This is a genomic window from Salmonella sp. GDC200615, assembly GCF_050574145.1.
GTDB lineage: Bacteria > Pseudomonadota > Gammaproteobacteria > Enterobacterales > Enterobacteriaceae > Salmonella > Salmonella enterica.
Window position 1 is genome coordinate 2584109 of sequence record NZ_CP192247.1, and the last position, 112486, is coordinate 2696594.

Annotated in this window: 116 protein-coding genes and 15 pseudogenes (2 of these 131 cut by a window edge); 42 read left to right on the top strand and 89 right to left on the bottom strand. The window is 51.5% G+C overall.

Features of this window, described 5'->3' with window-relative positions; genetic code table 11:
- Positions 1-481: the 3' portion of a disulfide bond formation protein B gene (locus ACQ29O_RS12435; protein WP_000848072.1), read on the top strand. It extends 134 nt beyond the left edge of the window; 481 of the gene's 615 nt are visible here — the last part of the coding sequence; the start codon falls outside the window, past its left edge; it ends in the stop codon at positions 479-481.
- Between the two features lie 326 nt (positions 482-807).
- Here ACQ29O_RS12435 and ACQ29O_RS12440 read toward each other — a convergent pair.
- Positions 808-954 (bottom strand): annotated as a pseudogene (locus tag ACQ29O_RS12440) (helix-turn-helix domain-containing protein); the annotation flags it as partial.
- A gap of 14 nt (positions 955-968) precedes the next feature.
- Between ACQ29O_RS12440 and ACQ29O_RS12445 the strand changes: the two are divergent.
- A complete protein-coding gene (locus ACQ29O_RS12445; protein WP_014341103.1) occupies positions 969-1115 on the top strand; it encodes a hypothetical protein in 147 nt (48 codons plus the stop codon).
- Between the two features lie 513 nt (positions 1116-1628).
- On the opposite strand, the gene ACQ29O_RS12450 is transcribed toward ACQ29O_RS12445, so the two are convergent.
- Positions 1629-1754 carry a hypothetical protein gene (locus ACQ29O_RS12450; protein WP_000457876.1) on the bottom strand — a complete coding sequence of 42 codons (126 nt, stop codon included), beginning with the start codon at positions 1752-1754 and terminating at the stop codon, positions 1629-1631.
- On the opposite strand from ACQ29O_RS12450, the pseudogene ACQ29O_RS12455 reads away from it, so the two are divergent.
- Together ACQ29O_RS12455 and ACQ29O_RS12460 are read left to right on the top strand one after the other, a co-directional pair.
- A pseudogene (locus ACQ29O_RS12455) lies at positions 1745-1946 on the top strand (IS3 family transposase); the annotation flags it as partial. The gene ACQ29O_RS12450 and the pseudogene ACQ29O_RS12455 overlap by 10 nt on opposite strands.
- A 377-nt stretch (positions 1947-2323) precedes the next feature.
- A complete protein-coding gene (locus tag ACQ29O_RS12460; RefSeq protein WP_001576015.1) occupies positions 2324-2524 on the top strand; it encodes a PagK family vesicle-borne virulence factor in 201 nt (66 codons plus the stop codon).
- 96 nt (positions 2525-2620) lie between these two features.
- On the opposite strand, the pseudogene ACQ29O_RS12465 reads toward ACQ29O_RS12460, so the two are convergent.
- From ACQ29O_RS12465 to ACQ29O_RS12485, 5 genes and pseudogenes are all read right to left on the bottom strand, one after another.
- Positions 2621-3109: pseudogene (locus ACQ29O_RS12465) on the bottom strand (tail fiber assembly protein); the annotation flags it as partial.
- Positions 3076-3450: pseudogene (locus tag ACQ29O_RS12470) on the bottom strand (macro domain-containing protein); the annotation flags it as partial. The pseudogenes ACQ29O_RS12470 and ACQ29O_RS12465, both read right to left, overlap by 34 nt.
- Positions 3442-4673 (bottom strand): annotated as a pseudogene (locus tag ACQ29O_RS12475) (tail fiber protein); the annotation flags it as partial. The pseudogenes ACQ29O_RS12475 and ACQ29O_RS12470, both read right to left, overlap by 9 nt.
- Positions 4672-5239, bottom strand: a pseudogene (locus tag ACQ29O_RS12480) (phage terminase large subunit family protein); the annotation flags it as partial. The pseudogenes ACQ29O_RS12480 and ACQ29O_RS12475, both read right to left, overlap by 2 nt.
- Entirely contained in the window at positions 5226-5717 is a 492-nt protein-coding gene (locus tag ACQ29O_RS12485) for a DUF1441 family protein (protein ID WP_000348540.1), read from the bottom strand. The pseudogene ACQ29O_RS12480 and the gene ACQ29O_RS12485, both read right to left, overlap by 14 nt.
- 54 nt (positions 5718-5771) lie before the next feature.
- On the opposite strand from ACQ29O_RS12485, the gene ACQ29O_RS12490 reads away from it, so the two are divergent.
- Together ACQ29O_RS12490 and ACQ29O_RS12495 are read left to right on the top strand one after the other, a co-directional pair.
- Positions 5772-5960: a hypothetical protein gene (locus ACQ29O_RS12490; protein WP_001576014.1), complete on the top strand. Its 189-nt coding sequence runs from the start codon at positions 5772-5774 to the stop codon at positions 5958-5960.
- A 64-nt stretch (positions 5961-6024) separates the two neighbouring features.
- Positions 6025-6192, top strand: a complete 168-nt coding sequence (locus ACQ29O_RS12495; protein WP_000789530.1) for a lytic enzyme — start codon at positions 6025-6027, stop codon at positions 6190-6192.
- Between the two features lie 256 nt (positions 6193-6448).
- On the opposite strand, the pseudogene ACQ29O_RS12500 reads toward ACQ29O_RS12495, so the two are convergent.
- A pseudogene (locus ACQ29O_RS12500) lies at positions 6449-6981 on the bottom strand (DUF2514 domain-containing protein).
- A gap of 53 nt (positions 6982-7034) precedes the next feature.
- Positions 7035-7226, bottom strand: a pseudogene (locus ACQ29O_RS12505) (glycoside hydrolase family 19 protein); the annotation flags it as partial.
- Between ACQ29O_RS12505 and ACQ29O_RS12510 the strand changes: the two are divergent.
- From ACQ29O_RS12510 to ACQ29O_RS12520, 3 genes and pseudogenes are all read left to right on the top strand, one after another.
- Positions 7215-7940, top strand: a pseudogene (locus ACQ29O_RS12510) (exonuclease VIII); the annotation flags it as partial. The pseudogenes ACQ29O_RS12505 and ACQ29O_RS12510 sit on opposite strands and share 12 nt — an antisense overlap.
- Positions 7940-8862: pseudogene (locus ACQ29O_RS12515) on the top strand (tyrosine-type recombinase/integrase); the annotation flags it as partial. The pseudogenes ACQ29O_RS12510 and ACQ29O_RS12515, both read left to right, overlap by 1 nt.
- A 944-nt stretch (positions 8863-9806) precedes the next feature.
- Positions 9807-10607, top strand: a complete 801-nt coding sequence (locus ACQ29O_RS12520; RefSeq protein WP_001536069.1) for a hypothetical protein — start codon at positions 9807-9809, stop codon at positions 10605-10607.
- Between the two features lie 28 nt (positions 10608-10635).
- Here ACQ29O_RS12520 and ACQ29O_RS12525 read toward each other — a convergent pair.
- Positions 10636-10877, bottom strand: a pseudogene (locus ACQ29O_RS12525) (helix-turn-helix domain-containing protein); the annotation flags it as partial.
- Positions 10878-11086: 209 nt separating this feature from the next.
- On the opposite strand from ACQ29O_RS12525, the gene sopE reads away from it, so the two are divergent.
- Positions 11087-11809: an SPI-1 type III secretion system guanine nucleotide exchange factor SopE gene (gene sopE, locus ACQ29O_RS12530; protein ID WP_000161702.1), complete on the top strand. Its 723-nt coding sequence runs from the start codon at positions 11087-11089 to the stop codon at positions 11807-11809.
- 201 nt (positions 11810-12010) lie between these two features.
- Here the strand turns inward: sopE and ACQ29O_RS12535 are convergent, their stop codons facing one another.
- From ACQ29O_RS12535 to ACQ29O_RS12570, 8 genes and pseudogenes are all read right to left on the bottom strand, one after another.
- Positions 12011-12580: a tail fiber assembly protein gene (locus tag ACQ29O_RS12535; RefSeq protein ID WP_000143173.1), complete on the bottom strand. Its 570-nt coding sequence runs from the start codon at positions 12578-12580 to the stop codon at positions 12011-12013.
- Positions 12580-14778 (bottom strand): prophage tail fiber N-terminal domain-containing protein, encoded by a 2199-nt coding sequence (locus tag ACQ29O_RS12540; RefSeq protein WP_045161356.1) that lies wholly within the window; start codon positions 14776-14778, stop codon positions 12580-12582. Before ACQ29O_RS12540 ends, ACQ29O_RS12535 begins: the two co-directional genes overlap by 1 nt.
- A 53-nt stretch (positions 14779-14831) precedes the next feature.
- Positions 14832-15074: a hypothetical protein gene (locus ACQ29O_RS12545; protein WP_253336263.1), complete on the bottom strand. Its 243-nt coding sequence runs from the start codon at positions 15072-15074 to the stop codon at positions 14832-14834.
- Between the two features lie 38 nt (positions 15075-15112).
- Entirely contained in the window at positions 15113-15976 is an 864-nt protein-coding gene (locus ACQ29O_RS12550; protein WP_072100756.1) for a phage tail tip fiber protein, read from the bottom strand.
- Positions 15977-16015: 39 nt separating this feature from the next.
- A pseudogene (locus tag ACQ29O_RS12555) lies at positions 16016-18464 on the bottom strand (host specificity protein J).
- Between the two features lie 71 nt (positions 18465-18535).
- Entirely contained in the window at positions 18536-19240 is a 705-nt protein-coding gene (locus ACQ29O_RS12560; protein WP_001576012.1) for a tail assembly protein, read from the bottom strand.
- Entirely contained in the window at positions 19144-19875 is a 732-nt protein-coding gene (locus ACQ29O_RS12565) for a C40 family peptidase (protein WP_000606352.1), read from the bottom strand. Before ACQ29O_RS12565 ends, ACQ29O_RS12560 begins: the two co-directional genes overlap by 97 nt.
- Positions 19876-19884: 9 nt before the next feature.
- Positions 19885-20580, bottom strand: a complete 696-nt coding sequence (locus tag ACQ29O_RS12570; protein ID WP_001152416.1) for a phage minor tail protein L — start codon at positions 20578-20580, stop codon at positions 19885-19887.
- A gap of 89 nt (positions 20581-20669) precedes the next feature.
- Here ACQ29O_RS12570 and sodC1 point away from each other — a divergent pair, with 89 nt between their 5' ends.
- On the top strand, positions 20670-21203 hold the full coding sequence (sodC1, locus tag ACQ29O_RS12575) for a superoxide dismutase [Cu-Zn] SodC1 (protein ID WP_000877926.1): 534 nt from the start codon (positions 20670-20672) through the stop codon (positions 21201-21203).
- A 116-nt stretch (positions 21204-21319) separates the two neighbouring features.
- On the opposite strand, the gene ACQ29O_RS12580 is transcribed toward sodC1, so the two are convergent.
- The 18 genes from ACQ29O_RS12580 to ACQ29O_RS12665 form a co-directional block, all read right to left on the bottom strand.
- On the bottom strand, positions 21320-21817 hold the full coding sequence (locus ACQ29O_RS12580) for an Ail/Lom family outer membrane beta-barrel protein (RefSeq protein WP_000725267.1): 498 nt from the start codon (positions 21815-21817) through the stop codon (positions 21320-21322).
- 98 nt (positions 21818-21915) lie between these two features.
- Positions 21916-22248, bottom strand: coding sequence for a phage tail protein (locus tag ACQ29O_RS12585; protein ID WP_000978295.1), 333 nt, complete (start codon positions 22246-22248; stop codon positions 21916-21918).
- On the bottom strand, positions 22245-25232 hold the full coding sequence (locus ACQ29O_RS12590; protein ID WP_077904894.1) for a phage tail tape measure protein: 2988 nt from the start codon (positions 25230-25232) through the stop codon (positions 22245-22247). The genes ACQ29O_RS12585 and ACQ29O_RS12590 overlap by 4 nt, the downstream gene beginning before the upstream one ends.
- A 79-nt stretch (positions 25233-25311) precedes the next feature.
- Positions 25312-25641, bottom strand: a complete 330-nt coding sequence (locus ACQ29O_RS12595; protein ID WP_010989009.1) for a phage tail assembly protein T — start codon at positions 25639-25641, stop codon at positions 25312-25314.
- The gene (gpG, locus tag ACQ29O_RS12600) at positions 25638-26036 is read right to left on the bottom strand and encodes a phage tail assembly chaperone G (RefSeq protein WP_000478857.1); all 399 of its coding nucleotides are present in this window, start codon (positions 26034-26036) and stop codon (positions 25638-25640) included. Before gpG ends, ACQ29O_RS12595 begins: the two co-directional genes overlap by 4 nt.
- 45 nt (positions 26037-26081) lie before the next feature.
- Positions 26082-26831 (bottom strand): phage tail protein, encoded by a 750-nt coding sequence (locus ACQ29O_RS12605; protein ID WP_253336262.1) that lies wholly within the window; start codon positions 26829-26831, stop codon positions 26082-26084.
- Between the two features lie 11 nt (positions 26832-26842).
- A complete protein-coding gene (locus ACQ29O_RS12610) occupies positions 26843-27244 on the bottom strand; it encodes a phage minor tail U family protein (protein ID WP_020937015.1) in 402 nt (133 codons plus the stop codon).
- Positions 27241-27807, bottom strand: a complete 567-nt coding sequence (locus tag ACQ29O_RS12615) for a phage tail protein (RefSeq protein WP_000453192.1) — start codon at positions 27805-27807, stop codon at positions 27241-27243. The genes ACQ29O_RS12610 and ACQ29O_RS12615 overlap by 4 nt, the downstream gene beginning before the upstream one ends.
- Positions 27788-28087 (bottom strand): ATP-binding protein, encoded by a 300-nt coding sequence (locus tag ACQ29O_RS12620; protein WP_000774239.1) that lies wholly within the window; start codon positions 28085-28087, stop codon positions 27788-27790. Before ACQ29O_RS12620 ends, ACQ29O_RS12615 begins: the two co-directional genes overlap by 20 nt.
- A complete protein-coding gene (locus ACQ29O_RS12625) occupies positions 28080-28403 on the bottom strand; it encodes a DUF2190 family protein (protein WP_001107908.1) in 324 nt (107 codons plus the stop codon). The genes ACQ29O_RS12620 and ACQ29O_RS12625 overlap by 8 nt, the downstream gene beginning before the upstream one ends.
- Before the next feature lie 90 nt (positions 28404-28493).
- Positions 28494-30575 (bottom strand): ClpP-like prohead protease/major capsid protein fusion protein, encoded by a 2082-nt coding sequence (locus tag ACQ29O_RS12630; RefSeq protein ID WP_010989008.1) that lies wholly within the window; start codon positions 30573-30575, stop codon positions 28494-28496.
- Positions 30499-32046: a phage portal protein gene (locus ACQ29O_RS12635; protein WP_001009212.1), complete on the bottom strand. Its 1548-nt coding sequence runs from the start codon at positions 32044-32046 to the stop codon at positions 30499-30501. Before ACQ29O_RS12635 ends, ACQ29O_RS12630 begins: the two co-directional genes overlap by 77 nt.
- Positions 32043-32249 (bottom strand): hypothetical protein, encoded by a 207-nt coding sequence (locus ACQ29O_RS12640; protein WP_000196190.1) that lies wholly within the window; start codon positions 32247-32249, stop codon positions 32043-32045. The genes ACQ29O_RS12635 and ACQ29O_RS12640 overlap by 4 nt, the downstream gene beginning before the upstream one ends.
- On the bottom strand, positions 32246-34384 hold the full coding sequence (locus ACQ29O_RS12645) for a phage terminase large subunit family protein (protein ID WP_000989241.1): 2139 nt from the start codon (positions 34382-34384) through the stop codon (positions 32246-32248). The genes ACQ29O_RS12640 and ACQ29O_RS12645 overlap by 4 nt, the downstream gene beginning before the upstream one ends.
- Positions 34341-34874 carry a DUF1441 family protein gene (locus tag ACQ29O_RS12650; protein ID WP_000371784.1) on the bottom strand — a complete coding sequence of 178 codons (534 nt, stop codon included), beginning with the start codon at positions 34872-34874 and terminating at the stop codon, positions 34341-34343. Before ACQ29O_RS12650 ends, ACQ29O_RS12645 begins: the two co-directional genes overlap by 44 nt.
- Positions 34875-35081: 207 nt before the next feature.
- Positions 35082-35561, bottom strand: a complete 480-nt coding sequence (locus tag ACQ29O_RS12655) for a lysis protein (protein WP_001541990.1) — start codon at positions 35559-35561, stop codon at positions 35082-35084.
- 17 nt (positions 35562-35578) lie between these two features.
- A complete protein-coding gene (locus ACQ29O_RS12660) occupies positions 35579-36031 on the bottom strand; it encodes a lysozyme (protein WP_000984586.1) in 453 nt (150 codons plus the stop codon).
- Complete coding sequence (locus ACQ29O_RS12665) at positions 36015-36344, bottom strand: phage holin, lambda family (protein ID WP_001574216.1); 330 nt, start codon at positions 36342-36344, stop codon at positions 36015-36017. The genes ACQ29O_RS12660 and ACQ29O_RS12665 overlap by 17 nt, the downstream gene beginning before the upstream one ends.
- 275 nt (positions 36345-36619) lie before the next feature.
- On the opposite strand from ACQ29O_RS12665, the gene gtgA reads away from it, so the two are divergent.
- Complete coding sequence (gene gtgA, locus ACQ29O_RS12670) at positions 36620-37306, top strand: type III secretion system effector protease GtgA (protein WP_001574215.1); 687 nt, start codon at positions 36620-36622, stop codon at positions 37304-37306.
- A gap of 360 nt (positions 37307-37666) precedes the next feature.
- The gene (locus tag ACQ29O_RS12675; protein ID WP_000798708.1) at positions 37667-38116 is read left to right on the top strand and encodes a hypothetical protein; all 450 of its coding nucleotides are present in this window, start codon (positions 37667-37669) and stop codon (positions 38114-38116) included.
- Positions 38117-38489: 373 nt separating this feature from the next.
- Here the strand turns inward: ACQ29O_RS12675 and ACQ29O_RS12680 are convergent, their stop codons facing one another.
- The 8 genes and pseudogenes from ACQ29O_RS12680 to ACQ29O_RS12715 all read right to left on the bottom strand — a co-directional run bounded on the left by ACQ29O_RS12680 (position 38490) and on the right by ACQ29O_RS12715 (position 43733).
- On the bottom strand, positions 38490-39014 hold the full coding sequence (locus tag ACQ29O_RS12680) for a hypothetical protein (RefSeq protein ID WP_001574213.1): 525 nt from the start codon (positions 39012-39014) through the stop codon (positions 38490-38492).
- 96 nt (positions 39015-39110) lie between these two features.
- Positions 39111-39800, bottom strand: a complete 690-nt coding sequence (locus ACQ29O_RS12685) for a bacteriophage antitermination protein Q (RefSeq protein ID WP_001097218.1) — start codon at positions 39798-39800, stop codon at positions 39111-39113.
- Entirely contained in the window at positions 39797-39880 is an 84-nt protein-coding gene (locus ACQ29O_RS12690; RefSeq protein ID WP_012539865.1) for a YlcG family protein, read from the bottom strand. The genes ACQ29O_RS12685 and ACQ29O_RS12690 overlap by 4 nt, the downstream gene beginning before the upstream one ends.
- 49 nt (positions 39881-39929) lie before the next feature.
- Positions 39930-40076, bottom strand: a pseudogene (locus ACQ29O_RS12695) (recombination protein NinG); the annotation flags it as partial.
- 77 nt (positions 40077-40153) lie between these two features.
- Positions 40154-40753: a DUF1367 family protein gene (locus ACQ29O_RS12700; protein WP_000940753.1), complete on the bottom strand. Its 600-nt coding sequence runs from the start codon at positions 40751-40753 to the stop codon at positions 40154-40156.
- A 63-nt stretch (positions 40754-40816) separates the two neighbouring features.
- Positions 40817-41065 carry a hypothetical protein gene (locus ACQ29O_RS12705; RefSeq protein ID WP_000911593.1) on the bottom strand — a complete coding sequence of 83 codons (249 nt, stop codon included), beginning with the start codon at positions 41063-41065 and terminating at the stop codon, positions 40817-40819.
- 271 nt (positions 41066-41336) lie between these two features.
- Positions 41337-41435, bottom strand: coding sequence for a hypothetical protein (locus ACQ29O_RS12710; RefSeq protein ID WP_223151200.1), 99 nt, complete (start codon positions 41433-41435; stop codon positions 41337-41339).
- A 318-nt stretch (positions 41436-41753) separates the two neighbouring features.
- Entirely contained in the window at positions 41754-43733 is a 1980-nt protein-coding gene (locus ACQ29O_RS12715; RefSeq protein WP_001237395.1) for an alkyl/aryl-sulfatase, read from the bottom strand.
- Positions 43734-44129: 396 nt separating this feature from the next.
- Here ACQ29O_RS12715 and ACQ29O_RS12720 point away from each other — a divergent pair, with 396 nt between their 5' ends.
- Complete coding sequence (locus ACQ29O_RS12720; protein WP_000529511.1) at positions 44130-45260, top strand: GGDEF domain-containing protein; 1131 nt, start codon at positions 44130-44132, stop codon at positions 45258-45260.
- Between the two features lie 286 nt (positions 45261-45546).
- Here ACQ29O_RS12720 and ACQ29O_RS12725 read toward each other — a convergent pair whose 3' ends face one another.
- From ACQ29O_RS12725 to ACQ29O_RS12745, 5 genes are read right to left on the bottom strand one after another with little or no spacing between them, the layout of a single operon-like run.
- On the bottom strand, positions 45547-45942 hold the full coding sequence (locus ACQ29O_RS12725) for a DUF977 family protein (RefSeq protein ID WP_000089416.1): 396 nt from the start codon (positions 45940-45942) through the stop codon (positions 45547-45549).
- A gap of 12 nt (positions 45943-45954) precedes the next feature.
- The gene (locus ACQ29O_RS12730) at positions 45955-46497 is read right to left on the bottom strand and encodes a replication protein P (protein ID WP_158000546.1); all 543 of its coding nucleotides are present in this window, start codon (positions 46495-46497) and stop codon (positions 45955-45957) included.
- On the bottom strand, positions 46409-47407 hold the full coding sequence (locus ACQ29O_RS12735) for a DUF1376 domain-containing protein (RefSeq protein ID WP_000729536.1): 999 nt from the start codon (positions 47405-47407) through the stop codon (positions 46409-46411). Before ACQ29O_RS12735 ends, ACQ29O_RS12730 begins: the two co-directional genes overlap by 89 nt.
- 46 nt (positions 47408-47453) lie before the next feature.
- Complete coding sequence (locus ACQ29O_RS12740; RefSeq protein WP_001574210.1) at positions 47454-47948, bottom strand: toxin YdaT family protein; 495 nt, start codon at positions 47946-47948, stop codon at positions 47454-47456.
- Positions 47935-48189 (bottom strand): helix-turn-helix domain-containing protein, encoded by a 255-nt coding sequence (locus ACQ29O_RS12745; RefSeq protein ID WP_001033912.1) that lies wholly within the window; start codon positions 48187-48189, stop codon positions 47935-47937. The genes ACQ29O_RS12740 and ACQ29O_RS12745 overlap by 14 nt, the downstream gene beginning before the upstream one ends.
- 98 nt (positions 48190-48287) lie before the next feature.
- Here ACQ29O_RS12745 and ACQ29O_RS12750 point away from each other — a divergent pair, with 98 nt between their 5' ends.
- Positions 48288-48686 carry a helix-turn-helix domain-containing protein gene (locus ACQ29O_RS12750; RefSeq protein ID WP_001574209.1) on the top strand — a complete coding sequence of 133 codons (399 nt, stop codon included), beginning with the start codon at positions 48288-48290 and terminating at the stop codon, positions 48684-48686.
- A gap of 440 nt (positions 48687-49126) precedes the next feature.
- Here the strand turns inward: ACQ29O_RS12750 and ACQ29O_RS12755 are convergent, their stop codons facing one another.
- Positions 49127-49357, bottom strand: coding sequence for a hypothetical protein (locus tag ACQ29O_RS12755; protein ID WP_158001424.1), 231 nt, complete (start codon positions 49355-49357; stop codon positions 49127-49129).
- Positions 49358-49691: 334 nt separating this feature from the next.
- Between ACQ29O_RS12755 and ACQ29O_RS12760 the strand changes: the two genes are divergently transcribed.
- From ACQ29O_RS12760 to ACQ29O_RS12800, 9 genes are all read left to right on the top strand, one after another.
- A complete protein-coding gene (locus ACQ29O_RS12760) occupies positions 49692-49967 on the top strand; it encodes a hypothetical protein (RefSeq protein ID WP_000103933.1) in 276 nt (91 codons plus the stop codon).
- A 3-nt stretch (positions 49968-49970) separates the two neighbouring features.
- Complete coding sequence (locus ACQ29O_RS12765; RefSeq protein WP_000682660.1) at positions 49971-50177, top strand: cell division inhibitor protein; 207 nt, start codon at positions 49971-49973, stop codon at positions 50175-50177.
- A 75-nt stretch (positions 50178-50252) separates the two neighbouring features.
- On the top strand, positions 50253-50588 hold the full coding sequence (locus ACQ29O_RS12770) for a hypothetical protein (protein ID WP_000799627.1): 336 nt from the start codon (positions 50253-50255) through the stop codon (positions 50586-50588).
- Positions 50589-50728: 140 nt separating this feature from the next.
- The gene (gene recE, locus ACQ29O_RS12775) at positions 50729-53419 is read left to right on the top strand and encodes an exodeoxyribonuclease VIII (RefSeq protein ID WP_020937018.1); all 2691 of its coding nucleotides are present in this window, start codon (positions 50729-50731) and stop codon (positions 53417-53419) included.
- Positions 53412-54242, top strand: coding sequence for a recombination protein RecT (gene recT, locus ACQ29O_RS12780; RefSeq protein ID WP_001126031.1), 831 nt, complete (start codon positions 53412-53414; stop codon positions 54240-54242). Before recE ends, recT begins: the two co-directional genes overlap by 8 nt.
- Before the next feature lie 46 nt (positions 54243-54288).
- A complete protein-coding gene (locus ACQ29O_RS12785; protein WP_000280163.1) occupies positions 54289-54474 on the top strand; it encodes a DUF1187 family protein in 186 nt (61 codons plus the stop codon).
- Positions 54475-54572: 98 nt separating this feature from the next.
- Positions 54573-55001 carry a hypothetical protein gene (locus ACQ29O_RS12790; RefSeq protein WP_000743301.1) on the top strand — a complete coding sequence of 143 codons (429 nt, stop codon included), beginning with the start codon at positions 54573-54575 and terminating at the stop codon, positions 54999-55001.
- Positions 55002-55061: 60 nt separating this feature from the next.
- Positions 55062-55340, top strand: coding sequence for an excisionase (locus tag ACQ29O_RS12795; RefSeq protein WP_001575998.1), 279 nt, complete (start codon positions 55062-55064; stop codon positions 55338-55340).
- A complete protein-coding gene (locus tag ACQ29O_RS12800) occupies positions 55315-56394 on the top strand; it encodes a tyrosine-type recombinase/integrase (protein ID WP_000087636.1) in 1080 nt (359 codons plus the stop codon). The genes ACQ29O_RS12795 and ACQ29O_RS12800 overlap by 26 nt, the downstream gene beginning before the upstream one ends.
- Positions 56395-56776: 382 nt before the next feature.
- On the opposite strand, the gene ACQ29O_RS12805 is transcribed toward ACQ29O_RS12800, so the two are convergent.
- Genes ACQ29O_RS12805 through yobA form a run of 3 tightly spaced genes read right to left on the bottom strand, consistent with a single transcriptional unit; the run spans position 56777 to position 58397 of the window.
- A complete protein-coding gene (locus tag ACQ29O_RS12805) occupies positions 56777-57130 on the bottom strand; it encodes a YebY family protein (RefSeq protein ID WP_000722370.1) in 354 nt (117 codons plus the stop codon).
- Positions 57131-57146: 16 nt separating this feature from the next.
- Positions 57147-58022 (bottom strand): copper homeostasis membrane protein CopD, encoded by an 876-nt coding sequence (copD, locus tag ACQ29O_RS12810; RefSeq protein ID WP_000979694.1) that lies wholly within the window; start codon positions 58020-58022, stop codon positions 57147-57149.
- Positions 58023-58397, bottom strand: a complete 375-nt coding sequence (gene yobA, locus ACQ29O_RS12815) for a CopC domain-containing protein YobA (protein WP_000168393.1) — start codon at positions 58395-58397, stop codon at positions 58023-58025.
- Between the two features lie 137 nt (positions 58398-58534).
- Here yobA and ACQ29O_RS12820 point away from each other — a divergent pair, with 137 nt between their 5' ends.
- The 3 genes from ACQ29O_RS12820 to exoX all read left to right on the top strand — a co-directional run bounded on the left by ACQ29O_RS12820 (position 58535) and on the right by exoX (position 60251).
- Positions 58535-58765: a DNA polymerase III subunit theta gene (locus ACQ29O_RS12820; protein ID WP_000856224.1), complete on the top strand. Its 231-nt coding sequence runs from the start codon at positions 58535-58537 to the stop codon at positions 58763-58765.
- A gap of 107 nt (positions 58766-58872) precedes the next feature.
- Positions 58873-59529, top strand: a complete 657-nt coding sequence (locus ACQ29O_RS12825) for a carbon-nitrogen hydrolase family protein (protein WP_000100257.1) — start codon at positions 58873-58875, stop codon at positions 59527-59529.
- A 23-nt stretch (positions 59530-59552) separates the two neighbouring features.
- Positions 59553-60251: an exodeoxyribonuclease X gene (gene exoX / locus ACQ29O_RS12830; protein ID WP_000944288.1), complete on the top strand. Its 699-nt coding sequence runs from the start codon at positions 59553-59555 to the stop codon at positions 60249-60251.
- 36 nt (positions 60252-60287) lie between these two features.
- On the opposite strand, the gene ptrB is transcribed toward exoX, so the two are convergent.
- The 4 genes from ptrB to yebG all read right to left on the bottom strand — a co-directional run bounded on the left by ptrB (position 60288) and on the right by yebG (position 64013).
- Positions 60288-62336 carry an oligopeptidase B gene (gene ptrB / locus ACQ29O_RS12835; protein WP_001746673.1) on the bottom strand — a complete coding sequence of 683 codons (2049 nt, stop codon included), beginning with the start codon at positions 62334-62336 and terminating at the stop codon, positions 60288-60290.
- Positions 62337-62548: 212 nt separating this feature from the next.
- Positions 62549-63208: a tellurite resistance TerB family protein gene (locus tag ACQ29O_RS12840; protein WP_000024715.1), complete on the bottom strand. Its 660-nt coding sequence runs from the start codon at positions 63206-63208 to the stop codon at positions 62549-62551.
- Between the two features lie 93 nt (positions 63209-63301).
- Complete coding sequence (gene yebF / locus ACQ29O_RS12845; RefSeq protein WP_001042123.1) at positions 63302-63655, bottom strand: protein YebF; 354 nt, start codon at positions 63653-63655, stop codon at positions 63302-63304.
- Between the two features lie 67 nt (positions 63656-63722).
- Positions 63723-64013: a DNA damage-inducible protein YebG gene (gene yebG, locus ACQ29O_RS12850; protein WP_000257723.1), complete on the bottom strand. Its 291-nt coding sequence runs from the start codon at positions 64011-64013 to the stop codon at positions 63723-63725.
- Positions 64014-64143: 130 nt separating this feature from the next.
- On the opposite strand from yebG, the gene purT reads away from it, so the two are divergent.
- Entirely contained in the window at positions 64144-65322 is a 1179-nt protein-coding gene (gene purT, locus ACQ29O_RS12855; RefSeq protein WP_000173422.1) for a formate-dependent phosphoribosylglycinamide formyltransferase, read from the top strand.
- A 99-nt stretch (positions 65323-65421) separates the two neighbouring features.
- On the opposite strand, the gene kdgA is transcribed toward purT, so the two are convergent.
- The 3 genes from kdgA to zwf form a co-directional block, all read right to left on the bottom strand.
- Positions 65422-66063, bottom strand: a complete 642-nt coding sequence (gene kdgA / locus ACQ29O_RS12860; RefSeq protein WP_000800494.1) for a bifunctional 4-hydroxy-2-oxoglutarate aldolase/2-dehydro-3-deoxy-phosphogluconate aldolase — start codon at positions 66061-66063, stop codon at positions 65422-65424.
- A gap of 37 nt (positions 66064-66100) precedes the next feature.
- Complete coding sequence (edd, locus tag ACQ29O_RS12865; protein ID WP_001069114.1) at positions 66101-67912, bottom strand: phosphogluconate dehydratase; 1812 nt, start codon at positions 67910-67912, stop codon at positions 66101-66103.
- A gap of 234 nt (positions 67913-68146) precedes the next feature.
- Positions 68147-69622: a glucose-6-phosphate dehydrogenase gene (zwf, locus tag ACQ29O_RS12870; RefSeq protein WP_000301711.1), complete on the bottom strand. Its 1476-nt coding sequence runs from the start codon at positions 69620-69622 to the stop codon at positions 68147-68149.
- Positions 69623-69963: 341 nt separating this feature from the next.
- Here zwf and ACQ29O_RS12875 point away from each other — a divergent pair, with 341 nt between their 5' ends.
- Together ACQ29O_RS12875 and pyk are read left to right on the top strand one after the other, a co-directional pair.
- A complete protein-coding gene (locus ACQ29O_RS12875; protein ID WP_001056720.1) occupies positions 69964-70833 on the top strand; it encodes a MurR/RpiR family transcriptional regulator in 870 nt (289 codons plus the stop codon).
- Between the two features lie 123 nt (positions 70834-70956).
- Positions 70957-72399: a pyruvate kinase gene (gene pyk, locus ACQ29O_RS12880; RefSeq protein ID WP_000091156.1), complete on the top strand. Its 1443-nt coding sequence runs from the start codon at positions 70957-70959 to the stop codon at positions 72397-72399.
- A gap of 72 nt (positions 72400-72471) precedes the next feature.
- On the opposite strand, the gene lpxM is transcribed toward pyk, so the two are convergent.
- From lpxM to znuA, 3 genes are all read right to left on the bottom strand, one after another.
- Complete coding sequence (gene lpxM, locus ACQ29O_RS12885) at positions 72472-73443, bottom strand: lauroyl-Kdo(2)-lipid IV(A) myristoyltransferase (RefSeq protein WP_000448401.1); 972 nt, start codon at positions 73441-73443, stop codon at positions 72472-72474.
- Positions 73444-73559: 116 nt separating this feature from the next.
- Positions 73560-74879: a murein DD-endopeptidase MepM gene (gene mepM, locus ACQ29O_RS12890; RefSeq protein ID WP_001184028.1), complete on the bottom strand. Its 1320-nt coding sequence runs from the start codon at positions 74877-74879 to the stop codon at positions 73560-73562.
- Positions 74880-74894: 15 nt separating this feature from the next.
- On the bottom strand, positions 74895-75839 hold the full coding sequence (znuA, locus tag ACQ29O_RS12895) for a zinc ABC transporter substrate-binding protein ZnuA (protein WP_000939597.1): 945 nt from the start codon (positions 75837-75839) through the stop codon (positions 74895-74897).
- A 78-nt stretch (positions 75840-75917) separates the two neighbouring features.
- Here znuA and znuC point away from each other — a divergent pair, with 78 nt between their 5' ends.
- Positions 75918-76673 (top strand): zinc ABC transporter ATP-binding protein ZnuC, encoded by a 756-nt coding sequence (gene znuC, locus ACQ29O_RS12900; RefSeq protein ID WP_000203023.1) that lies wholly within the window; start codon positions 75918-75920, stop codon positions 76671-76673.
- Positions 76670-77455 carry a zinc ABC transporter permease subunit ZnuB gene (gene znuB / locus ACQ29O_RS12905; RefSeq protein WP_000571508.1) on the top strand — a complete coding sequence of 262 codons (786 nt, stop codon included), beginning with the start codon at positions 76670-76672 and terminating at the stop codon, positions 77453-77455. The genes znuC and znuB overlap by 4 nt, the downstream gene beginning before the upstream one ends.
- Positions 77456-77533: 78 nt before the next feature.
- Here znuB and ruvB read toward each other — a convergent pair whose 3' ends face one another.
- The 3 genes from ruvB to ACQ29O_RS12920 form a co-directional block, all read right to left on the bottom strand.
- Entirely contained in the window at positions 77534-78544 is a 1011-nt protein-coding gene (ruvB, locus tag ACQ29O_RS12910; protein WP_000568508.1) for a Holliday junction branch migration DNA helicase RuvB, read from the bottom strand.
- An 8-nt stretch (positions 78545-78552) separates the two neighbouring features.
- Complete coding sequence (gene ruvA / locus ACQ29O_RS12915) at positions 78553-79164, bottom strand: Holliday junction branch migration protein RuvA (RefSeq protein WP_000580335.1); 612 nt, start codon at positions 79162-79164, stop codon at positions 78553-78555.
- A gap of 359 nt (positions 79165-79523) precedes the next feature.
- On the bottom strand, positions 79524-80216 hold the full coding sequence (locus tag ACQ29O_RS12920; protein ID WP_001680382.1) for a hypothetical protein: 693 nt from the start codon (positions 80214-80216) through the stop codon (positions 79524-79526).
- A gap of 208 nt (positions 80217-80424) precedes the next feature.
- On the opposite strand from ACQ29O_RS12920, the gene ACQ29O_RS12925 reads away from it, so the two are divergent.
- A complete protein-coding gene (locus ACQ29O_RS12925; RefSeq protein WP_000716754.1) occupies positions 80425-81024 on the top strand; it encodes a YebB family permuted papain-like enzyme in 600 nt (199 codons plus the stop codon).
- 1 nt (position 81025) lies between these two features.
- Here the strand turns inward: ACQ29O_RS12925 and ruvC are convergent, their stop codons facing one another.
- From ruvC to aspS, 4 genes are all read right to left on the bottom strand, one after another.
- Complete coding sequence (gene ruvC, locus ACQ29O_RS12930; protein WP_000022512.1) at positions 81026-81547, bottom strand: crossover junction endodeoxyribonuclease RuvC; 522 nt, start codon at positions 81545-81547, stop codon at positions 81026-81028.
- Between the two features lie 36 nt (positions 81548-81583).
- Complete coding sequence (locus ACQ29O_RS12935) at positions 81584-82324, bottom strand: YebC/PmpR family DNA-binding transcriptional regulator (protein ID WP_000907242.1); 741 nt, start codon at positions 82322-82324, stop codon at positions 81584-81586.
- Between the two features lie 29 nt (positions 82325-82353).
- Positions 82354-82806 carry a dihydroneopterin triphosphate diphosphatase gene (gene nudB, locus ACQ29O_RS12940; protein WP_000653693.1) on the bottom strand — a complete coding sequence of 151 codons (453 nt, stop codon included), beginning with the start codon at positions 82804-82806 and terminating at the stop codon, positions 82354-82356.
- Positions 82807-82908: 102 nt separating this feature from the next.
- Positions 82909-84681: an aspartate--tRNA ligase gene (aspS, locus tag ACQ29O_RS12945; RefSeq protein WP_001258629.1), complete on the bottom strand. Its 1773-nt coding sequence runs from the start codon at positions 84679-84681 to the stop codon at positions 82909-82911.
- Positions 84682-85005: 324 nt separating this feature from the next.
- Here aspS and ACQ29O_RS12950 point away from each other — a divergent pair.
- The 5 genes and pseudogenes from ACQ29O_RS12950 (at position 85006) to cmoB (ending at position 88588) form a co-directional block, all read left to right on the top strand.
- Positions 85006-85573 (top strand): annotated as a pseudogene (locus tag ACQ29O_RS12950) (hydrolase).
- Positions 85570-86388, top strand: a complete 819-nt coding sequence (locus ACQ29O_RS12955) for a DUF72 domain-containing protein (RefSeq protein ID WP_000639226.1) — start codon at positions 85570-85572, stop codon at positions 86386-86388. Before ACQ29O_RS12950 ends, ACQ29O_RS12955 begins: the two are co-directional and overlap by 4 nt.
- Positions 86389-86440: 52 nt before the next feature.
- A complete protein-coding gene (locus ACQ29O_RS12960) occupies positions 86441-86836 on the top strand; it encodes an MAPEG family protein (RefSeq protein WP_000252975.1) in 396 nt (131 codons plus the stop codon).
- A 40-nt stretch (positions 86837-86876) separates the two neighbouring features.
- Positions 86877-87620, top strand: a complete 744-nt coding sequence (cmoA, locus tag ACQ29O_RS12965) for a carboxy-S-adenosyl-L-methionine synthase CmoA (protein ID WP_000019607.1) — start codon at positions 86877-86879, stop codon at positions 87618-87620.
- A complete protein-coding gene (gene cmoB, locus ACQ29O_RS12970; protein ID WP_000569035.1) occupies positions 87617-88588 on the top strand; it encodes a tRNA 5-methoxyuridine(34)/uridine 5-oxyacetic acid(34) synthase CmoB in 972 nt (323 codons plus the stop codon). Before cmoA ends, cmoB begins: the two co-directional genes overlap by 4 nt.
- Positions 88589-88823: 235 nt before the next feature.
- Here cmoB and cutC read toward each other — a convergent pair whose 3' ends face one another.
- On the bottom strand, positions 88824-89570 hold the full coding sequence (gene cutC / locus ACQ29O_RS12975; protein ID WP_001185780.1) for a copper homeostasis protein CutC: 747 nt from the start codon (positions 89568-89570) through the stop codon (positions 88824-88826).
- A 19-nt stretch (positions 89571-89589) separates the two neighbouring features.
- Positions 89590-90159, bottom strand: coding sequence for a VOC family protein (locus tag ACQ29O_RS12980; protein ID WP_000024800.1), 570 nt, complete (start codon positions 90157-90159; stop codon positions 89590-89592).
- Positions 90160-90395: 236 nt separating this feature from the next.
- Between ACQ29O_RS12980 and argS the strand changes: the two genes are divergently transcribed.
- Together argS and mrdA are read left to right on the top strand one after the other, a co-directional pair.
- Complete coding sequence (argS, locus tag ACQ29O_RS12985; RefSeq protein ID WP_001025372.1) at positions 90396-92129, top strand: arginine--tRNA ligase; 1734 nt, start codon at positions 90396-90398, stop codon at positions 92127-92129.
- A 188-nt stretch (positions 92130-92317) separates the two neighbouring features.
- Positions 92318-94189, top strand: coding sequence for a penicillin-binding protein 2 (gene mrdA, locus ACQ29O_RS12990; RefSeq protein ID WP_000142868.1), 1872 nt, complete (start codon positions 92318-92320; stop codon positions 94187-94189).
- 53 nt (positions 94190-94242) lie between these two features.
- On the opposite strand, the gene ACQ29O_RS12995 is transcribed toward mrdA, so the two are convergent.
- The 15 genes and pseudogenes from ACQ29O_RS12995 to flhD all read right to left on the bottom strand — a co-directional run bounded on the left by ACQ29O_RS12995 (position 94243) and on the right by flhD (position 109660).
- Positions 94243-95382 carry a glycoside hydrolase family 88/105 protein gene (locus ACQ29O_RS12995; protein ID WP_000989909.1) on the bottom strand — a complete coding sequence of 380 codons (1140 nt, stop codon included), beginning with the start codon at positions 95380-95382 and terminating at the stop codon, positions 94243-94245.
- A gap of 236 nt (positions 95383-95618) precedes the next feature.
- Entirely contained in the window at positions 95619-96011 is a 393-nt protein-coding gene (gene flhE / locus ACQ29O_RS13000; protein ID WP_001233619.1) for a flagellar protein FlhE, read from the bottom strand.
- Positions 96011-98089 carry a flagellar biosynthesis protein FlhA gene (gene flhA, locus ACQ29O_RS13005; protein WP_000002398.1) on the bottom strand — a complete coding sequence of 693 codons (2079 nt, stop codon included), beginning with the start codon at positions 98087-98089 and terminating at the stop codon, positions 96011-96013. The genes flhE and flhA overlap by 1 nt, the downstream gene beginning before the upstream one ends.
- A pseudogene (locus tag ACQ29O_RS13010) lies at positions 98082-99036 on the bottom strand (EscU/YscU/HrcU family type III secretion system export apparatus switch protein). The gene flhA and the pseudogene ACQ29O_RS13010 overlap by 8 nt, the downstream one beginning before the upstream one ends.
- 193 nt (positions 99037-99229) lie before the next feature.
- A complete protein-coding gene (cheZ, locus tag ACQ29O_RS13015; RefSeq protein ID WP_000983583.1) occupies positions 99230-99874 on the bottom strand; it encodes a protein phosphatase CheZ in 645 nt (214 codons plus the stop codon).
- 10 nt (positions 99875-99884) lie between these two features.
- Positions 99885-100274 (bottom strand): chemotaxis response regulator CheY, encoded by a 390-nt coding sequence (gene cheY / locus ACQ29O_RS13020; protein ID WP_020937019.1) that lies wholly within the window; start codon positions 100272-100274, stop codon positions 99885-99887.
- 17 nt (positions 100275-100291) lie between these two features.
- Positions 100292-101341 (bottom strand): protein-glutamate methylesterase/protein glutamine deamidase, encoded by a 1050-nt coding sequence (gene cheB, locus ACQ29O_RS13025; RefSeq protein WP_000036389.1) that lies wholly within the window; start codon positions 101339-101341, stop codon positions 100292-100294.
- Positions 101338-102204, bottom strand: a complete 867-nt coding sequence (gene cheR, locus ACQ29O_RS13030) for a protein-glutamate O-methyltransferase CheR (protein WP_000204366.1) — start codon at positions 102202-102204, stop codon at positions 101338-101340. Before cheR ends, cheB begins: the two co-directional genes overlap by 4 nt.
- A 153-nt stretch (positions 102205-102357) precedes the next feature.
- A complete protein-coding gene (gene tar, locus ACQ29O_RS13035; RefSeq protein WP_020937020.1) occupies positions 102358-104019 on the bottom strand; it encodes a methyl-accepting chemotaxis protein II in 1662 nt (553 codons plus the stop codon).
- A 236-nt stretch (positions 104020-104255) separates the two neighbouring features.
- Positions 104256-104759 carry a chemotaxis protein CheW gene (gene cheW / locus ACQ29O_RS13040; protein ID WP_000147295.1) on the bottom strand — a complete coding sequence of 168 codons (504 nt, stop codon included), beginning with the start codon at positions 104757-104759 and terminating at the stop codon, positions 104256-104258.
- Between the two features lie 20 nt (positions 104760-104779).
- Positions 104780-106795, bottom strand: a complete 2016-nt coding sequence (gene cheA / locus ACQ29O_RS13045; RefSeq protein ID WP_073938548.1) for a chemotaxis protein CheA — start codon at positions 106793-106795, stop codon at positions 104780-104782.
- 4 nt (positions 106796-106799) lie between these two features.
- Positions 106800-107729, bottom strand: a complete 930-nt coding sequence (gene motB / locus ACQ29O_RS13050) for a flagellar motor protein MotB (RefSeq protein WP_000795653.1) — start codon at positions 107727-107729, stop codon at positions 106800-106802.
- Entirely contained in the window at positions 107726-108613 is an 888-nt protein-coding gene (motA, locus tag ACQ29O_RS13055; protein WP_000906312.1) for a flagellar motor stator protein MotA, read from the bottom strand. The genes motB and motA overlap by 4 nt, the downstream gene beginning before the upstream one ends.
- A 124-nt stretch (positions 108614-108737) precedes the next feature.
- On the bottom strand, positions 108738-109322 hold the full coding sequence (flhC, locus tag ACQ29O_RS13060) for a flagellar transcriptional regulator FlhC (RefSeq protein WP_000605983.1): 585 nt from the start codon (positions 109320-109322) through the stop codon (positions 108738-108740).
- Positions 109319-109660 carry a flagellar transcriptional regulator FlhD gene (flhD, locus tag ACQ29O_RS13065; protein WP_001518146.1) on the bottom strand — a complete coding sequence of 114 codons (342 nt, stop codon included), beginning with the start codon at positions 109658-109660 and terminating at the stop codon, positions 109319-109321. The genes flhC and flhD overlap by 4 nt, the downstream gene beginning before the upstream one ends.
- A 682-nt stretch (positions 109661-110342) precedes the next feature.
- On the opposite strand from flhD, the gene ACQ29O_RS13070 reads away from it, so the two are divergent.
- Positions 110343-110459, top strand: a complete 117-nt coding sequence (locus ACQ29O_RS13070; protein ID WP_001597434.1) for a hypothetical protein — start codon at positions 110343-110345, stop codon at positions 110457-110459.
- A complete protein-coding gene (uspC, locus tag ACQ29O_RS13075) occupies positions 110456-110884 on the top strand; it encodes a universal stress protein UspC (protein WP_000122606.1) in 429 nt (142 codons plus the stop codon). The genes ACQ29O_RS13070 and uspC overlap by 4 nt, the downstream gene beginning before the upstream one ends.
- A gap of 17 nt (positions 110885-110901) precedes the next feature.
- Here the strand turns inward: uspC and otsA are convergent, their stop codons facing one another.
- Both otsA and otsB read right to left on the bottom strand, forming a co-directional pair.
- The gene (gene otsA / locus ACQ29O_RS13080) at positions 110902-112323 is read right to left on the bottom strand and encodes an alpha,alpha-trehalose-phosphate synthase (RefSeq protein ID WP_000089044.1); all 1422 of its coding nucleotides are present in this window, start codon (positions 112321-112323) and stop codon (positions 110902-110904) included.
- Positions 112298-112486, bottom strand: the 3' portion of a protein-coding gene (otsB, locus tag ACQ29O_RS13085; RefSeq protein WP_000840114.1) for a trehalose-phosphatase. 615 nt of this gene lie beyond the right edge of the window; only the last 189 of its 804 coding nucleotides appear in the window; its start codon lies beyond the right edge, outside the window — the gene reads right to left on this strand; it ends in the stop codon at positions 112298-112300. Before otsB ends, otsA begins: the two co-directional genes overlap by 26 nt.

Consider the following 112486-nt stretch of genomic DNA (forward strand, 5'->3'; position numbering starts at 1 on the left):
ATTACAGCGGGCTGGCCTCATCATCGCCGGTTTTGGCTTTTTATTTAACCTCTGCTTTGGTCTACGAGGTATACATTACGGGATGGTAATTATTGGCAGTATCCTGACCGGAGTTATGGCATCCCGGCAAATATGTTTGCATATCATGCCCGGTGACACAGGATATGGTTCTGCATTTTTTGGATTACACTTTTATACCTGGACTCTGATTACGTCAATTCTGATTATTATTGCTGTTGCGGTGGTTCTGGCAATCAGTAGCATGAATGTTGCATTTCGTTCATTGAATATTAATCCGGACCTGTTCAGTATTGTCGGTTGGGTATTTCTGTTACTGATTACTGCCAACCTTATTTCAACTGTACTGGAATGTGGCGGAGGGGAATGTGCTGCTAACCCGGTCACATATAAGCTACTGTCGAAACAGGATATTGCCTTTCTGAAAACAGGCCTCCTGACGAGGGCAGTTCTCCGGTTATGACGCACTTTTAAAATGACTGATTGGTAAATATATAGCAAGCACCTGTCTTGTAGAAATTGGAATGGTTATGGGCTAACACGGAAGTTACAGTAACATTGAAATGTTGCAATAACAGGAATCAAACTTACAACCTTCGCATTACGAATTAGTAGAATCACATTTAACTAACTGTTTCAAATACACATTTCCGCATTCACATTGCTCAACTCAATGGCACATGATGTTAGAAATAGAATGATGCTTCACCATGTTTGACACAAAAATGGCACACCCTATAAAGCATCCACAGCACATATTTGGGTGGCACGCACCGTGGAAATACTGCATTACCCTAACACAGGGAATTTTCTGTACAGCGTCGACAGCCCCGCATCATAAATAATCGCTACCTGCTGTCGCGGTACTCCTGCCCTAATAAGGCACCCTGCCTGCGCCCATTGCTCCGGCGTCAGTTTTGGCCTACGGCCACCAATGTAGTGGCACTGTAGTGGCACACTGGGTACTGAAGCAATGGCCACAACTGGCGCTTGATGCTATCAGCCAGATAACCTTCCAGATGGATAACAAACATAGCAGCTATCCTGTCTGTATCGGATTTGTAAAACCAGACGTTGAGCATCTTCATCAAGGTTAAAGGAACAAAGAGCTCTTTAAAGTAACTCTTTGTTCCATTACGATAGTTTAAATATGATGTTCTGGATGGGCCTTCACTACATGAACAGGAAAGGCTCAGGATAACCACTTCTCAGACATTAAAAGCAAATGAGAAAACCAAGGGGGCCTAAACCTGCCGCCAGGGAACAAACCTCTGCACATTCTTTAGTGCTACCACCGTCCCCTAAGCACCCCAGAGCGAACGCTGGCTGGGCAGCAGACGACAACAGCAGAAGAGTTGTTATGAATAAAACTTTACGTGATTTAATAAGAGAAAACATATTATTACCCTCATAGTAAGCAGTATTAAATAAGCCGGGATATATCTGGTGTTCAATCAGTCCCTCATATAGGGTTAGCACCATAGCGAGTCGTTTTCACAAAAAACACAGACTGTTGAAACTTTATTTATCACTTTGACATTTGCAATACATGACACATGATTAGCTTCAGCCGCCATTATAGGGAAAGCTCCATTTCCATACTCATTTACTCACTTCTCCCTGCGGAAAAAGAAATGCAGTATAGCCAGCGTGGTGCTTTTGCTGAAACCAGGCGCGAGCAACACGGCAATGATGATCGGCGTCAGAATGAGTTCGGAATCGGCATTGGCAAACAAGGCGCACAGTCGTTAATACCCACCAGCAGTTCCGGCAGGACTGCGACAATGTCGTAAGAGAGGCCTTCAGCCAGGCAAAACAGCGCTACGGTGCTCCCCGGCTTGCTGAGGAAGTGAACCTAGGGCCTGAGGTACAATGTAAAAACGATAGCGTCCAGCCTGCGCCGTCAGGGTCTGCGGCGATCTCAGTCCGGAACAATTTGAAAACCAGAACCTCGCTTAAGGCTGTATCCACAATACGCGGACAGGATCAAAACTGTTAGTGTGGCTGGCTTACAAGAATGAAGTGAAGTTGATTGATATAACAAACACTCCTGATAATGTTAACTGGCCTGTTCCTCCGGGGGGGCGAGCCAGCCATGATTTGAAAAGCACATGAAATCACTTTCACATGAATTAATTTACATTGAAAATAAAATATAATAGTGCTTATCATTTTTATTTAAGTTAAATATTTTATAAATGGTTTTTATTTACTCACCTGATGGTAATGAATAACGTTTAATATCTATAGTAAAGGATGCTGTAACCGTAAGGATAGTGTGCCACAATTTAACAGGTAACATATTATGAAACACGTTAAGAGCGTATTTTTAGCAATGGTTTTAATATTACCATCTTCACTATATTCTGCTCTTACAATAGCGGCAGACTCTCAAGATCATAAAAAAGAAGAAACAATTAAGACAATTCCTCAAAAGTGGTGTACTCTTTGGCCTGCTGGCATACCCTTCCCTGAAGATTGGTTTAAAATGTGTAGAGGTTATTGAGTATAAATTTAATATACTAACCAGTAACCATATCAGTTATGACAGACAGGCCTTCTTCATATTTGCTATAAATAAGGCCTGAGCTTTCCTGACAAATTATAAACTACTGGCTGGTTTCTCCGGCCAGACAGGCTTTAAAGTATCAACACGGTTTACCTGTACCCGGTACTTTCTCCATGCCAGAAGAGAAGCTTTTTCTTTATTGGTTGCTTCGTCCAGATCCACTGCATCCTGTAACGGCGCGATTTTTTCAGACGTTATTTGCAGGAGTCTGTTTTTCGTTCCTTCAGCTTCACGAAGTCTGGCTGCGGCCTCCGCAGCTTCATCATTCATCCAGACCTGAGCCTTACTATCCCATTTTTTGTATCCACCACCTGGTGAAACTGATGTGACGTTTTCAGGTAGCGGACCAAGATCGGAGATATAAACCTGATTGCCGGTTGTTGTGTCGTAAACCGTCTCGCCGCGGTGATCCTCCTGCAGACTCCACGTTTGGGTTTCAGCGTCAAAAACAGCAATATGACTGGAGGGAATATCAGGAGGGGCTATATCAGTACAATTTGCCGGGCGACGCTGTCCGGGGGGACCTGACCACATCCGGCCTCCATTGCAGGTAATGCAACAGATGTAATTTTCCGGTCTTCTCCGGCGCTTTTATTGTGCTGAAAAATTGCCAGTAACGCAGCCCGTGTTGCATTATAAACCGCGTCGGTGCCGTCAATAATCAGCGGAACGCGCATCGTCGGGGCGTGAACCAGCCACGGATGTTTACTGTTACCCGTTTCAATAACAAAGGCGGTGCCGACGGGCTGTTCCCCCAGGTATTCACGGATGATATTTTGCTGTACCCGTTCCTGTAATTGCGACCCGAAATATGCCGTAATAGCAGCATCCACACCGCCGTCCATAAGACCAAAGGTTTCCGCATTACCGTCTGCGACCACAATAACGACGTGTCCGTGTGGACCGATATACATGGTGTGCTCGTGTCCTCCGATATAAACTGTATGCGCATGGTCGCCAGCGGCCTGTGTCCACGCACCACCTCCTAGCTGAAATGAAGTGTGATTGGAATCTCCCCAGTATGAGTTGATATAACCGCCGAACTGGTTAGTATGATTGCCCGTGGTATTGGTCGATTTCGTGCCGTAATCAAAGGATGAGGTAGTTTTTGTCCCTAAGTCGATATCCTGCGCCCGCGCGGTGTACGAGTGCGATTTGTTGCCGTCCATCTCCTGAGAAAGTACAGCTCGCCCACTGGCGGGTTTACCTTTGATTGTCCAGCCTCACATGTCAGGGATAATGCCGGACGGATACGCTATAGCCAGTAACGGGTAAGCAGATTTATCAAACGATTGCCCCTGCATCAGAGCGTAACCTGCCGGAGTAGCATCAGACGGCCATGCTATCGCCGCACCTACTGGATACGAATCCGGTGGCGGATTTAGTGAGGTGTAGAACATCGCCCATTCTGACCACTCAGCGTCGGCGGTATCTCGATGGCTGCGAATATATGCAGGTGCAGGAGCACCATTAACCCCACTCCATCCGATTAATACTCTCCATCACCGGTTCCGGTCAGACGCAAAATACTCCCGTATTGCGTTGGGTAACCGTTATTGTAAACCTCGCCCATTATCAGGCCGCTATCACTGCCTCTTGTCGTACCAGTCAGTGCCGGAAGCCCGCCGCGTGATGCCAGTCTGTTCGCTGCAACAGCCGTACCTGATGCAGGGAGCGCTCCGATATTTTGTACAAACAGCGGCTTTTCCGGAATATCGCCACCGTTCTGTGATTTATGTAACGCATCGGCGGCGTGATTTATCGTTTCCCGTAAACCAACGTATTCGATAAAACCATCAGCGCTTTTTCCTGACAGCGCCGTCAGGGTTTCGTCCAGCGGCTGCTTGCCCGCCAGTTTATTCAGTACCGTGATGGCAAAGTTCGGATCGTTTCCCAACGCGTCAGCCAGTTCCTGCAGGGTGTCCAGCGCTTCCGGCGCAGAACCAACCAACTGCGCCACTTTCGCAGCCATAAACGCTGCCGTGGCAATTTCAATACCTGCAGCTGTGGTTTCCGGCATTGGTGCCGTTGGCGTACCGGTCAGTGCCAGACTGTCCAGCGGGGCTTTGGTCTGTACCTCACCCATACCCCACCATGTTTTCCATCGCGGACTGGAACCAGTCGCCGCAGTGTGGACAGGGCCAGTACCACCGACGGCGATCGCCCCGGTTATAAAGAGAAAGAATGCCTGTCGTGGGTGGGGCCTCGTGCGGCGAAGAACGCCGCCATTTCACATCGGTGATTTCCCGACCAGGCGAACTCTCTGCCGGTGTCATCCCCGCAGACATAAAGGTGGTGGTACGTTTGGATGCCAGGGAAAAACCATCTCCCTCGCCATCGATATCTTCAGGGAAACGGTCATAGTCGGTCAGCGCCACCCGCTTGTAATCCGACGAAGAAAAAACGGTTATGGACGGCCAGCCAATTTGCAGGAATGAACCATCACGAAACATTTTATCGTGGACGTTGTTGTCATTTCGGGAAGGACTGAGACGCTAACGTGTCATCCCAAGGAACCGCCGTATTGGCACCGCGGGGAACAAACATAAATTGTTTTATTCCTTCCGCTACCGGCATTCTGCGTGGAGGCCTGAGATATTCAGCAACCTCCCGGCGTACTGCCGCTGCGGAGCCATATTTATTCCCCGTCATCGTCTGCGGTCTCCTGTATTGCCTTAACTAACAGTATTCTGGCCTCATCCACCACATCCTGGGCCTCGTTTAGCAGATCCGCAGACCATCCCTTATCCCTTTCCAGTTTATCCGACCAGACTTCAAGTACCTGCGTAATGGCCTTGACTATCGCCGCCATTTGTTGACGGACTTCCGGCAACGGGACGACCTGCTTCATCTCTTTTTCCAGCCAGAAACGCCCCTTTTCGGAGTCAAACCAGTTCTTACGCTCTTTTGGAGTCATTTTATTCGGGTCCTGATGTTCAGCAGCCTGGGAAACGGGCGTTTCCATCAGTACGCGGATCACATCCGTCAGGAGATACAGCTTGTTTTTTTCATTGCTTCCCGGTGCCAGGGGAACGCCCGAGAGGCGACTGACAACCGTCTGTCGATGTAACCCTGTAATAGCGGCAAGCTGACAGATATTGCATTTGAGGTTCTTCAGTTCGCCGTCCATTTTTACCTCTGGGGCTGTTTCTTAGCGCGCCTTCCCCCGGAAAAACAAAATATAATGAACAAAAAACATACAAACCATCATCTTTTAAAAATAAATGACATTAAAACAGAGAGTTACAACATGATGATGATGCATGAAAAATCAAAAATGCGCCAAATCCCGCGCCGCTGCCGCCCCGTGGCAGACCGCCCCGCCGGGAGTACCTTTTTAAAATACGAACAATTATCAACAACTACCACTTAATGATTATTTATTTCATTTTTCGATATTGATTATCATTTTCAATAACAACACACAGAGAACATAAATGAAAAACATCATCACTATTATCGTAGCCATTATTATCGTTTTTTATGCAGGTATGTGGTCGCAGAAATTCCTGATGGAAGATGAGTGCCTTGATTCAGGTGGTTCATACAATGAAAATGGAATTTGCAATATTGCAGGCAGTCATCAGGATGTTCCCCCTAAGTAAGCAGAATGCTTTTTAAATTCGTTACCCACCTCTACAGATAAGGAGGCGAATGGTCACTAAAAGTAAAATCCATTGCAGAAGAATTTCCGGAAAGTTGTTATTCCAGCACCCCGACAGGTTATTCAGACAGATTTCAGCTATATCAAAACTGAGTGAGTACTTATCAGTTTCATCTGGTGAAAAACCTGTTCTTATTCATCTGGTTCCATCTGATGATATGTAGTCACTTTTTTACAGCAATATTACAGGGGGAGTTTCAATGCCTCCTGTAATTATTTGACTCTCTCACCGAATCATATACTCGTTCACACGTCATTCCTGCCCGGTAGCGCTCGTCAGCGATTCCAGCATAATGTTTAGCTTCTTCTGCAATATCTCCGAGCATGTTGGCAAGCATTCTGGCGTCGGCGTTGGTTGTTTTGCTTCTGACGGCAGCGGCAAGATTTGCGGTGTGCTTTGCGGCGTCCAGGCGGGTGGCAAGTTTTTTTGCTTCGGTACGCAGCTGGCTAACAGTGGCAGACAGGCCAGCAGCAGTGGCAGCAGATTTAGCGGCTTGCGCTTGTGCATCTTTCACAGCCTCATCACGGGCAATAACGCGGCCCTGTTCAATAATACGGGCGGCGGTCTGGGCGTTGACTTCCTGAGAGGATTCAGCGCTGTCGCGATCTGCCCATTTTTTTGCCAGCCCCTGTCACTCCAGACATTACCGGCGATAAACGCACCAGCCATCAGCAAAATAAACACCAGCTGCAACCAGTATCTTTTCAGAAGAGCAGATAACAGATTCATACCAGCACCGATTTTGCTTTCTCAAAGCGCTCCCGCCGATCACCGATGCCGTTCTACCCTCCGTTGATGATCTGCGTAACACGTACCAGGTCGCCGGAATATTTCAGACACCCTTTAGTCACAAAAAGCCACGCTGCGGATCGGGCGGCATGACGTTCTAGCTCAAGCTGTCCTGGATTCGCCACTAGATCCAGTTTCAGTGCAACGCCACATCTGGTGTAATTCTCCAGCCCGGTAATCCTGATCTTCGCCGAACGTGGTGCGAAAGCTTTCTTGCCGTTCATGGCGTTCGCGATCCGGACTGGTACGAATATGTGCCTGATAACACCCCAACAACCCATGAAGAAAATGCAGCAAGGCTTCGTCAGGCGGGCAAATGTCTGCGGGATATTGAGGCAGGGAGATTTCAGTGTGATGAAGAAAAACCGCAACCGACAGGCGAACTGGCAGATGAACCAGCAACGCCTGAAGCAGTGGAACAGGACACAACTGAACATCATCCGGACCCACAGCCGCTGGAGAATGAACCACCTGTAAGCCAGACAGAAGCAGGCTACCAGAAAATACGGGCAGAACTGCACGAAGCACGTAAAAACATTCTACCCAAAAACCCGGTTGATGTTGGTAAACAACTGGCAGCCGCGCGCGGTGAATATGTCGAAGGCATCAGCGACCCGAACGATCCGAAGTGGGTTCATAACAATTACAGCGCCTCAAATCAGGGTGAAAAAGAAGAAGTGGTGCAGGAGGAAAAACAACCAGCAGCAGAGCCGGAGGCTGTCACCAGAAACGCGGACGGGACTTTCGATGTATCAGCGCTATTCCCGCCCCCCTCAAACCAGACCGAAAAAACGGAAGCCAGAACAGAAAGAGATGGAGAAACGCCGAAAGAGAGCAACCAGCAGGAAACGGCTGGCGATACAGGACAGGAAATTACAACGGACGGTGGATCAGGTACAACTTCATAGCGCAAAACCACACGCCAGTGGCGCTTATTGAAAAACTAAAAGGAACGGACTCATTCACTGTGTCCGCATGGATTGATCGCTATGAGGTTTTATTACAGCGCCGGAGTCTGTCGGTTAATACCTACAAGATTCGCAGTAATCAATTAGCGACCGTACGCGAAAAAATGGGGGAAATGATACTGGCAGAGGTGACCACGCGGCATATTGCTGAGTTTCTGGAGTCATGGATCGCGGAAGGTAAAAACACGATGGCGGGGGCGATGAGGTCTGTACTATCTGACATGTTTCGTGAGGCAATTGTGGAAGGAAGAATAACAACGAATCCGGTTGAGCCAACCCGAGCACCTGAAATTAAGGTTGCCAGGGAACGCCTGCAACTGGAAACATATAACGCCACGCGGACGGCGGCAGAATATCTGCCTGTGTGGTTTCCTCTTGCGATGGATCTCGCGCTGGTTACTGGCCAACGCCGTGAGGATATAGTTAACATGAAGTTTAGTGATATCGTTGATGGTCGCCTACACGTAACCCAGATAAAGACAGGAATGAAGATAGCATTCCCCCTATCCCTGACCCTTCAGGCGCCAGGGTTACGTCCGGGACGGTTATCGATCGCTGCCGACTGGTAAGCAGAACCGATTTCATGATCAGTGCCGGAATCAGGAAAAATAGCCCGACCGGGAATATTCACCCGGATGGGCTGACAAAGAAATTTGTAAAAGCCAGAAAAATTTCAGACGTTAAATGTAGTGATAACCCACCGACATTTCACGAGATCCGTAGCCTGCTCGGGCGGTTGTACAAAGACGAACGCGGCGAGGAATTCGCTCAAAAACTCCTGGGCCACACCTCAGAGAACACCACGAAACTCTATCTCGATGAACGCGATAATAAAGCTTACGTGATGCTCTGATTTTGTTGTAAAAGAAATGTTAAACTGGATTTGGATGTGATATAACCAAAAAGACCGGAATACAGAAATTCGAGGAAATTTCGAGGAATTTCGAGGGGAAACACATAACCCATTGATTTATAATCCAAATAAAAAGAGACCGAATACGATTCCTGTTTACGGCAACAATTGATCTTTCTCTTTAAATTCACAATGTTACATATTAATTAAGTGATTTTAACGATTAGAATACGTTATTTTTGATTCTAATAGATTCAATTAGTTATCACTTTTTACGTTTTAATTCTGACATATTTCGAACCATTTTGCGTATAAATCCCCCGACCAATCAAACTCACTGCCCAATATATCACTCGACCTCTTCCACTGGTGGCCTCCCGATGCCAAATGCCCATGTAGACGAAGGCTTAATAGTGATGCCAACAAAAGCGATCACGAAAAGTTGAACAGATGCCTGGTTTCAGATTAAACACATTGATTAGCCATTCTTAACCAGTAGAATCCGCCGCGACTGGCAACCATTCAATATTCGCACTATCGAACGATCGCCAGTTTGCCGCAGGCCGTTCCTGCATACGACGTGGCTGCGGCACCGATCATACCGGGCAGTCGTCAAACCTCCAGGATCGCGCATCGTCAACGATGCAGGTGATCGTGAACAAGATATAGTTTTCCACAGTTCGTACAGGATAGGCCTCCTTATTGCTGCCTTCGCAGTGACAGTAACTGTCCCTGTGTTTTCACATCCTAACCTACCATGTCCCCGATAAGTTAAGTATATGAGCGTAGAGGAGCTTTTCGACCATGGGCACAACCTCTAAATCTGAAGGGAGTTCATCAATAGATACAATAATGAACGTTTCTTTAAAGATCTTTGTAGTCAGTCCCTGTTAGGTTGTCGTGACATAAGAATATCGCTTAATTTTGAATACAGGGAAATGTAATTGATTATAAATGTTGGACATGTAGCTACAGAAAAATTCGACACAACTGGAGTGAGCGCCTGTAACAACCAACAGAGTACTTCAGTTGATTTATCCTCCTGTATTATTAATGCTGCTTCAGAATGTACCGTTTTTGTCAGAACAATAATAAAGAAATCGGACAGTTATGATGCTATGCAAATTGACAGGCTTAAAATTGATACGCAGGAAAAATACGACGCTCTTAATTTACAAAGAGAACATCACAAGAAATTTCTGCAAACTATAAAAGCAAACTCTTTTGACAGAGCTATGGCTGAAAGACCAGAAAACCCAATATCTCTGAGTCTAATATATTCTTCCATTGATTCAATAAAATATAACACAGGGAACTGTGCTGATATGTCGCTAATTTTAGGTGCGATTATTGCAAAATATATACCACAAAGACTAACCGGAATAGGATTTTCGAAAAATAATGTATTTGATGCCAGAATAAGCACATCCCTTATGTATAATAGCGCGTCAGGAGGGAATCATGTGGTCGTTTTTTTGACTTTTACTGATTCAAAAGGAATATCGGAATATATACTTGACCCTTGGCTGGATGCGCGCATTTTCAAAAAGGAAGAGTCATATGAAATTTATAAAAACAATAGCAGTGAATATATCAATGAAAATCATTGCTTCGAAGCATACGATAAATACACTGCTATAATGAATAGCGCAGAATATATAGACGCCATAACAAAGACAATAAATCTTTTATATAGAGTTAATCTTGATGAAATTCAATTAACAAATCCATTTAAGTTTATATAATTAACTCTTATGGCTGATTAAAGGAGTGTTATTTTCCCATGAATGGCATCAAAGGCATGTTACTCGCCGGAAATTTTCTGTACAACGTCGAAACGCCAACATCATAAATAATCGCTACCTGCTGTCACGGTACTCCGGCCCTAATGAGGCGCCCGGCTGCGCCCATTGTTCCGTTGTTAGTTTCGGCCGTCGGCCACCAATTTGCCCCTGCTCCCTTGCCGCTGCCAGCCCGGCGCTGGTACGCTCAACGATCATCTCACGCTCCATTTCAATGCCAGAACAGCAAGGCTCCTCCTGAGCGAAAAGGACATTTTTTGAAAGTTTCTGGAAAATAAAAATAGTACTATTTGAGCATTAATCTAATCAGCCGATTTTTTCTAATTCATCAATCAGATGGACATAGCATTTGCTATAAAAAATAAAAGTATTCCTGCTATCTATATATAAATGAGTTATGTACATATAAAAGGAGCATTACCGTGACAAAAATAACTTTATTTCCCCATAACTTTAGAATCCAAAAACAGGAAACCACACCACTAAAAGAAAAATCAACCGAGAAAAATTCTTTAGCAAAAAGTATTCTCGCAGTAAAAAATCACTTCATCAAATTAAATTCAAAATTATCGGAACGTTTTATTTCGCATAAGAACACTGAATCTTCTGCAACACACTTTCACCGAGGAAGCGCATCTGAGGGCCGGGCAGTGTTGACAAATAAAGTCGTTAAAAACTTTATGCTTCAAACGCTCCATGATATAGATATTAGAGGTAGCGCGAGTAAAGACCCCGCATACGCCAGCCAGACCCGTGAAGCTATACTATCGGCAGTTTACAGCAAGTATAAAGATCAGTATTGTAACTTGCTCATCAGCAAAGGAATCGACATAGCGCCTTTTCTTAAGGAAATTGGCGAGGCTGCGCAAAATGCAGGTCTGCCCGGAGCAACCAAGAATGACGTTTTTACGCCAAGCGGCGCAGGAGCCAATCCTTTTATAACTCCGTTGATTACATCAGCATACAGTAAGTATCCACATATGTTTACCAGTCAACATCAGAAGGCATCCTTTAACATCTATGCGGAGAAGATCATTATGACAGAAGTTGTACCGCTGTTTAATGAGTGTGCTATGCCGACTCCACAGCAATTCCAACAAATACTAGAAAACATTGCTAATAAATATATCCCAAACACTCCCTGAACACAGAAACACCAAAAAATATGCGAGCCTCTTCCTGATTAATATGAACCAATAGTATCCATAATTTTTCCCAGGAACTAACTCTGGAGCTAAACCGTCATTTACCAGTGCTAAAATTATACTCTCAACCATCAAAATAATAGCCATTGCTGCTATATAACATATAGCAGCAATCTCTACTACATAGCTATATTTTTATAACTAAGATGGTTTCTCCGGCCAGTCAGGATTTAAGGTATCCACCCGGTTTACCAGCACCCTGTATTTTTTCCATTCGTCGAGCTGCGCTTTCTCATCATCTGTTGCGAGTCCAAGATCAACCGCATCCTGAAGCGGCGCGATTTTTTCAGATGCCATTTGCAGGAGCCTGCTTTTGGTTTCTTCCGCCTGACGAAGCTGCGCTGCTTTTTCAGCCGCTTCATCCTTCACCCACGCCTTACCATCCCATTTCTGGTATTCACCGTCTGGTGAAACTGATGTGACGTTTTCGGGCAACGGGCCGAGTTCGGAGATATAAACCTGATTGCCGGTTGTTGTGTCGTAAACCGTCTCGCCGCGGTGATCCTCCTGCAGACTCCATGTTTGGGTTTCAGCGTCAAATACAGCAATATGACTGGAGGGAATATCAGGAGGGGCGATATCAGTACAGTTTGCCGGTAATCCAGTGTGCGGCGGGATATATGCATCACCTGCGCCAATAAATTCGTTTGTATCTGAACGAAGATTAAAAATTTTAATTGTCTGCGCCTGTTCGCTCATTTTAAAAGTCATTATGCCAGCCTCACTATGTAGTTAAATGCAATATTTTTAACCGTGGTTTCCGCATTACCGTCTGCGTCCACAATAACGACGTGTCCGTGTGGACCGATATACATGGTGTGCTCATGTCCTCCGATATAAACTGTATGTGCATGGTCGCCAGCGGCCTGTGTCCATGCACCACCTCCAGGCTGAAATGAGGTGTGATTGGAATCTCCCCAGTATGAATTGATATAACCGCCGAACTGGTGAGTATGATTGCCCGTGGTATTGGTCGATTTCGTGCCGTAATCAAAGGATGAGGTAGATTTTGTCCCTAAGTCAGTATCCTGCGCCCGCGCGGTGTGCGAGTGCGATTTATTGCCGTCCATTTCTTGCGACAATACGGCACGTCCACTGATGGGCTTACCCTTTATTGTCCAGCCTCTCATGTCAGGGATAACGCCGGACGGATACGCTATAGCCAGTAACGGGTAAGCAGATTTATCGAAGGACTGCCCCTGCATCAGAGCGTAACCTGCCGGAGTAGCATCAGATGGCCATGCAATCGCCGCCCCTACTGGATGCGAATCCGGAGGTGGGTTTAGTGTGGTGTAAAGCATTGCCCATTCGGACCACTCAGCATCGGCGGTATCTCGATGGCTGCGAATATATGCGGGCGCTGGCGCACCATTTGTCCCGCTCCAGCCAATGAGGATTTCCCCATCACCGGTTCCGGTCAGACGTAAAATATTTCCGTATTGCGTCGGATAGCCATTGTTGTAAACCTCGCCCATTATCAGGCCGCTATCGCTGCCTCTTGTCGTACCAGTCAGTGCCGGAAGCGCGCCGCGTGATGCCAGTCTGTTCGCTGCAACAGCCGTACCTGATGCAGGGAGCGCTCCGATATTTTGTACAAACAGCGGCTTTTCCGGAATATCGCCACCGTTCTGTGATTTTAGTAATGCATCGGCGGCGTGATTTATGGTTTCCCGTAAACCAACGTATTCGATAAGACCGTCAACGCTTTTTCCTGACAGCGCCGTCAGTGTATCGTCCAGCGGCTGCTTGCCCGCCAGTTTATTCAGTACAGTGGTGGCAAAGTTCGGATCGTTACCCAGCGCGTCAGCCAGTTCTTTCAGCGTTTCCGGCGCAGAACCAACCAACTGTGCTACTTTCGCAGCCACAAACGCTGCCGTGGCAATTTCAATACCTGCAGCTGTGGTTTCCGGAGTTGGTGCTGTTGGCGTACCAGTCAGTGCCGGACTGTCCAGCGGGGCTTTAGCCTGCACCTCACCCATAACGGTTTTTACCGCCTTTGGCGTGGCTGCCAGCGCTTCGCTGTCACTGTCCGTGGCGCTGCTTAACTTAACGATACCTTTTTTCGTCAGGCTGGCATCTTCCAGGGAAATCACGTCCGCGATATCTTCTGCCCGTTTTGCGGCATCTTCTGCTCTGGTGGCTGCTGCTCCGGCAGCAGTACTGCTTTGCGCCGCCAGTGATGCGCTGGTATCAGATGCGGCGGCGTGAGTGGATGCCTCCGATTCTGATGACGAGGAGGCTGTTGCGCTGGCCGCTGCTGTACTTGCTGACGTTGCTGCATTTGTCTCAGATGTTTTCGCTGCGGCTGCCGATGCGGCTGCCGCCGCTCTGGCTGTGTCAGCCGACGCCGCGCTGGCTGATGCCTTCCCGGCTTTTGTAGTCGCCGTACCTGCGCTGCTCTCCGCAGATGCTGCGGATGAGGCTGCCTGTGTGGCTGATGCTTCTGCCGCTCCGGCTGCATTCACTGCTGCCGTGGCGCTTTCCGATGCCTGACCTGCTGATGTCTGCGCCTGTTCAGATGCCTGCCCTGCGGCGGTGGCATTCCGCGATGCCTCCGATGCCTGGCGGGCAACTTCTTCCACCATCGCCTCAAAACGCCGCAGCGCCTCCGGGCGGACGTCGTCTTCCGTCATGGCCCCCAGAAAATCATTCAGGGTGCCCGGCTTTGAATCATCGTAAACCGTAATAACTCCGGCATGTGACGGGGGATACCCGTCCACCAGGAGCGTGACAGTGTACTGCCCCTGCTCCACATCCATGCTGTAGCGCCCGGCGTCATCCGGATTTTCTGATGCCACCGTATTCACGACCACCGTCGTACTGGTCCGGCAGGCCTTCAGCTGAATGGTGCAGTTCTGTACCGGCGTTCCCGTACCATCTTTCAGTACGCCGGAAATAAGTACTGGCATATTGCCTCCATAAAAAAGCCCGCCCGCAGCCAGGCTTCAGATTCATTCACATCTCAGCACTGATTATCCGGGTCACGTAAATATGCCGGCAGAGAACACTGGACGCTCCGCGTGATTTTTTTTCCCTTTGCCTCGCGGTGCTGTTTCTGCCCACGGTCGGTGCCGGTATAAATCCGGGTCTGGTTTTCAATATTGCTGTTGCCGCTTCCTCTTCCGTTATCGGCAACGGCAGAAGTGGAAAATAAAACGGACAGGGAAAGCCCTGCCGCCAGAGAAATTACGCGCGACATAGTCATATTTGTTCCTCATTAAACGAAAGGGACCGGAAATCCGGTCAGTTTGTGAAGTTGCTCCCCGACCGGGAAACCATCACCAGCGGCCAGACGGAAGCAGACGTGGTGTACTGCCCACGGACCCTCAGAGAGACGCTGATATCCACGACAGGTGAAGTGGTGTAGACCGAAAAGACGACGGTCTGATACATGGCCGGAATCCCTGCGGTATACGGCATAACCTCCGCCGTTTTCACCTGGCCGTTAATATTTATCGTGACGGTGATGGCACCGGTGCCACCGTTACGCTCACAGTTAGCCATCACCGTGATGGTTTTCCCTATCTGATAGGTGGCGCTGTCGGTATACCGTGTTGAGGTGCTGCGTTCGTCGTTCGTCGCCCTGATGCTCACGCCCTGCATGACTTTTGAGCCGCAGATATCACCGACAAACTCTCTTGCTTCTATCACGCCAGAAAACTTACCGGAGGTGGCATTGATTTCTCCCGTAAACGAGCCAGATACAGCGTTGATATGGCCGCTGATATCCGCATTTTTCGCAGTCAGCTTTCCATCCGGCGTCAGGGAAAATGCCGGAGGATTCCCGCCACTGGTAATGGTCGGCGCGCTCAGGTATTTCAGGAACGCCTCATTCATGATTATCTGGTCGCCCTGCATGACGAATCCGGGCGTCTCGTTTCCGTTTGCCGGGTTAATATAAGCAATGCGATCCGCCGCCACCAGGAACTGGCTTATCTTCCCGTCAGGCGTGTCTTCCATGCTCAGTCCAAGTCCGGCCACATAATATTTGCCGTCTTTGGTCTGCTCTATTTTGACGCCCCACGTGGCGCTCCATTTATCGTTAGCGTCCTGCCACTCCTTCGAAAATTGTTGCAGTTTGCTGGCGTTATCCTCCGTCAGGTCAATTTTTTTTCAGCAACTCCGTACCAAGATACGTCTCCGTAATCAGTCCCTTAAAAAAATCCAGATACCCTTTCGCGTCATCCCCCGGACGTCCGGATGCTTCCGCAAATACTGATTTTCCAGCCAGATTTACACTGCGCACGTAAAACCAAGCATCATGCAGTGGTTTCAGTCCATCCTTTATCCAGAATGACCCGACGCCCAGATACTGTGCTTTTGACTGAATATCGGCGGCAGTCGCCAGTTGCGTGGCGGAGTACCAGAACTCATACTGCACACTGGCATCGTAGACAGTCTGGTGCGGCGTCACCGTTATCTGAAAATAACCCGGCGTCATCTCAATCGTGGATGGCGCTTCCGGTGCCTGAATACTGAATGCCACGGACGCCGGTTCACCCTGCTGCCCGTAACCGTTTATTGCCCTGACTGTCAGCGTGTAGTCACCCAGTGGCAATTCGTGGAAGGCGTACTCCGTTTCGCTGGTCGTCGCCGTTGTCACCAGACGAACCGGATCGCCCTCGTTCCCACTGCCTGTGGTCAGCCTCACCACAAAACGCACATCTTTTACCACCCGCGGCGTGCCCCACTTCGCTTTGGCCTGATACAGGGTACTGTCGTTATCCGTGCTGACTGTCAGATGCTGCACAGCGGGCGGAATAATGCTGTTGGTGGTCCCCGGTAACGGGTCAAAGTGCGCCCCGTTGTCCACGATGGACTCTTTTTCCGGAACGTGCTGCAAGGCAGTGATGGCGTATGTGCCGTCGTCATTCTCCTTAATACGCACGCAACGGAAAAGGCGGCGCTTCAGGGAGGGCAGTTTCAGCCCCCAGATACTGTATGGCTGCACGGTTTCCGGCAGGACTTTCGTTACCACCCGATCCGGTGCGGGCTGCGACTGAATCTCCGTACTGAACGGCTTACCGTCAGGCCCGACAATATTCAGCGTGGTGGCGCCGCTTTCCGGTAGTGTTATTTCCCGGTCAAGCGTCAGCGTGCGGGTGGAAATATCCAGGTCAGTGATACGCCCACCGACCGACGCCCCGGCGTAATCGTTGTCGCAGACCTCAATAATATCGCCCGGTGTATGACGCAGACCTTCCGCACCGACAGAAAAATCCACGGTCTGCGTTTCCAGCAGCTCCGTCATCATCACCCACAACCCCGTCCGGTGCGCCTGTCCACGTGAGGTACAGCCGAACGCGTCCATTTTCAGCAGATTGCGTCCATAACGGGCCTGTGAGGCATGGTCTTCCACCAGCTCCGTGGAGGTTTGCCAGCCATTCAGCGGATCGGTGTATCTCACTTCTATCGCGTTATGGCGGTCTTTCAGGGCACTGAAGCTGTATTTAAAGCGCCCGCCCACCACGTTACCGTTGGTGTAGGTCCATGCTTTATCGGAGGGGCGGTCCTGGATGAAGGTCATTTTGCGGCCATTCCATACCGGCATACAACGCATCACCGAGCAGAAATCCGCCAGAACGTCATACGCCTTACGCTGGGTGGTAATATACGCATTAAGCGTCATGCGGGGTTCCGTGCCGCCAAATCCGTCCGGCACCGGTTGATCGCAGTACTGCGCGATGGCGTACAGCGCCCATTTATCCACATCCGCCCCCCCGATACGCCTGCCCAGCCCGTAACGGGGGTGGGTCAGTTTATCCATCGTGCACCACGCCGGGTTATTCGTGTACGCCGGTTTAAACGCCCCGTCCCACAGGCCGGTATATGTGCGGGTATCCGGGTCATAGTTTGAGAGGACCTGAAAAATACGTCCGCGCAGGTGGTAGTTACGCGTGACCTGCTGGCTGCCGAACTGTTCCGCATCCACCAGCAGACCGGCAACCGCTGTGCCAGGATAACCCTGCCGGATATCGATGATTTCCGTATACGACGACCACAGCGTTTTGTTCTGAAGCCTGTCGGTGGTGCTGTCCGGTGTCACCCTGACCATGCGGACACTGAACGGGCGCGGCGGTAAATTATCAGCCACTACCGATGCCAGATATTGTGTTGTGATCTTGCCGTTAATAGTGATATCAAATTCTGTGTTCCAGATCCCGCTACGCTGAAACTGTATCAGCAGATTCACAGAGGACGGGTTACGGTCCCCCTTGTCCATGGTCTCCTGCAGCATCTGTACACCAAAGGTGAAGCGTAGCCGGTCGACACTCTCTGAGACAACAGTACGGGTAACGGGATTATCGTGTTTCACTTCCACACCCAGCACCGTTTCCGCGCCGGAAGCCTCAAAACCTTCCAGCGGTGCCTGTGGTGTCTCCCCCACCTGATATACCACGGTCACGCCGTGAATATTACTGTTACCGTCCGCGTCCACCACCGGCGTGTTATTAATCAGCACGCTCTGCAGACCGTTCACCGGGCCGACTATCGGTCCCTCACTGAGGGCATCAATCACGCTCAGTTGTTGTGTGGACTTCAGATCGTCCTTCGCCTCACGTGGTGTATGCCCCTTCCCTCCACCTTTGCTCATTCTCCTGGCTCCATAAATAACAAAACCGCCGTAATGGCGGTCATGTGTATCAGCTCATGTTGTCATGATTATCACTGCCGGATGACGACAGACGGTCTGGTAATCCCGCCGTCCTGCCGCGACGTGGTGTTTGCCTGTAACGGGGAGCCGATCACCACAACTTTTCCCGACGTGCTCTCATCCCGGGTACTCATCATCTGCGATATCACCCGTGACCCGATTTTCATTTCACCGTACAACACCGGCACCGGGTTCCCCTGGGCCACCATATTTTCCAGGGAAGAAAAGTACGTGTTCTGTTTCCCGTTATCTGTCTGACCCACCGTCGGTGTTTTGGGTACAGGTGTCAGCATCTGCGCCACACCACCCAGCGCCATACTGGTTCCTGCGGAAAACAATACTGCCGCCGCTACAGCATTCAGACCGGGAATAAATGACGCGCCAATCAGCGCTGCCCCGGCTACCACCTGCCAGATACCGTTTTTCGCTCCCGCCATACGCGGTACAATATGAACCACTGCCCCCGGCGGTAACGATTCGTTCAGTCTGGCAGTAAGGGTATCCGGCGCCATATCGCTCCCGGCAATCCGGACCTGATACCAGCCCTCATTCATTCGCTGCCGGAATCCGGGGAGTTGTATCGCCAGCGCATGTATGCCTTCCGCCGCTGTCTTTATGCTTAGGCTGATGCGCTTTCCAAATCGTTGTAAATCCCCGTAAAGGCAGATTCGCACCATTGCCGGTGCCGCCATATTGAGTGTGTCCGTCGTTGCCATTTGTCGTTATACCCCTCTCGTTTACTCAACTGCTCCGGAATATGGTGCAACAGTTCACCGTTGCCGCAGTAAATCGCCGCATGATTGGGCGTCGGTGAACCAAAACAGCAAATCAGCACGTCGCCGGGCTGCGCATCCTCCGGATTCACCCGGTAAAATCCCGCCGCCTCCAGGTGATCCAGATAGAGGCTTTTACCCTGACTCCACCAGTCATCTTCCCTATCGAAATCCGGCATATCAATCCGGGCCAGATGGTAGGCATCACGAAACAGCGTGTAGCAGTCCGTCACGCCATGCTCAAACTGCCGCCCGGTCAGGTGTGGCACGCAGCGGAATTTATGTATCCTGTTATCACAGACCAGCCACCAGTCCAGCCCGCTTTGTATCTGGAGGGTACGATCCGCACTGCTGAGACAGGGCTTACCGTCAGGATGGCTGTGTACCAGCGCCACGATGTCGCCGCGGTTCCGGGCATTCAGGTAATCCTCCGGGGATATACGAAAATACATCGTGGGTTCAGCAGACAGATTTTCACACGGAAAATACCGCTCTCCCTGTGCTGTTCTGACTACATAACCGCACGATTCCGCAGGCGCACACTGTCGGGCATGTGCCAGAATGTCATCGTTAATCATGGGAACCTGTTAAGACAGTTTGTTGATGGAAGCGAAAAATCCGGCATTCACCAGATTGTTACGCATTTCACAGCCTTTCATGCAGTGGCTGCATTTATCCTTTTTCGGGTCTGAGGTGGGCTTATCGAACTCATCGGCCACGGGCGGGCCGTCGTATCCGCAGTTTTCATCCCGGTAATCCCACGGACAGGAGTCCGCCAGCATGGTACGCCCCGGCACCACAGAACCGTCGGTTTCTGCCGGTGATGCCAGAATAATGGTAGCAGTTGATGAATCCAGTTCTGACAACTGCTCCACGTTATAGCGCGCTACCGCCTCCTGCTCCGGGTCAGCGCCCGGATTGCCGTTACTGAAATTCACCGCATCAAGAAACTTGCTGTAAACCTGATGCCTTACCACTGACGCGCCGACGAGACTTTGCAAATCCTCCGCCATCCCCGTGACCAGACCAAAGAGATTGGCAACAACGAGGTTCGGGCGGGGAGATGCGCCTTTCCCGTTCATCTCAAAATCCTGTACCTGTATCGGGTACGGTTCGTACTGCCTCCCCTGCCAGGTTAACGGCTCGCCTTTTTCGTTCGGTTCGTTACAGAAGAAAAAGCGCTCACCGCCAATCGCGGTTAAATCAAATTCCCACAAATCCACCTTCGCGGACTGCTCCGCTTTGGTGGTCTCGCTCAAGGTTTCCTGTGGTATATCCTGCATATATGAGAGATCCTTTATTATTTATCTTGCAAAAATATACCTGCTTTTATTAATGGTATTTACGATACAACCAAAAAACGAGGTAACTAATGAAATACACAATATTGTCGCTGGTAGCTGGTGCGCTCATCAGTTGTTCAGCAATGGCAGAGAATACCCTGACTGTAAAGATGAACGATGCCCTGTCCAGCGGAACAGGAGAAAACATAGGTGAAATCACAGTTTCAGAGACACCTTACGGTCTGCTTTTCACTCCTCACCTAAATGGTCTTACGCCAGGAATTCACGGCTTCCATGTCCACACAAACCCAAGTTGTATGCCGGGAATGAAAGACGGTAAAGAGGTTCCGGCGCTCATGGCCGGAGGACATCTTGACCCCGAAAAAACCGGGAAACATCTTGGCCCATATAATGACAAAGGGCATTTGGGGGATCTGCCTGGACTGGTTGTCAATGCAGATGGTACAGCCACGTATCCGTTACTGGCACCACGCCTTAAATCACTGTCAGAACTGAAAGGTCACTCATTGATGATCCATAAAGGCGGTGACAATTACTCCGATAAACCTGCTCCACTGGGTGGTGGCGGTGCACGTTTTGCCTGTGGTGTCATTGAGAAATAACAGCAACATAGCCATATCGTCATAATTTCGTTTTACCCATAAAAAAGCCCTCTCACTGGAGGGCATTAAATCTGTATCGATGTTAAAGGTCAGAAGCTGTAACCTACGCCAAGCACCTAGGTTCCAGCTTTGACGTCACTGTCAGCATCAGTGGAAAAACTTGTATGCTCATAAGACGCATTAACGGCAATATTTTCAACCGGGTTAAGCTGAATACCTGCCCCATAAGCAAAGGCGGTTTTATTGTCAGAATTTCCCCAGTTATCCTTAATATGTCCGTTTGCTGCACCAATCATCACGTAAGCATTCAGATAGTCGTTAAAACGGTATGAAGGACCAACAAGAAGGGAGGTATAATCAGCATCACCTACCTTATACCCATAGTTATTAACATCAGCCGAGGTGTATGTAACTGAACCCATCGCCCCGAATCCACTGTCCAGATCTTCCCAGTTATATTTGATGTTGGCACCGTTCGCATTACCGGAAAGCCAGCCGCTTAAATCTGTGTAGGCATATCCAATTGAAACGGTATTTTTATACCCTGCTGCGTTAGCCACGCCGATGCTACCTAACGCCAGACCAACTAAAACCGCCACGACAATCTTTTTCATAACATTTCCTTTTTTTGATTATTGACTGTGCGGGCTCAGTGAAACAGCAGCAGGTTAGAAAGTTCAATCATATTTATCGATCGTTTCGATCAAAAATACTAAGAAATAACCTGCTCAAATGTCGCGGTGAATGTTGTTTTCAGCAATCCCGCTTTCACACTCCATTTCCGGCAGACAACCTTAATCTGCCGGTATCCGTAAGGCGGAGTCCACAAAAACGCCTTCACACCGTTATGCTGTGACAAAAAGCCCTCCAGTGCCGGACCATCCTCCCGGTCAACGCGGATAGTCACACTGTATTTTTTCAGGTCATTATTGATCCCGGATGCACGCCGCTGCTCGTAGCCATCACCGAACCTCACCACCGACACCTGTGGTTCCGAATCCACCCCCATGTCCGGGTCAACTTTCCAGTGAAAGGTTTTCATCATCGATATGCCCCGCTCAGCCTGCCGCCGTCACGCCCCTGCTGCTGCACGAAATCAGCCGCCGCCTTTTTACCCAGATCATAAACCGCCTTCAGCGCCTGCGGCGTCAGTTCCGGCCCCGTGTTGCTGATTGCAATATGATACTGCGGTGCAAACATCGCCATCCCTCCGGAACCTGCTGCCACAACCCCCAGCTTACCGTCAGTACCGCGACGAAGCGGCAGTATAGCCTCCGGACCGGCCTCTCCCATTACTGCCGCCCCTCTGGCAAATGCAAAGAACGTCGGTCTGTTAACAATACTGCCGCTGTACTGACTGAGTCCTGCTGAGCGGTACACGCCGCCGTCCGCATTTGGAATGACCGACAGCGCCGCTGAACTGTATGCCCCGGATGGTGTACTTCCGCCTGCTGATGCGCCAAAGCCGAACATACCCAGTACTGAACCCAACAGTTTAGAAGCCGCAATACGTGCCTCCATTTTTGCCAGGTCAGCCAGGATGGAGACCGTCAGGCTCCGGAAACTGCCCTTTCCGGTCACGGAAAAATTCGCGATACTGTCCGCCATGCCGTTAAATGCGTTTGTGAAAACGTTCTCCGTCATGCCTGCCACGTTGCCCCCCTGCGCCAGAAAGTTATCCAGCGCCCGCGACGCGCCCTGCGTCCAGTCTCCCTGCGCAGCATCCACTTTCGCGTTATAATCCGCCCACTCAGCCAGTCGGCGATCGAGACTGGCCTGAAGTTCCTGCTCCGCCTGACGGTATTCGTCAGAACCGTATGTCCCTTTTGCCTTGCTGTCGCGCTTAAGCTGCTCCAGTTGTTCCTGGTAGTGCTGTTGAATTTTCAGATGCTCTTCGTACCGGCCACGTTGCTGATCGCCCATACCCATTGTGGCCAGCGCCAGTGCGTGCTGCTGCCTGACGCGGGATTCTTCGTCAGCGAGCTGGCTGGTTAATGTGAGCGTCTTTTTCTTCAGTTCATTAAAGGCATTCTGGTGTTGCAAATCCTGTTGTGAGATATCCAGCTTCTGTAGCGCAAGCGCTATTTCATCCTTATGTGCCAGTACGCTTTGTTCATCCGCCGTCAGTTTTTTACCGGACAAATCAGCGATGCGCTGCTGAAATGACAAAAGCTGCTTATGCGCTTCCGTCATTTTTTCGGTCGTGGAAAGCTTCGCGGCGGCAATCAGCCCTTCAGTCTGCGCCTGTTGCTGGCTGTACTGCAAAAGCAGTCGCCCGGCCTCGTCGTTGTGGTAAGCCTTTGGCTTTTCCTTCTGCCGTGCCATTGCTTTTTTATGGCGTTCGTTTTCACGCTCCAGCGCGGCATTGCGTACCGCTGCATCGGCATACTGCATGGCGGTAATGCGCGCCACCTCCCGTTGATGCCGCAGGGATTCAGTTTCATTATCCCGGTTCAGCGCGGCGTTCTGCTCGTTCCGGCGCTTCTGAGTCTTCTGATAATTACGCTCTGCCTGCGCCTTCGCATCCAGCAGGTCCTTCTGGCGTTTCTGTTCCTGAAGTTCGTTCAGTTGCTGCTGATCATATTCAGTCTGGGAGGAAGACACTGTCCATGGCGTTTTTCTGGCGCGCGCGATTTTTTCCTGCAGTGTCGCGATTTTTTCATCGAGCGTATCTTCCCGCCCGATATCCAGCATCCGATCCCACGCCCACTTCGCCGCATCACCCACGGCATTCCATGCCTTCTCGATCCAGCCCAGATTATCATGTACGTCACCCGCCCGTTTATTCATCTCTTCCGAATACGCGGACATGGCAATTTTCGCAGCATCAGCCGTTCTTCCCTGTTCACCGAGCACCCTGATTTGTTCAAGCTGGGTGGCAGTCAGAAAATGCAGTGCCCTGTCCAGTTCTTTCGCCGCGTTCACCGGATCATCCTGCAGCCATTTAAACTGGCGGATGGTTTCATCTACTGACTGCCCCACGTTTTCCTGCATTCTGGCCGCGGTACGGGATACCATTGCCACTGCCTGCCCGGTAAACGCTCCGCTACCGACCACCTGGGTCAGTACTCCTGCCGCGTCGTGCTGCGTGACGCCATTTCCGGCGAGCGACTTCGCCATTTCATTAAGCTTGCCTGTGGTTTTTCCGGCGTAACTTCCGGTCAGAATAAGCTGTTTATTGAACTCCTCACTTTCTTTCGCCCCCTCATAGTACGCCTTACCCAGTCCGTAAACCGCCGCAGCCACACCGCCAACCAGCCCGCCGAGCATCATGCCCTTCGGCGACATCAGTTGCTCAATCCACCCGGCCCGGTTGGCCAGCGTGATACCGGAACCGCGAAGGGCGCCCAAATTTCCCCGTGCCAGTTCACCAATCAGTACGCCTATCTCGCGGCGCGCCATTGCTGATTTCAGTCCCAGTGCATGAGTGGATTTTGTTGCGGTATCCAGTTTGCGGATATAGACATCGGCGGCACTGCTAACCCCCAGTTCAGCCGCCTTCACCCGCAGCAACTCAGTACGGGAGAGGCCCTGTACCGCCGTCTGCTCTTTCAGTCGACGTATAAACTGTGCTTTTTTCTGCGTGGCCAGCGCCTCCGCATCGGTAAGTTCGCGTGTCTTTGCAGCAGCTTCAGACACCAGCGCCAGATAATCGCCCTGTGAAATATCTCCGCGTCCTTTCGCCTGTCGTACCTGCGCCTGGATACGCTGTAACTCCTGCAGACCACCGCTTAACTGTTTTACACTGTCAATCTGACGGTAAAATGCCGCTGCGGCTGCATCCTGAGCCTGTGCAACCACCGCTGCCTGCGCAGCTTCCGCCCTTAACTTCTGATTCAGGTCGACAGCCCTTTCTCTGGCCTCGTTCGCCTCACGCGCCAGTTGTGCCATAGCGTCACTCTGTGTGCGTGTGGCAACCTGTGATTGCGCCATAGCGGCACTGATACTTTTTGCCGATGCCGCCACACTTCTGGCGCTGGACTCCATACATCGCTTGATGCGTTTTTCAACGAGATCACTGCTGTCCACCAGCTTCCCCAGCCCGTTACTGGCAGTCTGAAGACCGGCGGCAACTTTAGCTGTATCAACATCCATGTTGATGACGATATCACCGACTTTCTGGCTCAAATCTCACTCCTCCCGGAATACCGACTGCCACTTCAAGCAGATCCTGCTCCGTCATGCTCTGTACCGCTCCGGGTAATGTCAGCAAACTGAAGTCCGCTGCATCGATTTCTTTCCCCGTCACCAGCATGAACACCTGCGCTTTCAGCGTGGAAAACTCCGCATCCAGCAGGGCATCACTGAAACTGTTTTCCCGAAAGAAATCAGCCCACTCACTAAGTTCAGTTGAACTCATTTCGTCCAGCATCCGGCGCCAGTCAGGCCGCCGGAACTCCCGGGCCAGTTGCCGGACAAAATGAAGCTCATTATTCAGGACTTTTCCGGCGTCATGTCCTCTGATTCATTACCTGAATCACTGGCGTTATCTTTCTTATCCGCAGACAGCCCGCTGAGCATCAGAACACTTTCTGCGCCTGCGTCCAGCGCCTCATACGACCACTTCGCCTGTACTGACTGATAAAGCGTGTCTGCATCCTGAGAAGAATCACCATTCAGAAGCGAGCGGGATACCAGCCAGGCATTAATTTCCAGTGCCATTTGCATATAAGCCACGCGCTTATCCGCTTCCGTCGCACCATCTATATCCGTGTCATATTTCGCAGTACGTTTCTGGATGAACTCCAGGTACTCAATACGTTGCAGGCCGGATAACTCGAACAATGCCACCGACGCATCCCCCCGGGTAAACGTCTCTTTCTTTAAAAACATGATTTATTCCTGAAAAAAATGCCCCAAAACAGGACGAGAGGTGGGTTATGCCTGAACAGTAATATCCGCAATAGCGGTAAAATTACCGTCTGTTGTCATGCCAATAATTTTCACTGTACCTACCTTAACACCTTTTACAGTGGCAATATTTTCCGCCTGCGTGACGGTGGCTGTAGTCGGATCTGACGTTGCGATACGCAGTGATTTATCTGTCACGTTATCCGGTTTCACCGTGAACGTAACCGCTGTTGTGGCGCCGACCTTCACGGTGGCATTTGTCGGTTCCACTGTCAGTCCGGTAACACTAACCACTTCCGGTGCATCCTCTTCAGCCATGTACGGACGGCCCACACTGGTAATTTTTACTGTACGGGCGATCTCATCCTTACTCTGCACCGTTTTCCCCAGCGAGCTCACCCAGCCTCTGAACACATCAACAGTGCCGTTCGGATACTTGATCCGGAGTCCGCGCTTCTGCTCGGTCGTGAGCAGTTGAATAAGCTTTTTCTGTACGTCCTCACCTGGCTTCCACGCCAGCGTCACAGAAGTATCCCCGGCAGACTTCTGTCCCTGTGTGGTACTTTTCCAGTCAGCGTTCTCGTCATCAAGATAGTTATTATCTTCTGCATCTGCCGTCAGTTCTCCCGGCTGCAGGTCTTTTACGCTTGCCAGCCTCAGCCAGTTATTATCACTTAGCGGGCTGGCGAACGGATCACCCTCGCTGTTGTACATCCAGAATGTGGTATTTGCGCCTTTTACCGGCGCAAGTGGATTAGGAATTGTCGTGTCTGTCATTCTCTTTTCCTCTACATGGAATAGGTGATGTCGTAACTCAGATCGGCTGACCCCCACATCGCCATTTCATCGTCTCGCTGATAGTTATACCCCTGCGCCGACATTGTCCGGATGATGTCACCCAGTCCCGCCACGCTCCCCAGTGCCGGATACACCCTGTTCTCCATCTGTTCATCCAGGGCGCTGTCCGGTGCAGTGGCTTTCAGAAATACTTCCACATGTAGCACCGCGCTCCAGATATCACCGTCCACCTCAGTACCGGTATACTGAGCATCACTCAGGTACACCGCCACCGCAGGTAACTCATCCTCCTCCACCACGACCGGACGACCGTCAAAAAACGTGGTGGAGCCATCATCGGTCTTTTTTAATGCGGCAATCATGGCCTGCCGTACTGCACTGTGTCGGGTCATTTTTTAGTGAATCTCCTCAGTTCATAACTGATTTCATGCTTCAGCTCTTTGGGCATCTCCGTTTTCATCTGTAAAACAACCTGCGTGTTGAACGCATGGCGCAATGCATCAGCAACCGGGATTTTCACCACATTAAGTGGGTATCTTCCGGCACCGGAACGCTCAAATACCTGCCACCATCCGTTCGGAGCCTGCGCAATAAACCCCCGGTCAAAACGGTATTTTCCTATACGTAGTGGCTTACCTTTTCTCCCCCTCATCGGGGTTGATGGTGGCGAACTCAGTAACCTGATGGCAGTCAGCGGATCACAGTTCACATAAATGTTGGCAAAAGGCTTGTCCGCTCTGGCCAGCCTGACTCTGGCGCGACGTCTTACCGTTCTGACGGGAATACCCTGCCGTCGGTTGTCTCCGGCCACCACCAAAGCAGCAGCACTGCGAACTGACACGCTGACCACCCGTTTTGCCACCCGGTTAATGGCCCGAATTTTTGCCCGGGTCACATATCCACGATCAATTTCTTTAAGTACTGAAATGGCCTCTTTAAGCCCCTTTACCTCCATTGTTCTCCTCCAGAGTCAGTTGTGGCTTACCGTTAAAACGCCGGATACGGGTCACGGTAAACTCACTGCCCCGCAGTACCACCCTGTCTCCCCGGCGCGGGATAACGTTGCCTGAAAACACCACTACGTTTTTTCCGTTTCCTTCAACAGGCCCCAGTTCAGCCAGAAAATCAGACTCCACCACTATGCAGTCAGTCCCGTTGATGTTGACCTTCATGCCGAAGCGTTCTGCGATAAGTGCATCCATGCGCCTTTTCATCCCGTCAAAAAGGTCAGCCATTAATTTTTACCGGAACGGTTTCATCACCGTTTGCCGCTGGCGCCCATACCACCCCGACATATGGCAGGCTGCCGGTTGCATCCGTCTGAACCACGTTATCCTTCAGATACACTTTTTTCCCGACGGCAATATCCTCTGTTGTCAGTTTTGGTATGCTGAATACCCCTTCTGCGATGCCGGTTCCGGCGCTCCCGGCGGCAATATCGGTAACAGCCACAGCGAACATATCGCCGACCTGTACCAGATCTCCGCTCTTTAGTGACGTGGTCGCCACAATTTCAATCGTTTTGCCGTCTTCCACGTAATTCTTAGCCACGGTTATTCTCCTTTCCGGCACGCCGTGCCGGATTTCAGGTATAAAAAAAGCCCGTCAGGGCCGTATCGCTTAATGTCTGCTTTTAGTGGGTTATACGGTGCATTTCACCATGCCGCGATAATCCACCGGCGCAACGCCCGCATCAATACGAACTTTCGTGGTTACGCCATCCACCGTGAATCCTTCCTGCTGGTCGATATACGGCTCATCCACGCCGTTAAGGTAAGCCACCTCAACGGTATCGCTGCCTTTTGCTGCAGTAAGATAGAAAGTGGACTGACTGGCGTCATCAAGACGAGGCTCCGCGATCACCGTGGCGAAATCTTTCACCGGGTTAATGATCCCGGCGTTAATATCCGCCCCCTTGACACTGACAGATTTAATCACCTGATTTGAAACAGACTCCATCGCCGTCGGCACCAGTACAAATGCCGGACGGATATTGAGGTGGCGATCGCCCTCTTTCTGCATCCGCATTAGCTGGCGCGCTTTATCCAGGGACGCCACATCCATAACGGCTTTTTCAAGGACGTTTGCGTGTTTCGTCTTGTCAAACAGCGCCACATTATCACTGGACAGTTTCTGGTTACTGATGAGAACGTCATAAACCAGATCGGCAATGGTGGCTTTTGCCGCACGTCCCAGCTTCATCGGGACATCCGTCAGCATATTCATATCATCATTGATGATGGCCTGGCGGGTAATGCTGAACAGCTCCCCATAGGTAGCGAGCGCAATGGTCGCCTGTTTATCCCCTGTGGTGACGTATTTGTATTCCGCTCCTTCACGAACCTGACGCAGTGAACTGAATCCCCCCATACCCACACGGTGCGCAATCCTGAAATCAGACAACTGTCCTTTTTTGGTCCAGGCATCGAAGGTTTCCGGCGCTTCCTGCCAGCCCTGCAGAATGGACTTGTTTGCAACATCCAGCAGAATGTTACCGAAATCGGAGGTGCTGTGCGTAAATGCCATGCCGATCATCTGCATGGGATTCATGCTGGACACGCCTGTACCCCTCGCCACCAGCGAAATTCGCGCCAGTTCACGCAGGGTCATACAGTTGTACGGGTTATCCTTCTGCGCTTCTTCATAGCCTGCGCGGGCCATCACGGCAGCGCGAACGGCGTCGCCGGTAATATTACCGTTTCCGGTATACATCCCGGCATGAAACTCTGCGCGATTCTGCGGACCGTTCAGCTGGTTAGTCGGCGTAATACCTTTCGCCATCTCGGCCAACAGTCTGTCCTTCGCCATTTCCAGAGAGCAATCCACATCAGCAATGCACTTTGCCATCAGCGAGGCATAACGATCGCCGGAAAGTGAAAACACATTCTGAATGCCGGTGATACGGTTACGCTGTTCTTCCTGCAGGCGTGCGCGAATGGCATTTTCATCTACAGTCACCAGCGACTGAGCCTGCGACTGAATCTGTGACTCAGGGGCTTTTGCCTGTGGCTGCGGTTGCGCGCCTGCATTGCCCTGCGGGGCGATAATCATACCTTTAATGCTCTGTGGCATATGCTCAAACTCCTCAACACGTTTTGAATGAATACAGGCCATTGCTTTTACAGGCTGTATCAGTTTGTCGGCAAACCCTTCACTGACGCACTCCGCGCCGCTCATCCAGGTCTCCTTTGCCAGCATGGCAGCAATATCTTCAGGCGTTTTTCCAGTTTTTTCGGTATAGATGGGGATAATGACGCTTTCGATCTTGTCAAGCAGGTCAGCATATTCCCGGATATCCTCCGCCTCACCCCCCGCCACTCCGCGCGGCTTATGAATCATCATCATGGCGTTTTCCGGCATAATGATGGGATTACCTACCATCGCAATAGCGGATGCCATTGAGCAGGCCATTCCATCGATATACACCGTTTTTTGCGCCGGATGATTTTTCAGGAGGTTATAAATGGCTATTCCGTCCAGTACTGCTCCGCCAGGTGAATGAATATGCAGATTTATCCGGTTAATCTGTCCCAGTGCAGCCAGTTCTTCTGCAAACCAGCGAGCCGAAATTCCCCATCCACCAATCTCGTCATAAATGCGGACTTCCGCCGTGTTATTGGCTGCAGCCCTGATGGAATACCAGCTATTACTGCTTCCCTCCCCGCGTCCGTTCCCTGCTGTCATCACCGGCGGCATTTTTATCGCCGCCACTGTTGTCTTCACTTCCGGCATTATCCTGTTCCCCCGGGTCATGTGCCGGATCAGTATCAAATACCAGTCCCAGCTTACGGTTTTCGTCAATTTCCGCCTTACGGCGGCGTTTCACTTCAGCAGGTGCGCCGCCACGGGCACGCACCCAGTCACTCTCTGTTGCCGCCCCGCCGCGTATCAGTATCCTCCAGGCATTCGCCTCTTTCAGCGGATCTATCCACGGCATAACCGGACCGGAATACACGGCATTAAACAGGGTCGCCATGTCCGTGTCCGTCGCCACATCTATCACACCCGCCGTAATCGCCGTCGCCAGCCATCGCCGGTAAACCGGGCGACTGACGGCAGCAATAAAATTATCCTGTAGAATGGCGTATCCCTCCTGAGCCTCCACCAGCTCCTGACGCTGGGCGCTGTAGGTGCCGTCGTAGTTTCTAGCAATAGAAGAAAAACTTCCGCGTACACCTGCGGCAACCGCCCGCAGTTGCCCCATACGGAAAGACTCCAGGTTGGCATTTGGCCTGTCAGATTTGATGGTGCCGATATCCTCTCCCGGCAACAGGTCTTTCAGAATGGTGCCGGGTTCAATATCCAGATCGCGGTCTTTATCCGCATAATCTGGCGCGTCACCATCCTGTACCATTGCGTCACTGCGCCGGATAAACATGGCAAAAGCCGCCGAAATACGCGCGGCCAGCCTTTCACTGTCCTCATACTCCTTCAGATCCAGCAGCCGGATAATAACCGGCGCCAGCAGCGTGACGCCCCGCGCCTGATTCAGGCGACGGGTGAATTTAAGATGCAGCATATTTTCTGCATCGATAAGCTTGGTGGCCACCATAGCGGTGGCAAATCCCGGCCAGGATTTACAGACGATGTAACTTTTTGGCCTTTGCCAGTCGTTAAAATAGATCCCCTGAATCAGATTATTTGTACTGTCCGTCTGTTCCATCGGGACATAATCCGGTTCCATCGCCTCAAGCCATAACGGTACGCCCGCCACCGGCTCAAGCCCCGGCATTTTTCCCGCCACCATCTGGGAGAGCACCTCCCCGTCCCGCAACCATGTGCGTAACAAAAGGCGCTCCAGTACCGGGCGCGTATATTGTCCGGTCACGTCCGGCGACACGGACCACTCTGCCCATCTGGCGCGGATTTGTTCCGCCAGCGCGTTATTCAGCGTTCCGGCCACCGTCAGTGGTTGTGGCTCAACGATGATCCCCTTAGCCCCGATAACGCGCTCTTCCATCTTATCGAGCGCCCCCACCACCAGATCGTGATTGTTATCGAACCAGCGGGCCTGCTCCCGCAGGGACTTTCCGGCAATCTGGTTTAGTTGATTGGCGTTGCGGTTTTCACGCTTAATTTTATGTGTCCGGGTGGGTATTGCAGCCTCGTAAGCTTTTATTACTGCCCGCGATCGGAGTCTTGATACAGCCCATCCCGGCGACATCATGCTGATAGCTTTATCGATAAAATTCATGACAACCTCGCCCGGGTGAAAAGCCGTCGCGGATTATTTAACCGCTGTAACCTGTCTTCAATCTCGCGGCGCCCCTTCCTGATTTCCTCCAGGCTTTCCATTGTCATTGACTGACCGTTAAGCATGATGGACTTGCCTTTCAGTACAGCAAGCTCTGCCTCCAGATAGGCGTTGTACAACTCCTGTAGCCCTGCCCTGGTCATAACCACCCTCCTCCGGAACCACCGCCCCAGGCGGGTAAAATTTTTTTCTTCCTGGCTTTCACGGCTTTCTCTCCTCCTTCGTGTTGTTCCTGCTGGCGAACCTCAACAGGCTGCGTGGTTTTTGCGGCGTCTTTTTCCGGTAAACGAGCCCATCCTGGTGGTTTTTCCCAGTTGATTCGCTCATAGCCACGGAGAATAGCCAGCGCGTGGGCGTAACACATCAGATCGAGCGCCTCGTTATTACCGCGTCCCGGTTTTTTCCACTTTCCGTCTGCGCTGCGCTCTTCATAGGTCAGTTCCTCGTAGAACCACGGCCCCAGCCAGTCAGGAAAATGAATGTAATTCGCCCCCGGCTCCTCACGCTCCAGTGCGGCAGCTACCCTGTCTTTCAGGGCATTGGTCTGTAACAGATACAACGGCACATCCCCCCTGGCTTTTGCCCGACGTTCTGAGCGTTCGGTGTTATCGGGATAGGTTTTGGTGATCAGCTTCTCGCGTCGGGTACTGTCTCCCTTGAACAGATAAACGCGCCCGGCAACGCCTTTTCGCTTACACCTTCGCCAGAACGCGTAGGCATTATCGGTAACACCGTCTTCACCACCTGAGTCCACCGCCATTGCCAGTACCGGCATAAACTGTTCAGGATCTGCCGCCAGCGGATACGTCTTTTCCAGCACATCCGTTTTCAGCAAATCCCAGTCTTCCGGTCTTGCAGCCGGATTGACAGGCTGGCTTTCGCCATCCTCATTCACTCTCAGGGAATAACGGATGTTGTAGCGGTCAATGATCCAGCGTTCACCATATGCGCCATAGCCCACTACCTGGACCACAAAGCGCCGCTTTTTACCGCCCTGTACGTCAACGGTTGCCACAATAAAACGCACCCCGTCAGAAACGGTACGTTTTGATACGTCCTCAGCGCGTGCCATCAGCGCGTCACCGCTGCGTGCCTCCAGCGAGCGACGGGACTGATAGGGTAATCCCCAGTCCGTATTGATGACGGCTTTCAGGGTTTCCTCGCTGCCGGTTCGTTCGTATTCCTCTTCGGCGGTCAGCAGCTTGTAAACCAGTTGCGCCCAGGTCTGATAAGCCGCCGCCGGTCCCTCCATCCAGAAACTGGCGATACGTGAGCGGCGGGCTTCGCCGGTAATATTGCCGTCGCGGTCAATGTGCTGACCTTCCCGCAACCAGACGCCACGATTATTCAGCTCACGCTTCTGCTGTGGTTCAGTCAACTTATGGCAGTGTGGGCACTGAATCCGCGCTGCTTCACTGGCCTCCATAGGGTCGGCAATATGGCGATAGCCGGTCATATTCGCCATTGATGGCTGAAAATATTCGCCACAATGCGGACACGGCCAGTACCAGCGACGACGATCGCCACGGTTGTACAGGGAAAGTATTCCTGTGGTCGGCGGTGCTTCGTGCGGTGATGACGGTTTCCATCTGGTATCGGTAATTTCCCGCCCCGGCGAGCTCTCCACCAGTGTCATACCCAGCGACATAAACGTTGTGGTACGCTTCGACGCCAGCGAGAATGCATCCCCCTCACCATCAACATCTTCGGGGAACCGATCGTAGTCAGTCAGCGCCACACATTTAAAATCCGAAGACGAAAAAACATTGATTGATGGCCAGCCAATTTTCAGAAACGAGCCATCACGAAACGTTTTATCATGCACATTATTATCGTTACGGTGAGGGCTGAGTCTTCTTGCTATCGCCGGACTGTGGCGAAACATCTTTGCCAGACGCCGCTTTGAGTGCTCCTGCGCCTTGTCCTGAGTCATCTGAACCACCAGCATGTCAGACGGATCGCAGACAATATTGTAGGAAATCCAGCCGTCAATCAGCCCCAGCGTCTTACCGGTTCTTGCCGGGGCGACAAATACCACGGCATCGTAGCTGCGTGATGACAGGCAGTTCATGGCTTCCACCACATAGGGGGTCAGGGTGGATTCCCATGCCACAGAATTTCCCGCATCGCGTGGTACGCGCATATATTTTCTGACCGCATCCGATATTTTCATCCTGCGCGGCGGCCTGAACATCGATGAGATATCACATCCGGCAACAACGGCAGAGGCTAAACTATTCCTGCTCTTCCTCTTGCCCTTCGTCACCGTTGTCATCATCATCTCCGTTTATAGCATCCGCGCAGGCCTGGTATGTCATGCTGGCCAGATCTTCCCTGAGTTGATCAATAATTTTTTGCGTCATTTCCAGCGCATCAGGCGGCAATGCCGCATCCCTTTCCAGTAAGTCCGGCAGTATCTCCAGTGTCTTGACGACCGTTTTTGCCATGACAGCATAAACGCTCAGCACCTCGCTGGCCGGGATCAGAGTTCTCATCTCCTTTTCCAGCTCAATACGCGTCATTTCCGACTGAAACCATGCCCGTCGATCTGAGGGTTTCATCTTATTGGGGTCATTCTCCCCGGTAACAGCCGGCATCGTCATCATGGCGGTCAGAATATCCACCAGCCGGTAGATTTTCAGGTTACTACCGTTCCCACCTGAGGTTTTTACGCCCTTCAGCCTGCTGGCGATGGTCTGTCGGTGTGCACCAGTGATGGCCGAAAGCTGTGTGATGTTTAATTCGAGGCTTTTAATTTCCTGATCCACAGTCGTGCTCTTTTCCTGTATACGGTGAAAATGGCGTTCAGTGTCGAACAAAAAACGTACCACCTCGACACTGAAAACAGTAAATGTATTGATTTTTAAGGTTATTTTTCAGTGCTGACAGAGACTAAAAAATCAAAAATCAGCCGATTCCCGCGAGCCCGAAGCCACCCGTGGCGCCCCCTGCCCGGGAGTACCTTTTTAATACAGTCACCATTGGTTACTAGTTTTTCCTGCATTACCGTGGCATTGGGTGCGAATGTACGCCTGCGCCCCTTCCAGTTGCTTTTGCATCGTCTTCACTCGCTCTTTGAGGGCGAAATAATCCCGTTGAGCGGAGTCTGCCAGTCTGGGGCTGGCTGCATTATCCATGCGGGCGGTGGAGGTGGATTTACCTGTCGGCACTGCGGGGCATGTTGCGTTGACGTACAGGCGACGGCGGCCAGCGGCAACATCATCGCGCAAAGCATCATTCTCAGCTTTCGCATCGGCTAATTCCTTCGTGTATTTTTCATCGAGGGCGGCAACGTCACGCTGGCGCTTAGTCATATCGGTAATTGTCGCGTTCGCCAGCGTCAGCCTATGAGTAACGGTATCGCGCTGCTCTTTGTAGGTGATGGCGTTATTTCGGTAGTGATTTGCCAGCCGACCGGCAACAATTAGCGAGACAAGCAACAGGCCAACAAACATCGTTTTCCAGTTGAACATCATGACAGGAACAGAGCACGCTCCGCCTCACGCCGACGGGTAAGCCCGTTCAGTACTTTGCCACCAGCCTTATTCCAGCGCAGGAACTCATCAGCGGCGCCAGCGTAATCACCAGCGTTTAGCTTCCGCAGCAGAGTTGATGAGGATAATGTCCGGGCGCCGAGGTTGTACGCGAACGACACCAGCGCATCAAACTGGCCTTGCGTCAACTTGACCTTAACCAGTCTGGACACATCATTTTCATAACCGACTAAACCAGTGTTAAGCAAGCGCTCGGCAGTAGCCTCGTCAATCATCATTCCGGGCTTAACTGGCTTACCGTCAACAGAGTGGGTCCAGCCATAACCAATCGTCCAGGGATCTCCCCCCGTTCCCGGGTCCGGATAAGCTGTCAGGCTACAACCTTCAAACTCTTTGATTAGGGTAATGCCTTTTTCACTGATTCTCATCATTAACCCCTGCACGTTTTTTGAGTGCGCTAATTGCGATTTCGCGCAGCTTGTCCACACCGACAAAGCCAATAATTCCGCCAACGAAAGGCGAAATGGAAACCGGCAGGCCTACCACATCAAGCGCACTGGTGACACATAAGGAAAGAGCGCCACACAGGACGCCCTCAAGCCATTTATTTTTACGGGTGGCGCCGTCGTATATCAGTCGGCCGTAGGCAATGAGTCCGGCCATTAACGCCCCAAGTATCTGGGGCCACGCATTTTTGAGTCCGGTCAAAACCGCAGCCCAGAATTCAGGAGTCTTGTCATTCATTTTCATAAGCCTCACCTCCGATGATTTCGGATGGTAACTAGAGTGAGTGAAATGGTTGGGTTGCAGGGTTTAATATCTTGTAAAACAGGATTGCCTGTGGTTGCAGAATCTGAAAGTAAAATCACGCAGAGTACAATTTTAATGGAGGTGAGGCACAAATACTGCAAATTTAGCTTTTAGTTTAATTGATTGCGTGCTGAGTGAATTCTGTTTGACAAAAACATGCTATTTATAGAATGTTAATTCCATGTAATAAAAAGGATGTGTAACTCATCATGCCAACGGGAATTAAACCAATATTTATCAATAATATGATGTCAACATATGGATTATCCCATCCTCATGACAGCAAGGTATTTCCAGACCTTCCAGAACACCAAGATAATCCTTCGCAATTACGCCTCCAACATGATGGTCTTGCTACCGATGATAAAGCCAGGCTGGAACCAATGTGTCTTGCTGAATACCTTATCTCTGGACCAGGAGGAATGGATCCTGATATCGAAATTGATGATGATACCTATGATGAATGCCGTGAGGTGCTATCACGCATACTTGAAGATGCATACACTCAAAGCGGGACATTCCGCAGACTGATGAATTATGCCTACGATCAGGAATTGCGTGATGTAGAACAACGCTGGTTGCTGGGAGCCGGAGAAAACTTTGGTACTACCGTAACTGATGAGGACCTGGAGAGTTCAGAAGGCAGAAAAGTGATTGCCCTCAACCTGGATGATACAGACGATGATTCAATACCAGAGTACTATGAAAGTAATGATGGCCCACAACAATTTGATACAACACGCTCATTTATTCACGAAGTTGTACACGCGTTGACTCACCTTCAGGACAAAGAAGACAGTAATCCAAGAGGCCCGGTAGTCGAGTATACCAATATCATTTTAAAAGAGATGGGTCACACATCACCACCAAGAATCGCCTACGAATTTAGTAATTGACACTCATCAAAAAATGCAAAATCCCACGATGCTACAACACAGTAACCAGTTCAGGTCTGAGCTAATACAGGTCAGCAGTCCATAGACACTGGCTCCTGTCAGGATGCCACCTGCTAACCCAGTACCAGAAATCGATTCGGACATTCATCCCCCTCTAGTTGTGTGGGGCCTCTCAGTTATGAGGGGAAATAATAAATATCCTCCGGCATAGCCGGAGGATATTTATTCATAAAGAACACAATTAAGAATAATACCGATTTAATTAAAATAACTTGATCTCACAGTTGAAGAATGAATAATAGCGAGCCCTGCCAAGGCAGGGCATAGAAATAACCAACGAGAAGAAATAGGTAGGAACTAATGAAAAACACCGCTCTGGGTAAGTTCATTTTTATCGTCGGCACCGCGTTACTGCTCGGTGGCTGTAGTGGCATGGTCATGCCTCCCTATGCCACCCACGGTACATCGGTCGGAATCATTGCGCCAGCGGGAGGCTATAGCGAGTGGCACACGGATAGCCGCAACCACACCACAGGAGACAGTCACAGCCAGTCACAGGGAAACTGCACCCAAAGTGAAGATAGCCAGCTCAGCGAAAATAGTCTCACACGGACACACCAAAGCAACTGTAACACCCGTAGTCAAACCCACAGCAGTAGCACCAGCAAAACCCGCTCCAGCAGCGTCGGTTTCAGCGTCGGGGGGCCTGTTGGTGCTAGCATAGGGTTGATCAAGCAGATGGAGTCGATGAACCGTGCGCCAGCCAACGATATGAGTAGTAATGAGATGTTCAAGAATTTCGGTTTCTAGCACATAACGCCACCTGGTACCGTTGTGGTGTCTGGCCCGGCGGCTATCTGTAACGACTCACAATCGAAAAAAGTCAGACTCGCAATCAGCGCAAAAATAGATTGTGAGTCCATTGAATGGGGATCGTTGTGCATTTTCATAAGCCTCGCCCCCGATAGCTTGGATGGCGCTGTATTTGTAAGGGTGAGAGGCCCTCGGGCGGGGTTTTAACAACGAAGCGTGTAGATGATGATTTCCGAGGGCTGAATAAAAAAACCGGCGAAAAGCCAGGAAGATGTAAATAAGGCCATTTCGACTCTGTGGACGAAGATACCCTAACATTAGTTTGATGTGTGGCAATTCTTACCGAGGGTGTTGAGCAATCCTCTCTAAACTATTTCTGCGAGGCTATATAAAGTTCATGAGTATCAGCTAACTGCACAAATTTGTACTTAATAGCCCCCAATAAAGTACCTAATCTTGTATGACCCTCCATAAGGTGTAAGCCGCTCTCTCCAGGAATAATAAGCGAACGCTCAATAAACATCGGTGGTTCAGCCCATGTACCGAATTTAAGCCAATGGTTTGCAACCTCTTCACGGGCATCAATGCAAAACTTGCTGCCGCAGGCATTAAAGTCTTCTGAAATCTCGAGCATGTAATCAGGATATGTGGCATTTCTGCCAAACTTTGTAAACTCTGCTGTTTTCAATCTGACCAAATCCCACTTCAGTGATTTAAGATTTAGATGCCCATACAAGGTTTGAAATTCAGAATTATTAGATAACCCACAATAAATTTGCTTAAAAATTTGTTCTGGAGCTTCGATCCCATATTGCTCACGAAGGATGGCAATTCCTTCTTCTTCCTTATACAACGGGTCGGGACCAAAAACTTGAAATAAATCACGATAAAACATCATCAACTCCTATTGCTGATTAATACAAAAATCCCGTTCCTCAGCAGGCTTGCATATTTTAGGCATGATATCAAATTTACATGAAATATATGTATTTCAGTTCGGTTTTGCAAGACTTATATCCAAATTTGTCGCCTTTTGTTGTGAACGCGATCGTGTTACGGAGATAAGCGCATCACTATCAAGCCGTTTAAAGCTGTTACGCATTACTAACCAATGAGACATGTACGTCTCTGTCCAGGTAGATTTTGCCACGCCCATCAGTTCCGCCAACGTTTGGTACTCATACGTCTCACGTCTGGCCAGTTCCGCCTTCACATCCTGCGCAGCAAGCCAGATGAGCTGGCGCAACCGTGCTAAAGTCTTCTTCGCAACTCGCTTCCCTTCCAACTGCTGGCTGAATTTTTCCCAAGCCCATCGAGTTACAGTGACCTGATATTCCCAGCAGGTGTTTTCACTGTAATTCCACAATAGCCAGGCCTTATTATGTTCTTCGAGTGACAAAAGCGCACGGCGCCATGAGGAAGTGGAGTATTCTACGGGCTGCACAAGCGGAATTGCGCTTCCTTTCGCCAGTGATTGCTTACCAGCAATCGGTGGATTATTCAGCGTTATCATTTTTCCGGTCACTTCATCCCTGATACGCTGTTTTTTTCGGGGATAGTTTTTCGTATAGAGCTGGGCGTTCTCCAGCCATGCCTGCAACTGACCTTTCGTGGCGCCACTCAGATCTGCAGTCGCCACGATGAGCTGCTGTCGCACATATTCCAGATATTGTGTATTCATACGGTACCGCCCGTTATCTTCACGTAGTTTTTCAAAATCCGGTAATCGATCAGGATGGAACCCGGAAATGGTATAAGCACAACTGCTACCAGCGAGCACGGAGATGATCGGCAAAGTAGGATTCGAATGTCATGCCGCCTCCAGCTTTTTTAGCGCACGCAGATCCGCTAGTGCAGCGATCCTGATTTCTTTCAGCTCCTCAACCGTCCAACGTTGCGGAGTATTATTGCTCTCAAGTTCCAGCACCTCCGCCTCACCGTAACGCTCAACCTTCACGCCACGGCGCCGGTATCCCGCCACCAGCTCATCCGCCTCTTCGGTGGTACACACCGGATGCTGAAACCATGTCATTTTCATGCGAACTCCAGCAGATGCGCGGCCACATTTTCAACTTCTTCCAGAGAGGAAAATTTACGAAACAGAATCCAGTTCCACAGGACGTTCAGCACAGCTTTATAGACCTGTTGAAACTCGGTTTCGTCCATACTGGCGAATGCTATGGATTTCGCCCGGCGCCCGCGACTGCCATCCGGATAAAAATGCTCGGTATAAAACCCGGCCTGAACGGTTACCCATTCCCGGAAGGCATCGAAAGACTTAAGAAGGGCGACGTCCCCGGTTCGCAGGGTAGCTACGTTATGGAGGTACTGTTCCGCCGCCTCGTTAAGGGCCGGGGTATACTCCTGGCCTGCGGAGTCGCAAAGAAAATTAACGAACCCGGAGATAAGTTTCTGTTCCCGCGATGTGACCGTGCCGCCCGTTGGCATCCAGTAGTCGAAACCAAGCTGAAGGAGTTTAAAAAATCGTTTATGAAAGGCGTAGTTGCGGACACGTTTAAAATCGGCGTGTATCCACTCACCGATTTTTACTGAGCGCAGGAAATCCCCACTCTCCGGCGTCGCCGGGAGCAGAAGCCCTGATGAGGTTTGCTTGACCAGTTGTAAATGCGCCATCGTTCTCTCCGTTGGCGCAGTAGATTGGGAGTTCAGCCCGCAGACGAGTATAACAAAGGATGATTATTCATGATAACCGGCCCTGATAGTCAGCTCATTAATCAGGGTATCGCTCCCCATGATGTCATTTTGCAACAACGGCAGAAACCGGACATAGCGGCCATCCCGATACATCAATGACCTGTTGCAGTCAGGAAAAAAATCCATTTCAGCAATTACTGTCATGTCATCACGGCGAATAACAGCATATTTACAAGTGAATGTTTTATTTAAATTTTTCACGGTGTCTCCATAGATAACGAACTTGAGCATTTTTAAAGCATCTTCATTCTCAACATTAATACATAGGAGACTATTAATTATCATCATCAATAAATATGTCTATTTTTTGACCATATGCAATGACATTTTCTCTGTGTTCTATTTATAATCTTATAACTGGTTATTTTTTGACATGCTCATTTCCCGGACATTAAAAAAACCGCCGGCGCAGGTATTAAGTGCGGGTACATTGAGGTTGTCTGACACATCACAGGTGATGGAGATTCATCCCCCAAGGTCTCTTACTTAGCAATGAAGACAACTACCTTCTCTCTGTCTGGCCGGTTCGATCGCAGTCTCTCCTCGTTACTGGTGCAGTCACTGTGACAGTGATGCAGATGATAATCAGGACGATTAACATCGCTGCGGTTGACTTATCCGGCAAAATTATGCTGCCATGATGCCAGTTAACCATACTGGCATCATGGCCAACCGGCATCGAAAAGCATGTTGGCCAGACTCGCAGGCCATTGAATCACGCAACAACCAGTTACTGTCATCTGATGAAAAAGGCTGTGCATAACAGAATCAGAACTGACTGGTATCAGGGCCATGTTCTTCAGCAGCAAATACATAAGATGAAGCAAGATATAAAGAATGAAGGGAAAATAGAGTATAAAAAACGTACAGAATTGTCTGAAGTAACTTCCCTGCAGCATTGACGCCGCAGGGAATCTATTTATGGTGTAACTATATTGAACCAGAACTCAAACTTGTCCATATAGCCCAGCATCTCATCCAGTTTCGCAGCATTACCGGTAACGTTGACTTCTCCTTTATCTTGAGCCTGCTTCAGAGTTTCTTCCTTCAGGATAATTTTATTCAGCGTGTCACGGTTCAGAGTAATCGTGGCATCAGCATCTTTCGCTTCAGCATTAGCCGTGTGGTTCAGCACGCCATTTTCCAGCTCAAGCTTGTACTTTCCGCCGTCGCTGCCAAGGTCAATATTAAATACCGCCCGGGCATTACCCGCTTTTTCACCGTTGATATGTACAGCCAGAAAGTCGAAGAACATTTCAGGGGTCATCGCCCGAACGGTATCCGGACTTGCTGTATTTGGCGTCGGACCTTTAACCACACCGTTACGCAGCTCCTGCGCACCGGTCAGGTAGAAGTTACGCCATGGACCAGATTCAGCCTGATACCCCAATTGCTCCAGCGCATCGGCTTCAAGGTTACGTGCATTCTGGTTATTTGGATCGGCAAACACGACCTTACTCACCACCTGAGCAACCCAACGGTAGTTCCCCTGGTCAAAGTCTGCTTTAGCTTTCTGAAGAATCGCATCGGCACCGCCCATGTATTCAACAAATTTCTTGGCCGCTTCTTCGGGTGGCAGCTCATCAAGGGTTGCCGGATTGCCATCGAACCAACCGAGATACAGCACATACGTTGCTTTTACGTCATGGCTGATAGAGCCGTAATAGCCGCGGTTGGCCCAGGTTTTTGCCAGGCTATCCGGTAGTTTAAAGTTGGCCGCTATTTCGTCGCGAGTCAGACCTTCATTGGCCATGCGCAGAGTCTGGTCATTGATATAACGATACAGGTCTCGCTGGCTTTTCAGCAGACCAACAACATTCTCGTTACCCCAGGTCGGCCAGTGGTGCTGGGCCATAATAATTTCAGCTTTGTCACCCCAACGCACTATAGCTTCGTTGATATATTTCGACCACGGCAACGGCTCACGAATTTTTGCGCCACGTAGCGAGTAAGTGTTATGCAGGGTGTGAGTGACGTCCTCTGCGGCTTCGATGAGTTTCTTCTCTTCGATGAACCACAGCATTTCCGAAGGGGCTTCCGAACCAGGGGCCAGCATAAAGTCGTAAGTCAGGCCATCAATCACTTCTTTCTGGCCGTCTTTATCGATGATATTAGTGGGCGCAATCAGTGTCACCGTCCCCGCAGAGGTGGTCGTCCCCAGTCCGGCGCCAACCTGGCCGGAGGCATCTGGTTTCAGGAGGTTGCCATACATATAGCTGGCACGGCGGCTCATCACGTTGCCGGCCATAATATTCTCGGCTACTGCTGCCTCCATAAAGCCAGCAGGCGCATACACTTTCACCTTGCCGGATTTCACGTCCGCTTCATCGACAACGCCACGCACACCGCCATAGTGGTCAACATGGCTATGAGTATAAATGATGGCGACAACAGGCTTATTGCCACGGTTTTTGAAATACAAATCCATACCGGCTTTGGCTGTTTCCGCAGAAACCAGCGGATCGACAACCGTAATCCCCTCTTTACCTTCGATAATCGTCATGTTGGATAAATCAAGGTTACGAATCTGGTAGACGCCGTCTGTGACTTCAAACAAGCCACTGATATTGATTAGCTGGGACTGACGCCACAGACTAGGGTTAACAGTGTCAGGAGATTTTTCCCCTTCTTTTATGAAAGCGTACTGCTGTGGATTCCAGATGACATTCCCTTGCTCTCCCTTAATCACCTCTTCAGGTAAACCAGCGATAAAGCCTTTATGGGCATTCGTGAAATCGGTGTTATCAGAGAAAGGAAGTTGGTTATAAAGCGCATCGTTAGCTTGCTTGGTTGAAGCAGTGGCACCTTTTGGGGCTTCCTGTGCAAATAAAGGTGTCAGCGCAGTGGAAGAGAGTAGCCCCGCCAGCGCAAAACTTTTAACGATCAACTTAAGTCTCATTTGTACCCCTCATGTAAAAATATTCTGTATCACTCAGTCTGGTAGATTAATTATCTGTTAATTCAAACAATTAAAGTTATTGCTGACCATTTTCTCTCTTTTAAATATAACCAAAACGTTACATTTCGCTATTTATGGATACAAATAAATCGTGTTTTACGTCAGCCAGTTCCATCCTCTTTTAGTAAGTGGGGTAAGCTCGCTTCCCGTTTCCGGGAGACAACTATAATTATTCCCCCTACTACAGAAGCTTTGACTATAAGTTCGTCACTGTGGAACAAAAATCATCTCATCAGCCAAAAATGCTGCCTGGCCTGATAGCTTTTCCATTTTTCACTGTGAGGTATCTGCGCACTACACTGGATAGTAATTATTCATTATATGAGGCGGTTAAGGATGGGGCAGGATTCGGACGACAGGCGCCGTACTTCCAGTGCTGGAAGGATATGGCAGGATCATAAAGATATGGTCACGCAAGCGCTACGTGTAAGTATTCCGTGGTTCACATTTGTGAATATCAGTTTTGCGCTTATCATTTTATTTCGCCACATACTCATCAGTGACTTTGACAAGTCGATCAGTGCACAGACTGGAATACTGCCTTTAATAGACGATATTATGGGCAGTATTATTGTTTTTTCGTTCCTGATACTCCTTTTCATTTACCGCCTTCCGGCCAGATTTACTCCTCTTTGTCTGGTGATGCTGCTGATTCTCAGTCTGATGTGGAGCTATTGTAGCTACTTTTTTATTGTCTGGTGGCAACTGCCTTTTGCCTGGCCTCTCAGTGTCATCCTTATGCTTACCGCGCTGGCTGCGCTTTATTATCATCTGCCAGCGTTGCTATTTTTCATCGTCCCGTTATGGCTGACCGCCCTGCTGGCCAGTGTGCAGCTTAACCAGTATGTGAATATCCGGTTTTTATTAGTCTGGCTTACTCTTACCACCATACTCATTTATGGTCGCTTTATCCTGCAGCGCTGGTTTGATGAAGCCTGGTTGCGTTACCAGGAAAACCGGATGCTTATCGCGCGTCTCGACGTTATGGCTCACCAGGATGCACTGACCGGGACCGCTAATCGACGTTCAATGGAAAGTTTTCTTGGGGATGCTCTCCGCCAGACGGAGCCGTTTGCACTGATCATGCTCGATGTGGACTATTTCAAAAACTATAACGACCATTATGGTCACCAGGCTGGCGATGCCTGTCTGGCAAAGGTGGCCGGGGTAATGAAGAGGTCGGTTCGTACTCCGGCAGACCTGGTGGCACGTTACGGGGGCGAGGAGTTTGTCGTTGTGCTGCCTTCGTCGTCGCTGAATGAAGCTGCACTGGTTGCTGAACGTATTCAGACAAACCTGCGTGACACCGCAATGCCGCATGCAGCATCTGCGGTTAGCGAAACGGTCACCGTCAGTATGGGCATCACCCTTTCCACAGCCGGTGACACTGTTACCGGCATTATTGCCAGAGCGGACGAGGCCCTTTATCGGGCTAAACAACAGGGACGTAATCGTTGGGTAAAGTAAAACCAGTTGCCCGGTGTTTGATACAGATGATCACCTTGCCATACTCAGATAATTAAAACTGAATATTTGGAAGCAAAAAAGACAGTCGGACTCACGGAACCTTTGCGCTGGTACAGCCTGAATATCAGATAAAATTATGTCCAGCCGCAGACAACCAGTTGACAGTGGAATATTCCTGGTGTTGTGAACAAGGCGACATTCACAACACGACTGTGCTCACGGAATTCAAATGCCGAACGGGTGATTACGATATTCGCTACCTCTGCAAAGTTATATTATTCGATTTTCATGCAGATTTCGCCTCCCGGTAATGTCCCCGATAAAATGCCAGTACCCTTTGCATCGTCACGCTGTTCCGGCACTCCGTACAGATAACGTTTCTGGTCCGGTCGTAGGAACTCACGACACCTTCCGGCGTTTTCAGAAAGCGGGTAATCCTGGCATCTTCACGTTTCTGCTTCCAAAGCAGGAAAGCCTGTTCCGAAGGAAAAATACCGCTTCTCCCGGCCTGATACAGATCCCCACAACTTTCCGCCTTTTCCAGGTAGTGGCGGGCTGTAAAAATGGTTAACCCTGTTATCTTCCGCAGCTCTCCAAACGTCATCCGACCATGTGTTCGTACCAGTTCCGTCAGGCGCTTCTGTATTTCAGCTTTCTGCGCCGGTGTGTAATTTCTGCTCATAAGTCCCCCCTGTTAAAGCCTTCCCGCCGCCTTACGCCGTCTGAATTCTTCCATCATCAGTTGTGCCGGGGTTGGCCCTGCCGGATGGCGCGGCGCTGCAAGTTGACGGCGTACCGGCGGTATGCTGAAACCATTACCGACGTGTTTTGTCCACTTCGCCAGTAACCGTTCTGCAAGTCGTTTCAGTTCGCCTTCCGTCATCTGGTGCTCAACGCCCGTTCTGCGCATCTCGGTGCAGATGTGATACAGAACCGGCTGAGGCCACGGATATTTATCACTGCCGGAGTAGCGCCAGGACTCGTTACGCCAGTGACGATATTCCGCCAGCACCGCATCGGCTGTGAGACCAAACGCATTAGCTCCGCTTTCAGAAACCAGCGCAATAAACTCAGCCAGGTCCGGCGGCCATGTCTCAGCCGCCCGGCATCGCTCCATACACTGCTGACAAATCAGCCGGATTTGGCGCTCAGTCATCGCCCCAATCTGGGCCACCCACAGCTTCGAAGGTGCCGCGCCGTTCTTCTGCGTCCATCGGTTCGAATAAATTTCCCCCATGACTTCCCAGAGTCGCCAGGCCGTCTCCGTCGCTGGCGATCCCGTTTTCGCGTTCCCACTGCACGCGGGCTGCCCTGATTTGCTGTACTGCCCGCGATGCGGTGCTGTCTGGCTGGATTTCTGCATGGCTTTCTCCCCTGCTGGCTGGTTTCGCCTTTGCCCTGACGTGGTTTACGTGACGGGCGAATTTTTGTTCCCACTGGATTTGTGTGAACACCTTTCCCTCCGACGTCCAGTAATCCCTGAACGCGACAAGCTCCGTAGGTAAATACTCCGGCTCTGGTAACGCAACGCCCCAATGGGCGGCCCGTTGTCGGAAATCCAGCGAGGGATGCCAGTCATCCATCATTGAGAATTTCCCGATCGGCTCGTTCAGGTATTCCGGTTCAGTCACGACAGGCTGTTGCATAATTCCAGGCTGACTAACCGGAGCACTCGCGCGCGCGCACGCGTTATGTGTGGGGTTTAATTCTTTTAGATCTATATCTTTATTAGTTCCCTTTTTGTTGGCTTCCTGTTTAAACACCGAACCAACACCTGTTGAACATGTGTTACTTCCACTGGCGGCCTGCGTTTTCTTCCTGTTCCTTCTGGACTGAACAGATGCTTTCCCTGCTGCCGACTTTTTCGCCAGAACATCCCTGACCGCAGCGAGATCATTTTCGATACGCTCATGAGTCCATTCAGTGCCGTTATCAATGAAAAATTCTCTCAGGGACTCTTCCACAGCCCCCCATCGTTCACTGCTAATCCGAGCAATTTTTGCCAGCCTGTTTTTCGGGATAGCTCTTCCGGTCTGCCAGTAATTGAACATCAACAACAAATAGGCTCCATGCTCCTCGGCAGAAAGGTGCATGGTGTCCGCCAGATAATCAGCGATGTAAAGCTGCATGTATGGAAGTGCGGCCATAAAGCCTCTCTACGCTCTTTTCCGGGCGATCTGAAAACATAAAAAATTACTCACTGGTCATGTCTCTGGTACTGCTGGCGATAACCGCTACGTAACGCCTGTAACGCATATATGGCCTCGTCACACTCCCGCTCAAAATCCGCCAGCGGCGCGCCAAGAAGTACCGCGCTTGCCACTGCGGTTTTTTTAAAAGCTGTGAAAGCAGGTATTCAATGCTCTGCCCTGCCGTTATTCGTTTATGCAGTTCCGGCGCACTTTTGCGGATCGCCTCCAGAATAGCGGGGGTCAGTGCAGAGAATTTCTCGCAGTGCTCCGCCGTTTCCCGTTTCCGCCAGCGCTGAAAAATGTTTATCCGGTTACGGCGCCATGCGTCGTAATCCACCGTTCCGTCGTCACGCTCGATACGGTGAACCGCTATTTCCGGTCGCGCCGGCTGCTCCAGGAATGCGCGGGTAATCAGCTGCGTGGCGGTTTCCTGGGTTATCTGTAGATATGCCAGCCATGACGATAACGCCTGACTGGCTGTTTCAGGGGTGATCATGGTTGTTCACCTTCGTTAATATGGTTCTGCTATCGTTCACATGAGGCGGGAAAACATCATCAAGAACACAGCGAGATCCCAGATGGTTAAGTGTGGCAACAATTTTTCGGCACTCCTCCAGTCCGGGTGTGCGAAAATTTGCTTCGTAGTTCGCCAGACGGCTCTGTATCCATCCCAGGTGAGTAGCAAGCTGCCGTTGAGATAGCCCCAGTTGCTTTCTGTATGTTGAAATTTTGTTCATTTAAAACCTCCGAATTTTATTATTCACAATTCGTGAGCACAGTCAACTACACATACGTGAGTATCATCAGTTTCACGTAGCGTGATAAAATTCCAAACATGAAAACGATTGCAGAACAAATTGGCGAGCGTCTTAAAACTATCCGCCAAAACAGAGGATTAAGCATGGGACGACTGGCTAAGCTATGTGGCTGGTCGGGGTCGTCACGCATTGCAAATTACGAGGCTGGAACGCGGAGTATTGGAGCTGAGGATGCCATTACGCTTGGTCAAGTGCTTGGCATTTCCCCCGCAGAACTAATGTTCGGTAAGCAGGAAAATGCCAACTCATGGCTGAGTGATAACCAACAAAAGCTACTCGAATTGTTTAATCAACTGCCAGCATCAGAGCAAACACGTATGCTTGATCTGTTTGAAATCAGATTAAAAGAAATTGATGAGTATGTAGAACAATACCTTAGAAGCAGACAGCATAAAAAAGATACTCCATCCTCTTGAGCTAACCTCCCCTCTTAGTAATCCCGCAAATGCGGGATTTTTTTGCTTATCCATATCCCACCAAGAAAATAATGCTCACAATTCATATTGACAAATTACTCACGATATGTGAGCATTTGATATATCAAGACAACGCCAGACCAGATAACAGCCGGACAATACCAAGAGTTATCCCGCTGCTGAGTCGGGCTAAGTAGCCAGCCTGAGGCATACGAACATGACGGCAGTTGTTGTTAAGTAACAAGCGCAGTAGATAAAACGTTCCGCCGCCGGGCGTTAAGCGGGAATGAGGTCAGCATGGATTTCAATACCCCCATGGAAAAGGCTTACCAGGAATACTTTCAAAGCCTTATCGAAGGTAAGGGGGCGCTAAGCTTCGCAGAATTTGTAGAGGTACTGTCATGAAAATAGAAATATTCAGAATTGAAGGACGAGTTTGTTTACTCATATCCCCAATCAGTATCTCTATCGCGGAGCGCCTTGCTACTGCCATGGAAAACAGCGAAGTCGTTGCAGCTCTTGGTGCTTATCTCACATCCGTTGGCGAGGCACCAGATGGAGAACTCGTTGGGCTCTATCTCTACTTTGATCACCTCGATACCACTGCGTTCATAACGATCAATCATCTGATTGAAGCGGATAAGCCAGTCCCGATAATCGTCAGGTAGCACCCACGAATCCTTTGCATGATTCGTACTGATCGAGATTTTTGAACCAAAAAACACTAATTGGACGGGGTGTCATTTTTATGTCCTTACTGGTTGTGTGAGAACTCCAGTATACCACCGCCCCGATGTGGATAAAGACGGGCGTCAGCTCCACGATACGGAGCACACAACACGAAAGCGCGTTCGCTACTTAACTAAGGTTGTCGTTAAATCCACCGATCCTGGTTGAGCGCGCTTCCGGTTGCGAGTGGAACCCGTGACATTGCTGTGTGTAGTCTTTGGCGGTACCAGTTCATTCCTTTCTGGTATCCGCCCTTTTTAAACCGGAGATATGACCATGAGCACTATCGGTATTTATCTGGAGGGAGCCGACGCCACAATTAAACCCGTAAACATTCATCGTGTCGGTGTTGAAATTGAAGGTATTTCATTATCTGAACTGGTTGAATCGGTTGATGACACCCCGGAACTTCTTGATGTCATCGGCGAAAAAAATATAGCCCGCTGGATTTCCACCAGAAATAAACTCGACAGCTTTCTTGATTACTTCGACCACCGCGATGTGGCTGACTGGCTTGAAATAAGGGTCAGTGAATTACAACAGGAGGACTGAAAAATGAAACACCAGCACTACGGTACAATGGAGGTCATACGGCAATGTGCGGTTCCCGGAACAATGGTTAAATATAATGACCGGATTTATAAAGCCACGGCTAATACCAGAGGAAAACTGACGTTAACAAATATTCGTGAAAATATTACCATCCGGGATTTAGTTATAGAAATTTATCTTGATGGTAAAGGCGAACCACTGACAAACTGATTAATTTAACAATACCATTTTTTAAATCATGCCAGCAATGGCAGGGATTCACTCAACCTGAAAAAGGAAATAAAAATGAAAAATACAACGCCTGATGCAGCAGTATTACAGGAACTAAAAGAGCTCACCAGCCGTATATTTAAGATATGCGAGCAAAACAATATGCCGGTAGTTATTGGCTATTCATACGAGTTAAACAGAAACGAAGATGGCTATTCAATAAATAAATCAATAACTGCATATGCAGATGAAAAAACAGGAGCATGGGACTCCACTATAGCCGCAGCAGCCATGTTGCTCAAAGTGAAAGACGTCCCCAGGGAGGTTATTGGTGCATTGAAGAGCTTGTCTGTTGCAAGTGATTTTGCGCGGGCGATGTCTGAGGCCTCAAAGGAAAAAAGCCTGCATTAAATGCAGGCGCTTCCCCGGCTTTACATCCCGGGGATGCTGAGGTGAGCGACCAGACCCACCACCAGAGACATGACCAGTGAGCACCCGGAGAGGATTTTCACTGGCAAAACGATTTTAATCTTAACTGAGGTTAAAAAACAATGAGCATTAAGCAGGAAGAATATTCATTTTATTACAAGGTTAAAAATGAAAGTGCCAGGAAACGCCTCGGCTTTAAAGCCGGTTTTTTCTGGTGTACAGCTAAAAAGCAGTCACTCGCCCTCTCCCGTGGCGAACTGGCTATGGATGCTGCCGGATTTGATGAAGCTGATTTTGCCAGACCTGTACGCGTACATTTTCCGGTAGAAAATGACATTCCGCCCGAGGGGGCCTTTGATACTAAATTTTGTGAAAACCGCGAACCCGGTGGCGAAGACGGCAAAACCCTGACACTTATCCCCGGCGCAGCTTCTGCTGTTAAATCAGATGAAACAGAACGCGCCGACGGTGCTGGCACTCCTGCCGGAGAAAACGGGATACAGGAATCTCATAACCCGCCAGCAAACCCTCAATTGACCGTGGTTGCGACACTGCCGTTCCGCCATCGCGTTCTGGCACAGTATATTGGCGATGGAGAATATCTTTATCACGTCGATACAGACCAGAAAAAAGAAATCGCGTGTCTGGAGATGGATACTCAGAATACCACTGTCCAGAACCTGATACTCGCAGCAGAAAATGTAGAGCCGTTCAAAAAAGCTATCGAGCACGATATTCACAAAGCAGTGAATGCGTATAAACAGGTATTTCCTGTCGATGGAAAAGTGCCTGAGTTATGCACCACTATTAAGTTTTTTAAGGAATGGTTCAGTGCTGAACACATTAACCGCGGCCTGCTGATTAAGGAATGGGCTGAACGCCTGAAGAATAAACCTGCACCCGTTAAAAAAACCGGGCCACATAAAATAATTGTCGACGACGTAAATAAGCCAGAACGTCCACGCCGTAGCGAAAAACCGACACACAGAACGATTAACTATGAGCTCGCCTGTGGTTTCTGTGAGGAGCTGGATCTGAATAACCTGCGTCCTGCAATGGATTTTGCAAAACTTATCATCGCCGAAGACCGGGAAGACTGGAAACAAATGTCGATGACAGTGGGCATTATTCCCGACATCAAAGGCTACGACCGACAGACCATTATTAACCTGGTACGCAAAGCGCCAAAGGCCGTACATAACGGTAATCCTGATCTTCGCCGGACGTGGTGCGAAAGCTTTCTTGCCGTTCATGGTGTTCGCGATCCGGACTGGTACGAATATGTGCCTGATAACACCCCAACAACCCATGAAGAAAATGCAGCAAGGCTTCGTCAGGCGGGCAAATGTCTGCGGGATATTGAGACAGGGAGATTTCAGTGTGATGAAGAAAAACCGCAACCGACAGGCGAACTGGCAGATGAACCAGCAACGCCTGAAGCAGTGGAACAGGACACAACTGAACATCATCCGGACCCGCAGCCGCTGGAGAATGAGCCACCTGTAAGCCAGACAGAAGCAGGCTACCAGAAAATACGGGCAGAACTGCACGAAGCACGTAAAAACATTCCACCCAAAAACCCGGTTGATGTTGGTAAACAACTGGCAGCCGCGCGCGGTGAATATGTCGAAGGCATCAGCGCCCCGAACGATCCGAAGTGGGTTTATAACAATTACAGCGCCTCAAATCAGGGTGAAAAAGAAGAAGTGGTGCCGGAGGAAAAACAACCAGCAGCAGAGCCGGAGGCTGTCACCAGAAACGCAGACGGGACTTTCGACGTTTCAGCGCTGTTCAGTGCTCCCTCAAATCAGACCGAAAAAATGGAAGCCAGAACAGAAAGAGATGGAGAAACGCCGAAAGAGAGCAACCAGCAGGAAACGGCTGGCGATACAGGGCAGGAAATTACAACGGACGGTGGATCAGGTACTGGCGGTGATGAAGCTGGCGAAGCGGCAGATCCCGTAGAAAACGGAAATTTCACTGTCCCTGATGATATACAGCCAGGTATTTACTATGACATCCCTAACGAGGCGTATCACGCTGGCCCCGGCGTCAGTAAATCACAGCTTGACGATATCGCAGACACACCAGCAATTTATCTGTGGCGTAAAAATGCCCCCGTGGACACGGAGAAAACAAAGACTCTCGATACAGGAACGGCTTTTCACTGCCGGATACTGGAACCAGAGGAGTTCAGTAAACGCTTCATCATCGCTCCGGAATTTAACCGCCGTACCAGCGCAGGAAAAGAAGAAGAGAAAACCTTTCTGGAAGAGTGCGCCCGGACAGGAAGAACCGTGCTTACGGCAGAAGAAGGCCGGAAAATCGAACTTATGTACCAGAGTGTGATGGCGTTACCGCTGGGGCAGTGGCTGGTTGAAAGCGCCGGATATGCTGAATCATCAGTCTACTGGGAAGATCCGGAAACAGGAATTTTGTGTCGGTGCCGTCCGGACAAAATCATCCCTGAATTTCACTGGATCATGGATGTGAAAACCACTGCTGATATCCAGCGGTTCAGGACAGCTTATTACGATTATCGCTACCACGTACAGGACGCTTTCTACAGCGACGGTTATCGGGCGCAGTTCGGTGAGATACCCACCTTCGTCTTCCTTGTTGCCAGTACAACCGCCGAATGTGGGCGTTACCCGGTTGAGATTTTCATGATGGGTGAAGACGCAAAACTGGCAGGTCAGCGGGAATATCGTCGCAATCTGCAAACCCTGGCCGAATGCCTTAGTAACGATGAATGGCCTGCCATTAAAACTTTATCACTGCCCCGCTGGGCGAAGGAGAATGCAAATGCCTAAACAGCCACCTATTGCAAAAGCCGACCTGCAAAAAACACAGGGAGCACGCACCCCGACGGCAGTGAAAAATAACAACGATGTGATCAGCTTTATCAACCAGCCTTCCATGAAAGAACAACTGGCGGCGGCCCTGCCCCGCCACATGACAGCGGAACGCATGATCCGGATAGCCACAACGGAAATCCGAAAAGTTCCGGCGCTGGGTGACTGTGACACCATGAGTTTTGTCAGCGCCATCGTTCAGTGTTCCCAGCTTGGGCTGGAGCCCGGCGGCGCGCTCGGTCATGCCTATCTGCTGCCGTTCGGAAACAAAAACGAAAAGTCAGGCAAAAAAAACGTTCAGTTAATTATTGGATACCGGGGAATGATCGACCTTGCCCGCCGTTCCGGACAGATTGCAAGTCTTTCCGCGCGCGTCGTCCGCGAAGGTGACGATTTCAGCTTCGAGTTTGGTCTGGAAGAAAAGCTGGTACACCGTCCGGGTGAGAACGAAGATGCACCAGTTACTCATGTCTATGCCGTTGCCCGCCTTAAAGATGGTGGCACACAGTTTGAGGTAATGACCCGTAAACAGATAGAGCTGGTACGGGCACAGAGCAAAGCCGGTAACAACGGCCCGTGGGTTACTCACTGGGAGGAAATGGCAAAAAAAACCGCCATACGCCGCCTGTTCAAATACCTGCCTGTATCCATTGAGATCCAGCGCGCGGTATCAATGGACGAAAAGGAAACGCTGACTATCGATCCGGCTGATGCATCTGTCATCACAGGTGAGTACAGCGTCGTCGAAAGCGCTGGCGTGGAAGAGAACGTGACCGCATAACGGAGACTGGCGGTCGCTGACCGCCTGAAGTGAAGGTGCTTTATTAATGTACAAATATAGAATAACCGCCATCGTCAAAAAGCCAGGTAATTCCCCGACAAACTGGGTTCGTTTTTCTGACAAAAAAATGAATAAAGCCGAGTGTGAAAAAATGCTGGCCGGCAGAACTGAAGCCGGGAAATCACGCGAAGAGAAAGTCACGCTGGAAGAGTTTAAATGTATTAAGGAATAAAGATCGCCTGCTGAATAATTAATTAACCGTAAAAATGCTTTTAAACACCTCTCACGCGGCGGGATTCGTACAGACTGAATGAGGGAGGTAATTGCAGCATGAAGAAGCCTGTCTGTATGTTCTGCGGCGCCCCGGCCACCCTGCTTTGTGACGGGATCATCGGCTGGGATGCCGATGAGGATGAACACGGGCACATGACAAAATGTCGAGCCATGTTCACCTGCGATGCGCCCGTGTGCCGGAACTGCGCTACATGGCATGGCAACATATTTTTCGATGGGAAGATCCGGATGATGGATACACGCGACCTTTGCCCCCAGTGCCAGAAGTTACACGAAGCCGGCGAATTCATACGCGTTGCAGACTACCGGAAAAACTCCGCCCTGCCGCAACCCTGCCTGACTGAAGAGCAGGCTGACAGGATACGCGCCGCGCATTGGGCAGGATTTACAGGACGGCGCGCCGGAGATGTAAAAGTTTTACCAGGCGGCGGTCAGCAGTCCTTTAAATTTTACCCTGATCATTGATGTTCAACCCTGACCGACCGCCACACCGTATAGTTGGCGGCGGTCATGAAGTAAAGAGACATGACTATGAGCTTTGTGAGACTTGAAACCTGGGGTGAATTAAATTATCCCGATGATCCACCACCTCTCACAACACTAAGACGATGGGCGCGAAACGGAAATATTTACCCGACTCCAGTATTACATGGCAGGACGTATCGGGTTGATCCGGACGCGTTTTATATCAAGCCGAATAAAGTGGGACTTGTGCTTGAACAGCACCACCCAAACGGGCGCACCGGAAAACCGAGTGCATTGCTGGAGAAGTTGATCAGTGAGTCGAAAAAAGTACGATGCTAACCTTCCGAGGAACCTCACCTACCGTAAGGCCAGTAAATCTTTTTTCTGGCGTAACCCGCTAACTGACAAGGAATTTCCGCTCGGTCAGATCGCCCGCAGGGACGCTATCACACAGGCCATAGAGGCAAACAACTTCATAGCGCAAAACCACACACCAGTGGCGCTTATTGAAAAGCTAAAAGGAACTGACTCATTCACTGTGTCCGCATGGATTGATCGCTATGAGGTTTTATTACAGCGCCGGAGTCTGTCGGTTAATACCTACAAGATTCGCGGTAATCAATTAGCGACCGTACGCGAAAAAATGGGGGAAATAATACTGGCAGAAGTAACAACCAGGCACATTGCCAAGTTTCTTGAGTCGTGGATAACCGAGGGAAAAAACACTATGGCGGGAGCAATGAGATCAGTTCTATCTGACATGTTCAGAGAGGCTATTGTCGAAGGGCATATTGTGAAAAACCCGGTGGAAGCAACCCGGATACCAGAGATTAAGGTGGCCAGGGAACGCCTGCAACTGGAAACGTATAACGCCACACGAGCGGCAGCAGAGCATATGCCTGCATGGTTCCCTCTCGCGATGGATTTAGCGCTCGTTACTGGTCAACGTAGGGAGGATATCGTAAATATGAAATTTAGTGATGTTTTTGACAACCGCTTATACGTAACTCAGATTAAAACCGGAATGAAAATAGCCATTCCCCTCTCCCTGACACTTCGGGCGACGGGGTTACGTCTGGGAACGGTAATCGATCGCTGCCGACTGGTAAGCCGCACTGATTTCATGATCAGTGCCGGAATCAGGAAAAATAGCCCAACCGGGAATATTCATCCGGATGGATTGACAAAGACATTTGTAAAAGCAAGAAAAGCCTCCGGTGTTAACTTCAGCAATAATCCACCGACATTTCACGAGATCCGAAGTCTGGCCGGGCGGCTGTACAAAAACGAGCACGGCGAGGTGTTCGCCCAAAAACTCCTGGGCCACACATCAGCGAACACCACGAAACTCTATCTCGATGAGCGTGATGATAAAGCTTATATGATGCTCTAATACTCCAATTTTCGTTGTGAAATAAATGTTAAATTTAATTTGATTGTGATATAACCAAAAAGACCGGAATACAGAAATTCGGAAAAATTTCGGAAAATTTCGGATCATTTATCATAAGTAACTGTTTTATAAGAAAAATAAAAAGAGACCGAATACGATTCCTGTATTCGGTCCAGGGAAATGGCTCTTGGGAGAGAGCCGTGCGCTAAAAGTTGGCATTAATGCAGGCTAAATCGCCTTGCCCTTTAAGAATAGATGACGACGCCAGGTTTTCCAGTTTGCGACGAAGGTGATTGAAAAAACCTGGCGTTTTGTCTGTTATCAGAGATAAAAAAACCGTAAGCCTTTTCGTGAAGGTTTACGGTTTTTTATTAAAAATCAGTCAGCTATTGGATGGATCACAAAGCTTTTGCGCACGTTCGATAAACGGCGCCAGACTCATTTTCTCACCGGGCTTCGCCGGGTTATCGATTCGAATGACGGCAATAGGCTGAGCACGCGTTTTACCCTCCGCTACTTGCTGTTCGGCAATGGCATTCAAGGGATACTGCACCAGCGTACTGGGGTTGATCACATAGAGCGCCTGGCCAGGCCGACAGGTCAACATGACCTCTTCCCGATTAAACGCCCACTTGTCTTTTCCTACTTCAAAACGACTTACGGTAATCACCTGCGGCGCCGCCAACGCTACGCCCGAAGTGGCCAGCAGAAGCGCCGGAAGGAGTATTTTTTTCATTCGTTATGCCAGTCCATCAAAAAGGTTCGAGGGTTGCAAACAGGCTGACGATCGCCAGAACTATGCCTCCAACTCCCCATTCAATTTGCGTCATCCTGACAAACCATAGGTCAGTCCGGGGATTTTCCTGTCGCATACGTGGTACGAGAACATACCGATTCGTCAGCGCAATTGCTACCATAAGCACGACCAGCGCACATTTTAACAAAAGCAACTGTCCATAGGTGGTCTGCCAGATAGCGGTAAATCCCGTGATAAATAGCGTGTTGCCAATGCCTGTGAGCAATACGCCCGCCACAAAAAAGTGACCATAACGAGAAAAACGCATCATGGCGCTAATAGCATGTTGACGCCAGCGTCCCTGAGCCATGCGCATACAATAAACCACTGGCAACAGCCCACCAAACCAGGCTGCGGCACAGAGTAAATGCAGAGCATGGTTAATCTGCTGTAATGTTCCCACTACACCGTCGCGCATCGTCGCATGTCCAACGCCTGCCAGCAGGATAAACTGAGCAACGGTGAGAATAAGAAGCCGTCGTTGCATTTTTACCGGCGCAATGACTACCACCGCCAGCGTGACCAGCGCGAGGATAATTTGCCATATCCAGACCGCGCCAAAGCGGGTTTGCAGTACCGCGCCCCACACCGAGACGGAAAAAACATCGGGCCAGCCGCCGCCCATCAGTCCGCCCTGAATCGCCAGCATAAAAGCCGCGCTGATAACGCTCCAGGCGGCGGCATGTCGTTGCAGATGTAAAAATCGACGCGTCATTAAACGACGAATTGATGCGGGTGCCAGCCAGGCGCCGTAAAGCGCGCAGCCGTAGACCAGCATCAAACTAGCAAAATGAATAAATCGGAGAGTTATCCAGACGAATGTCAGCATCATTTATTTCACGCTGAAGGTGTATTTCCCTTTTGTTTTATGTCCATCCACCGACACAACGTGCCAGTCTACCGTGTAAGCGCCAGATTTTAACGGCTGCTCAAGCGGGATAATCAACTGCGTTTTATCCTGTTCATTTCGCTTTGCCGGGCGCGTTTTGATGAGCTCTTGCTGAGGGCCAGTAATGGTTGCGCCGCTGAACCCTGGCTCAATCCCTTCAGAAAAGTTCAGGGTCAGCGCCTGTGGCGAGGCCGTAACGGCAGCATTCGCCGCTGGATACTGATGCGTCAGGTGCGCATGTGCCCAGGCCGCTGGCGTCGCAAATGTCGATGCCAGCAGCAGTAAAGCTAAACGTCGCGATGGTGCAGAAGAAGCCATATTCACTATTCCTTTTTGTTATACCTACGTTACAAAGAATAACCTTCAACAATCAATGAGTCGAGGATCATCATTTCCATCTTGCCATTACCGCGGACTCTTAGTACCTTCTGGCGGCAACAAAAAAGGAGACGCGTATGAAAACGAATCTGGCTCAGCTTGAACAAGCGGAAATGGATAAAGTCAATGTGGACCTGGCGGCAGCCGGGGTGGCATTTAAAGAGCGCTACAATATGCCAGTTGTCGCGGAGGCGGTCGAACGTGAGCAGCCAGAGCACCTACGCGCCTGGTTTCGCGAGCGGCTGATTGCCCATCGTCTGGCTTCCGTATCACTATCCCGACTCCCTTACGAACCCAAAGTTAAATAAAAATTATATAACGTTACACTTCCTTACATGCAGACGACTACATTATAAGGTGATTCTTAACCTATGCTTTTTAGAATGGCTGTAGAGACTATGAAAAGGAAGTCATTATGTCCTCCTGGAAAATTGCTGCTGCGCAGTATGCGCCCCTGAACGCCTCGCCGGCGGAGCATGTCGCCCATCATCTGGAATATATTGAGCTTGCGGCTCGTCAACAGTGCGAACTGCTGGTCTTTCCGTCACTGTCGCTATTAGGCTGCGACGAAAGGAATAAATCGTTGCCCGCCCCGCCTGACGAGGCGCTTTTACAGCCGCTCACTCATGCGGCCGATACCCACCATATGACTATCATTGTGGGTATGCCTGTTGAGCATAACTGCCGCTTCGTAAAAGGCATCGCTATTTTTGCCCCATGGCTAACGTCGCCGCTCATGTTTCACAAAAGTCATGGCGCCTGTATTGCCAGGCAGCGAAGCGCTATCAACGTGGTGGATGAGCAGCCAGAAGGTGGTGATATAGATCCCTCATTTACGTTATTCACAACCAGTCAATGTCTTAACGAACCTGAACTCCATGCTTCTACCTCACGCTTACAACGTTTTTCGCATAAATATGCGCTGGCCGTACTGATGGCCAATGCCTGTGGAAGTAGCGCGCTGTGGGATGAAAGCGGGCAACTTATTGTTCGTGCCGATTGCGGTTCGCTATTACTGACGGGCCTGCGCACAACGGAGGGTTGGCAAGGCGATATCATTCCATTACGCTAAGGTCTTTCGGTGAGGAATGAATCATGTTGCGGATTATAGACACGGAAACCTGCGGGCTGCAGGGCGGGATCGTAGAGATAGCCTCTGTTGATGTCATTGATGGCAACATTGTCAATCCCATGAGTCACCTGATACGCCCCGATCGCCCTATTACGCCGCAGGCGATGGCGATACACCGTATTACCGAAGCCATGGTCGCCGATAAGCCGTGGATTGAAGATGTCATACCGCTTTATTACGGTAGTGAGTGGTATGTCGCTCACAATGCCAGTTTCGACAGACGCGTATTACCTGAATTGCCGGGTGAGTGGATCTGTACCATGAAGTTGTCGCGACGCCTGTGGCCGGGAATAAAATACAGCAATATGTCGCTCTATAAATCGCGCAAACTAAGCGTACAAACGCCACCGGGGCTGCATCATCACCGGGCGCTTTATGATTGCTATATCACCGCCGCCTTGCTGATTGATATTATGCGAACCACCGGCTGGACCGCGGAAGAAATGGTCAATATCACGGGCCGTCCTGCGCTGTTAACCACTTTCCCGTTCGGTAAATACCGCGGTAAGGCGGTATCTGAAGTCGCAAAACGCGATCCGGGCTATTTACGCTGGCTTTTTAATAACCTTGATAATATGAGCCCGGAACTTCGCCTGACGCTTAAACACTACCTGGAAGATGTTCAGGCTGGCGAGCAACGCAGCAATGGAACACCACAATAACCCGCGACGCTCACAAGCCGTTGCGGGCGCGCGCGTCTATGCGCTATGTAAGGTTCCCTGCGCCAGGCCGATTAAAAAGGCGAACTCCAGCGCGACGCCTTCGTAGGATTTAAACCGCCCCGACTTACCACCGTGCCCGGAGTCCATATCCGTACATAGCAGCAGACGTTGGTCCGTTTTTAGCTCGCGTAATTTTGCCACCCACTTCGCCGGTTCCCAGTATTGCACCTGGGAATCGTGCAATCCTGTCGTCACCAGCAGGTGCGGATAGTCCTGCGCTTTGACATTGTCATAAGGACTATAGCTTTTCATATAGTCATAATACTCAATATCCTGCGGGTTCCCCCACTCTTCAAACTCTCCTGTCGTTAGTGGGATCGACTCATCCAGCATCGTGGTTAATACATCAACAAAGGGTACCTGGGCAATAACGCCGTGGAAAAGCTCGGGGCGTTCGTTGATAGCGACGCCCATTAGCATTCCGCCCGCGCTCCCGCCCATCCCGTAACACAGCGACGGCGAACCGTAACCCAGTTTTAATAAGGCATCGCAGGCATCAAGATAGTCATTAAAAGTATTCCGCTTTTTGAGGAATTTGCCATCTTCATACCACTGCTGCCCCAGCTCACCGCCGCCGCGAACGTGTACGATTGCGTAAACAAAGCCACGATCCAGCAAGCTCAGTCGGCTGCTGCTGAAGTCGGCGTCAATACTGGAACCGTAAGATCCGTAGCCGTAAACCAGAAGCGGATTTTGCCCTTTACGAAAATACTTCTGATGATAAACCAGCGATACCGGCACTTCGACGCCGTCGCGCGCGGTGATCCACAGGTGTTCGCTCTGATAACAGCCAGAATCAAACCCAGGCACTTCCGTCTGTTTAAGTACCCGTCGTTCTCCGGTATCCATATCCAGTTCAAACAAGGTATCTGGCGTCGTCATTGAAGAATAGCCGTAACGCAGCCGGGAGGTCTCAGGTTCGGGATTATAGGCAAGCCACGTCACGTAAGCCGGATCGTCAAAGGCGATGCCTATCACTTCACGGGTTTTACGGTTAATTTGCCGCAGGCTGGTAAGCCCCCGTTGACGCTCTTCGACCACTAACCAGTCGGTAAACAGGGTAAACCCTTCCAGCATAATATGCTCGCGCGGAGGGATCAGCTCTTCCCAGGCGTTTTCATTGCGCACGCGGGTACGGTACAACCCAAAGTTTTTACCGTTCCGGTTAGAACGCAGGTAAAACTTATGTTGATAGTGATCGAGACTATATTCATGGTCTTTGCGACGCGGTAAGAATGAAAACGGCTCGGCATCGGCCAGTTCCGCGTCAAGTAATAGCACTTCGCTAGTGGTGGCGCTGGCAAGATGAATCACCACATAATGCTGCGAAGTGGTTTTATGCAGGCTGACATAAAAGGTATCGTCTTTTTCTTCATATACCAGTTCATCTTGCGATGACGGAGTGCCAATCGTGTGCCGCCAAACCTGATAGGGCAGCAGCGTCTTCTTATGCTTACGCACATAGTAAAGGGTCAGGGAATCATTGGCCCAGACAAACTCAGGCGCAACGTTATCCAGCAGTTCCGGATACCAGTTACCGCTTTCGAGGTTACGAAAACGCAACCCATACTGACGACGGGATAAATAATCTTCTGCCAGCGCCATGATGGTATTATCCGGCGTAATGGCAAGCCCGCCGAGCGTATAAAATTCGCTGTGCGCGGCCCGCTGGTTCGCATCGAGCAAGGTTTCCCACACATCCCACTCTTCGCTTAACGCCGATTGTCGTTGATAGATGGCATATTCGCAGCCGGGTTCATAGATATAACGGTAGCGATAGCCATTTTTCACATACGGAGCGGAAACTTCTCTGGGCGGGATGCGATCGATAATTTCTTTTAGAATGCGGTCCTGTAACGCCTGCTGAGAGGACATGACCTTCCGGCCATACTCATTTTCCTGATGCAGGTAATCAAGGACTTCCGGCTGCGAGCGAGTGTCATCTCGCAGCCAGTAATAATTATCAATGCGCGTATCGCCATGTACGGTCATGGCATAGGGAATTCGATTGGCTTTTGGCAACATGTCGTTTTTTCTTTTGCGTTAATATTTGTTATATATCACGCGGCAAACACAGCGGCGTAGCATGGTAGTCCCGGTCGCTCACCTCGGTAAGCGCCTGAGATGTCACTGCTTCGCCGCTATCTTGCAACATGAATGACGTAAACTATCCATCCTATAAGGGTGGCAAAAGACACGCATGATGCAAGCGAAACATGTTACTTAATGGCAGGTTATCAGCCTGGAAGCGCCTGTTTTTGCTGCTGCAAGTCCTGCTCGATACCGTCCCGAACCTCCTGAGGAATTTTTAGTGCGTCTCCTAACGCATTCAGATAGCTACGTTCCATAAAGTGGTCAATATCAATGGCGGCGCAGCTCAGGAAGTAGATTTCCAGGGCTTCTTCTTCATTACGAACGCCCTGTGCCAGACGTTGTGGATCAAGCGGCTGCTCAATAGCTTTCTCGATAAACACACGCCCTTGCTCTTCCACACCTGATTCTCGCAGTTGGTGCTCAATCGCCGCGCGTTCTTTGGCATCAATATGCCCATCGCTTTTTGCAGCAAAAACCAGCGCCAGGATCAGTCGCTCAGTGCGAACATCCAGCGGCGTACTTTGGCTGCCGAATTGCGGCTCCCCCTGATGCGCAGCGCGTACTTTATCTTTGTACTTATTCCACAATACGGAACCCGCCACCGCGCCGCCGCCCACCAGCAAAGCGCCAGTACCGTATTTAGTTAATAATTTGCGCGAAGACTTATTGGCGACCAACAGTCCAGCCAGACCGCCCAGCGCGCCGGGAACCAGCAGTTTATTTAACCCCTGTTCACCGGAAGACGATGCGGAAGCGCCTTTTTGCCCAAGAAGTGATTGTAATTGGTTCAACCAGTTAGCCATAGTACCCCTCAAATACAGACCAATAATGGTCAAGCGTACCTGAGGGGATGTCAGGAATTGTCTGTTCCGGCAAAAGAAGCGCAAATTACGCTGCTAGCGGGGCTTATATTCCGCCTTGCCGGCTTTGCAATCAACGATGACCTGATAATGAATATCGGCACTTTTACCGCGAACAGTTAGCGGAACTGTCCATTTATCATTTTGACCTACAACGTCCTGCACATTAACCCACGCGACCGGGTCAGCCTGCCCGACCTTTTTTTGGTCGTCGGCCCACCGCACGATACGATTTTGCTGGTAGTCGCGCTTCACGCTTGCCGCAATCCCGGCGGCATCCAGCCCTTCACACTGCGGAAACTTAACCGATTTACTCTCGGTGGATGCCGCAAATGCCGATACGCTGGCGGATAACAGCAGCAGGCTCAACAACGCTCCTCTTTTATTCATACTTTTCTCCTTAGCACAATGATTCAGGAAAAGCATGGTACAAAACGCCGGGAGCGCAAGTACGGGTTCAGGCGGCTTGCTTTTTCGTTTTACTCGCGGCGTCCTTTTCAACCGCCTGCGGAGAAGGCAACTTACCGGTTTTGAGGATAGTGCTTAACACCTCTTTATGTTCCGCCAGCCACAGCGACAACGCTTCGCGCTGCCCATCTTCCAGCACGACTGGCGACTGCTCAAGCCAGGTATCAAGAAGATCGGCAGTATCGAGCATTTTGTCCCAGGCGTCGGCTTCCTTTTTACTGGTAAATGACATCTTCTCCTCACCCTCGCGAATGACTACGTATTTAACTTCAACCGCCATTTTGCAGCCCCTTATTTACCTGTGTTTATATACAGTATATTGCAAGACAGCAAGAAAAGCAATCTATTCGAAAAGACATACGCAAACGTTTTCGTATATACTGCGCGCAGGTAAATAAGGGGACAGAAATATGACGCTATTAGGCACTGCGCTGCGTCCGGCAGCAACGCGGGTGATGTTATTAGGGGCAGGTGAATTGGGAAAAGAAGTGGCGATTGAATGCCAACGCCTGGGGATCGAGGTTATCGCCGTCGATCGCTATCCTGATGCTCCCGCCATGCATGTGGCTCACCGTTCACACGTCATTAATATGCTGGACGGCGAGGCGCTACGTCATGTGATTACAGAGGAAAAACCGCATTATATCGTGCCGGAAATAGAAGCGATCGCCACCGATACGCTGCGTGAGCTGGAGGACGAAGGGCTGAATGTCGTGCCTTGCGCCCGTACAACGCAGCTCACGATGAACCGCGAAGGGATCCGTCGCCTGGCCGCAGAAGAATTAGGTCTGCCGACATCGACGTATCGCTTTGCCGACAGTGAGGCCAGTTTTCATGATGCGGTAGCCGCAGTGGGTTTTCCTTGCATCGTCAAACCGGTCATGAGCTCTTCCGGCAAAGGCCAGAGCTTTATCCGCTCGGCCGAACAGCTCACGCAGGCATGGGAGTATGCTCAACAGGGCGGACGCGCTGGCGCGGGTCGCGTGATTGTGGAAGGCGTGGTTAAATTTGATTTTGAAATTACGCTGCTCACCGTTAGCGCCGTCGATGGCGTGCATTTCTGCGCGCCAGTCGGTCATCGTCAGCAAGATGGCGACTATCGCGAATCCTGGCAGCCACAGCAGATGAGCGAACTGGCGCTGAAGCGGGCGCAAGAGATTGCGCGTCATGTGGTACTGGCGTTAGGCGGGCATGGCCTGTTCGGCGTTGAACTCTTCGTCTGTGGCGATGAAGTCATTTTCAGCGAAGTCTCCCCTCGCCCGCACGATACCGGAATGGTGACGTTGATTTCTCAGGATCTTTCTGAGTTTGCGCTGCATGTGCGCGCCTTTCTGGGAATGCCCATAGGCGATATTCGCCAGTATGGTCCCGCTGCCTCGGCCGTGATTCTGCCGCAGCTTACCAGTCAAAATGTGACGTTTGATAATGTACACACGGCGGTAGGGGCCGGAGTGCAGGTACGGCTGTTTGGTAAGCCTGAGATCGACGGCAGCCGTCGTCTTGGTGTAGCGTTAGCGACAGGTGAAAACGTTGAAGAAGCGGTGATAAGAGCGAAAAAGGCCGCCAGCCGCGTGACGGTAAAAGGCTAATGCGCCATCGCCTGATGGCGACGTTAGCGCATTTTTATCAGACCTGCCTGATCGCCACTCGTAAGCCCGATAAGCAAGCGCCATCGGGCATTTAACGGCTTACTGTTTCGCGCCTTCTACCGCTTCGCGCGCCAGTTTGGTGATGCGATCGTAATCACCCGCTTCCAGCGCGTCGGCCGGCACCAGCCAGGAACCGCCGATGCACAACACGCTTTTCAGCGCCAGATAGTCACGATAGTTTGCCGGAGAGATGCCGCCGGTTGGGCAGAAACGTACCTGAGAGAACGGACCGGCAATCGCCTGCAACGCTTTAGTGCCGCCATTCGCTTCCGCCGGGAAGAATTTGAACTCTTTCAGACCATAGTCCATGCCCAACATCAGTTCAGAAACGGTGCTAATACCGGGAATCAATGGGATAGTGCCTGCCGTCGCGGCTTTCAGCAGTGGCTCAGTCAGTCCCGGGCTAATCGCAAACTGCGCGCCCGCTTCCGTCACCTCCGCCAACTGCTGCGGATTGAGAACGGTTCCGGCGCCGACAATCGCTTCCGGCACGTCTTTAGCGATAGCGCGAATAGCATCCATCGCGCAGGCCGTACGTAAAGTCACTTCCAGAACGCGAACGCCCCCGGCCACCAGCGCTTTAGCCATCGGCACCGCGTGCTCCAGTTTATTGACTACAATGACCGGGACAACCGGGCCGGTGGTCAGGATTGCTTCTGCACTTGTTTTCCAGTTTTTCATCGGAATTCTTCTCTCGCCTGATTACTAGTGTGTCATCTTAAAAAGTGATACAGGTTGCGCCCTGCTCCGCACCCGACAGCTTTTCGCGCAGCGCGCCAAACAACTCACGCCCCGTTCCGACGCGCGACGCGCTCAGGTCCGGAATATGAGGCTGACGAGCGGCAAGTTCCGCCTCGTCGACCAGCAGAGTTAACTCACCTGTCTGCCCATTCACGCGAATGATGTCGCCATCGCGCACTTTTGCCAGTAAGCCGCCATCGTAGGCTTCCGGCGTTACGTGGATAGCTGAAGGCACTTTACCCGAAGCGCCTGAAAGTCGTCCATCAGTAACTAACGCGATTTTGAAACGGCGGTCCAATAATACACCAAGTGGCGGCATGAGTTTATGTAATTCTGGCATTCCATTCGCTTTTGGTCCCTGATGACGCACGACAACGACACAATCCCGATCAAGCAGACCCGCGTCAAACGCAGGCAGCACATCATGCTGACTTTCAAATACCATGGCAGGCGCTTCAATGATCTGGTTTTCAACCGGTACCGCAGACGTCTTCATTACTGCGCGCCCCAGATTACCGCTTAGCACCTTAGTGCCGCCGTGAGGAGAGAACGGCTTATCAAAAGAGGCAATGACATCGTTATCCAGTGACCTTTCCGCGCCTTCACGCCAGTCCAGCTCGCTGTTGTTGAGCCAGGGCTCCAGCGTATAGCGTTTCAGGCCGAAGCCTGCGACAGTGTTAACGTCTTCGTGCAGCAATCCGGCATTGAGCAGCTCACGCATCAATACCGGTACGCCGCCCGCCGCCTGGAAGTGGTTAATGTCCGCCGGACCGTTCGGGTACAGACGCGCCATCAACGGAACCACTTCCGACAAATCCGAGAAGTCATCCCAGTTGATCAGAATGCCCGCCGCGCGCGCCATTGCAACCAGATGCATGGTGTGGTTGGTGGAGCCGCCGGTAGCCAGCAGCGCGACAATGCCGTTCACCACGACTTTTTCGTCGATCATTTTACCGAGCGGCATCCACGTATTGCCGTTGCCGGTAAGACGTGTTACCTGACGTGCGGCAGCGGCAGTCAATGCCTCGCGCAGCGGCGCATCCGGATGCACAAACGAAGAACCCGGCAACTGCATTCCCATAAACTCCACCACCATCTGGTTGGTGTTGGCGGTGCCGTAAAATGTACAGGTGCCCGGCGCATGGTAAGAGGCGGCTTCCGACTCCAGCAGCGCCATTCTGTCTACTTTTCCTTCCGCATATAGCTGACGAATACGGACTTTTTCTTTATTCGGCAGGCCGCTCGCCATCGGGCCTGACGGAACAAAAATCGCGGGTAAATGACCAAAAGAGAGCGCGGCCATCGCCAGCCCCGGAACGATTTTGTCGCATACGCCGAGGAATAACGCGCCGTCAAACATATTGTGAGAGAGGCCTACTGCTGCCGACATCGCTATCACTTCGCGGCTGAGTAATGACAACTCCATGCCATCCTGCCCTTGCGTAACGCCATCGCACATTGCCGGTACGCCGCCTGCGACCTGACCTACCGCATTCACGGAATGCAGGGCCTGACGAATAATCTGCGGATAATGTTCATACGGTTGATGCGCAGAGAGCATGTCATTGTAGGAGGTAATAATGGCGATATTATTGCGCAACATACTTTTCAGCGAGGCTTTGTCCTCTGGCTGACAGGCGGCGAAGCCATGCGCCAGGTTGCCGCAGGCCAGTTGAGATCGGTGGACCGTGGCGGTTTTCGCCTGCTCAATGCGGGCAAGATAGGCTTCTCGGGTCTGCTGCGAGCGTTCGACAATACGCTGTGTTACGCGTAACAAATTAGGATTCATAGAGGCTCCTGAAATTTATCTGTCCGGCTACCGGGTTTACCATGCGTTTCATCAATGTGGAAAGACAGTGAAATACATGATGTCCGGGGATAATGGGGCAAAATCGTTTCGGGCAGTGTAATAAAAAAAGCCTCGCAGGTGAATCCACACGAGGCTTAAAAGTGCAAAAATGATTCTACAATCTGTGTTAGATCATGTTACCGGTAAAATACCACCTAAGAGTGAGTGGCAAATTTACTCAAACTCATTCCACGAACGACCGTCACGGGTAATCATCGCCACGGACGCTACCGGTCCCCAGGTGCCCGCCTGATACGGCTTCGGCGCGTCGTTGTCCATCGCCCATGCTTCGGTAATGGAGTCCACCCACTTCCAGGCTTCTTCCACTTCGTCACGGCGGACAAACAGCGCCTGAATGCCACGCATCGTTTCCAGCAGCAGGCGCTCATATGCATCCGCCAGGTGCGTCTGATTAAAGGTCTCGGAGTAGCTCAGATCAAGCTTCGTGATCTGCAGATTATGCTTATGATCCAGCCCCGGTACTTTGTTAAGCACCTGAATATCTACGCCTTCATCCGGCTGCAGGCGAATCGTCAATTTGTTCTGCGGCAGGTCTTGCCAGGACTCTTTAAAGAGATTCAGTTCAGGCGTCTTGAAATAAACCACGACTTCAGAGCACTTGGTTGGCAGACGCTTGCCGGTGCGCAGATAGAATGGCACGCCCGCCCAACGCCAGTTATCGATGTCGACGCGGATCGCGACGAAAGTTTCGGTGTTGCTGCTTTTATTCGCGCCCTCTTCTTCCAGATAGCCCGGCACCTTTTGACCCTGCGCAAAGCCCGCGGTGTATTGACCACGAACCGTTTTTTCACGCACGTTGGAGCGATCAATACGGCGCAACGATTTCAACACTTTGACTTTTTCATCGCGAATACTGTCGGCGCTCAGGTCAGACGGCGGTGACATGGCAATCATGCAGAGAATTTGCAGCAAGTGGTTCTGGATCATATCGCGCATCTGACCGGCCTGGTCAAAATATCCCCAGCGCCCTTCAATCCCCACCTCTTCCGCTACGGTAATCTCAACGTGATCGATAGTGCGGTTATCCCAGTTATTAACGAATAACGAGTTGGCAAAACGCAGCGCCAGCAGGTTGAGAACCGTTTCTTTGCCCAGATAGTGGTCGATACGATACACCTGGCACTCTTCAAAGTATTCGCCGACCCGATCGTTAATCTCACGCGAGGTCGCCAGCGAAGTACCCAACGGTTTTTCCATCACGACGCGCGCCGGTTTGGCGTTGAGTTTAGCCTCTCCTAACCCTTTGCAAATAGCGCCAAAGGTGCTGGGCGGCATCGCAAAATAGTTAATGGTGGTGCGGTTTTTTTGATCCAGCATATCGCCCAGGCGACTAAACGCAGGCGTATCGTTAACGTCAAGATTACAAAAATCCAGACGGCCGCTCAGCGTATCCCACAAGCCTTCATCAATTTTTTCCTTCATGAAGGTTTCCAGCGCCTCACGCACGACGTGGGTATAAGCTTCTTTATCCCAGTCCGCGCGCCCCACCCCAATGATACGGGTATCCGGATGGATCTGGCCGGCTTTCTCAAGCTGATACAGGGAAGGCAGCAGTTTCCGGCGCGCCAGGTCGCCTTTCGCGCCGAAAATGACCAGGTCACATGCCTGGGCTGTTTGCGTTACCGCCATGTCATTCTCCTCAGTTAATCTCCTGGTACTTTAGCCAGGATATCGTTGTAATTTTATTACACAGCACTGTACTGCTTTTACGAGATTACGGAAACCGTAAACGCCTTTTCATGGGTGAACCGGCGTTTGATTGGCAATATAATCGGCAAAACGCCTAATAAAATTGTCGCTTTTCCACACAAGCTGGAACTTAAAATCCGACGTCGGTCATGTAATGAAAAAAAACGACACCTTTTTTAGCCATTTTGCCCCCTTTGACAGCCGCCAGGAGTAATATCTAACAAAACGCGCTCGGTTTCGCGCATCATTGAAATCGCTAATACCCATGAGCCTTGCTAATCATGAATATGCTGGAAAAAGTCCAGTCTCAACTGGAACATTTAAGCAAATCTGAACGAAAAGTCGCCGATGTTATTCTGGCCGCCCCAGGCAGATCGATTCACTTAAGCATTGCCATGCTGGCCCAGGAAGCTAACGTTAGCGAGCCAACGGTGAACCGTTTCTGTCGCAGCATGAATACCCGCGGCTTTCCTGATTTTAAACTGCATCTGGCGCAAAGTCTGGCAAATGGCACCCCCTATGTTAATCGCAATGTGGATGAAGATGACAGCGTCGAGGCCTATACAGGAAAAATCTTCGAGTCCGCTATGGCCAGTCTCGACCATGTTCGCCAGTCGCTGGATAAATCGGCCGTCAACCGCGCGGTCGATTTACTGACCCAGGCAAAAAAAATCGCCTTTTTTGGTCTTGGTTCCTCCGCCGCGGTCGCGCATGACGCCATGAATAAGTTTTTTCGCTTCAATGTGCCGGTGATTTACTCCGACGATATCGTGCTACAACGGATGAGCTGTATGAATTGTAGCGATGATGACGTCGTCGTGCTCATTTCGCATACTGGCAGAACCAAGAGCCTGGTGGAACTGGCGCAGTTGGCGCGGGAAAACGATGCGATGGTGATCGCCCTGACCTCCGCTGGAACGCCGCTGGCGCGCGAAGCCACGCTGGCCATTACCCTCGACGTACCGGAAGATACAGACATTTATATGCCCATGGTCTCTCGACTTGCTCAGCTGACCGTGATAGATGTGCTGGCAACGGGATTTACTTTGCGTCGCGGGGCAAAATTCAGAGATAACTTGAAGCGTGTCAAGGAAGCGCTCAAGGAATCGCGTTTTGATAAAGAATTACTCATCAAGAGTGATGACCGCTAAAAGCAATAACAATGCTCTACCCTTTTCGTCATCCGGGGACGTTCATTTTATACCGTTAAGGTTTCAGAACGACCGGATCAATGTTCACGCAACACCAAGTTGTTTTAGTCAACGGAGTATTACATGTCCAGAAGGCTTCGCAGAACCAAAATCGTTACCACGTTAGGCCCGGCAACTGACCGCGATAACAACCTTGAGAAGGTTATCGCCGCGGGCGCAAACGTAGTACGTATGAACTTCTCTCACGGCTCGCCGGAAGATCATAAAATGCGTGCTGATAAAGTCCGTGAGATTGCCGCCAAACTGGGGCGTCATGTGGCTATTTTAGGCGACCTGCAAGGGCCAAAAATTCGCGTTTCCACTTTTAAAGAAGGCAAAGTGTTCCTCAACATCGGGGACAAATTTCTGTTAGACGCTAACCTGGGTAAAGGCGAAGGCGACAAAGAAAAAGTCGGCATTGATTACAAAGGGTTGCCGGCAGACGTCGTTCCTGGCGATATCCTGCTGCTTGACGATGGTCGAGTGCAGTTGAAAGTGCTTGAAGTCCAGGGCATGAAAGTCTTTACCGAGGTCACCGTCGGCGGCCCGCTGTCTAACAATAAAGGCATTAACAAGCTCGGCGGCGGGCTTTCTGCTGAAGCGCTGACCGAAAAAGACAAAGCCGATATTCAAACCGCTGCGCTGATAGGCGTTGACTATCTGGCCGTCTCCTTCCCGCGCTGCGGCGAAGATCTGAACTACGCACGCCGCCTGGCACGCGACGCCGGCTGCGACGCGAAAATTGTGGCTAAAGTCGAACGCGCCGAAGCGGTATGCGACCAAAACGCCATGGACGATATCATTCTGGCCTCTGACGTTGTGATGGTCGCACGTGGCGACCTGGGCGTTGAAATCGGCGATCCGGAGCTGGTTGGTATCCAGAAGGCGCTGATTCGCCGTGCGCGTCAGCTAAACCGTGCAGTCATCACCGCAACGCAGATGATGGAGTCGATGATCACCAACCCGATGCCGACCCGCGCGGAAGTGATGGACGTGGCGAACGCCGTCCTGGATGGCACGGATGCAGTTATGCTGTCTGCCGAAACCGCAGCCGGTCAGTATCCTTCTGAAACCGTTGCCGCAATGGCGCGCGTCTGCCTGGGCGCAGAAAAAATCCCCAGCATCAATGTGTCTAAACACCGTCTCGACGTGCAGTTCGACAACGTTGAAGAAGCTATTGCCATGTCTGCGATGTATGCGGCAAACCATCTGAAAGGCGTTACCGCGATCATCACCATGACGGAATCCGGTCGTACCGCGCTAATGACTTCCCGTATCAGCTCCGGCCTGCCGATTTTCGCCATGTCGCGCCATGAACGCACGCTGAACCTGACCGCGCTCTACCGCGGAGTAACGCCGGTGCATTTTGACAGCGCGGCTGATGGCGTTGTCGCGGCACATGAAGCTGTTAATCTGCTGCGCGATAAAGGGTATCTGGTTTCCGGCGACCTGGTTATCGTGACCCAGGGCGATGTCATGAGCACCGTCGGTTCAACCAATACCACGCGTATCTTGACCGTGGAGTAAAACTCCCCCACGCCTGTTCATCAGGTAGTACAGGGTTTGTCAGCATAAAGCCTCTCTTACGAGAGGCTTTATTTATTTGATGGGATAAAGATCTTTACGCTTATACGGCTGAATCTCGCCTGGCTTGCGGGTTTTGAGCAGCTTCAGGATCCAGGTGTACTGTTCCGGATGCGGGCCGACAAAAATTTCGACCTCTTCGTTCATCCGTCTGGCGATAGTGTGGTCGTCAGCCGTGAGCAGATCGTCCATTGGCGGGCGAATCTGGATAGTCAGGCGATGCGTTTTACCATTATACACCGGGAAAAGCGGTATCACGCGTGCGCGGCACACTTTCATCAGCCGACCAATCGCGGGCAGCGTCGCTTTGTATGTCGCAAAGAAATCAACGAATTCACTATGCTCCGGGCCATGATCCTGGTCCGGCAGGTAGTAACCCCAGTAGCCCTGACGAACAGACTGAATAAAGGGTTTAATCCCGTCATTGCGCGCATGCAAACGTCCGCCAAAACGCCGACGCACGGTGTTCCAGATATAGTCAAAAACCGGATTACCCTGATTATGAAACATCGCCGCCATTTTTTGCCCCTGAGAGGCCATCAGCATAGCTGGAATGTCGACGCCCCAGCCATGCGGTACGAGAAAAATGACTTTTTCGTCGTTACGACGCATCTCCTCAATGATTTCCAGACCTTCCCAGTCAACACGCTGTTGAATTTTTTTCGGACCGCGCATCGCCAACTCAGCCATCATCGCCATTGCCTGTGGCGCGGTGGCGAACATCTCATCGACAATCGCTTCGCGCTCAGCTTCGCTACGCTGCGGAAAGCACAAAGACAGATTAATTAGCGCCCGGCGACGAGAACTCTTCCCCAGCCGTCCGGCAAAGCGCCCCAGCGTCGCCAGCAAAGGGTCACGGAATGATGCCGGTGTTAATGCAATCCCCGCCATTGCCGCCGCGCCCAACCAGGCGCCCCAATACTGCGGATAGCGAAAGGATTTTTCGAATTCAGGGATATACTCACTATTATTTTTTTTGGTTTCCATGCTTTTCCAGGGTCTGCTGACGCGAAAAGGAATTGTGAATAGTGTAGCGACGTCTGCGCCGCACACAAAACAAAAAAGCCGGCACACATCGCGTACCGGCTCTGTCAGCGCATTTGTTAATCGAAGCGCAGTTGTGGCAGAACCTCTTTCACCTGTGCCAGGTATTCACGACGATCTGACCCCGTCAGACCTTCCGTGCGCGGCAATTTTGCTGTTAGAGGGTTAACGGCTTGCTGGTTGATCCATACCTCATAATGCAGATGCGGCCCTGTGGAGCGCCCGGTGTTACCAGAAAGCGCAATACGATCGCCACGTTTCACTTTTTGCCCCGGTTTCACCAGCAGCTTACGCAAGTGCATATAACGTGTGGTGTAGGTGCGTCCATGACGAATCGCAATGTAGTAACCGGCAGCGCCGCTACGTTTAGCGACCACGACCTCGCCATCCCCCACCGACAGCACCGGCGTACCCTGCGGCATCGCAAAGTCAACGCCACGATGCGGCGCAACGCGTCCAGTAACCGGGTTCAGACGGCGCGGATTGAAATTGGAGGAGATGCGGAACTGTTTGGCGGTCGGGAAGCGTAAAAAGCCTTTCGCCAGGCCAACACCGTTACGGTCATAGAATTTACCGTCAGCGGCGCGAATGGCGTAGTAATCTTTACCATCGGAACGCATCCGCACGCCCAACAACTGACTCTGTTCACGCTTGCCATCCAGCATCTCGCGCGACATCAGAACCGAAAATTCATCGCCCTTTTTCAGCTTGCGAAAATCCATCTGCCACTGCATGGCTTTTATCACTGCGCTGATTTCGCTGCTGGTTAAACCTGCCTCTTTCGCGCTGGCGACAAAGCTCCCCCCTACCGTGCCTTTCAGCAGACTGTTAACCCAGTCCCCCTGCTGCATTTCACTGCTCATTTTAAAACCGTTGGCAGTGCGATCGTAGGTACGCGTTTCACGGCGGGAGACTTCCCATGTCAGACGCTGTAAATCGCCATCGGCAGTCAGTGTCCAGGAAAGCTGTTGGCCAATTTTCAGATTGCGCAGCTCCTTATCAGAAGCGGCAAGTCGGCTAATATCGCTCATATCGATGCCGTACTGATTCAGAATGCTGCTTAACGTATCGCCTGTGGAGACGACGTATTCATGGACGCCGACTTCGCCTGCGGTTTTATCGTCCAGCTCATCCTGAGGAATAGCTTCATCTTCCTGCGCGGCCTGATCGATGGGTTCGCTGGCCTCCGGTAAGAGGGAACGAATCTCGCTTTTCTCCAGTTCAATAGTTTTAACGATTGGTGCGGATTCTGGGTGGTAAACATAGGGCCGCCATACGGCGACGGCCAGTGTCAGAACGGTAAGTGACCCCAGCATAACGCGGTGGGGTCGGGGCAGATTATTAAATGCCAGGGCGACAGAGCGGGCTATCTGTTGCACGTATTCACTTCCTCGTTAATCTCCTTTCAGGCAGCTCGCATACTGGTTGGCTAATTGGCTTAAAAACGCTGAATAGCTTGTTTTACCCAGTTTAATGTTCGTCCCGAGGGGGTCCAGTGTTCCCATTCGAACGGATGTCCCTCTCGCCACGGCTTCCACGACCGCTGGCCTGAATTGTGGCTCAGCAAAAACGCAGGTTGCTTTTTGCTCAACCAACTGTGTTCTTATTTCATGTAAACGCTGCGCGCCAGGTTGTATCTCAGGGTTCACGGTAAAGTGACCGAGCGGGGTGAGTCCGTAGTGTTTTTCGTAGTAACCGTAGGCGTCATGAAAAACGAAATACCCTTTCCCCTTGAGCGGCGCGAGCTCGTTACCGACCTGTTTATCGGTTGCGGCTAATTGTGCCTCAAAATCCTTCAGGTTGGCGTCGAGTTTGGCTCGACTTTGCGGCATAAGTTCCACTAATTTTTCATGGATTGCAACCGCTGTAGCCCGCGCTATCTCTGGGGAGAGCCAAAGATGCATGTTATATTCGCCGTGATGGTGATGTACGTCACCTTTTTCCTCATCGGCGCCCGTATGCGCATGTTCATCCTCATCATCATCCGCGCCCTTCATGAGTAACGGTTTTACATCGGCAAGTTGCGCAATGGTAACCTGCTTATTATCAGGAATATTCCTGACCGACTTCTCCATAAAGGCTTCCATTTCCGGGCCAACCCAGACGACTAAGTCCGCGCCCTGTAAGCGTTTTACGTCTGATGGACGCAATGAATAATCATGCTCGGAAGCCCCATCCGGAAGTAATACTTGTGTATCCGTAACGCCATCAGCAATGGCGGAAGCGATAAACCCAAGCGGTTTAAGCGAAGCGACAACGGCGGCGTCGGCAGCCTGGGTTGCACTCCCCCAAAGCGCGGCGGATAATGCTGCGAAAAGAAGCGTATTTTTCTGTAACATAATGCGACTAATCATCGTAATGAATGTTTGAAATGTGATATTATAACATTCTATCACTTCTGCAAGCCTAAAATTAACATGACAAGTTTAGTTTCACTGGAAAACGTCTCGGTCTCATTTGGTCAACGCCGCGTCCTCTCTGACGTGTCGCTTGAATTGAGCCCCGGAAAAATTTTAACGCTTCTCGGCCCTAACGGCGCGGGGAAGTCAACGCTTGTACGCGTGGTTTTAGGACTGGTAGCCCCTGATGAAGGGGTGATCAAGCGCAACGGGCAACTCCGTATCGGCTATGTCCCGCAAAAGCTCTATCTCGATACCACGCTTCCGCTGACGGTAAACCGATTTTTACGTTTACGTCCCGGCACACAAAAAACGGATATTCTCCCGGCGCTTAAACGCGTTCAGGCCGGACATTTGATTGACGCGCCCATGCAAAAACTCTCTGGCGGTGAGACACAGCGTGTACTGCTGGCGCGTGCTCTGCTTAACAGGCCTCAGTTGCTGGTACTTGATGAGCCGACGCAAGGCGTGGATGTCAACGGCCAGGTCGCGTTATACGACCTTATCGATCAGCTGCGCCGTGAACTCGATTGCGCCGTGCTGATGGTGTCGCATGATCTACATCTGGTCATGGCAAAGACGGATGAAGTGTTATGCCTGAACCATCATATTTGCTGTTCCGGCGCGCCGGAAGTGGTGTCTATGCATCCGGAATTTATCTCTATGTTTGGCCCGCGAGGCGCGGAGCAATTAGGGATTTATCGCCATCATCATAATCATCGCCACGATTTACAGGGCCGTATTGTACTGCGCCGGGGAAATGGTCACTCATGATTGAATTATTACTGCCCGGCTGGCTGGCCGGGATGATGCTGGCCTGCGCCGCTGGTCCATTGGGCTCATTTGTGGTCTGGCGTCGGATGTCCTATTTTGGCGATACGCTGGCTCACGCGTCGCTTCTGGGCGTGGCGTTTGGCCTGTTGCTGGACGTTAACCCCTTTTATGCGGTAATCGCCGTTACGCTGCTGCTGGCCGCCGGTCTGGTATGGCTGGAGAAACGCCCTCACCTCGCGATTGATACCTTACTGGGCATTATGGCGCACAGCGCCTTATCTTTAGGACTGGTCGTGGTCAGCCTGATGTCCAACGTCCGCGTTGATTTAATGGCTTATCTGTTTGGCGATTTGCTGGCCGTCACGCCGGAAGATCTTATCTCGATCGCTATTGGGGTCGTTATTGTGCTGGCCATTCTCTTCTGGCAGTGGCGCAACTTGCTGTCAATGACTATCAGTCCGGATCTTGCCTTTGTCGATGGCGTGAAGTTACAGCGCGTGAAGCTGCTATTGATGCTGGTAACGGCGTTAACTATTGGCGTGGCGATGAAGTTTGTCGGAGCGCTGATCATTACGTCGCTGCTGATTATCCCCGCCGCAACCGCGCGTCGCTTTGCCCGTACGCCGGAGCAGATGGCGGGCGTCGCCGTTGGTGTAGGTATGATAGCGGTTACAGGTGGACTGACCTTCTCAGCCTTTTATGATACCCCGGCAGGGCCATCCGTAGTGCTGTGTGCCGCGCTGCTGTTTATCTTCAGTATGATGAAAAAGCAGGCAAGCTAAGCGTGTGTTGCCCGGTGGCGCTGCGCTTACCGGGCCTACAAAATCGCCCAGGTCTGATGAGCGCAGCGACTTCAGGCGCTAAGGCATCTCTGGCGGCGTGATCCCGAAATGGTTCCAGGCGCGCACCGTTGCCATACGCCCACGCGGCGTGCGCTGCAAAAAGCCTTGCTGAATCAGATACGGCTCCAGCACATCCTCAATGGTTTCACGCTCTTCGCCAATCGCCGCCGCCAGGTTATCCAGTCCCACCGGACCACCGAAGAATTTATCAATAACCGCCAGCAGTAGCTTGCGATCCATATAATCAAACCCTTCCGCATCGACGTTCAGCATATCCAGCGCCTGCGCGGCAATTTCCGCTGAAATAGCCCCGTCATGCTTCACCTCGGCGAAATCACGCACACGTCTGAGCAGACGGTTGGCTATACGCGGCGTACCGCGCGCCCGACGCGCCACTTCCAGCGCGCCGTCATCGCTCATCTCAAGCCCCATGTGCCTTGCGCTGCGCCCGACGATGTGCTGCAGATCGGGCACCTGGTAAAACTCCAGGCGCTGCACAATACCAAAACGGTCACGTAGCGGGGACGTTAACGACCCGGCGCGCGTCGTCGCGCCAATGAGCGTAAACGGCGGCAGATCGATCTTAATTGAACGTGCGGCAGGCCCTTCGCCAATCATAATATCCAACTGGTAATCTTCCATCGCCGGATAGAGTACCTCTTCCACCACCGGTGAAAGCCGGTGAATCTCATCAATAAACAGCACATCATGCGGTTCAAGATTGGTGAGCATAGCCGCCAGATCGCCTGCTTTTTCCAGCACCGGGCCGGACGTGGTTCGGAGATTGACGCCCATTTCATTGGCAACGATATTCGCCAGAGTCGTCTTACCTAACCCTGGCGGGCCGAAAATCAGCAAGTGATCTAATGCGTCGCCACGCCGTTTTGCCGCCTGAATAAAGATCTCCATCTGGGAGCGCACCTGCGGTTGGCCGACATATTCCGCCAATAACTTCGGGCGAATGGCGCGATCGGCGACGTCTTCTGCGATCGTGGCGCCTGCTGAAATCAGGCGATCTGCTTCTATCATCCTTTACCTCATAACGCGGCGCGTAACGCGTCGCGAATCAGTGTTTCACTGCTTGCATCCGGACGGGCGATCTTGCTTACCATCCGACTGGCTTCTTGCGGTTTATAACCCAGCGCCACCAGCGCAGCAACTGCTTCTTGTTCTGCATCTTCCGAGGTTGGGCTGGCCGGCGACGTCAATACCAGATCGACCGCTGGCGTAAAGAGATCGCCATGTAGCCCTTTAAAGCGGTCTTTCATTTCGACAATCAGCCTTTCGGCGGTTTTCTTGCCGATACCCGGCAGCTTCACCAGCGCACCCAGCTCTTCGCGCTCAACCGCATTGACGAACTGTTGCGCCGACATGCCGGAGAGGATCGCCAGCGCCAGCTTAGGCCCGACGCCATTCGTTTTAATTAGCTCTTTAAATAGCGTGCGCTCTTGCTTATTGTTAAATCCGTACAGCAACTGCGCATCTTCACGCACCACGAAGTGGGTGAAGACGATTGCCTCCTGCCCGGCCTCCGGCAGCTCGTAAAAGCAGGTCATAGGCATATGTACTTCATAGCCTACTCCCCCTGTCTCCAGCAGCACGATCGGGGGTTGTTTTTCGAGAATAATGCCTCTGAGTCTGCCTATCACATGACGCTCCTGCGTAAAGGGCTGAAAAGATAATGCACTATCATAAAAAAAGACTGGATGTTTATCCAGATGAAAAACACGTATCCCGATATTTCTCTACTCCGACAACCCGCGATGGTTAACGACGGGTACGCTCCCCGCTGCGTACAAAATAAGTCGTACACTCATTGACAACTTTTTGCGTCCTACGCGAACAACTTTTTGCCAACATGCCGTGGCGCACGTTCGGTAGTCTTCAATAATGAGTATCCTGATAACACTAATAATGTATCCAGTACGAATGCCAACAGCGGAACATCGGGCCTCCAAAAAAACAGACCCGAGAATAGATTTAATAATATTAACCACTAGCGCTGAATTTAATCGCATGTTGTTTTATCGTCGCGCGCAACAGATTTTAATTCGCCATGACACAATAAATATTGTACAAACTCATTTTTCATGCCATCGAAATTCACGGCTGGCATCCCTTCTGAATAACTATAATAAATATTCACATACTCTTCGCTACTAAAAAGTGCCTGTCGTTTTGCTGCTAACCCACGGCCTTTTGCTGCAATATACTGGAAGCAGTGGCCGCTGGCGCCACTGCTCCGCCCATCATCAACAATATATATATCGGCAGCGTTAAACAGCTGTTCCAGCCAGCACTGGCGAATCGTTCCGGCCGCACAAACCAAAAATAATGATGCGCTAATCATCCACCCGGATTTTTTTACCGATGTCATAGCCAGGAAAGCCATAAAGCACGCTGCCTGCAGGCACAAAACCAGTTCTTTATTCCCGGCAACCAAATGCCACTGGTTAAATACTAAGGTAATGAAAACTGAACTCAATGTTGCCAACAGTCTGGTCCTGAACCGCCTGGCAGGGAGAAGCAAAAATAATAATGAAATCGTCCCTGGCTTTAATAAAAAAACAACAGTATTAGCCTCTGCCATATCAATACTCAAACAATAACAAAAACTAATAAACAGATGAAAGATAATAGCAACAAAAATATAAGAAAAATAAAATACCCAACCTATTCTCATTGGTTTATCATCAACCACGTCATACTCCCTGTCAATGTGAGAGATCAGATGATGAGAAATTTACCACCTTAATCCCCCCCAAATATATTTGCGACATTAATTCCAATAAATGAAATATTCACCATACATATTTCGATGACACTAAGGCTTGTCATTTATCTGGTATAATGCTAACTACCCTGTAGAATAAATAAAAGGAATTTATTTCAAATAATGGAATGCAGAGATGAAAAAACATTATTCTGTCCAATATGAAACCGGGGATATCGTCTTTACCTGTATAGGTGCCGCGCTTTTCGGCCAGATATCCACCGCTTCACAGTGCTGGAGCAACCATGTTGGGATTATTATTGGTCATAATGGTGATGACTATCTGGTGGCGGAAAGTCGCGTCCCCCTCTCAACCGTCACCACGCTGTCACTGTTTATACAACGTTCAGCCGGACAACGTTACGCCGTTCGCCGTCTGCGCGGCGGCCTGACGGTCGAGCAGAAACTCGCCATCATGGAGCAGGTTCCCGCCCGGCTGAATAAGTTTTATCACACGGGGTTTAAATACGAGTCATCGCGCCAGTTCTGCTCGAAATTTGTGTTTGATATCTATAAAGAAGCATTGTGTATTCCGGTAGGCGATATTGAGACATTCGAAGAATTACTTCACAGCAATCCTGATGCGAAACTCACCTTCTGGAAATTCTGGTTTTTAGGTTCAATCCCGTGGGATCGTAAGACGGTGACGCCCGCCAGCCTGTGGCATCATCCCAATTTAGAATTAATTAGCGCCTGTGGAATTGAAACCCCTCAACGCGAGGCTGAGGGAGAATGATTTAGCGCAACCTTCCCCGCGCCAGATTGAGTCGGCTCTCGCTCATTTGCATCGCGTTCTGGCTAACATGGCAATGCGTAATGGCGATAGCCAGCGCATCTGCGGCGTCTGCCTGCGGGTTAGCGGGCAGTTTGAGCAACGTGCGCACCATATGCTGTACCTGGCTTTTTTCCGCGCTACCAATACCGACGACGGTTTGCTTCACCTGACGCGCCGCGTATTCAAACACGGGCAGTTCCTGATTGACCGCGGCGACAATCGCGACGCCGCGCGCCTGTCCCAGCTTGAGGGCTGAATCGGCGTTCTTCTCCATAAACACCTGTTCGATAGCAAAATAGTCCGGCTGGAACTGCGTGATGATTTCCGTCACGCCTGCGTATATGAGCTTCAAACGAGACGGCAAATCATCGACTTTGGTGCGAATACATCCGCTGCCCAGATAGGTCAGTTGTCTGCCTACCTGGCGGATAACGCCATAACCGGTAATGCGCGAGCCGGGGTCAATACCGAGAATAATCGACACGCTATCCCCCCTGCCCGCCGGCGTTTAACAGCACCATTACAGGGTCGCCGCCACCTCATCAGAGATCTCACCGTTATGGTAGACTTCCTGGACATCGTCACAGTCTTCCAGCATATCGATCAGACGTAGCAGTTTCGGCGCGGTTTCCGCATCCATATCCGCTTTGGTTGACGGGATCATGGACACTTCGGCGCTGTCCGCTTTCAGACCCGCCGCTTCCAGCGCGTCACGCACTTTGCCCATCTCTTCCCAGGCAGTGTAAACATCAATCGCGCCATCATCATAGGTCACAACATCTTCCGCGCCAGCTTCCAGAGCGGCTTCCATGATGGTGTCTTCATCGCCTTTCTCAAAGGAGATGACCCCTTTCTTACTGAACAGGTACGCCACTGAGCCATCGGTACCCAGATTACCGCCGCACTTGCTGAAAGCATGACGCACTTCCGCTACGGTACGGTTACGGTTGTCACTCAGACACTCAATCATAATGGCCGTGCCGCCAGGACCATAACCTTCATAGATGATGGTTTCCATGTTCGAGTCTTCATCACCACCCACACCGCGAGCGATGGCACGGTTCAGAGTGTCGCGGGTCATGTTGTTGGCCAGCGCTTTATCTACGGCCGCGCGCAGACGCGGGTTGGCATCCGGATCGCCGCCGCCCAATTTAGCTGCCGTTACCAGTTCACGAATAATTTTAGTGAAGATTTTACCGCGCTTGGCATCCTGCGCAGCTTTACGATGTCTGGTGTTGGCCCATTTACTATGACCTGCCATAAATATTTCCTCAAAAAAAGCGCGCCTTTTCAGGCGACGTTAATGACAAACTCTTCAATCGCTTGCCGGTTACTCCAGGACTTGGTAAGCGCCGCCGCGTCAGGCGCATCAAGCCACTGGTACGTCAGATGTTCAGTGAATATCACCTGCCGCTCATGCGGTAACGCAAGGCAGAACCAGAATTCTGTATTGTGCATAACGCCCGGCGCATAGCGATGACGTAAATGTGAAAAAATTTCAAACTCCACCGTACGTTGGCAGTCGATTAAGGTCAGTTGCTCTGCCGCAACATCAATCGTGACCTCCTCTTTGACTTCACGCACGGCGGCCTGCAACGCGGTCTCCCCTTCTTCTATGCTGCCAGTCACTGACTGCCAAAAATCCGGGTCGTCGCGTCGCTGCAACATTAGCACCCGTTTCGTATCCTGCGCGAAAATAACCACCAGGACCGAAACGGGGCGCTTGTACACTTTATCCTTCACGCGACCTCGTTGTTGGCTGTTGAGTGACGCCGTGCATTGATGAGACTCGCCCTTGCGGGCCGCCGCGATATCACGCGAATGATGTCGTGTACATTGTTCATATCAGTTATTCTCGGCTTTCTTCACAACCTGAATCCCCAACTCCGTCAACGCTGCCTGGTTGGCGAAACTCGGCGCTTCGGTCATCAGACACGCGGCGGCGGTCGTTTTCGGGAAGGCGATAACATCACGAATATTGTCGGTGCCGGTCAACAGCATGGTCAGACGGTCCAGACCAAACGCCAGGCCCGCATGCGGCGGCGTACCGTATTTCAACGCATCCAACAGGAAGCCGAACTTCTCGCGCTGCTCCTGCTCATTGATACCGAGAATACCAAATACGGTTTGCTGCATTTCACCGTTGTGAATACGCACCGAACCGCCGCCCACTTCATAGCCGTTAATCACCATATCGTAAGCGTTAGCGACGGCTTCTTCCGGCGCAGTTTTCAGTTCAGACGCCGTCATGTCACGCGGGGCGGTGAACGGATGGTGCATCGCGGTCAGACCGCCTTCGCCGTCGTCTTCAAACATCGGGAAGTCAATCACCCACAGCGGCGCCCATTTGTCTTCGTCGGTCAGGCTCAGGTCTTTGCCCAGTTTCAGACGCAGCGCGCCCAGCGCATCGGCAACCACTTTTTTGTTATCTGCGCCGAAGAAGATCATGTCGCCGTCCTGCGCGCCGGTACGTTCAAGGATAGCGTCGACGATGTCGGCGGTCAGGAACTTGGCCACCGGACTGTTAATCCCGTCCAGACCTTTCGCGCGCTCGTTAACTTTGATATACGCCAGGCCTTTCGCGCCGTAGATCTTAACAAAGTTACCGTAATCGTCGATCTGCTTACGGCTAAGCTGCGCCCCGCCAGGCACACGCAGCGCTGCCACGCGGCCTTTCGGATCGTTAGCCGGGCCCGCGAAGACCGCGAACTCTACCGATTTCAGCAGGTCAGCGACATCTACCAGTTCCATCGGGTTACGCAGGTCTGGTTTGTCGGAACCGTAACGACGTTCCGCTTCGGCAAACGTCATGACCGGGAAATCCCCCAGATCCACGCCTTTCACTTCCAGCCATAAATGGCGCACCAGCGCTTCCATCACTTCGCGCACCTGTGGCGCGGTCATGAAGGAGGTCTCGACGTCGATCTGAGTAAACTCCGGCTGACGGTCAGCACGTAAGTCTTCATCACGGAAGCATTTGACTATCTGATAGTAACGGTCGAAACCGGACATCATCAGGAGCTGTTTGAACAGCTGCGGCGACTGCGGCAGCGCGTAGAATTTACCTTTGTGCACGCGCGAAGGCACCAGATAGTCGCGCGCGCCTTCCGGCGTGGCTTTGGTCAGCATCGGCGTTTCAATATCAAGGAAACCGTGATCGTCCATAAAACGACGCACCAGGCTGGTAATTTTGGCGCGAGTTTTCAGGCGCTGCGCCATTTCCGGACGACGCAAATCCAGATAGCGGTACTTGAGACGCGCCTCTTCGGTATTAACGTGGTTAGCGTCAAGCGGCAGTGAGTCTGCGCGGTTGATGATAGTGAGAGAGGACGCCAGCACTTCAATTTCGCCGGTCGCCATATCCGCATTGACGTTTTTCGCGTCACGCGCACGCACGGTGCCCGTAACTTGAATGCAGAACTCATTACGCAGTTCAGAGGCCAGCTTTAACGCGTCCGCACGATCCGGATCGAAGAACACCTGCACAATACCTTCGCGGTCGCGCATATCGATAAAGATCAGGCTGCCAAGATCACGACGACGGTTGACCCAACCACACAGAGTCACCTGCTGCCCCACGTGGGACAGACGTAGCTGTCCGCAATATTCTGTACGCATGAGATATCCCTTAACTTAGCCGCAGGCGGATTGTTGCCTGCCATGCAGGCGACGAAGTCGCAGCTTTAGCTGTATGTCACAACTGGATGAAAAAAGGCGGCTATTATACTGGAAATTCTGCCGCACGATAAGAGTCAATCCAGCATGGGAGCGATAACTTGCCCGTTTCATGCGGTATCGACACTTGGTTCATACTGACTGTACCCGGGTTTTTCACGCGGGTATTGCGTATGCTCACAAAAATTAACAATATTTGTCACCGCTTTCCTCTTTAATCGCGCTTAAGGTGTAGTGAAATACGCTATTTTTAGGAGAGTGATTATCATGCTGAAACTCAACGCGACCACAACCTCCCTGGTGGTTATTGATTTACAGGAAGGAATTCTTCCGTTTGCCGGCGGCCCGTATACGGCAAATGAGGTGGTCGCCCGCGCCGCGCGGCTGGCGGAAAAGTGTCGTGCCAACGGCTCGCCCGTGGTTATGGTACGCGTCGGATGGTCTGATGATTATGCCGAAGCGTTAAAACAACCCGTGGATGCCGCAACGCCTGCGCACGCGTTGCCGGAAAACTGGTGGACCTGGCCTACGGCATTGGGTAATAAAGGACAGCGATCTGGAAGTGACTAAACGCCAGTGGGGCGCGTTTTACGGCACCGATCTGGAATTACAGCTTCGCCGCCGGGGTATCGACACCATCATATTGTGCGGGATCTCAACCAATATCGGCGTCGAATCCACAGCGCGTAACGCCTGGGAGTTGGGATTTAACCTTATTATTGCCGAAGATGCCTGTAGCGCCGCCAGCAGTGAGCAGCATCAGAGCAGTATGACGCATATTTTCCCGCGCATTGGCCGGGTACGCAGCGTAGAGGATATTTTAAACGCCTTATGATCTACATTGGCTTGCCGCAATGGTCGCACCCGAAATGGGCGCGGCTCGGCATCACCAGTCTGGAAGAGTATGCCCGCCACTTTAACTGCGTGGAGGGCAACACCACGCTTTACGCGCTGCCGAAAGCGGAAATTGTCGATCGCTGGTATGCGCAAACTACGGACGATTTCCGTTTTTGCTTTAAATTTCCCGCGACCATTTCTCACCAGGCCGCGCTGCGCCATTGCGACGATCTGGTACAGGCGTTTTTTACCCGCCTGGCGCCGCTGGAAACGCGTATTGGCCAATACTGGCTGCAGTTGCCCGCCGCCTTTGGACCGCGCGATCTCCCCGCCTTATGGCAGTTTCTTGATGCGCTCCCCGCCACGTTTACCTATGGCGTAGAAGTTCGTCATCCGTGTTTTTTTGACAAAGGTGAGGATGAACAGCGGCTCAATCGCGGGTTACACGCGCGCGGCGTAAACCGCGTGATCCTGGATAGTCGTCCGGTACATGCCGCCCATCCCCACAGCGAGGCCGTCCGCGACGCGCAGCGAAAAAAACCCAAAGTTCCGGTACATGCTGTCGTGACGGCTAGCCATCCGATGGTGCGTTTTATCGGTAGCGATAATATGGCGCAAAACCGTGAGTTTTTCGCCGCCTGGTTGCAGAAACTCCCGCAGTGGCGGCAGACCACCACGCCTTTTCTGTTTTTACATACTCCGGATATCGCGCAGGCGCCGGAACTGGTGAATACACTTTGGCATGATTTACGCAGCGTCTTACCGGAAATCGGCACTGCTCCGTCCATTCCACAGCAATCTTCTCTTTTCTGAAAATGCCCCCTATCATAGACAGTGCCATCAGCCATTTTAAAAGGGAGTTTGTATGGTAAGCGCGCTGTATGCCGTTTTGGGTGCGTTATTATTAATGAAGTTCTCTTTTAATGTCGTTCGCTTGCGAATGCAGTACCGTGTCGCCTATGGCGACGGCGGTTTTAGCGAATTACAAAGCGCCATCCGTATTCATGGCAACGCGGTGGAATATATTCCTGTCGCGCTGGTGCTGCTGCTGTTTATGGAAATGAACGGCGCCGAAACGTGGATGGTGCATATCTGCGGCATCATTTTAATCGCCGGTCGGCTGATGCATTATTACGGTTTTCACCACCGCCTGTTCCGCTGGCGGCGGGCGGGGATGAGCGCTACCTGGTGCGCATTGTTGCTGATGGTGCTGGCAAACCTGTGGTATATGCCCTGGGAGTTGGTTTTCTCCCTGTATTAGCGCACAATATGCGCCTTTATTTTTCCCGGATGTATACGTTATGTCTCACCGCGACACGCTTTTTTCTGCGCCTATCGCCCGTCTCGGCGACTGGACTTTTGATGAACGAGTAGCCGAAGTTTTCCCCGACATGATTCAGCGTTCGGTACCAGGCTACTCCAACATCATCTCCATGATCGGCATGTTAGCTGAACGCTTTGTGCAGCCGAACACGCAGGTCTACGATCTGGGCTGCTCGCTGGGCGCCGCGACGCTGTCTGTTCGGCGTAATATCCGCCATGAGCATTGTCGCATTATCGCCGTCGATAACTCCCCGGCCATGATTGAACGCTGCCGCCGCCATATTGATGCGTATAAAGCGCCTACGCCGGTTGAAGTCGTTGAAGGCGATATCCGCGATATCACTATTGAAAACGCCTCGATGGTGGTGCTGAATTTTACCCTGCAATTCCTTGAACCTGCCGAACGCCAGGCATTGCTGGATAAGATTTACCTGGGGTTGAATCCCGGCGGCGCGCTGGTACTGTCGGAAAAATTTAGCTTTGAAGACGCGAAAGTGGGCGAGCTGTTATTCAACATGCACCACGATTTTAAACGCGCGAATGGGTACAGCGAACTGGAGATCAGCCAGAAGCGCAGTATGCTGGAAAACGTGATGCTCACCGACTCGGTGGAAACACATAAAGCGCGCCTGCGTAAGGCGGGTTTCGAACATAGTGAACTGTGGTTCCAGTGCTTTAACTTCGGGTCGCTTGTCGCGTTAAAAGCCGGAGTTGCCGCATGATCGAGTTTGGTAACTTTTATCAGCTCATTGCTAAAAATCATCTCTCCCACTGGCTGGAAACATTGCCCGCGCAGATTGCCGCCTGGCAACGCGAGCAGCAGCATGGCTTGTTTAAACAGTGGTCGAACGCGGTAGAATTTTTACCGGAAATGACGCCCTGGCGGCTGGATTTACTGCACAGCGTCACGGCTGAAAGCGAAACGCCGCTCAGCGAAGGTCAGCTAAAGCGTATTGATACATTGCTGCGTAATCTGATGCCGTGGCGTAAAGGCCCGTTCTCGCTTTATGGCGTAGATATTGATACCGAATGGCGCTCCGACTGGAAGTGGGATCGCGTACTGCCGCATCTGTCAGATTTAACCGGCCGGACGATCCTTGATGTCGGCTGCGGCAGCGGCTATCACCTGTGGCGGATGATTGGCGCGGGCGCACATCTGGCGGTCGGCATCGATCCTACACAGCTTTTCCTCTGCCAGTTTGAGGCGGTGCGTAAACTGTTGGGTAACGATCAGCGCGCGCATCTGCTGCCGTTGGGCATTGAACAACTCCCGGCGCTGAAAGCATTTGATACAGTCTTCTCGATGGGGGTGCTTTATCACCGTCGCTCGCCGCTGGAGCATCTGTGGCAGTTAAAAGATCAGTTGGTCAACGAGGGTGAACTGGTACTGGAAACGCTGGTCGTCGACGGCGACGAAAATACCGTACTGGTGCCGGGTGACCGCTACGCGCAGATGCGTAACGTCTATTTTATTCCTTCCGCGCCGGCATTAAAAAAATGGCTGGAAAAATGCGGCTTTATTGATGTGCGTATCGCTGACGTTTGCGTCACCACCACCGAAGAGCAGCGCCGTACCGAATGGATGGTTACCGAGTCGCTGGCCGATTTTCTTGACCCGAACGATCGCAGCAAGACGGTGGAAGGCTACCCCGCCCCGCAGCGCGCGGTGCTGATTGCGCGTAAACCGTGATGGATTGCCGAATGACCGTTACGTATAGCACCGTTTCTCCAAAATAGTTCAAGTTGCAGCAAGGCGGCAACGCAGCAAATCCCCGGGAACGTAGGTAGCTACGTGACCGGGGTGCGCGAGGCGGCCAACGCTGCTGCGGCTTGAAATATGAAGGAGAAAAAAAGGCCCCTGTTGAATTGGCAGGGGCCTGGTACGAGCAAGCATCATATTGGGCGACATGATGCAACGGTAAAAATCATTTGGCCTGATGGCGAACAATGATTCCTTTCATTTCAGCGACCGCCGCACCCTCTACCCTATAGCGAGAATACTCGTCCGCCTGTATATCGGCAGACATCGATAACCCCTGATTGCGATAGCGCATCGGCGAAGGCAGTAAGACTCCGGCGGAACTGTGTACTTCCCGTACTCCGGCATCGAGGAAATTCTGCAGGTTATTTGCACGAACCCCCGCACCAGCCATAATGGTTGGAGCATCCCCTTGGGCAATAAGTTCCATAATTATTGATAAACCTTGCGCCGCATCGGCTTTTTGTCCGGAAGTCAGTACTCTTGCTACGCCTGCGTCAGCCAGATTCTTTAGCGCATTGAAGGGATTAGCACACATATCGAAGGCGCGGTGGAATGTCACCGCCAGCGGTCCGGCCGCCGCCATTATTTTTTCCATTCGCGACATATCGACATCCCCATCAACGGTCAACACGCCAGTCACCAGCCCGGGAAAACCCAACTCTCTGACGAGGCGAATATCTTCCAGCATGGCGGCAAATTCGCCGTCAGTGTAGTAAAAATCCCCGCCGCGAGGACGAATAATCGGATGTACGGGAATCGTAATATGCTCGCGCACGCTGCGTAAGACGCCCAGCGAAGGCGTAAGCCCGCCTTCTTTCGGCGCGGCGCACAGTTCGATACGATCCGCGCCGTTTCGCTGCGCGGTGAGCGCGCATTCCATGCTGTAACAACAGATCTCAAGTAACGCCATATTCACTCCGCTCAGCAGGTTAATGGGCCGCCTGTTCGCTGGCGACAATCGCTTCAATCGACCATGGATGAAATTTTACCGTGATGCGGCCATCGGTCACGGCCAGCGTAGGGTTTGGCAAACGTTCATGCTCGCCCTGTGGCGAACTGGTTTTAACCACTATCCCCGGCTGACTAAGCCCCTCATCCGACAACAACGCCAGCGCCCTCGCGTTCAAGGTCTCCGGCTCGCCGGGCAGCATGATTTCAATATGCTCCCACCCCTCGTGTGGATAGCGTTTTTCTCCCGGCCACGGTAATTCGATAACAGAAAACCGCCAGTGTTCCACACATACCGGTTCATGCAGTTTAAACAGACAAATCGGCCTGCCGTTGATGATATTTTCCGACAGTAGCTCACCGCATTGTTCAAAACCGCGACGCCAACGCTCCGCCGTCGTATTCTGGTGACAGCGCAATGAAATGTGATCGGCCTCAAGGGCGCTAATCTGCAGACCAAGGCGAGTGGAAAGTTCTCTGAACGCCAGAGTGAATCGCGGTAAATCTACGGAAATATCATGCAGTTCATCAATGTGTTGCCAGTTCGCCATATCAGGACGCTCTTCTTGCTGTGAAAACCGCTAATTTACGCTGTTGCGCCCCGGCAACCAACCTTTGATTTGATTGGGCGTTTATTGAATGCTTATGCAGATTATTGTTGCGTATATTTCAGGCGACGCGCCGCGCGCGCAATGCTGACGCCAACGGGCATTTGCAGTATACTCCCGCCCTAATTCTTAAACTGGCGCGGGCAATACAGTCCGCTTCATAAACGTAAGGTATTCCGGTGAATATTCAGGCTCTTCTCTCAGAAAAAGTTAGTCAGGCCATGATTGCTGCAGGCGCGCCTGCAGATTGCGAGCCCCAGGTTCGTCAGTCAGCCAAAGTTCAGTTCGGCGACTATCAGGCCAACGGCATGATGGCAGTTGCGAAAAAACTGGGTATGGCCCCCCGACAACTTGCAGAGCAGGTGCTGACTCATCTGGATCTCAGCGGCATCGCCAGCAAGGTTGAAATCGCCGGCCCTGGCTTTATCAATATTTTCCTCGAACCGGCTTTTCTCTCTGAACAGGTGCAACAGGCGCTGACCTCCGATCGTCTGGGCGTTTCTCAGCCGACTCGTCAGACGATTGTCGTCGACTACTCCGCGCCCAACGTCGCGAAAGAGATGCACGTCGGTCATCTACGCTCCACGATTATCGGCGATGCGGCAGTGCGCACGCTGGAGTTTCTGGGCCATCATGTTATTCGCGCTAACCACGTCGGCGACTGGGGCACCCAGTTCGGTATGCTTATCGCCTGGCTGGAAAAACAGCAGCAGGAAAACGCGGGCGACATGGCGCTGGCGGATCTCGAAGGATTCTACCGCGATGCGAAAAAGCATTATGACGAAGATGAAGCGTTTGCCGAGCGCGCGCGTAACTACGTCGTCAAATTGCAGAGCGGTGATACCTATTTCCGTGAGATGTGGCGTAAGCTGGTTGATATCACGATGACGCAAAACCAGATCACCTATGATCGTCTGAACGTCACTCTGACGCGTGACGATGTGATGGGCGAAAGTCTGTATAATCCGATGCTGCCGGGCATCGTCGCCGATCTGAAAGCCAAAGGCCTGGCGGTTGAAAGCGAAGGCGCAACGGTGGTTTTCCTTGATGAGTTTAAAAACAAGGAAGGCGACCCGATGGGCGTCATTATTCAGAAGAAAGATGGCGGTTATCTGTATACCACTACCGATATCGCCTGCGCCAAATACCGTTACGAAACGCTGCACGCCGACCGCGTGCTCTACTACATTGACTCCCGTCAGCACCAGCACCTGATGCAGGCCTGGACCATTGTGCGTAAAGCCGGTTATGTGCCGGATTCCGTTCCGCTGGAACACCACATGTTCGGCATGATGTTGGGTAAAGACGGTAAACCGTTTAAAACTCGCGCGGGCGGTACGGTGAAACTGGCGGACCTGCTGGATGAGGCGCTGGAGCGCGCGCGTCGTCTGGTGGCGGAGAAGAACCCGGATATGTCGGCTGACGAGCTGGAAAAACTGGCTAACGCCGTCGGTATTGGCGCGGTGAAATACGCCGATCTGTCAAAAAACCGCACCACTGACTATATCTTCGACTGGGATAATATGTTGGCTTTCGAAGGCAATACCGCTCCTTATATGCAGTATGCCTATACGCGTGTGCTGTCTGTTTTCCGTAAAGCGGACATCGACGAGCAGGCGCTGGCGAGCGCGCCGGTTATCATTAGCGAAGATCGCGAAGCGCAACTCGCTGCCCGTCTGCTGCAGTTTGAAGAAACCCTGACGGTGGTCGCGCGTGAAGGTACGCCGCACGTCATGTGCGCGTATCTGTATGACGTCGCCGGGCTGTTCTCCGGCTTCTACGAGCACTGCCCTATTCTCAGCGCCGAGAATGACGCGGTTCGCAATAGCCGCCTAAAACTGGCGCAACTGACGGCGAAGACGCTGAAACTGGGTCTGGATACGTTGGGTATCGAAACCGTAGAACGCATGTAAACGCGCCGTCGTTAACATCATCAGGCCTGACTCCGGATAACGGACTCAGGCCTTTTTATTGCCACAGCGGTATATCTGTAACAAATCACAAGGAATGACACATTTCTATAGAGAGATGGAACATCTTTTACCTGTGCTGGCGCTGACCGCCCCGTATCATTAGGCGGCGGATTGTTCAGGTACAGGTAATGACTTTTAAAGACTTTGATGCGGAAGAGAAACTCTTCCTGAGACGTGTGATTGTGGCGTTTGGTGTAGTGGTTGTCTGCTTTGGTATCCTGATCTTCAACCTCTATAACTTGCAAATCCGTCAGCACCACTACTACACCACCCGTTCGAATGAGAACGATATCAAGATGCTACCCGTCGCGCCCACGCGCGGCATCATTTACGATCGCAACGGCATTCCGCTGGTGCGTAACGTAACCTGGTATGATATCGCGGTTACGCCCTATAAAATTGCCGATATGGATGCGCTGCTAAAACAGCTCACCCCTATTGTTGATCTCTCCCCCGATGATATCGCCGACTTTCGCCGCGCGCTAAAATCCAGTAGCCGCTATCGTCCGGTGGTGCTCAAAAACGCGCTAACGGATGTTGAAATCGCACGCTTTGCGGTCAATCAGTTTCATTTCAACGGCGTCACGATCAATAGCTATCAGGATCGGCAGTATCCTTACGGCGCGGAGCTGGCGCATGTTCTCGGTTACGTGTCAAAGATAAACGATAACGACCTTAAAGCGCTGGATAAAAAAGGGCTGGCAGAGAATTACGCGGCGGACCATAACATCGGTAAACAGGGGATTGAGCGTTACTACGAAAACGATCTTCATGGCAAAACCGGTTATCAGGAGGTCGAGGTGGATAATCACGGGCGTATTGTCCGCCTGCTGAAAGACGTTCCTCCCATCGCGGGTAAGAACATTCACCTGACGCTGGATCTCCATTTACAAGAGTACATTGAAAGTTTGCTGGCCGGGCAGCGTGCTGCCGTACTGGTTGAAGATCCGCACGATGGTTCAGTGCTGGCGATGGTATCTATGCCCAGCTACGACCCGAACCCCTTTGTAAAAGGCATTAGCTATCAGGATTACGGCAAACTGCTGCACGATAAAAATCTGCCGCTGATCAACCGCGTGACGCAAGGGCTTTATCCTCCGGCGTCAACGGTTAAACCCTATATGGCAATGTCCGCGCTGTTATGCGGGATTATTACGCCGCAAACCACCTTCTTTGGCGCGCCAACCTGGACGCTTCCCGGCACGCAGCGGCATTACCGGGACTGGAAAAAAACCGGACACGGTATGCTGGATGTCACTAAAGCGATTGAGGAATCTGCGGATACCTTTTTCTATCAGGTCGCTTATATGATGGGTATTGACCGTATCGACACGATGTTGTCTCAGTTCGGCTATGGCAAACCGACGGGCATCGACCTTAATGAAGAGTATGACGGGCTGCTTCCCAGCCGCGCATGGAAACAGCGGGTCCATAAAAAAGCCTGGTATCAGGGCGATACCATTTCTGTCGGCATCGGCCAGGGTTACTGGATTGCCACCCCCATCCAGATGGTAAAAGCGATGGTGGCGCTCATCAACAACGGTAAGGTGATTGCCCCTCACCTGTTACTCAATGAAGAGAGCGGCAAAACGGTGGTTCCGTATCGCCCTTCAGGAACACCGGCACAGATAGCCGATCCGGCGTCGCCATACTGGGGACTGGTGCGTCAGGCGATGTATGGCATGGCGAATGCACCCAACGGAACGGGCTATAAGTTCTTTCACACAGCGCCCTACGGCATTGCGGCCAAAAGCGGCACGTCGCAGGTGTTTAGCCTGAAAGAAAATCAGACCTACAACGCGAAAATGATCCCCATTCGCCTGCGCGATCATGTGTTTTATACCGCTTTTGCACCGTATAAAAACCCTAAGGTCGCTATTGCCTTGATTCTGGAAAACGGCGGAAGCGACGGCGTTACCGCCGCGCCCATCATGCGAAAAATCCTTGACCACCTGTTTGATCCACAGGCTGATACCACACAGTCGGGTCAGGCGCCATAGTCAAATAAGCAAAGCGCCATCAGACAAGGATACGGCCGGAATATCTGCATACATCAGAAATAGTTACGCAGATATTCCGTCAAACACAGCATTGCCATCGCCTGCCCGTAAGGCATAGAGGTCAACGGAATATGACGGTAAAAATCGAGATCGTGGCCCATGCCAGTGCCAAATGACGTTTGCAGCAGTTCGCCTTCCGGCGAGATATGTTTCACTATCCCCCGAATGGCTTTTTCCGCCACCTGTGCATAGTGCCGCCCGACATAGCGTTTGCGCACCGCTTTAAGAATACCGTAGGCAAAACCCGCCGTCGCCGACGCCTCAAGATAAGAGTGCGGATCGTCAAGCAGCGTATGCCACAAACCACTTTCATCCTGACATTTCGCCAGCGCGGCGATCTGCGCATTCAGTACCTGGACCAGGTAACGGCGCACGGCATTATTTTCCGGCAAGTCCAGCAGTTCAAGAAAATCCGGGATCACAATGGTCAGCCAACTGTTGCCGCGCGCCCAGCGAGCGTTAGCGAAGTTATGATGACCGTCATAGCTCCAGCCGTGGAACCACAGCCCCGTCTCTTTATCCATCAAATTCTGCACGTGCAGCAGGAACTGATAGGTTGCCTCTTCCACATATTCCGGCCGGTTCAACAGTTTACCGATTTTCGCCAGCGGCAGCACCGTCATCATTAGCGTGTCGTCCCACATCTGCTGATGATTTTCCTCCGCCAGCGTGATGTGCTGCATTCCGCCGTGATCGGTACGGGGCATTTCATTCATCGCCCATTCGGCCCACGTTTCCAGCCACGGTAAATACGCTGGATTACGCGTCTCTTCATAGCGATACGCCAGCGTTAAAAATGGCGCCATCGTATTAACGTTTTTCGTCGTCGCGCCTTCCGCAAAACGATCGGCAAACCAGTCATCAATGATCTTACGCATCGTCTGGTCGCCGGTCTGTTGGTAATAGTGATACATTCCGTACAGGCCCACGCCGTGCGTCCACTCCCATCCGGCCCAGCCTTTAGTATCGATCACGCGTCCATCGTCCAGTCGCAATAAAAATTCGCCTGTCTCATCTTTAATATTGACCAGGTTATGCGTCACCTTTTGCACCAGGGCTTTTAGTTCATCTCTGGCGATAAAATGCTCAGGCTGACGCAATAGCGGACTGTGTTTGACTGGATAAACCATCATTTGCTTAACCTCTGTGTAATGTCGAATTCAGTGCTGCGTGCAGTTTTACCGCCGACGCAGTCGATTCGCTACAGTAAAAGCTAAGCTGGGCGGAAACCTTTTTGTTTCTGCCATTGCCAGAGCGTAAATGGCAAAAACGCAAAGAGTCCGGCAACCTACCTCACCATTTTATAAAACAGCGTTTCTATTTATTCAAAAAGAGAGTCAGGTCTGCCACCTGGCAAAGAAAGGGGCGGTTAGCGGTAGTTTACAATCACCTGATTGCTCCGCACTTTTAACGCCGGGATAAGTCGGCCGCCGCCGGGGACTTCCCAGACAAAGCGGAGCGGCTCGACTGCGGGAACATGAGCAAAACCGTGGGTCGTGCCACTCTGACCATCAAGTTCTACGCAACGGGACTGGGAACATAAACGTACCCGTAAGCCCGCGGGAGTCGGGCCATTCAGTTCATAACGCCAGGCGACCAGCGTCATCACACCGGAAACCGGCTGGCGCGCCGACAATGGCGAAGACGATGCGGAAACACCCCGGTAATTTAAGGTTACACCCATACCGCTATCCTGCCACGCGCCTTCGCCTGCGGCCTGAACCGTCAGGGGAAAGAGCAACAACGCCAGCCATTTACGCATTATTTTCCTCCAATGGTCGCCGTCATGCGGATATGACGGTTATCGGAAAGCTCAAGGTTCGACAACACCACCAGCTGCGGTAAACTGCGCCGCAAAAAGCGGGACAATAATGGACGTAGCGCATGGTTAACCAGTAATACCGGCGGCGCACCAAGCATTTCCTGGCGAGAAAGCGCCTCTTGCGTCTGCGCCAGCAGGCGATCCGCCAACCCAGGCTCAAGACCGCCGCCGCCCTGCAATGCCTGAAGCAGCAAACGCTCCAGCGCGGTATCCAGGCCAATCACCTGCACTTCTTCATTACCGGGGAACCACTGTTGCGTAATCGCTCGTCCTAATGCCACGCGTACCACGGCGGTTAATTCATGCGGATCGCTTTGTAACGGCGCATGTTCCGCCAGCGTTTCCAGAATGGTGCGCATATCGCGAATCGGGACTTTTTCCGCCAGTAAGTTTTGCAGGACTTTGTGTAAAGTTGTGAGGGTCACGACGCCGGGGACCAGATCTTCCGTGAGTTTAGGCATCTCCTGAGAGACACGACCCAACAGTTGCTGCGCTTCCTGGCGGCCAAACAGTTCGGCGGAGAATTGGCCAATCAAGTGGTTAAGGTGCGTCGCCACAACGGTACTGGCTTCCACGACGGTAAAGCCCTGAATTTGCGCCTGCTCTTTCAGGGCGCTTTCAATCCAGATGGCATCAAGGCCAAAAGCTGGATCGACGGTTTTCTCGCCCGGTAGCGTTCCCGCCGCCGTGCCGGGGTTAATAGCCAGCCAGCGTCCCGGATAGGCGTCCCCGCTGCCGATCTCTACCCCTTTCATCAAAATACGGTAGCGCGCAGGCTGTAAATCCATATTGTCGCGAATGTGGACAACCGGCGGCAGGAACCCCATATCCTGCGCGAATTTTTTACGAATGCTGCGAATACGTCCGAGCAATTCGCCATCCTGTTGAAAATCCACCATCGGGATCAGGCGGTAGCCCACTTCCATTCCCAGTGAATCCTCAAGCTGTACGTCATTCCAGGTAGCTTCGACCACCGAGTTATTTTCCGGCATTTTTACCGGCTGCGGCTCCTCCGGCGCTTTTTCTTCGCGCCCGCGCAGCCACCATGCCAGGCCGAGCAAAGCGGCGGTAAAGAGTAAAAATACCATGTTAGGCATTCCAGGCACCATGCCAAGCAGCCCCAGCACCGCCGCCGCCAGCAGCATCACCCTTGGATTACTGGACAGTTGGCCAACCATCTGCTCGCCAACATCCTGATCGGTACTAACGCGGGTCACAATGACGCCCGCCGCCGTGGAGATAACCAGCGCCGGGATCTGGGCGACCAGGCCGTCGCCAATGGTCAGCAGGGTGTAGCTTTCCGCCGCGCTGCCTATGCTCATTCCGTGCTGCAATACGCCGACCAGCAGCCCGCCGACCACGTTAATGACCATGATGAGAATACCGGCGATGGCGTCGCCGCGTACAAATTTACTTGCCCCGTCCATCGAGCCGTAGAAGTCGGCTTCCTGAGTGACTTCCGAACGCCGTTTTTTGGCCTCGTCTTCACCAATCAGACCGGCATTAAGATCGGCGTCAATCGCCATTTGCTTACCGGGCATACCATCCAGCACAAAGCGCGCGCCGACTTCGGCAATACGTCCGGCGCCTTTGGTGATGACCATGAAGTTGATAATGACGAGGATGATAAAAACCACAATCCCGATCGCGAAGTTACCGCCGACCAGGAAATGACCGAACGCCTCCACTACCTTTCCCGCCGCCGCCGCGCCGGTATGCCCTTCCATCAAAATAATGCGCGTTGAGGCTACGTTAAGCGCCAGACGCAGTAGCGTGGTAAACAGCAGGATGGTCGGAAACGCGGCAAAATCCAGAGTACTCTGGGTAAACATCGCCACCAGCAGCACCATGATCGATAGCGCAATATTAAAGGTAAACAATAAGTCGAGGATAAAAGCAGGCAGCGGCAGCACCATCATCGACAAAATCAGCAGAATGAGGATCGGCCCGGCAAGAATTTGCCATTGCGTCGATTTCAGGTTGCTGGGTAGGCGCAGCATCGCGACCAGATTAGCCATCAGTATTCTTCTCGTTCATAAAATCCAGCGCTTCTGGCACCGGAAGGTTCTCAGGTTGTGGAGGACGTTGCCCGCCCGCAAGCCGCCAGCGTTTAAGCTGCCAGACCCAGGCCAACACTTCCGCAACGGCAGCATATAACTGCCCGGGAATTTGCTGACCGATTTCGGCGTGGCGATATAATGCCCGCGCCAGCGGCGGCGCGTTGCATCTGGCGAATTTTGCCCTTAACATGCGGATCGCCTTCGCTCTCTTTAAATTCGTCGCGAATGTCCTGCCGCGACATGCGTAATTTTTTCAGGTGGCTAAAGATCTGGAAAAACACGTCAAATCCCACCATCGGAATCACGCCCAGTACCACCAGTAACGCGCAGAGTCCAACCAGATCCAGCGCATTCCCCATTGCGACGATCGGCGACTCCGCCATCAGGCGCATCATTTGTGGCCAGTGATACCAGAGATAAAAGCCGGTAACGCAGCCGACCAGCGTGGATTTCAACACCGCTTTTAGCAGTTCCGCGCCGGTCTGCGCCGAAAACATGCGCTTAATTCCCGGCAGCGGGTTTAATTTAGAAAATTTTGGCTGTAGCGACTTACCGCTAAAAATCAGGCCGCCAAGCATAACCGGCGAGATAAGCGCCACCAGTACCACGCCCGCGATGAGCGGTAGCAGTGCCATCATCGCCGCTTTAATCAGCAAAATTATCTGCCCCAGGATCAGGTTAGGATCGTTCACCATACGGTGATCGAAGTGCAGGCCTGCTGAGAGCATTCCCGCCAGTTGCCGCGCTAACGACTCGCCGCCGAACCAAATAATACAAACGCCCACCAGCAATATCAGCAGTGAGGTCAGTTCTCTGGAACGGGGGATCTGCCCTTCTTCCCGCGCTTTTTCAAGTCGGTGGGGTGTGGGGGCTTCTGTTTTGTCGTCGTCGCTCTCTTCTGCCACGCAGCAAACCCTGGATAGATTGATAAGCGAGAATGATGCCAGAACCGCTTTACGCCAATGGGCAGAGTAAGCGGTAAAAAAGGCGGGGTTTATGGCGTTAATAGAGATAGCCGGATACGATAAGAAAGTCTCGTATCCGGCCGGGTTGACGGATTCGAACCCGATAAGCGCAGCGCCATCAGGTCAAAAAAGCTTAAAACCCAAGACTGTCCAGCAGGTCGTCCACCTGATCCTGACTGGCGACGACGCCAGCTTTCGAGGTATCCACCTGCGGGCCGTTGAGTAAGCTTTCGTTCTCGCGTTTTGGTCGTGCGCTCTGTTCCGGGATGTTTTCCAGCAGTACCATTAATAACTGGCGCTCAATCTCCTGAATCACGTCCATCATGCGTTTGATCACCTGACCCGTCAGATCCTGGAAATCCTGCGCCATCATGATGTCCAGCAGTTGCGCGTTAGTAAAGCTGGTATGGCCCGGGACATCCCTGAGAAACTGGCGCGTATCCGTCACCAGTTCATGGGCGTCGGCAAGCTCGATCGGATTGTCAAACCACTCGTCCCAACGTTGGGTTAGCGCTTTCGCCTCTTTCTCCATCGCATCCTGATGCGGCTGCGAGGCTTCGACACTGTTTAGCGCGCGTTCCGCCGCCTGCGCCGTCATCTGGACGACGTAATCCAGACGGTCGCGCGCATCAGGGATCGCCTCCGCCGCTTCGGCAATCGCCTGGTCCAGCCCCAGCTCACGCAGGCTGTCGCGCAGCATTCGGGTCAGACTACCGATGCGCGCAATGATGTCTCCTGCTGAACCTTCATCAGCAGGCTTGATAGATGGTTGCATCATCATCGCATCCTCACATGCCCAGTTTCTCAAAGATTTTGTTGAGCTTCTCTTCCAGAGTCGCTGCGGTGAACGGTTTTACGACATAACCGCTGGCGCCAGCCTGTGCGGCGGCGATAATATTCTCTTTTTTGGCTTTCGCCGTGACCATCAACACGGGTAACGCCGACATGGCGCTATCGGCGCGAATGGTTTTCAGCAGCTCCAGGCCATCCATGTTCGGCATGTTCCAGTCGGAGATAATAAAACCAAAGCCGCCCGCCTGGAGCTTGTTCAGCGCATCGACGCCGTCTTCGGCCTCTTCCACATTGTTAAATCCAAGCTCTTTTAAGAGGTTGCGCACGATACGACGCATGGTCGAAAAGTCATCCACAACCAAAAATTTAAGCTCTTTATCCGCCATAAAATACTACTCCTGGTTCAAATACGTATCGCCTGTCCGGCACTGATTTTCGCCAGCATCTGCTGGCTTACCTGGCTAAGATCGACCACTTCGCTTACGCCACCCATATTGATGGCCTCGCGCGGCATGCCGAACACCACACAACTTGCTTCGTTTTGCGCAATGGTCCAGGCGCCAGCCTGGTACATCGCTAACATTCCAGCGGCGCCATCGTTGCCCATCCCCGTAAGAATGACGCCTACGGCGTTGCGCCCCGCGTGTTTCGCCACCGAATGAAACAGCACATCCACGGAAGGCCGATGCCGGTTTACCGGCGGGCCATCATGAATTTTGATTTGATAATTCGCCCCGCTACGCGCCAGCTCCATATGCTTGTCGCCGGGCGCAATGTAGGCATGACCTGGCAATACGCGTTCGCCGTCCTCCGCCTCCTTCACGCTGATTTGACAGAGTTTATTCAGACGCTCGGCAAACGAGCGGGTAAAGCCAGGCGGCATATGCTGCGTAATAATCACTGCCGGACTGGAAAGCGGCAGCGGTTGCAGCACATGTCGGATAGCTTCAGTACCGCCCGTTGAAGCGCCGATAGCAATCAGTTTTTCGGAACTGAGCAGCGGACCGGCTTTTAAGGTTGCCGGGGCCGCCATCGGTTTATGTGCGGCGATGCGGGCCCGCGCGGCGGTACGCACTTTTTCGGCGATCATCTCGCTATACGCCAGCATACCTTCACGAATGCCAAGCTGCGGTTTGGTGACAAAATCGATGGCCCCCAACTCCAGCGCCCGTAGCGTCACTTCAGAACCTTTCCCGGTCAGCGAAGAGACCATCACCACCGGCATCGGTCGCAGGCGCATCAGTTTTTCCAGAAAATCGAGGCCGTCCATACGCGGCATCTCAACGTCCAGGGTCAATACGTCCGGATTAAATTTTTTGATGAGATCCCTGGCGACCAACGGGTCCGGCGCAGTCGCCACCATCTCCATATCGCTATGGCTATTAATAATTTCAGTCATGATTTGGCGCATTAGCGCGGAATCATCAACTGACAATACCCTGATTTTACTCATGCTTTATCCTTACTTAGCGCATACACCGTCTGTCCGCGCAGGCTAAACTCGCGCACGAGGTTGCTAAAGTTTTCTGAGTGACCGGCAAACAACAGTCCGTCAGGTTTAAGGAGTGGAACAAAACGGCGCAGAATGTCCTCCTGAGTCGTTTTATCAAAATAGATCATGACGTTACGGCAAAAAATCGCGTCAAAGGGACCGGGTACGTTGTACTGCTTTTCCAATAAATTAACGGAGGAAAATTCAACATAATTGGCCAGTTCCTGACGCACGCGCACCAGTCCTTCATGCGGCCCCGTACCGCGCATGAAGTAACGTTGTAGCTGCTGCGGCGATAACGTTTTCAGTTCGCTGAGGCGATAAATACCGCTTCTCGCTTTTTCCAGCACTTCAGTATCAATATCGCTGGCGAATACTTTCCAGCGACCGAGGGCCATCCCTAACGCATCCGCCAGCGTAATGGCGATACTGTAAGGTTCTTCTCCTGTCGATGCCTCCGCACTCCAGACGCGGTACTCGCCGTGGCGGCGACGCGCATGTTCCGCAAGGATGGGAAAATGGTGCGCCTCGCGAAAAAAAGCGGTCAGGTTGGTAGTCAGAGCGTTGATAAAAGCCTGCCACTCAGCGCTGTTTTGATTAGCCTCCAGCATACTGAGATAACGGCCAAAATCATCCAGTCCCAGGGCACGCAGCCGACGGACCAGGCGGTTATAAACCATATCCCGCTTATGGTCGGCCAGCACGATCCCTGCGCGCTGGTAGATTAATTGACATATCCGACGAAAATGCGCGTCGGACAGCGCGAGGCGCTGTGTCATCTGTAACAATACTGACGTTTGCCCGGAGGGCAGAGATGATGTCATAGCGCCTTCTTAATCACATTCAAAGTACAACGGGCGCGCCCTGCGGCAGCGCCATGCTTCCCGTATTACACATTTTTTGCTTTTATCTATGCGAACCAGACGAAATGTATCGGCGGGTTCGCAAATTAATCGAGAACCGACAGCGCACGTCGATCAGAAGGTTTCCCAGTTCGCATCATCCCCGGCGGCTACTGACCGCGGCGTATTGCCGGACTGAGCGTCCACTGACAAACGCATCTCAGGTTTATTTGCCACCAGCGGTCGCGATGCCAGGCGGAAAGCAGATACCGCCTGGGTCAGACGGCTGGCCTGCTCTTCCAGCGCGGCGGCGGCCGCTGCGGATTCCTGAACCAGCGAGGCGTTCTGTTGCGTTACGCGATCCATTTCGGAAACGGCCAAAGCGACCTGATCGATACCCCGGCTTTGCTCATCCGAGGCGGAGGCGATTTCGCCCATGATATCCGTGACGCGCGTAACGGCATTGACGATGTCAGTCATGGTTTCCCCGGCGCTTTCCACCAGCACAGAACCGGTATCGACACGCGAGACGGAATCTTCAATCAACGCTTTTATTTCTTTCGCCGCCTGGGCGCTGCGGCTGGCCAGATTACGCACCTCGCCTGCCACGACCGCAAAACCGCGCCCCTGCTCTCCCGCGCGCGCCGCTTCTACCGCCGCGTTCAGCGCCAGAATGTTAGTCTGGAAGGCAATACCGTCGATAACGCTGATAAGGTCAGCGATTTTTTTCGAACTGTCGGCAATTTCGTGCATGGTGTTTACCACGCCGTCGACCACTTTGCCGCCATGACGCGCGGTCTCGGAGGCGCTTTGCGCCAGTTGCGAAGCCTGACGGGCGTTATCGGCGTTTTGCTTCACGGTGGCCGTCAGTTGCTCCATGCTGGCCGCCGTCTCCTCCAGAGCGGAGGCTTGTTGTTCGGTACGGGAAGAGAGGTCGGTATTACCGGCGGCAATTTCACTGGTGCCGGAATAAATCGCATCCGAACCTTCACGAACCTGCGTCACGGTGTCAATCAGCGAGCGTTGCATATGTTCAACCGTTCCCGCCAGTTCGCCAATTTCATTACGTCCTGAGACGGTGAGCGTTTTCGTCAGATCGCCGCTGGCAATTTCACGGATATGAGTAATCACTCGCGCTAATGGGTTAAGCAGGGCATGACGAATGCCGAACCAAACCACCATCAAAATCAGCACCAGCACGACCGCAAGCCCCCCCAGTTGCCATTGCGCAAAACGGTAGTCATGAGCGCTTTGATCAAATGTCTGGCGGTACAGGTTTTCGCTCACCCGGGCGTAATTGCCCAGCGCCTCGCCCAACGCGTTTTGCATTCCCTGGGTTGGCTGGGCGAAGTAGGCATCCATATTGCCATTGTCCAGAAACTGAATAAGTTCGGCTAATGCGGCCTGATAGCGCTGATATTTTTCATCGACGTTCGCGCTGGCCTCCGCCATCGCTGGCAATGGCGTCATGTTTTTGAAATTGGCGTAGTGCGCCGCCGCCTGTGCGAGGGTCGTTTTTGCATTCTGGAGTAAATCCGTTTTGGCGCTGCTCTGCTGGTTAGAAGCGTCCATCATCATGCGTGCGGCGGAGCGGATCAGGTTAATGCGCGTTTGCAGCATTAAGTCCCATGTCGACGTGAGTTCGCTTTGTTGCTGGCGTAATTCGTTAGAAATAACAAAACCTTGCTGGTTATGCTGCAATGAAGAAAACAGCAAACCACCGGAAACAAGCTGTAGCAGTGCGAAAACCCCCAGCACCATCATCAGCATTGTGACAACGCGGATACGGTTAAACATAAGGCACCTTCCTGATAACGAGTTATCAACGTTATCGGCACCTGCGGTGATAACTTTACTTTTGCAAAAAGGAAATACGTTGTTCCGGAAGACGATATTGACAATAACAGCGTCGCAGCGGCGATGTCGGCACAAAATGCAGGGGCTGGGCGCGGGCGATGAAGAGGAACTCTCACCGCTGGCGGAAGCATAACGGTGAATATTGCCGGATGGCGCGACGCCATCCGGCAACGTTATTACGCGACGTGTGATGCTGCGATATCCAGCAGCGCCATCTCTTCGCTGTTAAGCAGTTTTTCGATATTCACCAGAATCAGCATACGCTCGCCGAGCGCGCCCAATCCCGTCAAATATTCTGTTGACAAGGTCACGGCAAATTCTGGCGCCGGACGGATCTGTTCCGCCGTTAACGACAGTACGTCAGACACGCCGTCTACCACTATCCCGACGACACGTTGCCCCAGATTCAGTACGATCACTACCGTATTGTCATCATACTCAACGTCGCCTTCGCAGAATTTCACGCGCAGATCGACAATGGGGACAATCACGCCGCGCAGGTTAGTCACCCCTTTTATAAAGGCCGGTGTATTGGCGATGCGCGTCACCTGGTCATAGCCACGGATCTCCTGCACTTTCAGGATATCGATGCCGTACTCTTCATTTCCCAGTGTAAACACCAGGAATTCCTGACCTGACGGCTCGCCGGCCAGTTTGCTTACATTACTCATACCGGTCATATTATTCCCTTCTCACTCAATCAGGCGGCTGTGATCGCCATACGTTGTTCGCGGTTTAAACCCTGCAATGCGGAAACATCAACAATCAGCGCGACGCTGCCGTCGCCCAGGATCGTCGCGGCGGAAATCCCCGGTACCTTGCGATAATTGCTTTCCAGATTTTTGACCACCACCTGGTGCTGACCGATGAGCTGATCGACCAGCAGCGCGTAACGGCGTCCCGCGCTTTGCAGGATCACAACAATGCCCTGCGTGGCTTCGGTTTTCGCCCCGTCCACGTCAAACACTTTCCACAATTCGACCAGCGGCAAATACTCGCCGCGAACTTCCAGAACCCGTTCGCCGCCCGCCAGCGGATGAAGATCCTCTTCACGAGGTTGCAGCGACTCCATCACCGCATTTAACGGCAGGATAAAAACTTCCCCCGCCACGCGAACCGACATCCCATCGAGGATGGCCAGCGTCAGCGGCAGCAGAATACGAATCGTGGTGCCGGAGCCTTGTTTTGACTGGATCTCAACGTGACCGCCCATCTCCTGAATGTTACGTTTCACCACATCCATGCCAACGCCGCGACCGGAGACATCCGTGACCTGTTCCGCAGTTGAGAATCCCGGCGCGAAGATCAACATGCCTACTTCATCGTCGGTCATGTTTTCATTCACCGCCATCCCCTGCGACATGGCCTTCGCCAGGATACGCTCACGGTTAAGCCCCGCGCCGTCATCGGTCACTTCAATACAAATATTCCCGCCCTGATGTTCTGCGGAAAGAATCAGATTGCCGACAACATTTTTCCCCGCCTCAAGGCGTTTTTCCGGCATTTCAATCCCGTGGTCGAGACTGTTGCGCACCAGGTGCGTCAGCGGGTCGATAATGCGTTCGATCAGGCTTTTATCAAGTTCAGTGGAGCTCCCCACCAGCGTCAGCTCTACCTGCTTGCCCAGTTTGCCCGCTAAATCGCGTACCAGACGCGGGAAACGGCTGAAGACGTACTCCATAGGCATCATACGAATCGACATCACCGACTCTTGTAAGTCGCGGGCGTTACGTTGTAACTGCCCCATACTGGTAATGAGATCGCCGTGGTTTACCGGGTCCAGCTCGTTAGAACGCTGGGCCAACATTGACTGGGTAATCACTAACTCGCCGACCAGGTTTATGAGCTGATCCACTTTCTCTACCGCCACGCGAATGCTGGTGGACTCGCGTTCACGCGCAGGTTTTTCACGCCCCGCATGATGTTCATGGGCCGCGCTTTTGGCGGCTGGCGCAACGACTGCCGGAGGCGCTACCGGCGCTACCTCGGTTTTCTCTTGCGCTTTTTCCACGGGCGCGGCGACCACTTTTTCAAAAGCGATCTGATCGGCCTCGATGACAAAACAGATCACCGCGACAATGTCATCTTCCGCGACGCTGCCATCCAGAGTTGCCGACAGTGAATCTGCCCCCTTAACGACATCCGTCAGAGTAGCCAGATTACTCAACTCTTCTTCAAGCAGATCGACCTCACTGGCTTTCAACCGTGAAAGTACAATGCGCAGTTTACTCTCGTCACGAGGCGATTCGGTTTCGGCTACGCTCTCTTCCTGGATCGCCGCGCTTAGTGCCGCGGTTTCTACGACCGCCGGCGTGGTTTCGCCTTTCGCCTCCAGCGCCAACTGGCGTAGCGCATTGCAGATATATTCGAAGCTTGCGGCATCCGGCTCTTCGGAGTTTTTATAGGCGTCGAGCTGTTCCTGCATAATATCTTTCGTTTCCAAAAACAGGTTGATAATGTCGGTATTGAGCTGCATTTCACCGCGTCGGGCTTCATCCAGCAGGTTTTCCATTAAATGCGTGGTTTCCTGCAGAATAGTGAAGCCGAATGTGCCCGCGCCGCCTTTAATGGAGTGCGCCGCGCGAAAAATGGCGTTCAGTTGTTCAGCGTCCGGGGATTCCGGCACCAAATCCAGCAGATGCTGCTCCATATCAGCCAACAGCTCGTCAGCTTCATCAAAAAATGTCTGATAAAAATCGCTAATATCCATGCTCACGCTATCACCTCGGTTCCGCTTTTGGCGATGTGGGTACGCTTGCCGGCGGGGCTGCCGCAGGCTGTTGTAATACACTTACCGGCTCATTCTGGCTTTCAGCGTTTTCATGCAAAATGGCCTGTTCCGCCTGTTTGTTTAACACCAGCAGGCTTATACGGCGGTTGATGGCGTCATCAGGACCGCGATCGCTCAGCCGCATCGTGGCGGCCATGCCAACCACCCGTAATACTTTCCCGTTATCCAGCCCCCCAGCGACCAGTTCGCGACGCGAGGCATTGGCGCGATCGGCGGATAATTCCCAGTTGCTATAGCCTTTTTCGCCGTTCGCGTAGGGAAAGTCATCGGTATGGCCGGCCAGGCTAATGCGATTAGGTATACCGTTTAACACTGGCGCAATCGCACGCAGGATATCGCGCATATACGGCTCAACTTCGGCGCTGCCGGTTTTAAACATCGGGCGGTTCTGGCTGTCGATAATCTGGATGCGCAACCCCTCCTGAACTAAATCAATTTTCAGATGCGGACGTAACGCGCGCAGTTTGGGATCGGATTCGATCAGTTGATCTAGATCGCCGCGCAGTTTGTTTAAGCGACTCTGCTCCATCCGTTTTTTCAGCTCGTCGATATTCGGCTGCTTTTCCACTTCACCCTGCTGTTGGGTGTAATCATCGCCTCCGCCTGGTATCGGGCTCTCGCTATTGGCAATCCGATTCCCCCCCGTTACCGCGGTGGCCAACGGCGTACGAAAATATTCGGCAATCTGAATTAATTCTTTAGGGCTGGAGATGGAAATCAGCCACATCACCAGAAAAAAAGCCATCATCGCCGTCATAAAATCGGCGTAGGCAATTTTCCAGGAACCGTGCGCCCCGCCGCCGTGCGGTTTGTGCCTGCGGCGTTTTACGACGACAATGGGATGAGCCTGATTTTTCATGCTTCCTCAGTCGTCTGCTGCTGGTTTGGGTTTCTTACTGCACGAACGTGTTCTTCCAACTCAATAAACGATGGACGCTCACTGGAATAAAGCGTTTTACGACCAAATTCCACGGCAATCGGCGGCGCATAGCCGTTCAGATTAGACAGCAGTGTAATTTTTACGCACTGCATCATCTTGGTGGTTTCGGCGCTCTTCTGGCGCAAAACGGTCGCTAACGGTGAAATGAATCCATAAGCCAGTAAAATACCGAGGAACGTACCTACCATGGCATGGGCAATCAGCGCCCCCAACTCCGCTGCCGGACGATCGGCTGAAGCCAGAGCGTGAACCACCCCCATTACCGCCGCGACAATACCAAAGGCAGGCAGCGAATCCCCCACCATCGCCAGGCTGTTGGCCGGGACTTCCGCCTCGCTTTCATGGGTTTCAATCTCTTCATCCATCAACGCTTCAATTTCGAACGTATTCATGTTGCCGCTGATGATCAGGCGCAGATAATCGACAATAAAATCAAGCATTACCGCATCGGCCAGAATACGCGGATAACTAGCGAAGATTTCACTCTCTTTCGGATTTTCAATATCGCGTTCAAGGGAGAACATCCCCTGCTGGCGTGATTTGGCCATCAGGCGATAGAGCAACGCCAGCAAATCCATGTACATAGATTTTGTGTATTTCGAACGACGAAATAACAACGGGATCGCTTTCATCGTGCCTTTGATGGCCTTCCCGTTGTTGCCGACAATGAACGCCCCTATCCCCGCGCCGCCAATGATGACCAGTTCAGCAGGTTGATAAAGTGCCCCAAGGTGTCCGCCGGTCATGACATAACCGCCGAAAACTGTACCGATAACCACCAGGTAACCTAATAAGATAAGCACGACATCATCCTTCCGCTGTTGACTATGACAGGATGCGCAGTCGGGCGATTAACGCGAAGGCAAGGCAAAAAAAAGCAGCGGTAATGACTTACCGCTGCTGGAGTGTTTGTCCACACCGTTTCGGTTAAACAGCCTGTTCGATCTGTTCATCCAGCAGTTGTGGAATAATATCGGCAGCATCTCGGGAAAGTTTACGTCTTTTTACTGCGCGGGATGGCGGCTGGCATAAACTACACGCAAAGCTGCCTACGGGCTGATGCGCATGGGTAATAAAGTTCCCACCGCAGCAGTTACAGCTCGACAATTCAAGCAACCCACTTTCAACAAAACGCACCAACGTCCATGCGCGAGTCAGCGCCAACAACGGCCCTTCAGGCGGTTGCGGACACTGCTCAAGATAAAGCCGATAAGCTTTAATCACCGCATCCACACCGCTGCATAAGCCGGTTTTCAGTAAAAATGGCCAGGCGTTGCAGAACATGGAGGCATGAATATTTTGCTCCCAGGTCATAAACCAGTCTGTCGAAAATGGCAGCATCCCTTTAGGCGGCGGGCCACCGCGTAATTCTTTGTACAGCCTGATGAGGCGACCACGGCTGAGCTGTGTTTCGCTTTCCAGCATTTGTAGACGAGCGCCAAGATTAATCAACTCCATCGCCAACTGGATATCGCGAGCTTCCTGAACAATGCTTTTTTCACTCATTATCATGCCCTTTTCTTACGCGCCGTATCGTCCACTTCATTGAGCAAACGCGTTGAAAGCATGATACCTGTGTGAATCTGCTGTAAATCATCGACGCGCGAATCCTGAGTCAAACGGGTGATCGTCTGATGATCGTCAAACCGGAAATGACAAACTAACTGGTTCGTCTCCGCCAGTTTGACCATCTGCGGCAGGGTCAACGCGCCCAGTGTGTTTGCCATCTCTTCGTTGATACCGAGGCGGAACATCGCAGATGCTTTGTCCTGGACGATCAAACGCTGTGCAAGGAGTAAATATGACAAATTGATGTCATAAATGTGTTTTAGCAACTCGGATGTATGCATTGTTCCCATCCAGAATAACCAACTTTATTTTTGTGCGACGTAGCCGCACCCCGTGATGTCGCCGGGAAGGCCCGGTAAAAGAAGCAAAAAGGTCAAATGCATAGCAGCGCTCAGACATTATGGACATTGTGACGTATAACGCAGCCTCCCACTGAGATTCGCCTTACACGTTTACATCAATTTTTACAAATGCCTAAGATTTTTCCTAATTCGACGCAACTCTACTCGTCAGCTTCGTGACATACAACGGAGCGGGACGGCGATTTTAGAAAATATGTGATGCAGATCACATAATCTACCGGAATACTTACGATAAAACCATCAGCATGGCTTTTACTTTGTTTAATTAATAACCTAATGTTCACTTTTTCTATTCCACACTGCTGAATAGGGGTACGTCAACACCAAATTCTTTTTTGTTTCTCTCTGTTAAAATAACGCTAGGATAATAGATAACAGGCTATTATTTCTATTTTAGAAACGCTTTTATTTTACCTTTAGTAAACAGTAGCTTAAATATTAAACGTTATTAATTAATCTCGTCACAGCATACGCCCTCCGCTGTTAAAAATAAGCTCATTTGATTTAACTTTTAGCTTTCATTGTTCACCCATTTAAATGAAGCATCCTGGTGGTGTGTAAAAAGTGTCTTATGCCACGATTCTTTACATAAGAATAATTAATGATTAATTATGATGTCCTTCACATTAATGTGGCATTAGCGCATTGCAGAAATGCGATAAACAGAGTAAAGCTAAAGCACGATCTCATATTCTTGCAATCAAGGAGCGAGTTATGAGCTACACCCATATTCTTGTCGCCGTTGCCGTCACCCCGGAAAGTCACCAGCTACTGGCTAAAGCTGTCTCTATCGCCCGCCCTGTCCAGGCGAAAGTAAGCCTGATTACTCTCGCTTCCGATCCTGAACTGTATAACCAGTTCGCCGCGCCCATGATGGAGGATTTACGCGCGGTTATGCATGAGGAGACCGAGAATTTTCTTAAGATGCTGGGGGAAAAGGCGGATTATCCGATTGAACAAACTTTCATCGCATCAGGTGAGTTAAGCCAGCATATTTTGGCTGTGTGCCGCAAACACCATGTTGATCTGGTCATTTGCGGCAACCATAACCATAGTTTCTTTTCGCGCGCATCCTGCTCGGCAAAAAGTGTCGTCAGCGCCAGCCAGGTAGATGTGTTGCTGGTACCGTTAGCGGGCGACTAGTCGCCGCTCGCGATATTTCAGGCCAGCTTAGGGAACGTCGCCACGTTGTTCTGCTGCTGGCGCTCAGGGCTACGCGGCGTGACCTCCTTTAGGTCATGAATAAAACGCTCCTGCCAGCGGTTAATGTCATTTTTAACGATCACGTCCAGCATTTCCGCATGGCGCGAAATACGCTCGGCAAGGGGCATCGTTAACGCACGATTGAGCGCCGCCGCCACGTCATCCCGATCGTAAGGATTGACGATTAACGCCGACGTCAGTTCATTCGCTGCGCCGGCAAACTGTGACAGTACCAGTACGCCAGGATTAGCGGGGTCCTGCGCGGCGACAAACTCTTTCGCCACCAGGCTCATCCCGTCACGCAACGGGGTGACGAGCCCGACGTCTGAATAACGGAATATCTTCATTAACAGTTTACGGTCGAAATGCTGATTCAGATAATAGAGCGGCGTCCAGCCCAATTGTCCATATTTCCCATTAATCCGGCCTGCTTCCGTCTCAAGCTGGTGGCGAATATCCTGATATGCCTGTACTTCGCCGCGTGACGTAGGCGCAATTTGGGTATAACGAATTTTTCCCCGATGCTGCGGGTAGTTTTCCAGTAGCGCTTCATACGCCAGAAAACGTTCCGGCAGCCCTTTCGAATAATCCAGCCGCTCGACGGAAAAAATATTCTTCACATTTTTCAGTTCCGCCTTGAGCTGCGCCAGTTTAGGCGGCAACGGCCCGGCAGCCTGCAGAGCAATCTCATCGGGCTCAATACCGATAGGATACACTTCTGTCTGGAAGTCTTTACCCCACGCGATATGCTGCTTGCCGCTGCGAGTCGTGACTCGCGTTTGACTCGAAAGGCTATCCAGAAAAGCCAGGCGATCATTTTCGGTCTGGAACCCTAGCAGATCAAAGTCACACAACTGCTCCAGCAGTTCATCATGCGGCGGTAAAGCGTTAAAAATCTCCGGAGTCGGGAATGGAATATGCAGGAAAAAACCAATTCGGTTGTTCACGCCGCGTTTACGCAGCTCGCTGGCAAACGGTAACAGGTGGTAGTCATGCACCCAAATGATGTCGTTCTCTTTAATGAGGGGCAATAACTTATCCGCTAATAGCGCATTCACCCGCATATAGCCTTCCCATGCAGGACGCTGAAACTGTACCAGGTCCAGACGATAGTGGAACGCAGGCCAGAGAACCGCATTGGAAAATTGACAGTAATAATCTTCGTAATCTTGTTCGCTCAGGTTAAACGATGCCCAGGTAATATTACCTTTTGTCACCTTTTTTAATGGCTCATCCTCGTTACCTGTCTCGCCACTCCAGCCGAACCACAACCCGCCAGCCGCTTTTAGCGCGCCAAGCACGCCAACGGCGAGGCCGCCGGCGCCGCCTTTATTATCCGGGGGGGCAATTCGATTAGATACTACGACTAAACGACTCATAGCCATCTCTCCTGTTATTCATTACTTGTTGTTCTTGTTGTGGATAATTGATTTGTTCCAGCCAGCGCCAGACATCGGGTACGCTTTCCAGCCGCCATGCCGCCTGGGTTGCCCCGACGCCCACTTTTACGGAAATTCCGCCAGCGTGATTCACCACGCCAAA

What these genes read in the sequence shown, in the direction of transcription:
- ACQ29O_RS12460 (WP_001576015.1), top strand. Translation starts at nt 2,324, where the DNA reads ATGAAACACGTTAAGAGCGTATTTTTAGCAATGGTTTTAATATTACCA.
- ACQ29O_RS12485 (WP_000348540.1), bottom strand. Translation starts at nt 5,717, where the DNA reads ATGGACGGCGAACTGAAGAACCTCAAATGCAATATCTGTCAGCTTGCC.
- ACQ29O_RS12490 (WP_001576014.1), top strand. Translation starts at nt 5,772, where the DNA reads ATGAACAAAAAACATACAAACCATCATCTTTTAAAAATAAATGACATT.
- ACQ29O_RS12495 (WP_000789530.1), top strand. Translation starts at nt 6,025, where the DNA reads ATGAAAAACATCATCACTATTATCGTAGCCATTATTATCGTTTTTTAT.
- ACQ29O_RS12535 (WP_000143173.1), bottom strand. Translation starts at nt 12,580, where the DNA reads ATGACTTTTAAAATGAGCGAACAGGCGCAGACAATTAAAATTTTTAAT.
- ACQ29O_RS12540 (WP_045161356.1), bottom strand. Translation starts at nt 14,778, where the DNA reads ATGCCAGTACTTATTTCCGGCGTACTGAAAGATGGTACGGGAACGCCG.
- ACQ29O_RS12545 (WP_253336263.1), bottom strand. Translation starts at nt 15,074, where the DNA reads ATGACTATGTCGCGCGTAATTTCTCTGGCGGCAGGGCTTTCCCTGTCC.
- ACQ29O_RS12560 (WP_001576012.1), bottom strand. Translation starts at nt 19,240, where the DNA reads ATGGCAACGACGGACACACTCAATATGGCGGCACCGGCAATGGTGCGA.
- ACQ29O_RS12565 (WP_000606352.1), bottom strand. Translation starts at nt 19,875, where the DNA reads ATGATTAACGATGACATTCTGGCACATGCCCGACAGTGTGCGCCTGCG.
- ACQ29O_RS12570 (WP_001152416.1), bottom strand. Translation starts at nt 20,580, where the DNA reads ATGCAGGATATACCACAGGAAACCTTGAGCGAGACCACCAAAGCGGAG.
- sodC1 (WP_000877926.1), top strand. Translation starts at nt 20,670, where the DNA reads ATGAAATACACAATATTGTCGCTGGTAGCTGGTGCGCTCATCAGTTGT.
- ACQ29O_RS12580 (WP_000725267.1), bottom strand. Translation starts at nt 21,817, where the DNA reads ATGAAAAAGATTGTCGTGGCGGTTTTAGTTGGTCTGGCGTTAGGTAGC.
- ACQ29O_RS12585 (WP_000978295.1), bottom strand. Translation starts at nt 22,248, where the DNA reads ATGATGAAAACCTTTCACTGGAAAGTTGACCCGGACATGGGGGTGGAT.
- gpG (WP_000478857.1), bottom strand. Translation starts at nt 26,036, where the DNA reads ATGTTTTTAAAGAAAGAGACGTTTACCCGGGGGGATGCGTCGGTGGCA.
- ACQ29O_RS12605 (WP_253336262.1), bottom strand. Translation starts at nt 26,831, where the DNA reads ATGACAGACACGACAATTCCTAATCCACTTGCGCCGGTAAAAGGCGCA.
- ACQ29O_RS12610 (WP_020937015.1), bottom strand. Translation starts at nt 27,244, where the DNA reads ATGACCCGACACAGTGCAGTACGGCAGGCCATGATTGCCGCATTAAAA.
- ACQ29O_RS12615 (WP_000453192.1), bottom strand. Translation starts at nt 27,807, where the DNA reads ATGGAGGTAAAGGGGCTTAAAGAGGCCATTTCAGTACTTAAAGAAATT.
- ACQ29O_RS12620 (WP_000774239.1), bottom strand. Translation starts at nt 28,087, where the DNA reads ATGGCTGACCTTTTTGACGGGATGAAAAGGCGCATGGATGCACTTATC.
- ACQ29O_RS12635 (WP_001009212.1), bottom strand. Translation starts at nt 32,046, where the DNA reads ATGAATTTTATCGATAAAGCTATCAGCATGATGTCGCCGGGATGGGCT.
- ACQ29O_RS12640 (WP_000196190.1), bottom strand. Translation starts at nt 32,249, where the DNA reads ATGACCAGGGCAGGGCTACAGGAGTTGTACAACGCCTATCTGGAGGCA.
- ACQ29O_RS12645 (WP_000989241.1), bottom strand. Translation starts at nt 34,384, where the DNA reads ATGATGACAACGGTGACGAAGGGCAAGAGGAAGAGCAGGAATAGTTTA.
- ACQ29O_RS12655 (WP_001541990.1), bottom strand. Translation starts at nt 35,561, where the DNA reads ATGTTTGTTGGCCTGTTGCTTGTCTCGCTAATTGTTGCCGGTCGGCTG.
- ACQ29O_RS12660 (WP_000984586.1), bottom strand. Translation starts at nt 36,031, where the DNA reads ATGATGAGAATCAGTGAAAAAGGCATTACCCTAATCAAAGAGTTTGAA.
- ACQ29O_RS12665 (WP_001574216.1), bottom strand. Translation starts at nt 36,344, where the DNA reads ATGAATGACAAGACTCCTGAATTCTGGGCTGCGGTTTTGACCGGACTC.
- gtgA (WP_001574215.1), top strand. Translation starts at nt 36,620, where the DNA reads ATGCCAACGGGAATTAAACCAATATTTATCAATAATATGATGTCAACA.
- ACQ29O_RS12675 (WP_000798708.1), top strand. Translation starts at nt 37,667, where the DNA reads ATGAAAAACACCGCTCTGGGTAAGTTCATTTTTATCGTCGGCACCGCG.
- ACQ29O_RS12680 (WP_001574213.1), bottom strand. Translation starts at nt 39,014, where the DNA reads ATGTTTTATCGTGATTTATTTCAAGTTTTTGGTCCCGACCCGTTGTAT.
- ACQ29O_RS12685 (WP_001097218.1), bottom strand. Translation starts at nt 39,800, where the DNA reads ATGAATACACAATATCTGGAATATGTGCGACAGCAGCTCATCGTGGCG.
- ACQ29O_RS12700 (WP_000940753.1), bottom strand. Translation starts at nt 40,753, where the DNA reads ATGGCGCATTTACAACTGGTCAAGCAAACCTCATCAGGGCTTCTGCTC.
- ACQ29O_RS12705 (WP_000911593.1), bottom strand. Translation starts at nt 41,065, where the DNA reads ATGCTCAAGTTCGTTATCTATGGAGACACCGTGAAAAATTTAAATAAA.
- ACQ29O_RS12710 (WP_223151200.1), bottom strand. Translation starts at nt 41,435, where the DNA reads ATGTTAATCGTCCTGATTATCATCTGCATCACTGTCACAGTGACTGCA.
- ACQ29O_RS12715 (WP_001237395.1), bottom strand. Translation starts at nt 43,733, where the DNA reads ATGAGACTTAAGTTGATCGTTAAAAGTTTTGCGCTGGCGGGGCTACTC.
- ACQ29O_RS12720 (WP_000529511.1), top strand. Translation starts at nt 44,130, where the DNA reads ATGGGGCAGGATTCGGACGACAGGCGCCGTACTTCCAGTGCTGGAAGG.
- ACQ29O_RS12725 (WP_000089416.1), bottom strand. Translation starts at nt 45,942, where the DNA reads ATGAGCAGAAATTACACACCGGCGCAGAAAGCTGAAATACAGAAGCGC.
- ACQ29O_RS12730 (WP_158000546.1), bottom strand. Translation starts at nt 46,497, where the DNA reads ATGGGGGAAATTTATTCGAACCGATGGACGCAGAAGAACGGCGCGGCA.
- ACQ29O_RS12735 (WP_000729536.1), bottom strand. Translation starts at nt 47,407, where the DNA reads ATGGCCGCACTTCCATACATGCAGCTTTACATCGCTGATTATCTGGCG.
- ACQ29O_RS12740 (WP_001574210.1), bottom strand. Translation starts at nt 47,948, where the DNA reads ATGATCACCCCTGAAACAGCCAGTCAGGCGTTATCGTCATGGCTGGCA.
- ACQ29O_RS12745 (WP_001033912.1), bottom strand. Translation starts at nt 48,189, where the DNA reads ATGAACAAAATTTCAACATACAGAAAGCAACTGGGGCTATCTCAACGG.
- ACQ29O_RS12750 (WP_001574209.1), top strand. Translation starts at nt 48,288, where the DNA reads ATGAAAACGATTGCAGAACAAATTGGCGAGCGTCTTAAAACTATCCGC.
- ACQ29O_RS12760 (WP_000103933.1), top strand. Translation starts at nt 49,692, where the DNA reads ATGAGCACTATCGGTATTTATCTGGAGGGAGCCGACGCCACAATTAAA.
- ACQ29O_RS12765 (WP_000682660.1), top strand. Translation starts at nt 49,971, where the DNA reads ATGAAACACCAGCACTACGGTACAATGGAGGTCATACGGCAATGTGCG.
- ACQ29O_RS12770 (WP_000799627.1), top strand. Translation starts at nt 50,253, where the DNA reads ATGAAAAATACAACGCCTGATGCAGCAGTATTACAGGAACTAAAAGAG.
- recE (WP_020937018.1), top strand. Translation starts at nt 50,729, where the DNA reads ATGAGCATTAAGCAGGAAGAATATTCATTTTATTACAAGGTTAAAAAT.
- recT (WP_001126031.1), top strand. Translation starts at nt 53,412, where the DNA reads ATGCCTAAACAGCCACCTATTGCAAAAGCCGACCTGCAAAAAACACAG.
- ACQ29O_RS12785 (WP_000280163.1), top strand. Translation starts at nt 54,289, where the DNA reads ATGTACAAATATAGAATAACCGCCATCGTCAAAAAGCCAGGTAATTCC.
- ACQ29O_RS12790 (WP_000743301.1), top strand. Translation starts at nt 54,573, where the DNA reads ATGAAGAAGCCTGTCTGTATGTTCTGCGGCGCCCCGGCCACCCTGCTT.
- ACQ29O_RS12795 (WP_001575998.1), top strand. Translation starts at nt 55,062, where the DNA reads ATGACTATGAGCTTTGTGAGACTTGAAACCTGGGGTGAATTAAATTAT.
- ACQ29O_RS12805 (WP_000722370.1), bottom strand. Translation starts at nt 57,130, where the DNA reads ATGAAAAAAATACTCCTTCCGGCGCTTCTGCTGGCCACTTCGGGCGTA.
- copD (WP_000979694.1), bottom strand. Translation starts at nt 58,022, where the DNA reads ATGATGCTGACATTCGTCTGGATAACTCTCCGATTTATTCATTTTGCT.
- yobA (WP_000168393.1), bottom strand. Translation starts at nt 58,397, where the DNA reads ATGGCTTCTTCTGCACCATCGCGACGTTTAGCTTTACTGCTGCTGGCA.
- ACQ29O_RS12820 (WP_000856224.1), top strand. Translation starts at nt 58,535, where the DNA reads ATGAAAACGAATCTGGCTCAGCTTGAACAAGCGGAAATGGATAAAGTC.
- ACQ29O_RS12825 (WP_000100257.1), top strand. Translation starts at nt 58,873, where the DNA reads ATGTCCTCCTGGAAAATTGCTGCTGCGCAGTATGCGCCCCTGAACGCC.
- exoX (WP_000944288.1), top strand. Translation starts at nt 59,553, where the DNA reads ATGTTGCGGATTATAGACACGGAAACCTGCGGGCTGCAGGGCGGGATC.
- ptrB (WP_001746673.1), bottom strand. Translation starts at nt 62,336, where the DNA reads ATGTTGCCAAAAGCCAATCGAATTCCCTATGCCATGACCGTACATGGC.
- ACQ29O_RS12840 (WP_000024715.1), bottom strand. Translation starts at nt 63,208, where the DNA reads ATGGCTAACTGGTTGAACCAATTACAATCACTTCTTGGGCAAAAAGGC.
- yebF (WP_001042123.1), bottom strand. Translation starts at nt 63,655, where the DNA reads ATGAATAAAAGAGGAGCGTTGTTGAGCCTGCTGCTGTTATCCGCCAGC.
- yebG (WP_000257723.1), bottom strand. Translation starts at nt 64,013, where the DNA reads ATGGCGGTTGAAGTTAAATACGTAGTCATTCGCGAGGGTGAGGAGAAG.
- purT (WP_000173422.1), top strand. Translation starts at nt 64,144, where the DNA reads ATGACGCTATTAGGCACTGCGCTGCGTCCGGCAGCAACGCGGGTGATG.
- kdgA (WP_000800494.1), bottom strand. Translation starts at nt 66,063, where the DNA reads ATGAAAAACTGGAAAACAAGTGCAGAAGCAATCCTGACCACCGGCCCG.
- edd (WP_001069114.1), bottom strand. Translation starts at nt 67,912, where the DNA reads ATGAATCCTAATTTGTTACGCGTAACACAGCGTATTGTCGAACGCTCG.
- zwf (WP_000301711.1), bottom strand. Translation starts at nt 69,622, where the DNA reads ATGGCGGTAACGCAAACAGCCCAGGCATGTGACCTGGTCATTTTCGGC.
- ACQ29O_RS12875 (WP_001056720.1), top strand. Translation starts at nt 69,964, where the DNA reads ATGAATATGCTGGAAAAAGTCCAGTCTCAACTGGAACATTTAAGCAAA.
- pyk (WP_000091156.1), top strand. Translation starts at nt 70,957, where the DNA reads ATGTCCAGAAGGCTTCGCAGAACCAAAATCGTTACCACGTTAGGCCCG.
- lpxM (WP_000448401.1), bottom strand. Translation starts at nt 73,443, where the DNA reads ATGGAAACCAAAAAAAATAATAGTGAGTATATCCCTGAATTCGAAAAA.
- znuA (WP_000939597.1), bottom strand. Translation starts at nt 75,839, where the DNA reads ATGTTACAGAAAAATACGCTTCTTTTCGCAGCATTATCCGCCGCGCTT.
- znuC (WP_000203023.1), top strand. Translation starts at nt 75,918, where the DNA reads ATGACAAGTTTAGTTTCACTGGAAAACGTCTCGGTCTCATTTGGTCAA.
- znuB (WP_000571508.1), top strand. Translation starts at nt 76,670, where the DNA reads ATGATTGAATTATTACTGCCCGGCTGGCTGGCCGGGATGATGCTGGCC.
- ruvB (WP_000568508.1), bottom strand. Translation starts at nt 78,544, where the DNA reads ATGATAGAAGCAGATCGCCTGATTTCAGCAGGCGCCACGATCGCAGAA.
- ACQ29O_RS12925 (WP_000716754.1), top strand. Translation starts at nt 80,425, where the DNA reads ATGAAAAAACATTATTCTGTCCAATATGAAACCGGGGATATCGTCTTT.
- ACQ29O_RS12935 (WP_000907242.1), bottom strand. Translation starts at nt 82,324, where the DNA reads ATGGCAGGTCATAGTAAATGGGCCAACACCAGACATCGTAAAGCTGCG.
- aspS (WP_001258629.1), bottom strand. Translation starts at nt 84,681, where the DNA reads ATGCGTACAGAATATTGCGGACAGCTACGTCTGTCCCACGTGGGGCAG.
- ACQ29O_RS12955 (WP_000639226.1), top strand. Translation starts at nt 85,570, where the DNA reads ATGATCTACATTGGCTTGCCGCAATGGTCGCACCCGAAATGGGCGCGG.
- ACQ29O_RS12960 (WP_000252975.1), top strand. Translation starts at nt 86,441, where the DNA reads ATGGTAAGCGCGCTGTATGCCGTTTTGGGTGCGTTATTATTAATGAAG.
- cmoA (WP_000019607.1), top strand. Translation starts at nt 86,877, where the DNA reads ATGTCTCACCGCGACACGCTTTTTTCTGCGCCTATCGCCCGTCTCGGC.
- cmoB (WP_000569035.1), top strand. Translation starts at nt 87,617, where the DNA reads ATGATCGAGTTTGGTAACTTTTATCAGCTCATTGCTAAAAATCATCTC.
- cutC (WP_001185780.1), bottom strand. Translation starts at nt 89,570, where the DNA reads ATGGCGTTACTTGAGATCTGTTGTTACAGCATGGAATGCGCGCTCACC.
- ACQ29O_RS12980 (WP_000024800.1), bottom strand. Translation starts at nt 90,159, where the DNA reads ATGGCGAACTGGCAACACATTGATGAACTGCATGATATTTCCGTAGAT.
- mrdA (WP_000142868.1), top strand. Translation starts at nt 92,318, where the DNA reads ATGACTTTTAAAGACTTTGATGCGGAAGAGAAACTCTTCCTGAGACGT.
- ACQ29O_RS12995 (WP_000989909.1), bottom strand. Translation starts at nt 95,382, where the DNA reads ATGATGGTTTATCCAGTCAAACACAGTCCGCTATTGCGTCAGCCTGAG.
- flhE (WP_001233619.1), bottom strand. Translation starts at nt 96,011, where the DNA reads ATGCGTAAATGGCTGGCGTTGTTGCTCTTTCCCCTGACGGTTCAGGCC.
- flhA (WP_000002398.1), bottom strand. Translation starts at nt 98,089, where the DNA reads ATGGCTAATCTGGTCGCGATGCTGCGCCTACCCAGCAACCTGAAATCG.
- cheZ (WP_000983583.1), bottom strand. Translation starts at nt 99,874, where the DNA reads ATGATGCAACCATCTATCAAGCCTGCTGATGAAGGTTCAGCAGGAGAC.
- cheY (WP_020937019.1), bottom strand. Translation starts at nt 100,274, where the DNA reads ATGGCGGATAAAGAGCTTAAATTTTTGGTTGTGGATGACTTTTCGACC.
- cheB (WP_000036389.1), bottom strand. Translation starts at nt 101,341, where the DNA reads ATGAGTAAAATCAGGGTATTGTCAGTTGATGATTCCGCGCTAATGCGC.
- cheR (WP_000204366.1), bottom strand. Translation starts at nt 102,204, where the DNA reads ATGACATCATCTCTGCCCTCCGGGCAAACGTCAGTATTGTTACAGATG.
- tar (WP_020937020.1), bottom strand. Translation starts at nt 104,019, where the DNA reads ATGTTTAACCGTATCCGCGTTGTCACAATGCTGATGATGGTGCTGGGG.
- cheW (WP_000147295.1), bottom strand. Translation starts at nt 104,759, where the DNA reads ATGACCGGTATGAGTAATGTAAGCAAACTGGCCGGCGAGCCGTCAGGT.
- motB (WP_000795653.1), bottom strand. Translation starts at nt 107,729, where the DNA reads ATGAAAAATCAGGCTCATCCCATTGTCGTCGTAAAACGCCGCAGGCAC.
- flhC (WP_000605983.1), bottom strand. Translation starts at nt 109,322, where the DNA reads ATGATAATGAGTGAAAAAAGCATTGTTCAGGAAGCTCGCGATATCCAG.
- flhD (WP_001518146.1), bottom strand. Translation starts at nt 109,660, where the DNA reads ATGCATACATCCGAGTTGCTAAAACACATTTATGACATCAATTTGTCA.
- ACQ29O_RS13070 (WP_001597434.1), top strand. Translation starts at nt 110,343, where the DNA reads ATGATTAATTATGATGTCCTTCACATTAATGTGGCATTAGCGCATTGC.
- uspC (WP_000122606.1), top strand. Translation starts at nt 110,456, where the DNA reads ATGAGCTACACCCATATTCTTGTCGCCGTTGCCGTCACCCCGGAAAGT.
- otsA (WP_000089044.1), bottom strand. Translation starts at nt 112,323, where the DNA reads ATGAGTCGTTTAGTCGTAGTATCTAATCGAATTGCCCCCCCGGATAAT.